Source organism: Olleya namhaensis, from assembly GCF_900114005.1.
GTDB classification, from domain to species: domain Bacteria; phylum Bacteroidota; class Bacteroidia; order Flavobacteriales; family Flavobacteriaceae; genus Olleya; species Olleya namhaensis.
Map to the genome: position 1 here is coordinate 115,343 of NZ_FORM01000006.1, position 115,343 is coordinate 230,685.

General features: G+C 32.0%; 117 protein-coding genes, 1 other RNA gene and 1 pseudogene (2 of these 119 running past the window's edge). 57 read left to right on the forward strand and 62 right to left on the reverse strand.

Features of this window, described 5'->3' with window-relative positions:
* The 3 genes in view from BMZ09_RS10605 to BMZ09_RS10615 are tightly spaced (at most 28 nt apart) and all read left to right on the forward strand, a layout consistent with a single transcriptional unit that may run on beyond the window.
* On the forward strand, positions 1–1,495 hold the 3' portion of the coding sequence (locus tag BMZ09_RS10605) for a tetratricopeptide repeat protein (protein ID WP_143067814.1). 749 nt of this gene lie to the left of the window's left edge; 1,495 of the gene's 2,244 nt are visible here — the last part of the coding sequence; its start codon lies off the left edge, out of view; the stop codon is at positions 1,493–1,495.
* Positions 1,496–1,523: 28 nt separating this feature from the next.
* Positions 1,524–3,491 carry a tetratricopeptide repeat-containing sensor histidine kinase gene (locus BMZ09_RS10610; RefSeq protein ID WP_245741132.1) on the forward strand — a complete coding sequence of 656 codons (1,968 nt, stop codon included), beginning with the start codon at positions 1,524–1,526 and terminating at the stop codon, positions 3,489–3,491.
* 6 nt (positions 3,492–3,497) lie between these two features.
* Positions 3,498–4,133, forward strand: a complete 636-nt coding sequence (locus tag BMZ09_RS10615; RefSeq protein ID WP_090840346.1) for a response regulator transcription factor — start codon at positions 3,498–3,500, stop codon at positions 4,131–4,133.
* Between the two features lie 64 nt (positions 4,134–4,197).
* Here BMZ09_RS10615 and BMZ09_RS10620 read toward each other — a convergent pair whose 3' ends face one another.
* Positions 4,198–5,190: a hypothetical protein gene (locus tag BMZ09_RS10620; protein ID WP_090840349.1), complete on the reverse strand. Its 993-nt coding sequence runs from the start codon at positions 5,188–5,190 to the stop codon at positions 4,198–4,200.
* A gap of 149 nt (positions 5,191–5,339) precedes the next feature.
* Here BMZ09_RS10620 and BMZ09_RS10625 point away from each other — a divergent pair, with 149 nt between their 5' ends.
* Positions 5,340–5,735: a hypothetical protein gene (locus tag BMZ09_RS10625; RefSeq protein ID WP_090840351.1), complete on the forward strand. Its 396-nt coding sequence runs from the start codon at positions 5,340–5,342 to the stop codon at positions 5,733–5,735.
* A 202-nt stretch (positions 5,736–5,937) separates the two neighbouring features.
* On the opposite strand, the gene tssD is transcribed toward BMZ09_RS10625, so the two are convergent.
* From tssD to BMZ09_RS16185, 6 genes are all read right to left on the reverse strand, one after another.
* Positions 5,938–6,339 (reverse strand): type VI secretion system tube protein TssD, encoded by a 402-nt coding sequence (gene tssD, locus BMZ09_RS10630; RefSeq protein ID WP_090840353.1) that lies wholly within the window; start codon positions 6,337–6,339, stop codon positions 5,938–5,940.
* A 45-nt stretch (positions 6,340–6,384) separates the two neighbouring features.
* Entirely contained in the window at positions 6,385–7,074 is a 690-nt protein-coding gene (locus BMZ09_RS10635; protein ID WP_090840354.1) for a hypothetical protein, read from the reverse strand.
* A gap of 158 nt (positions 7,075–7,232) precedes the next feature.
* Complete coding sequence (locus BMZ09_RS10640; protein WP_090840356.1) at positions 7,233–7,592, reverse strand: hypothetical protein; 360 nt, start codon at positions 7,590–7,592, stop codon at positions 7,233–7,235.
* Positions 7,593–8,227: 635 nt separating this feature from the next.
* Entirely contained in the window at positions 8,228–8,638 is a 411-nt protein-coding gene (locus BMZ09_RS10645) for a 5' nucleotidase, NT5C type (RefSeq protein ID WP_090840357.1), read from the reverse strand.
* Between the two features lie 287 nt (positions 8,639–8,925).
* The gene (locus BMZ09_RS10655; protein ID WP_090840361.1) at positions 8,926–10,359 is read right to left on the reverse strand and encodes a viperin family antiviral radical SAM protein; all 1,434 of its coding nucleotides are present in this window, start codon (positions 10,357–10,359) and stop codon (positions 8,926–8,928) included.
* A 63-nt stretch (positions 10,360–10,422) separates the two neighbouring features.
* Entirely contained in the window at positions 10,423–10,563 is a 141-nt protein-coding gene (locus tag BMZ09_RS16185) for a hypothetical protein (protein WP_177183529.1), read from the reverse strand.
* Positions 10,564–10,775: 212 nt separating this feature from the next.
* Here BMZ09_RS16185 and BMZ09_RS10660 point away from each other — a divergent pair, with 212 nt between their 5' ends.
* The gene (locus BMZ09_RS10660) at positions 10,776–11,795 is read left to right on the forward strand and encodes a hypothetical protein (protein ID WP_090840363.1); all 1,020 of its coding nucleotides are present in this window, start codon (positions 10,776–10,778) and stop codon (positions 11,793–11,795) included.
* Complete coding sequence (locus BMZ09_RS10665) at positions 11,796–12,551, forward strand: LytR/AlgR family response regulator transcription factor (protein ID WP_090840366.1); 756 nt, start codon at positions 11,796–11,798, stop codon at positions 12,549–12,551.
* Positions 12,552–12,572: 21 nt separating this feature from the next.
* Here the strand turns inward: BMZ09_RS10665 and BMZ09_RS10670 are convergent.
* The 9 genes and pseudogenes from BMZ09_RS10670 to BMZ09_RS10710 all read right to left on the reverse strand — a co-directional run.
* Positions 12,573–12,671: pseudogene (locus BMZ09_RS10670) on the reverse strand (DUF4357 domain-containing protein); the annotation flags it as partial.
* A gap of 135 nt (positions 12,672–12,806) precedes the next feature.
* Positions 12,807–13,094: a GIY-YIG nuclease family protein gene (locus tag BMZ09_RS10675; RefSeq protein ID WP_090840368.1), complete on the reverse strand. Its 288-nt coding sequence runs from the start codon at positions 13,092–13,094 to the stop codon at positions 12,807–12,809.
* 317 nt (positions 13,095–13,411) lie between these two features.
* Complete coding sequence (locus BMZ09_RS10680; protein ID WP_090840370.1) at positions 13,412–15,601, reverse strand: DNA/RNA helicase domain-containing protein; 2,190 nt, start codon at positions 15,599–15,601, stop codon at positions 13,412–13,414.
* Positions 15,598–15,981, reverse strand: a complete 384-nt coding sequence (locus tag BMZ09_RS10685; protein ID WP_245741133.1) for a nucleotide pyrophosphohydrolase — start codon at positions 15,979–15,981, stop codon at positions 15,598–15,600. The genes BMZ09_RS10680 and BMZ09_RS10685 overlap by 4 nt, the downstream gene beginning before the upstream one ends.
* A 96-nt stretch (positions 15,982–16,077) precedes the next feature.
* A complete protein-coding gene (locus BMZ09_RS10690; protein ID WP_090840375.1) occupies positions 16,078–16,284 on the reverse strand; it encodes a hypothetical protein in 207 nt (68 codons plus the stop codon).
* A 10-nt stretch (positions 16,285–16,294) separates the two neighbouring features.
* On the reverse strand, positions 16,295–16,729 hold the full coding sequence (locus BMZ09_RS10695) for a J domain-containing protein (RefSeq protein WP_090840377.1): 435 nt from the start codon (positions 16,727–16,729) through the stop codon (positions 16,295–16,297).
* Positions 16,730–16,734: 5 nt separating this feature from the next.
* A complete protein-coding gene (locus BMZ09_RS10700) occupies positions 16,735–17,130 on the reverse strand; it encodes a hypothetical protein (RefSeq protein WP_090840379.1) in 396 nt (131 codons plus the stop codon).
* 350 nt (positions 17,131–17,480) lie between these two features.
* The gene (locus tag BMZ09_RS10705; RefSeq protein ID WP_090840383.1) at positions 17,481–17,843 is read right to left on the reverse strand and encodes a DUF6567 family protein; all 363 of its coding nucleotides are present in this window, start codon (positions 17,841–17,843) and stop codon (positions 17,481–17,483) included.
* Positions 17,844–18,253: 410 nt separating this feature from the next.
* Positions 18,254–19,630: a sugar porter family MFS transporter gene (locus BMZ09_RS10710; protein WP_090840386.1), complete on the reverse strand. Its 1,377-nt coding sequence runs from the start codon at positions 19,628–19,630 to the stop codon at positions 18,254–18,256.
* Positions 19,631–19,986: 356 nt separating this feature from the next.
* On the opposite strand from BMZ09_RS10710, the gene BMZ09_RS10715 reads away from it, so the two are divergent.
* Entirely contained in the window at positions 19,987–20,820 is an 834-nt protein-coding gene (locus tag BMZ09_RS10715; RefSeq protein ID WP_090840388.1) for a universal stress protein, read from the forward strand.
* Between the two features lie 133 nt (positions 20,821–20,953).
* Positions 20,954–21,724 carry an RNA polymerase sigma factor gene (locus BMZ09_RS10720; RefSeq protein ID WP_090840390.1) on the forward strand — a complete coding sequence of 257 codons (771 nt, stop codon included), beginning with the start codon at positions 20,954–20,956 and terminating at the stop codon, positions 21,722–21,724.
* A 118-nt stretch (positions 21,725–21,842) separates the two neighbouring features.
* Here BMZ09_RS10720 and BMZ09_RS10725 read toward each other — a convergent pair whose 3' ends face one another.
* The 10 genes from BMZ09_RS10725 to BMZ09_RS10770 all read right to left on the reverse strand — a co-directional run bounded on the left by BMZ09_RS10725 (position 21,843) and on the right by BMZ09_RS10770 (position 29,448).
* Positions 21,843–22,307, reverse strand: coding sequence for a pyridoxamine 5'-phosphate oxidase family protein (locus tag BMZ09_RS10725; RefSeq protein ID WP_090840392.1), 465 nt, complete (start codon positions 22,305–22,307; stop codon positions 21,843–21,845).
* 97 nt (positions 22,308–22,404) lie between these two features.
* Positions 22,405–23,628 carry a metallophosphoesterase gene (locus BMZ09_RS10730; protein WP_090840395.1) on the reverse strand — a complete coding sequence of 408 codons (1,224 nt, stop codon included), beginning with the start codon at positions 23,626–23,628 and terminating at the stop codon, positions 22,405–22,407.
* A 34-nt stretch (positions 23,629–23,662) separates the two neighbouring features.
* A complete protein-coding gene (locus tag BMZ09_RS10735) occupies positions 23,663–24,556 on the reverse strand; it encodes a mechanosensitive ion channel family protein (RefSeq protein ID WP_090840397.1) in 894 nt (297 codons plus the stop codon).
* A gap of 22 nt (positions 24,557–24,578) precedes the next feature.
* Complete coding sequence (locus BMZ09_RS10740) at positions 24,579–24,872, reverse strand: chaperone modulator CbpM (protein WP_090840399.1); 294 nt, start codon at positions 24,870–24,872, stop codon at positions 24,579–24,581.
* A gap of 2 nt (positions 24,873–24,874) precedes the next feature.
* A complete protein-coding gene (locus tag BMZ09_RS10745) occupies positions 24,875–25,768 on the reverse strand; it encodes a DnaJ C-terminal domain-containing protein (RefSeq protein WP_090840401.1) in 894 nt (297 codons plus the stop codon).
* A complete protein-coding gene (locus BMZ09_RS10750) occupies positions 25,769–25,969 on the reverse strand; it encodes a hypothetical protein (RefSeq protein WP_090840403.1) in 201 nt (66 codons plus the stop codon).
* A gap of 83 nt (positions 25,970–26,052) precedes the next feature.
* Positions 26,053–26,727, reverse strand: coding sequence for an ABC transporter ATP-binding protein (locus tag BMZ09_RS10755; RefSeq protein WP_090840405.1), 675 nt, complete (start codon positions 26,725–26,727; stop codon positions 26,053–26,055).
* Positions 26,727–27,989, reverse strand: a complete 1,263-nt coding sequence (locus BMZ09_RS10760; RefSeq protein ID WP_090840406.1) for an ABC transporter permease — start codon at positions 27,987–27,989, stop codon at positions 26,727–26,729. The genes BMZ09_RS10755 and BMZ09_RS10760 overlap by 1 nt, the downstream gene beginning before the upstream one ends.
* A complete protein-coding gene (locus BMZ09_RS10765) occupies positions 27,989–29,068 on the reverse strand; it encodes an efflux RND transporter periplasmic adaptor subunit (RefSeq protein ID WP_090840407.1) in 1,080 nt (359 codons plus the stop codon). The genes BMZ09_RS10760 and BMZ09_RS10765 overlap by 1 nt, the downstream gene beginning before the upstream one ends.
* A complete protein-coding gene (locus BMZ09_RS10770) occupies positions 29,065–29,448 on the reverse strand; it encodes a hypothetical protein (RefSeq protein ID WP_090840409.1) in 384 nt (127 codons plus the stop codon). Before BMZ09_RS10770 ends, BMZ09_RS10765 begins: the two co-directional genes overlap by 4 nt.
* Before the next feature lie 126 nt (positions 29,449–29,574).
* Between BMZ09_RS10770 and BMZ09_RS10775 the strand changes: the two genes are divergently transcribed.
* From BMZ09_RS10775 to BMZ09_RS10810, 8 genes are all read left to right on the forward strand, one after another.
* Positions 29,575–30,711 (forward strand): PAS domain-containing sensor histidine kinase, encoded by a 1,137-nt coding sequence (locus BMZ09_RS10775; protein ID WP_090840411.1) that lies wholly within the window; start codon positions 29,575–29,577, stop codon positions 30,709–30,711.
* A complete protein-coding gene (locus BMZ09_RS10780) occupies positions 30,711–31,763 on the forward strand; it encodes a response regulator (RefSeq protein WP_090840414.1) in 1,053 nt (350 codons plus the stop codon). Before BMZ09_RS10775 ends, BMZ09_RS10780 begins: the two co-directional genes overlap by 1 nt.
* Before the next feature lie 88 nt (positions 31,764–31,851).
* Positions 31,852–32,700: a universal stress protein gene (locus BMZ09_RS10785; RefSeq protein ID WP_090840416.1), complete on the forward strand. Its 849-nt coding sequence runs from the start codon at positions 31,852–31,854 to the stop codon at positions 32,698–32,700.
* A gap of 8 nt (positions 32,701–32,708) precedes the next feature.
* Positions 32,709–33,470, forward strand: a complete 762-nt coding sequence (locus tag BMZ09_RS10790) for a patatin-like phospholipase family protein (RefSeq protein ID WP_090840418.1) — start codon at positions 32,709–32,711, stop codon at positions 33,468–33,470.
* 84 nt (positions 33,471–33,554) lie between these two features.
* Positions 33,555–35,117: a protein adenylyltransferase SelO gene (locus tag BMZ09_RS10795; RefSeq protein WP_090840420.1), complete on the forward strand. Its 1,563-nt coding sequence runs from the start codon at positions 33,555–33,557 to the stop codon at positions 35,115–35,117.
* Between the two features lie 122 nt (positions 35,118–35,239).
* Entirely contained in the window at positions 35,240–35,749 is a 510-nt protein-coding gene (locus BMZ09_RS10800; protein WP_090840422.1) for a peptide-methionine (S)-S-oxide reductase, read from the forward strand.
* A gap of 35 nt (positions 35,750–35,784) precedes the next feature.
* Complete coding sequence (locus BMZ09_RS10805) at positions 35,785–36,225, forward strand: DUF2452 domain-containing protein (RefSeq protein ID WP_090840424.1); 441 nt, start codon at positions 35,785–35,787, stop codon at positions 36,223–36,225.
* Complete coding sequence (locus BMZ09_RS10810) at positions 36,218–36,634, forward strand: hypothetical protein (protein ID WP_090840426.1); 417 nt, start codon at positions 36,218–36,220, stop codon at positions 36,632–36,634. The genes BMZ09_RS10805 and BMZ09_RS10810 overlap by 8 nt, the downstream gene beginning before the upstream one ends.
* 88 nt (positions 36,635–36,722) lie before the next feature.
* Here BMZ09_RS10810 and fsa read toward each other — a convergent pair whose 3' ends face one another.
* From fsa to ffs, 4 genes are all read right to left on the reverse strand, one after another.
* Positions 36,723–37,376 (reverse strand): fructose-6-phosphate aldolase, encoded by a 654-nt coding sequence (gene fsa, locus BMZ09_RS10815; protein ID WP_090840428.1) that lies wholly within the window; start codon positions 37,374–37,376, stop codon positions 36,723–36,725.
* A 186-nt stretch (positions 37,377–37,562) separates the two neighbouring features.
* Complete coding sequence (locus tag BMZ09_RS10820) at positions 37,563–37,994, reverse strand: hypothetical protein (RefSeq protein WP_090840430.1); 432 nt, start codon at positions 37,992–37,994, stop codon at positions 37,563–37,565.
* Between the two features lie 2 nt (positions 37,995–37,996).
* Positions 37,997–38,797 (reverse strand): SDR family oxidoreductase, encoded by an 801-nt coding sequence (locus BMZ09_RS10825; protein ID WP_090840432.1) that lies wholly within the window; start codon positions 38,795–38,797, stop codon positions 37,997–37,999.
* A gap of 139 nt (positions 38,798–38,936) precedes the next feature.
* Positions 38,937–39,035: signal recognition particle sRNA small type (ffs, locus tag BMZ09_RS10830), an RNA gene on the reverse strand.
* An 88-nt stretch (positions 39,036–39,123) separates the two neighbouring features.
* On the opposite strand from ffs, the gene BMZ09_RS10835 reads away from it, so the two are divergent.
* The 5 genes from BMZ09_RS10835 to BMZ09_RS10855 all read left to right on the forward strand — a co-directional run bounded on the left by BMZ09_RS10835 (position 39,124) and on the right by BMZ09_RS10855 (position 43,362).
* Positions 39,124–40,161 (forward strand): glutaminyl-peptide cyclotransferase, encoded by a 1,038-nt coding sequence (locus BMZ09_RS10835; protein ID WP_090840434.1) that lies wholly within the window; start codon positions 39,124–39,126, stop codon positions 40,159–40,161.
* 107 nt (positions 40,162–40,268) lie between these two features.
* Positions 40,269–41,027 (forward strand): hypothetical protein, encoded by a 759-nt coding sequence (locus BMZ09_RS10840; RefSeq protein WP_090840436.1) that lies wholly within the window; start codon positions 40,269–40,271, stop codon positions 41,025–41,027.
* A gap of 28 nt (positions 41,028–41,055) precedes the next feature.
* Entirely contained in the window at positions 41,056–41,439 is a 384-nt protein-coding gene (locus tag BMZ09_RS10845) for an acyl-CoA thioesterase (RefSeq protein WP_090840438.1), read from the forward strand.
* Positions 41,440–41,510: 71 nt separating this feature from the next.
* Positions 41,511–43,064 carry a hypothetical protein gene (locus BMZ09_RS10850; protein ID WP_090840440.1) on the forward strand — a complete coding sequence of 518 codons (1,554 nt, stop codon included), beginning with the start codon at positions 41,511–41,513 and terminating at the stop codon, positions 43,062–43,064.
* Between the two features lie 97 nt (positions 43,065–43,161).
* Positions 43,162–43,362 carry a YgaP family membrane protein gene (locus BMZ09_RS10855; protein ID WP_177183530.1) on the forward strand — a complete coding sequence of 67 codons (201 nt, stop codon included), beginning with the start codon at positions 43,162–43,164 and terminating at the stop codon, positions 43,360–43,362.
* Between the two features lie 90 nt (positions 43,363–43,452).
* Here BMZ09_RS10855 and glyA read toward each other — a convergent pair whose 3' ends face one another.
* On the reverse strand, positions 43,453–44,727 hold the full coding sequence (gene glyA, locus BMZ09_RS10860; protein ID WP_090840444.1) for a serine hydroxymethyltransferase: 1,275 nt from the start codon (positions 44,725–44,727) through the stop codon (positions 43,453–43,455).
* Between the two features lie 144 nt (positions 44,728–44,871).
* On the opposite strand from glyA, the gene fahA reads away from it, so the two are divergent.
* The 5 genes from fahA to BMZ09_RS10885 all read left to right on the forward strand — a co-directional run bounded on the left by fahA (position 44,872) and on the right by BMZ09_RS10885 (position 54,850).
* A complete protein-coding gene (gene fahA / locus BMZ09_RS10865) occupies positions 44,872–46,164 on the forward strand; it encodes a fumarylacetoacetase (protein WP_090840446.1) in 1,293 nt (430 codons plus the stop codon).
* Between the two features lie 117 nt (positions 46,165–46,281).
* Complete coding sequence (locus BMZ09_RS10870; protein WP_090840448.1) at positions 46,282–47,466, forward strand: hypothetical protein; 1,185 nt, start codon at positions 46,282–46,284, stop codon at positions 47,464–47,466.
* Between the two features lie 99 nt (positions 47,467–47,565).
* Entirely contained in the window at positions 47,566–49,941 is a 2,376-nt protein-coding gene (locus BMZ09_RS10875) for a hypothetical protein (RefSeq protein WP_090840450.1), read from the forward strand.
* A 118-nt stretch (positions 49,942–50,059) separates the two neighbouring features.
* The gene (locus BMZ09_RS10880; RefSeq protein WP_090840452.1) at positions 50,060–52,396 is read left to right on the forward strand and encodes a DUF4397 domain-containing protein; all 2,337 of its coding nucleotides are present in this window, start codon (positions 50,060–50,062) and stop codon (positions 52,394–52,396) included.
* Between the two features lie 54 nt (positions 52,397–52,450).
* The gene (locus BMZ09_RS10885; RefSeq protein ID WP_090840454.1) at positions 52,451–54,850 is read left to right on the forward strand and encodes a DUF4397 domain-containing protein; all 2,400 of its coding nucleotides are present in this window, start codon (positions 52,451–52,453) and stop codon (positions 54,848–54,850) included.
* Positions 54,851–54,912: 62 nt separating this feature from the next.
* Here the strand turns inward: BMZ09_RS10885 and BMZ09_RS10890 are convergent, their stop codons facing one another.
* The 3 genes from BMZ09_RS10890 to ytxJ are packed head-to-tail and all read right to left on the reverse strand — an operon-like array spanning position 54,913 to position 56,417.
* Positions 54,913–55,518: a MarC family protein gene (locus BMZ09_RS10890; RefSeq protein ID WP_090840656.1), complete on the reverse strand. Its 606-nt coding sequence runs from the start codon at positions 55,516–55,518 to the stop codon at positions 54,913–54,915.
* A gap of 5 nt (positions 55,519–55,523) precedes the next feature.
* Complete coding sequence (locus tag BMZ09_RS10895) at positions 55,524–56,033, reverse strand: DUF3124 domain-containing protein (protein ID WP_090840456.1); 510 nt, start codon at positions 56,031–56,033, stop codon at positions 55,524–55,526.
* Positions 56,034–56,036: 3 nt separating this feature from the next.
* Complete coding sequence (gene ytxJ, locus BMZ09_RS10900) at positions 56,037–56,417, reverse strand: bacillithiol system redox-active protein YtxJ (RefSeq protein ID WP_394364789.1); 381 nt, start codon at positions 56,415–56,417, stop codon at positions 56,037–56,039.
* Positions 56,418–56,683: 266 nt separating this feature from the next.
* On the opposite strand from ytxJ, the gene clpB reads away from it, so the two are divergent.
* From clpB to BMZ09_RS10915, 3 genes are all read left to right on the forward strand, one after another.
* Complete coding sequence (gene clpB, locus BMZ09_RS10905) at positions 56,684–59,293, forward strand: ATP-dependent chaperone ClpB (RefSeq protein ID WP_090840460.1); 2,610 nt, start codon at positions 56,684–56,686, stop codon at positions 59,291–59,293.
* 149 nt (positions 59,294–59,442) lie between these two features.
* Positions 59,443–61,359: a PEP/pyruvate-binding domain-containing protein gene (locus BMZ09_RS10910; protein WP_143067815.1), complete on the forward strand. Its 1,917-nt coding sequence runs from the start codon at positions 59,443–59,445 to the stop codon at positions 61,357–61,359.
* A gap of 305 nt (positions 61,360–61,664) precedes the next feature.
* Positions 61,665–62,066: a hypothetical protein gene (locus BMZ09_RS10915; RefSeq protein ID WP_090840464.1), complete on the forward strand. Its 402-nt coding sequence runs from the start codon at positions 61,665–61,667 to the stop codon at positions 62,064–62,066.
* 9 nt (positions 62,067–62,075) lie between these two features.
* Here BMZ09_RS10915 and BMZ09_RS10920 read toward each other — a convergent pair whose 3' ends face one another.
* The 3 genes from BMZ09_RS10920 to BMZ09_RS10930 form a co-directional block, all read right to left on the reverse strand.
* Positions 62,076–62,501 carry a hypothetical protein gene (locus BMZ09_RS10920; protein ID WP_177183531.1) on the reverse strand — a complete coding sequence of 142 codons (426 nt, stop codon included), beginning with the start codon at positions 62,499–62,501 and terminating at the stop codon, positions 62,076–62,078.
* A gap of 164 nt (positions 62,502–62,665) precedes the next feature.
* Positions 62,666–64,153, reverse strand: coding sequence for a malate dehydrogenase (quinone) (mqo, locus tag BMZ09_RS10925; RefSeq protein WP_090840470.1), 1,488 nt, complete (start codon positions 64,151–64,153; stop codon positions 62,666–62,668).
* Between the two features lie 106 nt (positions 64,154–64,259).
* A complete protein-coding gene (locus BMZ09_RS10930; protein WP_090840472.1) occupies positions 64,260–64,877 on the reverse strand; it encodes an OmpW/AlkL family protein in 618 nt (205 codons plus the stop codon).
* A 180-nt stretch (positions 64,878–65,057) separates the two neighbouring features.
* Between BMZ09_RS10930 and deoC the strand changes: the two genes are divergently transcribed.
* The 7 genes from deoC to BMZ09_RS10965 all read left to right on the forward strand — a co-directional run bounded on the left by deoC (position 65,058) and on the right by BMZ09_RS10965 (position 71,625).
* Positions 65,058–65,729 (forward strand): deoxyribose-phosphate aldolase, encoded by a 672-nt coding sequence (deoC, locus tag BMZ09_RS10935; RefSeq protein ID WP_090840474.1) that lies wholly within the window; start codon positions 65,058–65,060, stop codon positions 65,727–65,729.
* Between the two features lie 35 nt (positions 65,730–65,764).
* Positions 65,765–66,463 carry a purine-nucleoside phosphorylase gene (deoD, locus tag BMZ09_RS10940; protein WP_090840476.1) on the forward strand — a complete coding sequence of 233 codons (699 nt, stop codon included), beginning with the start codon at positions 65,765–65,767 and terminating at the stop codon, positions 66,461–66,463.
* A 9-nt stretch (positions 66,464–66,472) separates the two neighbouring features.
* On the forward strand, positions 66,473–66,982 hold the full coding sequence (locus BMZ09_RS10945; RefSeq protein WP_090840480.1) for a SixA phosphatase family protein: 510 nt from the start codon (positions 66,473–66,475) through the stop codon (positions 66,980–66,982).
* A complete protein-coding gene (locus tag BMZ09_RS10950) occupies positions 66,982–67,485 on the forward strand; it encodes a GNAT family N-acetyltransferase (RefSeq protein WP_090840483.1) in 504 nt (167 codons plus the stop codon). Before BMZ09_RS10945 ends, BMZ09_RS10950 begins: the two co-directional genes overlap by 1 nt.
* A 34-nt stretch (positions 67,486–67,519) precedes the next feature.
* Positions 67,520–67,978, forward strand: coding sequence for an SsrA-binding protein SmpB (gene smpB, locus BMZ09_RS10955; protein WP_090840485.1), 459 nt, complete (start codon positions 67,520–67,522; stop codon positions 67,976–67,978).
* A 204-nt stretch (positions 67,979–68,182) separates the two neighbouring features.
* Positions 68,183–70,651, forward strand: a complete 2,469-nt coding sequence (locus BMZ09_RS10960) for a DUF5686 and carboxypeptidase regulatory-like domain-containing protein (RefSeq protein ID WP_090840487.1) — start codon at positions 68,183–68,185, stop codon at positions 70,649–70,651.
* A 197-nt stretch (positions 70,652–70,848) separates the two neighbouring features.
* Positions 70,849–71,625: a hypothetical protein gene (locus BMZ09_RS10965; protein ID WP_090840489.1), complete on the forward strand. Its 777-nt coding sequence runs from the start codon at positions 70,849–70,851 to the stop codon at positions 71,623–71,625.
* A gap of 163 nt (positions 71,626–71,788) precedes the next feature.
* Here the strand turns inward: BMZ09_RS10965 and BMZ09_RS10970 are convergent, their stop codons facing one another.
* On the reverse strand, positions 71,789–72,430 hold the full coding sequence (locus BMZ09_RS10970) for a protein-L-isoaspartate(D-aspartate) O-methyltransferase (protein ID WP_090840491.1): 642 nt from the start codon (positions 72,428–72,430) through the stop codon (positions 71,789–71,791).
* A gap of 159 nt (positions 72,431–72,589) precedes the next feature.
* On the opposite strand from BMZ09_RS10970, the gene BMZ09_RS10975 reads away from it, so the two are divergent.
* The 10 genes from BMZ09_RS10975 (at position 72,590) to miaA (ending at position 82,677) form a co-directional block, all read left to right on the forward strand.
* On the forward strand, positions 72,590–73,549 hold the full coding sequence (locus BMZ09_RS10975) for a Gfo/Idh/MocA family protein (RefSeq protein ID WP_090840493.1): 960 nt from the start codon (positions 72,590–72,592) through the stop codon (positions 73,547–73,549).
* Positions 73,550–73,561: 12 nt separating this feature from the next.
* On the forward strand, positions 73,562–74,449 hold the full coding sequence (locus BMZ09_RS10980; protein WP_090840495.1) for a 3-hydroxyacyl-CoA dehydrogenase family protein: 888 nt from the start codon (positions 73,562–73,564) through the stop codon (positions 74,447–74,449).
* A 116-nt stretch (positions 74,450–74,565) separates the two neighbouring features.
* Positions 74,566–75,804, forward strand: a complete 1,239-nt coding sequence (locus BMZ09_RS10985) for a DUF1015 domain-containing protein (protein ID WP_090840497.1) — start codon at positions 74,566–74,568, stop codon at positions 75,802–75,804.
* 104 nt (positions 75,805–75,908) lie between these two features.
* Entirely contained in the window at positions 75,909–76,400 is a 492-nt protein-coding gene (locus BMZ09_RS10990; RefSeq protein WP_090840500.1) for a hypothetical protein, read from the forward strand.
* A 52-nt stretch (positions 76,401–76,452) separates the two neighbouring features.
* Positions 76,453–77,106, forward strand: coding sequence for a YggS family pyridoxal phosphate-dependent enzyme (locus BMZ09_RS10995; protein ID WP_090840502.1), 654 nt, complete (start codon positions 76,453–76,455; stop codon positions 77,104–77,106).
* A 37-nt stretch (positions 77,107–77,143) separates the two neighbouring features.
* A complete protein-coding gene (locus BMZ09_RS11000; protein ID WP_090840504.1) occupies positions 77,144–77,506 on the forward strand; it encodes a four helix bundle protein in 363 nt (120 codons plus the stop codon).
* 26 nt (positions 77,507–77,532) lie between these two features.
* Entirely contained in the window at positions 77,533–78,897 is a 1,365-nt protein-coding gene (locus BMZ09_RS11005) for an exonuclease domain-containing protein (RefSeq protein WP_090840506.1), read from the forward strand.
* The gene (locus tag BMZ09_RS11010) at positions 78,894–80,852 is read left to right on the forward strand and encodes a DUF3857 domain-containing protein (protein ID WP_090840508.1); all 1,959 of its coding nucleotides are present in this window, start codon (positions 78,894–78,896) and stop codon (positions 80,850–80,852) included. The genes BMZ09_RS11005 and BMZ09_RS11010 overlap by 4 nt, the downstream gene beginning before the upstream one ends.
* 23 nt (positions 80,853–80,875) lie before the next feature.
* On the forward strand, positions 80,876–81,739 hold the full coding sequence (locus BMZ09_RS11015; protein WP_090840510.1) for an ion transporter: 864 nt from the start codon (positions 80,876–80,878) through the stop codon (positions 81,737–81,739).
* Between the two features lie 23 nt (positions 81,740–81,762).
* Complete coding sequence (gene miaA, locus BMZ09_RS11020; RefSeq protein WP_090840512.1) at positions 81,763–82,677, forward strand: tRNA (adenosine(37)-N6)-dimethylallyltransferase MiaA; 915 nt, start codon at positions 81,763–81,765, stop codon at positions 82,675–82,677.
* A 55-nt stretch (positions 82,678–82,732) separates the two neighbouring features.
* On the opposite strand, the gene BMZ09_RS11025 is transcribed toward miaA, so the two are convergent.
* The 14 genes from BMZ09_RS11025 to BMZ09_RS11090 form a co-directional block, all read right to left on the reverse strand.
* Positions 82,733–83,440: a response regulator transcription factor gene (locus BMZ09_RS11025; protein WP_090840514.1), complete on the reverse strand. Its 708-nt coding sequence runs from the start codon at positions 83,438–83,440 to the stop codon at positions 82,733–82,735.
* A gap of 4 nt (positions 83,441–83,444) precedes the next feature.
* The gene (locus BMZ09_RS11030; protein ID WP_090840517.1) at positions 83,445–84,986 is read right to left on the reverse strand and encodes a sensor histidine kinase; all 1,542 of its coding nucleotides are present in this window, start codon (positions 84,984–84,986) and stop codon (positions 83,445–83,447) included.
* Positions 84,987–85,092: 106 nt separating this feature from the next.
* Positions 85,093–85,692, reverse strand: a complete 600-nt coding sequence (gene coaE / locus BMZ09_RS11035) for a dephospho-CoA kinase (protein WP_090840519.1) — start codon at positions 85,690–85,692, stop codon at positions 85,093–85,095.
* Positions 85,689–86,648, reverse strand: a complete 960-nt coding sequence (locus tag BMZ09_RS11040) for a YbbR-like domain-containing protein (protein ID WP_090840522.1) — start codon at positions 86,646–86,648, stop codon at positions 85,689–85,691. The genes coaE and BMZ09_RS11040 overlap by 4 nt, the downstream gene beginning before the upstream one ends.
* Positions 86,648–87,655 carry a glycosyltransferase family 2 protein gene (locus tag BMZ09_RS11045; protein ID WP_090840524.1) on the reverse strand — a complete coding sequence of 336 codons (1,008 nt, stop codon included), beginning with the start codon at positions 87,653–87,655 and terminating at the stop codon, positions 86,648–86,650. Before BMZ09_RS11045 ends, BMZ09_RS11040 begins: the two co-directional genes overlap by 1 nt.
* 73 nt (positions 87,656–87,728) lie before the next feature.
* A complete protein-coding gene (locus BMZ09_RS11050; protein ID WP_090840526.1) occupies positions 87,729–90,380 on the reverse strand; it encodes a T9SS type A sorting domain-containing protein in 2,652 nt (883 codons plus the stop codon).
* 250 nt (positions 90,381–90,630) lie between these two features.
* Positions 90,631–91,455 (reverse strand): enoyl-ACP reductase FabI, encoded by an 825-nt coding sequence (locus tag BMZ09_RS11055; protein WP_090840528.1) that lies wholly within the window; start codon positions 91,453–91,455, stop codon positions 90,631–90,633.
* A 97-nt stretch (positions 91,456–91,552) separates the two neighbouring features.
* On the reverse strand, positions 91,553–93,205 hold the full coding sequence (gene recN, locus BMZ09_RS11060; RefSeq protein WP_090840530.1) for a DNA repair protein RecN: 1,653 nt from the start codon (positions 93,203–93,205) through the stop codon (positions 91,553–91,555).
* A gap of 76 nt (positions 93,206–93,281) precedes the next feature.
* Positions 93,282–94,169: a type IX secretion system protein PorD gene (porD, locus tag BMZ09_RS11065; protein WP_090840532.1), complete on the reverse strand. Its 888-nt coding sequence runs from the start codon at positions 94,167–94,169 to the stop codon at positions 93,282–93,284.
* Positions 94,162–95,373: a bifunctional phosphopantothenoylcysteine decarboxylase/phosphopantothenate--cysteine ligase CoaBC gene (gene coaBC, locus BMZ09_RS11070; RefSeq protein ID WP_090840658.1), complete on the reverse strand. Its 1,212-nt coding sequence runs from the start codon at positions 95,371–95,373 to the stop codon at positions 94,162–94,164. Before coaBC ends, porD begins: the two co-directional genes overlap by 8 nt.
* 4 nt (positions 95,374–95,377) lie before the next feature.
* Positions 95,378–95,707, reverse strand: coding sequence for a DNA-directed RNA polymerase subunit omega (locus BMZ09_RS11075; protein WP_090840534.1), 330 nt, complete (start codon positions 95,705–95,707; stop codon positions 95,378–95,380).
* Positions 95,708–95,715: 8 nt separating this feature from the next.
* Positions 95,716–96,516 carry an outer membrane protein assembly factor BamD gene (locus tag BMZ09_RS11080; protein ID WP_090840535.1) on the reverse strand — a complete coding sequence of 267 codons (801 nt, stop codon included), beginning with the start codon at positions 96,514–96,516 and terminating at the stop codon, positions 95,716–95,718.
* Positions 96,517–96,624: 108 nt separating this feature from the next.
* A complete protein-coding gene (gene dapA, locus BMZ09_RS11085; protein WP_090840538.1) occupies positions 96,625–97,512 on the reverse strand; it encodes a 4-hydroxy-tetrahydrodipicolinate synthase in 888 nt (295 codons plus the stop codon).
* Entirely contained in the window at positions 97,505–98,032 is a 528-nt protein-coding gene (locus tag BMZ09_RS11090) for a DUF6913 domain-containing protein (protein WP_090840540.1), read from the reverse strand. Before BMZ09_RS11090 ends, dapA begins: the two co-directional genes overlap by 8 nt.
* A gap of 72 nt (positions 98,033–98,104) precedes the next feature.
* Here BMZ09_RS11090 and BMZ09_RS11095 point away from each other — a divergent pair, with 72 nt between their 5' ends.
* Both BMZ09_RS11095 and BMZ09_RS11100 read left to right on the forward strand, forming a co-directional pair.
* The gene (locus BMZ09_RS11095) at positions 98,105–98,863 is read left to right on the forward strand and encodes a 5'-nucleotidase C-terminal domain-containing protein (RefSeq protein ID WP_090840542.1); all 759 of its coding nucleotides are present in this window, start codon (positions 98,105–98,107) and stop codon (positions 98,861–98,863) included.
* Between the two features lie 8 nt (positions 98,864–98,871).
* Positions 98,872–99,789: a bifunctional metallophosphatase/5'-nucleotidase gene (locus BMZ09_RS11100; RefSeq protein WP_090840544.1), complete on the forward strand. Its 918-nt coding sequence runs from the start codon at positions 98,872–98,874 to the stop codon at positions 99,787–99,789.
* 8 nt (positions 99,790–99,797) lie between these two features.
* Here BMZ09_RS11100 and BMZ09_RS11105 read toward each other — a convergent pair whose 3' ends face one another.
* The 4 genes from BMZ09_RS11105 to BMZ09_RS11120 all read right to left on the reverse strand — a co-directional run bounded on the left by BMZ09_RS11105 (position 99,798) and on the right by BMZ09_RS11120 (position 104,041).
* The gene (locus BMZ09_RS11105) at positions 99,798–100,466 is read right to left on the reverse strand and encodes a hypothetical protein (RefSeq protein WP_143067816.1); all 669 of its coding nucleotides are present in this window, start codon (positions 100,464–100,466) and stop codon (positions 99,798–99,800) included.
* Positions 100,467–100,606: 140 nt separating this feature from the next.
* Entirely contained in the window at positions 100,607–102,601 is a 1,995-nt protein-coding gene (gene ligA, locus BMZ09_RS11110; RefSeq protein ID WP_090840548.1) for an NAD-dependent DNA ligase LigA, read from the reverse strand.
* A gap of 66 nt (positions 102,602–102,667) precedes the next feature.
* Positions 102,668–103,540 carry a peptide chain release factor N(5)-glutamine methyltransferase gene (gene prmC, locus BMZ09_RS11115; protein WP_090840550.1) on the reverse strand — a complete coding sequence of 291 codons (873 nt, stop codon included), beginning with the start codon at positions 103,538–103,540 and terminating at the stop codon, positions 102,668–102,670.
* 6 nt (positions 103,541–103,546) lie between these two features.
* Positions 103,547–104,041 (reverse strand): GNAT family N-acetyltransferase, encoded by a 495-nt coding sequence (locus BMZ09_RS11120; RefSeq protein ID WP_245741134.1) that lies wholly within the window; start codon positions 104,039–104,041, stop codon positions 103,547–103,549.
* 66 nt (positions 104,042–104,107) lie between these two features.
* On the opposite strand from BMZ09_RS11120, the gene BMZ09_RS11125 reads away from it, so the two are divergent.
* From BMZ09_RS11125 to BMZ09_RS11145, 5 genes are all read left to right on the forward strand, one after another.
* Positions 104,108–104,563 carry an LEA type 2 family protein gene (locus tag BMZ09_RS11125; protein WP_090840552.1) on the forward strand — a complete coding sequence of 152 codons (456 nt, stop codon included), beginning with the start codon at positions 104,108–104,110 and terminating at the stop codon, positions 104,561–104,563.
* Between the two features lie 3 nt (positions 104,564–104,566).
* On the forward strand, positions 104,567–105,553 hold the full coding sequence (ribD, locus tag BMZ09_RS11130; protein WP_245741135.1) for a bifunctional diaminohydroxyphosphoribosylaminopyrimidine deaminase/5-amino-6-(5-phosphoribosylamino)uracil reductase RibD: 987 nt from the start codon (positions 104,567–104,569) through the stop codon (positions 105,551–105,553).
* 77 nt (positions 105,554–105,630) lie between these two features.
* Entirely contained in the window at positions 105,631–106,242 is a 612-nt protein-coding gene (locus tag BMZ09_RS11135; RefSeq protein ID WP_090840554.1) for an HAD family hydrolase, read from the forward strand.
* A complete protein-coding gene (locus tag BMZ09_RS11140; RefSeq protein WP_090840556.1) occupies positions 106,242–107,105 on the forward strand; it encodes a DMT family transporter in 864 nt (287 codons plus the stop codon). The genes BMZ09_RS11135 and BMZ09_RS11140 overlap by 1 nt, the downstream gene beginning before the upstream one ends.
* Before the next feature lie 2 nt (positions 107,106–107,107).
* A complete protein-coding gene (locus BMZ09_RS11145; protein WP_090840558.1) occupies positions 107,108–107,719 on the forward strand; it encodes an IMPACT family protein in 612 nt (203 codons plus the stop codon).
* On the opposite strand, the gene BMZ09_RS11150 is transcribed toward BMZ09_RS11145, so the two are convergent.
* Positions 107,708–108,106, reverse strand: a complete 399-nt coding sequence (locus BMZ09_RS11150; protein WP_090840664.1) for an acyl-CoA thioesterase — start codon at positions 108,104–108,106, stop codon at positions 107,708–107,710. The genes BMZ09_RS11145 and BMZ09_RS11150 overlap by 12 nt on opposite strands.
* Positions 108,107–108,298: 192 nt before the next feature.
* Between BMZ09_RS11150 and dnaA the strand changes: the two genes are divergently transcribed.
* From dnaA to BMZ09_RS11165, 3 genes are read left to right on the forward strand one after another with little or no spacing between them, the layout of a single operon-like run.
* On the forward strand, positions 108,299–109,726 hold the full coding sequence (dnaA, locus tag BMZ09_RS11155; RefSeq protein ID WP_090840560.1) for a chromosomal replication initiator protein DnaA: 1,428 nt from the start codon (positions 108,299–108,301) through the stop codon (positions 109,724–109,726).
* 13 nt (positions 109,727–109,739) lie between these two features.
* Entirely contained in the window at positions 109,740–110,201 is a 462-nt protein-coding gene (locus tag BMZ09_RS11160) for a low molecular weight protein-tyrosine-phosphatase (protein ID WP_090840562.1), read from the forward strand.
* A 20-nt stretch (positions 110,202–110,221) separates the two neighbouring features.
* Positions 110,222–110,938, forward strand: coding sequence for an SAM-dependent methyltransferase (locus BMZ09_RS11165; RefSeq protein WP_090840564.1), 717 nt, complete (start codon positions 110,222–110,224; stop codon positions 110,936–110,938).
* Here BMZ09_RS11165 and BMZ09_RS11170 read toward each other — a convergent pair.
* From BMZ09_RS11170 to dapF, 5 genes are all read right to left on the reverse strand, one after another.
* Positions 110,935–111,600, reverse strand: a complete 666-nt coding sequence (locus tag BMZ09_RS11170) for a peptidoglycan-binding protein LysM (RefSeq protein WP_090840566.1) — start codon at positions 111,598–111,600, stop codon at positions 110,935–110,937. The genes BMZ09_RS11165 and BMZ09_RS11170 overlap by 4 nt on opposite strands.
* Before the next feature lie 107 nt (positions 111,601–111,707).
* Positions 111,708–112,676 carry a DUF2279 domain-containing protein gene (locus BMZ09_RS11175; protein ID WP_245741136.1) on the reverse strand — a complete coding sequence of 323 codons (969 nt, stop codon included), beginning with the start codon at positions 112,674–112,676 and terminating at the stop codon, positions 111,708–111,710.
* On the reverse strand, positions 112,621–113,664 hold the full coding sequence (gene mltG, locus BMZ09_RS11180) for an endolytic transglycosylase MltG (protein ID WP_090840568.1): 1,044 nt from the start codon (positions 113,662–113,664) through the stop codon (positions 112,621–112,623). The genes BMZ09_RS11175 and mltG overlap by 56 nt, the downstream gene beginning before the upstream one ends.
* A complete protein-coding gene (locus BMZ09_RS11185; RefSeq protein WP_090840570.1) occupies positions 113,654–114,187 on the reverse strand; it encodes a GNAT family N-acetyltransferase in 534 nt (177 codons plus the stop codon). The genes mltG and BMZ09_RS11185 overlap by 11 nt, the downstream gene beginning before the upstream one ends.
* Positions 114,181–114,960, reverse strand: coding sequence for a diaminopimelate epimerase (gene dapF, locus BMZ09_RS11190; RefSeq protein ID WP_090840572.1), 780 nt, complete (start codon positions 114,958–114,960; stop codon positions 114,181–114,183). The genes BMZ09_RS11185 and dapF overlap by 7 nt, the downstream gene beginning before the upstream one ends.
* Before the next feature lie 126 nt (positions 114,961–115,086).
* Between dapF and BMZ09_RS11195 the strand changes: the two genes are divergently transcribed.
* On the forward strand, positions 115,087–115,343 hold the 5' portion of the coding sequence (locus BMZ09_RS11195) for a S1C family serine protease (protein WP_090840574.1). Its footprint extends 1,156 nt past the window's final position; the window shows 257 of its 1,413 coding nt (coding positions 1–257); it begins with the start codon at positions 115,087–115,089; the stop codon falls past the right edge of the window.

Genomic DNA, 115,343 nt, shown 5'->3' on the forward strand with positions numbered 1-115,343 from the left:
TGATTTGGTAGCACAAATTTTAAGAGCGCCAAAAACACCAGAATTCCCCGAGGACAATTTTAGGACGTTTGACCAGTATAAAGTCTACATGCAAGATTTAGCAAACTCAGGTTGGCAATTGGCACAACACCATTATTTACTTGTTGGTAATTCGGCTTATTATCATACTGGAGATGACAACATTTTTAATATTTGTGTCACACAAGGTTTAGCACAAAACCCTAAAAACCCCTTATTATTAGTCTTAAAAGCTAAATATTTTTATTCAAAAGAAGACTATAATCAAACAGGTGCCGCATATCATGAAGCCTTTAAAAATGGGTTACGCTTAAGCGAATATCTATTTTATCTTCTAGAAGTTAATAACCGTATTAAAAGCTGGCAAGGTATTTTAGACATTGTAAAGCAATTCCACAAAGGACAAACCCCAACACTAAAAACCTTATTTTTTCAAGCTCGTGCCTTAGTTAATTTACAACAACACGATGCAGCGCTTGAGGTTATAAATGAAGCGCTTGAGGATTTTCCACACCCAGCACATTCCTACGCACCTTGGTTGTATAATATGCGTATGGAATATCATAGAAAAAACTATAATTACGACGCTTTTTTAGAAGATTTACATAAAGAAGTTGGCTTTTACAAAACGGGTGATAACGATTATTGCCAAACTATAAATTGTGGTGTCGAAGCCCTTTTTGAAAAGGAAGATTATGAAGAATGTTATAACTACGCCATTTATAATCATGAACAAGGCAAATTATATCCTCACCTCTATCCTGTGTTTCAATGGATATGTTTTTATGAATTTGCGCTTCAAAAACCAGATGATTTAGAAGATGTGACTACAGCCGACTTGGTAACCGAACCATCAACATTTATCGACTACAGAAACAATGGCTTAATCTATTGGATTTTAGGAGACAAAGTCGCTGGTGCCGATGCTTTACAACAAGCTGCCAATTTAGCTACCAATAAAGCCTTATACTTAAGATTAGCGATAGCTTGTGCTAACGAAGGGTTTAATTACGATAAAAGTGAAATCCTTTGTGAAATTTTCAAAACAGAAACTCCCGAAGCCCGAAACTGGAGAACAGATTATGACTACGGTCAAATAATATTAGACAAAGACAATTATCAAGAAGCCTACAAGGTGTTTTCAGAATTATTACAAAGCTATCCAAAAACCTCTTTTTATGCTTTCCCTAGAGCTTTTAATAATATGTTTGCTAGCGTTTTTAGAGATTGCTCCAAAGGTATTGGTAATATATCGGCGTTTCATAAGTACACAGCGCTGCATTTAAGCAATGACAATCCTAGTGTATTTATAGCAAAAGAAGAACAAACCTATGCGGATCAGCATTATACAAACGACTTATTTTTAAGACATAATTTATTAGAATATGCTAGTAGATTAGAATGCGGACTTACAGACGTCGAAAAAGAAGCATTATTACAAATCAAAACAACAATAAGCGCCACTTATTTTGTCTAAACCTCTTAAATTTACGTTTTTTTTATAAATGACACGATTCTTAAAACAGACCTTACTCACGCTACTCCTATTTTTAGGGTTCCATGTCGTGGTAATAGCTCAAAACTCTAATAATACCCCATTAATAGACTCGCTATCCGTAGTCTATGGTAAAAACCTATACACCAATCCTATTGTCGCTAAAAAAGCTGCTGAAGAGTGGTTGAAAGAAAGTAAACGTTTAGATATCGATCTTCAAACGGTTAGAGCGCTTTATGCTTTAGGGAATTTAGGAAACATCTCTGGAGACTATAAAAGTGCCATTAGTAAAACTACAGAAGCCATTGCTTTATTAAAAAAACTAAACCTTGAAAGTGGCTTGGCTGCCTGTTACAATATACTGGCTTTAGGCTATAAAAACCTGGGCGAATATCCTAAGGCTATGGATAGTTTTATGATGTGCTTAAGTTTTGCTGAGGCCAATGATAATAAAATGCAAGAGGCCAATGCGTATCAAAATATAGCAACCTTGTATGTGCTACAAAAGGACTTTACAAAAGCAACTGAAAACTTAGATCGTGCTGCTAACTTGTATCGCGAGTTAGGAAATGACGATGGTGTGTTGACTACCCTATTCAATTTTGCAAATATTTTAAAAGAACAAGATAAATTTGACGACGCTAGAAAGCATTATAAAACCGTGCTAGGTTACCGCGAAAAAGAAGGTAACAAAGCAGTTATAGCCTATATAAATATTAACCTTTCGCAAATGCTTGTGGAAGAAGAACGTTGCGAAGAAGCCATAGTCGCTTTAAAAAAGACGTTGACCTTATTAAAAGCACTTAAGTTTAATTCTGATATTGCTATTGTGCTTAACGATTTAGGTTTGTGTAACAGTAAATTGGGACGTACCAAGGATGCTATTAACTATTTCCAGGAAGCCTTAGCCATAGGCGAAACACAATCGTTGTTAAGTTATAAGTCTGATATTTATAAAAACTTAGCACAATTATATCAAGAAGCAGACGATTATGAGAATGCTCTAAAATACTACCAAAAAGGAGTAACGACTGTCGCCGAACAAAACTCTCTTGATAAAGAAAAGTACGTTGCTAAAATCCAAGAACGGTATGAAACACAGTTAAAAGAAACACGTATTGCATTATTAGAAAAAGAACAAAAATTAAGTGATGCCGAGTTACAAAAAGCAGAACTGACTTTAAAACGTCAACGCTTTGTTAGAAATGCTTTTATTGGTGGCTTTGTATTGGTTTTAATTACACTAATTGTTTTAAGACTGTTTTACATCCAACGCTTACGCGTACAAAAGGAATTAAACCTGCAGCAAGAAGAAAATGCAAAACAGAAAATTAATCAAATGATTCAAGATCATAAATTATCTGTTATCGAGCGTTATCAAGAAGGTCAAGACGAAGAGCGTGCTAGATTAGCACGTGACATACATGATGGTATTGGAAGTGATTTGGCGGGTATAAAATTAGCATTTGAGCATTATTCTGAAAAACATGAAGATGCCTCTCAGGCCAAACGTATTGGAGAAGCCATAGACAATGCCTGTTTTGACATCCGTAGCTTATCGCATCAATTACATCCGTTATCGTTTTCTAAAATAGGCTTTACTAGTTTTTTAAACGATTTTGTAGATCAGATTACTAACAACACAACGTTAACCATTCAAACCTTTATCTTTCCGGAAGAAGACATTGACAAGCTACCAGAAGACCTATTAGCGGATGCTTACCGAATTGTGCAAGAGTTAATAAACAACATTATTAAACACGCCCAAGCAACAGAAGCAGACGTCCAATTAACAAAGCATGACGCCTATTTAAACATTGTTGTGCATGATAATGGAAAAGGGTTTAAAACCAATAAAAAACAAGGAATAGGACTCCGTAATATTAAAGAGCGCTTACAAAAAGTTCAAGGGACTTTAGATATAGATAGTGGCTCTGGAAACGGAACGTCAATTACCATAGATATTCCTATAAACTAAATCATTTTGAAGAAAACAAACATCATTATAGCAGACGACCACTTAATGTTTTTAGAGGGCATTAACACCATATTGAGTGATATGGAAGAAATTGGTGAAGTCCATTTAGCTACCGAAGGGAAACAAGTGATTAGATTACTAAATCAATTTGAAATTGGTTTAATTATTAGCGATATTAATATGCCAAAAATGGATGGTATTGAGTTGCTTACTGAAATCAAGAAAAAACACAGCAGCGTAAAAATTATTATGCTAAGCATGCTTGATAACCACAGAACGGTACATAAAGTAATACAAAAAGGAGCGGATGGTTTTGTGCCTAAGTTTACTAGTAAAGACGAATTACAAAAAGCTGTTAGAACAGTACTTGGTGACGAACAGTATTTTTCTGAAATTATAAAACAGCGTTATATGGAAAGTGTTTTTGAACGCAAAAAGTATAAAAACATTGAGCTATCACCACGAGAAAAAGAAGTCTTAGCGCTTTTAGCTGAAGAGTTAACCTCTAAAGAAATTTCAGGAAAATTATTTATTTCTGTTAATACTGTAGAAACGCACCGTAAAAACATTTTACTAAAAACGGGATCTAAAACCACGACTGGTGCTGTAAAATATGCAATCGAATCTGGGTTATTCGATTAATTACAACGTTTAAAGTAATTGCATTGGCTTCATTTGGAAACGCGCCCAAAAATACAGGGTTGCATTACCATGCCAAAACACCTTCTGTTTGGAGGGCGTCCTTTAATTGTACTAGGGTTTCGTCGTAAGACAATGTATCATAATTAGACGTGAGTAAATCGCCTTTATAAATATGATGTGTTTCAAAATCAAAATACGTTACATACACACCTTTTAAGGGGTTTTGCCATTTGGTGTTTCCGCCATTAACAATGGTTGTGTCACTAAGATAATGCACCCAAGCGGCTCTTGACAATGTGGTTTTATCCAAGAAAATCTTTTGTGCGTTATAAATTTTAAAGTTAGGTTGTGACTGCCTTAAATACTGGTTTACCTTTTTTAAAATAGAAGTTTCCACCGTTTTTAGACCTGATGCTTTTTCCGATAACATAAAAAAGACGCTATGCCATTTACTATCAAACACCTCCAGTGGCACTTCCAGAAACCCATCGGGATGCTCAGGTGTTTTTATAACAATGGCAATATCCGTGTAGATGCCCAAATCTTCATAAAAATAATTTAAACGCACTATAAAACGTTTTATTAATTCCTGTAAGGCGTCCGGCTCTAAATTGGCCTCTAAAATCAAGTCAATAGTATTAGTATTAAATGTTATTGTGGGACATTCGGTTTTAAACAGGCGCTTTATGGCTTGTCTGCTATCGTAACGTTTTGTGGCTGCCAAATAGCGCGCATTAATCGTGTTTTGTTCCGTGTTTCCGCTAGTTACAGCATTGTCTTCTAAAATGGTTTTTAGATTAATATGACAATAAAATTCGATTTCAGGAGTATCCGTATTATATAACAAGACGGTAAACATATTAGGATCCATGTTTCCGCTATTAAAAAAGCGCTTTAACCATTTATAGCTAACCTCATCCTGATACTTAATCTTTAAATACGCCTCTAAATTAGTGGTGGCGTGTTGCTTTGAAATGCCACCCACTAGTCGCGTAAAATTTGCAACTAGCAGCACGATAACCAACAGACAAATCCCTAATATAATTGCAATTTTCATAGTCCTTTATTTATACAATAAAATTAGACTTATTTAAAAGTGGGCGCCTCACGGAATTCAGTGAGATTTAACATTCACTTAAATGAGGTGTTTTATTTATGTGGTGTTAAAATACCTTTGAACTATCAATAACATTTAAAATAGGTATCATGGGATTAAAAGAAAGAAAAGCAGCAAAATCTATTGAAGATCAATATTTAGCAGATTACCAAAAAGAAATTAATGACATCGTGGGTAAACCTGTTCCTGTAACTATTAACTGGGATACGTTTGATATCGATTCTATTAAATTTGTACCAAGTGTGTGTTTACAACGTCTTACAGATGGTTTAAAAGAAGTTTGTAATGATGCTATGGGTAAGGAAGCTGTGCAGGAAGGGATTAATACTATTGAAGTATTTTGTATCCCTAACGAAGGTGCAGAAGACAACAAAGCACTTACATTAGACGCTGGTGTCTTTAGTTTAACAGCGTGTTGGGGCGGACACCACAGTGGCTATTATACGGATTTAGTAATTCGCGATTACTTAGAAAACACGTTATAAACGTACTAACCGTATTTGAATTAAAAAAAGGAAAACCCTATCGTTTTCCTTTTTTTTATGCCTTTTATGTTCCGCTTTTTTTAGTCGTACTGTTGCTACTATTAACACTACTTATAATGCAAAGGTTACGCTGACTTTAGCGCACGAAAAAGCCCTTAAGCAGCCACGCTTAAAGGCTAATTCTAACAATCTAAATTAGCTATTAACTTAATGGTATACTGTTATAAACCACGCCTTTTAAAATAGTATTAAAATAGGCTTCGTTTAATTGTGTGTTATACTCCGTAAACGATTGACTACATCCTGTTGCTACTGCCTCTTCAAAAACAAGCTCAATAGTTGGTTGGTCACTATTGTCATGATAGATTTTAAGACTACCAGACCACTTTCCTGGTTGGTTAGATATCCATTGGATAAATAAAGGATCTATAGCCTCTTTTATACCTCCAGAAAGATTAACCTCAATAGGCATACGGTCTTGCTCCTCTTGATAGTAATGTGTCGAAAAATTATAATCACACTGACTTAGTGCAAATAGTTTTTCTGTAGTGTTATCTTTTCTGATTAGTAATTCTATTTTGGTATTATTATCTGATGTTTCCATAGTTGAATTTATTATTGATTATATACTATTATGTTGCAGGATTAACTACAAACATGCTTCGATTAGTTCTTGTAATTGGTGCGCAGACGCTACACTTTTTAAACTTTTAGATACATCTAAAGTTATGGACAAGGTTCCGGCTGCTAAGCTTACCGCATTTGTTGTATCTAAATTAAATTGAATTGTAGATACCGACTCTGTAAACGCTGCTTTGGATAAGTTATCCTTCGCGATATTAGCCATCGTATCTTTTAGTAAGGTTATGGCATTATGTGCGTAGTATTTTTGGTTATCATTAGGGGTGTCCTGATAACTATAAGTTACAGCAATCTGTTTGTTTAAGGTTGCTTTTAGGTCTAGCGCCACACTATTCATTTCTTTTTTAAGTTGAAGCATGGTTGGTATTTTACCTGCTGGTGGCGTAAACGCGATGGTTCCGTCTGATAACAGGTAAGCATAACTTTCTATATTACGAATGGAAACCGAAGCGATGCTACTAGATTGTAAGTACTGTAATTGGGCTTTACGATCGTATAATTCGCATAGCAAAATCACTCCTTTTGTACTATCATAGTTTACAAAAATACCAGACGCGCTGCTAGTATGCGTGGTAATGGTTACCATTGGCATATTAGGTTTGTCTTGATGTCTTTCTTTATCTGCTATCTGTTGTAGTAGTGTTACCACCTCACTAATATCTAGTGCAGGCAATTGTAACATTGTTTTATAATCCATAAGTCTATCTATTTGCTTAGATCACAAAATTGATATATTATGTATGAAGTTTAGTAACGGTTTTCAGTGATATTTATAAGTCGTTAAAAAACAACGCCCATTATCCAACACATGGTATTAATAGTAGGGTTTTAAACTAGTATAAATGGGGTTAAAAATTAATTAATCACCTCTTGCTGTGCGCCTTGTCTAAAACAACGCTCCTCGCCTAGATATAACGGATTACCGTGTTTCTCTGACCAAAACCCGTCTAAAAGGTCTTGAGTAATGCATTTATATACCACAACGCCTTTATAAATAGCATCGTCATCACCAATGTAATTAAAATTAATAACCAAAATATTATCCTTAAAAAACCCAGTCCCTAACTGTTCTTGACTGTTGTTAATGGTCCACTTGGCATTAATCCTATTGTTATGGTCTAATGTTAACTCTAGTGTACCTTTATAGGTTGCTGCTTCCTGGTCTTGGTTCCTTCCTGTTATGTTGTATGTTCCTGGTAGTTGGGTTAGTTGCATTTTGGGTGTTTAGATATTATTCAAAAGTAAAAAATATAACCTTTATTATTCTTAAAGAACCAATAACAAACTCTTCTAAATTACCACACGCCTCTATACATTTAATTGTTATCTAAAATATAAACTATGAAAAACAAAAAACGCCAAACAAAATTTGCTTGACGTCTTGATAATTAAATAAAACAAATACTTATTATTCTTCTCTAGAATGATGGTATTCATCATTATTCGAATTTAATTGATTTGCATGATTGTCATTGTCTGACTGAATTTGGTCTTCATTTCTGTGATCTCTCATAATAATTGAATTTTTAAATTAATAATTAAGTGGTTTTATATTATTTGTTTTTTTTAGGTTGAATTTTCTTTTTTACCGCACGGTCAACTCTCTCAATAAACAAATCACCCCCTTTATCTTTTGTAGTTTTTTTGTCTATTGCTTTTTTGATTCTTTTTACTCATAATTATTTGTTTAAAAAAATTAATATTTCAAGTTTAAAATAGATGGCCATCGTATAGTTTACTTGCTTTGTTTTTCAAATGTAACTTTACTCCTAATCACATTTTCTAATATGTGATAGACAAGCTATATTTGGGTTATTGCCTCGTGTTTTCGGGCTATTAAAACTTACTTTTTAATCCAGTAGAAAATCTAAAACATTATTCCATTTTAAAAATGCATCAGTACCAAAATGAATATGTTTCCCTTCAAATTTATCTACGCCATAATTTTTAGTATCATCAATAATAAAATCTCCTTTTACCAAGTTTTTATTATGAGTTAATATCAATCTTTTATTAGCCTCCAAACCCAAATGCTTTTCAACCCATAAGCGTTTTTCCATCCAACAATGCGGATTACTCCAAACTGGTGTTGATACAATGTAACACTCATACTTAGCGCTCAAAGCTTTAAAAGCATTTACAGCACCTTCCAAAGGTTTATTATTCAAGAAAAAACCTTCCTTATTTTTATTTTCGCTAAAAGGTCCGTCTCCTAGTTGCACTAAAACACCGTCCATGTCTATTAATACTATCTTTTTCATACTATTATATTTTACTGATTATTAAATAATTTTGTTCTCTATTTTGTGCGTAATATTCTTGAAGCTCACAATAAAAACAAGTGATTAGCGTGTTATTATCTATTTTAATGAATAGCTCTTTATTTACTTTAATATTTACCTTTTTTAAAACTTTCCTACTCACTATAAGGAGTGTATTAGTTTTATTTGTCTCTACATTTTTTAAGATAGATCTTAATACACTATCCTTTATTGTTCTATCCCATTGTCGGTAGGCAAAATGTTCTGTTTTACAAAAACCTGCAATATTATTGCCCATAAGTCAGCTCCTCCTTTCTTAAATCTTGGTTCTTATCATTACTCCAATCATAAACTCCCCCTCTATCTAAAAACTTTTCCAAATCATAATTCATAGTTTTTAAAGCTTCTTGGACACCTACTTCTAAAATTGGTTTACTATAATTATGAGTCCCTTCTGCATTATCAAAAAAGCGGCCTGCAGGATCAACCATCACATAACTTCCTTTAATCTCATCATTAGATTCTGGTACAATAGTTTTTACATCTTCATGTGTAGTTAAAAAATAATTATACTCTGCTGTTGTTATTTTAAACTTATCAATTTTAATATCATTTTGACCCTCAATAGGTAATACTTGTAATACTTTCCAACGTTGCGGATTAGCGTATTCTATAAATTCTGTTAAGTTGTCTTTATAGTTTACTTTATTAACCACAGTGTTAATCTTTAAACCATAACCATACATTTTAATAGTATCCACTAAATCATAATAAAATGCTTTGCTTAATGGTGTTTTTCCTGTAATTGCGCGACCTATTTTAATATTATTTTCATCTTCTAAACTATCTATACTTACAGCAATCCAATCTAAATAGGCTGTGTTAGCTTTTAAAAATGCGTCCGTTAATTTACTACCATTGGTTACAATCATAGTAGTCATTCCCAATTGCTTTGCCTTTTTAATTAAACTTGGTAACCACTTACATAATAAAGGCTCTCCTCCTGCAAATGTTATTTTTTCAAAACCTGCTGCTGCAATATTTTCTACTACTTGTAAAGCTTCCGCTTCGGGCAAATGTCCTTTTGGCACAACATCCCTTACTACATCTTCAAAAGTTGCAAAACAAAATTCACAACGCATATTGCATGCTTTCCATAAATGAAAATTGATACTTGGAATTGCAACTACAGCATTACACTCTTGATAATGTTTAATTATTTGTTGAGACACTTCTTTAGCTGTAAAACCATCTGTATTAATAACTAAATCATAGTTATTATCGTTTGTAAAATCAACATTGTAGCGCTCTAAAAAACGTGTTCTCATAGCGTCATTTCTTAACTTAATTGCTTGTGGACTTGTTACCTCATCTACTCTATTTCCCGAGCTTATTCTATCTGATGCATTTTGGTCTGATGCTTTTAATAGTACATTAAAAGCATTGCCTATAAAATGAAATCCAAGTCTATAATCAATAATTATATTGTCTTTACTATTGCATTCTGCTTTAAATTTATCGTCAATTATGTGGTCTAATTCTGGATGATTATTACAATGTTTTTGAAATTGATTAATAGTCATTCCATACGTTTCCATTGCAAATGTTCTAGTATAATTTCCAACAGATATAAATTCAAATTTTAATTGGTCTTCAATTAGTTTTCCTACTGTAGATTTTCCTGTTCCTGCAAATCCGCTTAATGTTATTTTGTTTTTCATTGGTTTAAGTTTAATGGTTAGTTAATCCTCGCCTTTCTAAAAAAGACGAGGTATTATTAATAATTACTTTTTAGAATTCTGATTTGGATTTAACTGCTTACCTCTATTACCATGCACTTTACTATTTGCAGCATTAGTTCCAGAAGTTCCATTGTTTGAATTTGCTTGATTTGACTTGTGATTGTTTTGTTTTGAATTACTCATTTTTTTAGGTTTTAATTAGATTTTTAAAAGTTCAGCACCATGCTAAACCCTTATTATTACTGTAAAGATGCAGATGATTACAATTAAATTTTCTAATTTGTGATAGACAGACTATATTTGGGATATCGCCCCGTTTTTTTGGGATATAAAAAAATGAATCTCAAAAAAAACAACCTTTTAATCAACCAACCACCAAAACCTACTCCGCTTTTATGGATTACTTTTTAGATTTTATCCAACAATACAGACCTATTGAAGTCCTGCTTTTTATATTTATCCTTTTACTTATTAGAAACTGGTATAACCTGTATAGAAAGCGTGTCTTTAGAAAAAGGAATAAACAGTTGACAGCACAATTAGAAGCGCAACAACTGGGCGTCTCTAAATTTGACGAACAACTTAGAAAAGCACAATCTTTAGAAAGAAAACTAACCAAAAAGAATAATGAAATCTTTCAGTTAGAACAGCAGATAGAAGATTACATGAAAAAATTCTATTCGTCTTTAAGTCAAAAAGAAAAGGAAATAGCGCAACATAAAGAAGCTATAAATCATCAAAAAAGAGCGTATGACCAATTTGTAAACTATAAAAATGTAGAAGCTAACAACACTAGACTTGGTGCACATTTTATTAAAAATGTAATCAGTCAAATTTATGTTGACATGGAAGAAACTGATAATAGCTACAAATCGTTTTTAGGGATTAATTATAAAATGGGTGGTAATAAAAATAAAATCCCTCCAATAAAAGCCTTAAAAAACATCTTTAAATTATTAGACTATAACGTATCTGCTTTAAATAAAGAAAACACCTCTTTAGAAGAAGAATTAGAACATATTACTATGTTTTTAGACCTTATCAAGTATCTTAAACCTAATACAAACATCCAGTTTGATAATAGTTTAAAACAAGATCAAAAAGAAAACATAAAAATAAAACCGACCTTATTTTTCCCGTTTGTTGAAAACGCATTAAAACACGGTAGCTTAAACGAAACGGACTCTTTTATTAGTATTGTTTTAAAAGAAAACAAGAACAAACAACTCAGCTATTGTTTAGTAAATAGTGCAGAACAACGTTTAGACTTCGACACTCAGGTTGCTGAGTCCTCAAATTTTGGCTTAAACGCTTTACAGCAATTACTTACTGCCTATTACCCAAATAGTAAATTAGAACACAAATCATTACCAAACAATCAATATTTGTCAGAACTAACCTTAAGCTTAAATTAAATGATACGTTATATACTAGTGGACGATCAACCTAAAACTTTAAAATACGTTAAGGCTAAAATAGATACTCTACCCAAAGACTATGAACTAAAACATGTAGAAAGTTATGACAGTTCTAAAAAAGCGTATGAAAATATAAATAAAGATGACTTTGATTTACTTATAGTCGATTTTGACATGCCTGTTTATAATGGTATTGAGTTAGCGCAAAAAATTGGTGATAATAAAAAAATCATTTTTTTAACAGGAGAAACTGAAAAAGAAAAACAAGTCATTAATAGTTTGGATATTTCAGGATACTTAAGTAAACCTTTTGATATTGAAGAATTTGAAACTATTTTAAAAAATAAGATAATTGGCAAAATAAACAAAAATAATACCTTTAAAAAAGGAGAACGATTATCTATTGCAATTGGTGTTAATCAAGACATAGGTTTTTGCCCTGACGAAACTTGTTACATTTCAACATCACGAAACATAAAAAAATATCAATCCAACAAAAACTGTGTTCATTTTTTTGGTGAGCACGACGACGTTACTGTTACTAATGTTCGAATTAGTATTAACGAGCTTTCTAAAAAGCTAGAACCTTACGGTTTTGAAAAAATAAACCAAAGTACTATTGTTAATCTATCTAAAATTGATAAAAGAAATAACAAAGAACTTACTTTACTGGGAAGCGAAGAGGAATTTACTATTGGAGATAATGAAAAAAAAGGAATAGTCTCTAGAATAAGAACGCTGTTTGGTGTTTAGTAAATACCTTTAAAGCTCAAATTACTTCCGTTTCAACGCATCTAACGTTTTACCGTTTTTATCTTTCCAAGACGTCCAACCATTTGCTGCTCTTGCTAATATTATTGCTGCTGCTCCACTTGGTGAATTACATTTTTATTTGTTATGTCATTGCGAGGCACGAAGCAATCTGTTTGTTGTTTCGATTAGCATCATGAGACTGCTTCGTCCTAGTTTGCCACGTTGTTCCTCCTCGCAACAAGCCTCATAATGACGTTACAACTCATCAAACAAATCCGTCCATTCTGGATTTACACTTTCTATTAAAGCTATTTTCTGAGCTCTGCTTCCTCCTTTTAACTGCTTTTCTCTTGCTATTGCATCTCCAATCATTTGATGTGCTTCGTGATATACCAGTTTATCTAAATTGTATCTGGCTGTAAATGATTTTAAATCGTGTTTTTCTTTATGTTGCAGTATACGTTTTTTTAAATATGCAGTAACACCAACATATAAAGTGGTGTTGTTTTTATTAGTAAGCATGTAAATATAACCTGGTTTCATATTGTATAAGTCATTGCGAGAACTTTAGTCGAAGCAATCTGTTGATTGTAACCGTTAGCATTATGAGACTGCTTCGTACCTCGCAGTGACAGTATTATTCGTGTTTTGTTATGACAATTTACTTCCGTTTCAATGCATCTAACGTTATACCGTTTTTATCTTTCCAAGACGTCCAACCACTTGCATTAACCCTAAAACTACAGCTGCCAAATTATGGATACTAGTTGGTGAACCGTCTATGAGAAATATTTATATGCTTTGAGGTTTAGACAATGTTTTAATAAAGTTTAAATTACTTCTTAAATAATATTTTTTTATCAATCTAAAACCATCTCAAAAAACCCAATTACTTTAAAATCCTCAATCCCATCCTCAGAAAGTACTATCTCTTCAAAAGATGTATCAATTGATTGCGGCTTTAAAACTATGGATTGATGACTCCATGAATCTTCATTGTAAGACTTGCTACTTGAATATTCTTTAACTGTATATCCTGAACCGAAATCATAATCTTGAATATCAGTTGATTGCGCTAATACTATTCTGCCATTTCTAGATCCACCTCTATATTTTTTAAATAAACAAATAGAACCATTAGGTATTATTTTATTCATTGATTCTCCTACTACTTTACAAGCAAAATAATCGTCAGAAAAACGGATATATTCCGGTAATTGTATCCATTCACTAGCATCTACATTTTGCAACTCACTAAACGCTCCCGCTGCAACTTGTATATTATAAAAAGGAACACTATTTTCGAATTGAATATCTCTAATATCTAATTTTACTATTTCTTCTTCAACATTAGATTTATGAGGCATTATAAAAGAAGACAAATAATCTCTTAAATCTTTATCACAAGCATAAACATAAGTCCCTTTTATACCCCTTAGCATTATCGTTTTATAAATATTTAATATAAATACTTTTAACTCACTTGGATCTTTAATCGATTGCTTTCCGTTTGCATCAAAATAGTTTTCTTCTTTTATGACAATCTCTCCTTTCTCTTTCGAATAAGATATTTCATTACCAAAAATTACTCCTGTATAATTTAAATCGTATCCCTGTGTCGTGTGTATACAGCCAACCTCATCTATGGCATTTGGAGAATTAACCCAATCTATATTAGTTGAATTCCATCTTAACTTTGAATTTTCAATTTCAATATCTAAAAGACTATCATCCTTATTTGAAATCCATTTCCAAGAATAACCAGCAATCATTCTAGACAAACCAACTTCTTCATTTCTCAATTTAACCTCTTTAATGAAAGAGTCTATGTTATCAAATAAAACAAAATCGTAATTTTTATTATTATAAATATCTTGATTAATATCTAAGTTACATTTAAGCAAATCATCAACATATTTAACATAGGAATTCCCTCCTTTTACTCTAAATTGAGATTCTAAATATTCGATTTTTGTATCTTTTCTATTTTTAAGATTATCAAAATCTTCTTTTAAAACATCCGAAGGTTTAATAGATTGGCCTTCATCATAAAACAATATTGCTTTTGAGCTTTGTAAAGCAACCCAAGCTAATTCATTCCCTACAAACTTATCTAAATCGAGCTTAGCATTTATCTTATCGAATGCTCCAAAATATGCTCCTAAATTAACTCTACGCCTTAGTCTATGTGATTCATCAACAATAACTACATCATAATGTGATTTAGCAAGCTGAGCTGGGCCAATTACCATACTCGATTTTAAACCTTTAACGTTTTTAAATACTTTCTGTAAAGTCTTTCTAAGAGATGACATTGGAACAACTAAAGCCATTTTAGGATTTGGAAATCTTTGTTTTAACTTATCTATTTTAAATTTTAATTCTATTTCATCATTTCCAAAATCTCTAAAATTAAAATCTGAATTATCCGAATTGAGTAACTTAAACAAGAAAATAGCTAAGATTGTTTTTCCTGTTCCTGCACCTCCTTCTATTATTGTATTATGAACAGTATTATCTAATAAATTATCAATAATTAAATAAAGGCCTTTTTTCTGTTCTTCTGTAAGACTCTTGTATGGTGAATATTTAAATAAATCTGAATTGTCAATATGACTTAAGGAGTGTCTGGCAATACCATCTTTTCTAAGACCATTCCAAACGTCTTTAAAGACATTCCAATACACTTCCTGTTTTTGATAATAATTATGATTTGCTATACCAAGATTTCCATTTAACAATTTGTATTGTCCATCTCCAGAAATATACTTAATTAAAAGTGATTCAATATCTAATGTTACAGACTTATTGAATGAAGAGCTGCTTATTATTCTAAACGTTTTTAGTTTGTTTTTTTTATTGTTCTTTAAATGAGTCTTTAACCTATTAATAGCATCTGTTGTTTCTCCAACATATGCTTCTTTTACATTGTCATCGTTAAGCAAGTAAACAATTGGCCAAAGATTATTAGCATAGTAGTTATCTAATGAATCTATGCTAGTTACATCAAAATCATGGCTTTCAATTTTAAAAGCCTCATTTCCAATCATAGTTGATTATATTTTTTAGCTGAACCTTTAGACTTTTCAACGGGATACTTTTCTCCATTAAGTTTAATTTTATCCTTAATAATAGTCGCAACGTCTAAATCATGCTTTTCTGCTAAAAGAAGTGCGTATGAGAAAATATCGGCTAATTCTTCTTTTACCTTAGTTTTATCTACATCCTCATTAGACTTCCATAAAAACAGCTCATTTAATTCAGCTGCTTCTATAGAAATAGCTAAAGCTAAATCTTTAGAATTATGAAATTGTTTCCAATCTCTCTCATCTCTGAAATTGATTAATAAATTGGTTATTGTTTTAAAATCACTCATCTGATATTCAAATAAATTATTAAAGGGAGAGGTTAAATATAGAACCTTTTTCACGAATGAAATGGGTAAATAATCGTAAAATCTATTTATAACTACTAATGTATTGTAATACAATGAAACAATTAATCTTAACAGAAAAAACAATTCCTTTTATTCGTTTTTTTTAATGTTTACATTTTCGTCCCATTTCATTACAGGCTTCAAACAATAAATCCAAATCATAGCAATTACTGGTAATACAAAACCAAAAAAGCCCCATCCGCCAGTATCTCTATTTAACTCTTTTGCTTTGTTTACGCATACTAATACCCCAATAACTCTAAGTATTAATTGTATAAAAATCGCTCCTTCATTCATAATTATAAATTTATTTAAGGTTAATATTTAATTCTTTTATAGCTCTTTGCTTTAATTCTGTTAGTTTATTAAAGTCTCTCTTATATTTAGAAATTTCTTGAAAAATGTCTTCTGCAATATTTTGTTTATCTGTGTTTATAAAGCGATCAGGGTGACACACTCTACTTAGTTTTTTATATAAATCTTTGGATCCACTTATACTATTCATAAGATTTGCCATATCTACCTCTCCTTTTTTGGCATTATTTAAACTGTTTTTAGAGATATCTCCAAACTTTAAATTGCGCTGCTTTTTCTTTAATTTTATTAGCAAAAAAAGTATTACTAAAAATTGGACTAAAGCAACCCAAAACCATATTGATATTGACATGGACGTTGCTTCTGTATTCACTAATACATCTGGTACTACAACATCTTGCTTTGCTTGTAATAAAATATTTTTCATAGTCTTTAATTTATAAATCCTCCAATATTAGCATGTTCTTTTAAAGCCCATTTGGCACCATTAAAACCCTGATTAGCATGCACTTCTAAAGTATCCCATCCCAGAGAAATCATTTTTCGTGTTAATGTTTCGTTATCTAAAACAACTCTTCCAATTTCAATTAGTTCGCTTTTTTGTAAAGTCCTACCAGAAAGTGCTTTTATTCTAAAACCCCCTCCTCTCCATTTAGAAAAAGCATGTTTGTAACTACTATCTCCTGTAGTAATTTTAGCCTCCAATAACGTTGGAGCAACACCTGCAACAAATGAGAATTTTGCTGCTTTATTAAAATCTTTAACTAATCGGTAACGCTCAGCAACTTCGCCAAACCACTCCGTAACTTCCATAATTTTATGCCACATAGTGTATCTTTATTTGATTAAATTCTGTATTAAGTCTTTAATTATTAATATTCTTTTACGATCTCTGGATAATGATAAATACCATTGTTTACAATCCACTTACAAACTTAAACGCTACCAACTTGTATTTTTTACGGGAATCCTCATTTGAGACAAATAAATATTTAGAATCAAAAAATATTGCACAGTTTTTGCTCGTTTTATAAACTAATCTTTATGATTTTTTTATTTAAAAAAGGCTAAACTGAATGTGGAAAATATTATAAAAAAATAAAGCCTTGCTCTGGTTACGCAAGGCTTTTGTAGTGTATAAATCTAATTGATTAATAGCATTGATTTATAGCACTGTTTTATTCTGTAAACTCTACTATTTGTCCTGAGACGATCACTTTATATTTATTTACAAATAAAAAGCCTGATGTTTTAACCTCTACAATCTCGTTTACTACTGTTCTAGCAGCGCCTTCCATACCTGCTGACTTAAGCATTTTTGCTTTAGCTTCTGCAATTAATCCGTTTTTAGCTAATCCTCCAATGCCAAAAATATAGGTGGCTTGCGCTTCGCCTTTAACGATTTGCACGACTTTAAAATTCTTTTTAGTTAGCACAACTTCGGTTGTGTTTTGGTTGTAGTTTTTTGGTAAACCATAATGGGTTGCACAACTGGATAGAAACAATGTCATTACGAGTAATAAGAAAGTCATTTTTTTCATAAATAAATATTTGATTTTTTAATAACCTACTCCTTTTTATAGTCTGTTTTCGGCTTATTCTGACTTGAAGCGTCAAACATACCGTGTTAAAAAAAGAAAACCTTACGGTTTCCCGTAAGGCTTATAGATTGTATTATTTTATTTATGATTTACAGGTCTTTATCTTGTTAGACAAAGCCCTTTTTTTTTATTGTTTTCCTGACAAGTAGTTGTGTTTACGTTATAAACCAACTGGTACTATTACCACCGACGCTTGCCCCGCGTTAAGGATGGAAATGGCATCCTTTTTTACGTAAGTTGGTGGTGTTGTGAAGCATGAGCAACGCCCAAACCAACTAGTAAAAAAGATATAATGGACAGCCTGACGCACGTTTGCTACCAAAAGCAAACGTGGGTAACGCCCAAAACAATTAATCCCAGAATTGCTCTATCTCCTCTAGTGTTTTTCCTTTTGTTTCTGGTATAAATTTATAGGTTACGTATACGATTACTAGTATAAAGGCTATGAATATAAAGTATGGCAATGACCCGTTCCATGGGGCACTATTATTAGTCTCGCTACCCATAACCATTGGAAAGGATTGTGATACCACATAGTTTGCTGCCCATTGTGCCGCAACTGCTACGGACATGGCTACACTACGGATTTTGTTTGGAAACATTTCTGATAATAAGACCCAAACGACTGGTCCCATAGATAGTGCAAACGAGGCAATAAAGATTAGCACGCCTATTAATGACAGCATCCCAACGCTTTCTTGTTGCAGTGTTACGCCTAATAATAAAAACCCGACGATCATCCCTATTGATCCAATGTATAATAATGGTTTACGTCCAAATTTATCTACTGTAAACATGGCTACAAACGTAAATACTAGATTGACAAAGGCTAATAGTATTTGTTGTGCTAGGACGTCTTCTTTTCCAAATCCTAAGGCTTTCTCGAAAATATCTGCGCCATAATACATGACTGCATTGATCCCTGTAAATTGTTGTAACATAGATAATACGGTACCTATGGCGATGATAGCTAATATGGCTTTTGAGAAATAACTGACTTTTACGCCTGCGTCTACTTGGTTTAACGATTGTTTGATTTGTAGTAGTTCTTTTGAAGCGATATCGGCTTCGTTAATTTTTTCTAGTACCACTAAGGCTTCGTCGTCTTTTCCTTTTAAGGCCAACCAACGTGGGCTTTTTGGTACAAAAAATAATAGGACTAAAAATAAGCCACTTGGTATTAATTCTGACCAGAACATACGACGCCATCCAAATGCGATATTCTCTGTTTGTGTTAGGTTGTTACCAATATAATAGGTGGCTAAAAACACCACAAAAAACCCGATAACTATGGCTAACTGGTAATAGGTTACCATACGCCCGCGGATGTTTGATGGTGCGATTTCGGCAATATACATGGGTGCGTTCATGGACGCGACTCCAATACCTAATCCTCCTAAAATTCTGAAAAAGACTAACATGCTTACCGACTGCGGAAACATTTCTGGTAAGCCTGATCCGTAAGCGGATAATGTAAATAGTAAAGCTGATATTATTAAAGACCATTTTCTACCAATTTTAATGCTTAAAGGTCCTGCTATGATGGCTCCGAAAAAACATCCTAAAAGAGCACTTCCTACGACCCAACCTTTTAAGGCTGCGCTTAAATTAAAATGCTCTGTTAAGTAAAATTGTGCTCCGTTTATGACTCCTGTGTCATATCCAAATAGTAAACCTCCTAATGCCGAAACTGCAGCTATTAAAAGTAAAAAAACGCCTTTTTTCATGTTGTTTAGTTTTTAGTTAGTACATCAATATACCAATTATAATGTGTGGGGTTTGTCAAAAATGTGCCCTGTATGGTTTTTGTATAGGTGTATTGTTGTCTTTTTTGAGCTATACTTGACAAACCACGTCTAAATGGTATCCAAAATCTGATTTTGTAGTGTTGTTTTTGATTGCTTTTTTGTTGTTTTAAGGTGAAATTCTGGCCTGATTTGCGATACTATGTGGTACTTGTTTTTATAATTATTTTATGGTTTGACATGACTTATATCATTTTTAGAACTCGGCTTTTAATCTACCTTCGAGGTATAATTAGTGTCTAGCGAAAACACTATTTAAAACCCTATTTTTTTTAGTTATGAAACAATCGATTTTAATTCCAACTGACTTTTCTGATAATGCTTGGAGTGCTTTATTATACACTTTAAATTTATATAAAAATGAAGTCTGTACCTTTTATCTATTACATGCCTGGTCCGTTAAATCTACCACACGCACTTATATTACCACAAACTATATTGATACTTTAAAAGCAGATGCTGAAAAACAGTTGTTTGACCTTAAAAATCAAGCGGATGCTATTGATCAAATGTCTAAGCATACTTTCGAGATTATTTTTAGTACCGAAAAACTGCACGATGCTGTTGACACTGCGGTTAAAGCACATGATATAGATCTTGTTTTTATGGGCACCAAAGGAAGCTCTAAATCCAAAGAAATCTTATTTGGGAGTAATACCATTACACTTATAAAAAAACTGAAGCTTTGCCCGATGGTTATTATACCCGATGGTTATGCGTTTGTGCCACCAAAACAAATGGCTTTTGCAACGGATTATAGTCGGTTTTTTGGTAACGAGTTACAGCCTTTAAAGGACTTTAGTAAATTATACGATTCCAAAATTAAGGTGGTCCATATCTGTAAAGACAAAACGCTTACGGATGCTCAAAACTATAATTTATCAATGTTACAGGCTAATTTAGGAGATTATCCACACAGTTTTAATTGGATAAAAGACGTGACTAATAAGACCGAAGCGATTAATACTTTTATTAAAGATGAGGCTATTAATATTCTAACCCTAATTAATTACGAGCATAGTTTTATTGAAAACCTTATTAACGAACCGGTGATTAAAAATGTGGTGTCCTATCCTACCATTCCGCTTTTAGTAATCCCTGCTATTGGGTAATTTAAAACAAAAGAAACATCCTATACAACAAAACAATTACGGGACTTAAAGGGCGCCTTTAAAAGGTTAAACTTTTCTTATTTGTAATTTTAATTTTGATAAAAACTGTATCTTTAAAGTAAACCATAACCTTATGAAATCAAACACTAGTAATTACCAAAACAAACAAGAATACCGTCTATTTATACAAGAATCGTATACTAATTTGGTAGCTTTTAAAACTAAAGGTGATAAAACAGCATTTAACGCTTTAGTTTTAGAGATTCTGCCAACGTTAAGGAATTATATAAATAGAGGTTTAAATGTATTTATAAGTAACGGACACTTTAGTAAAGGAAAATATAAAGGTGATGATATTATCGATCAGCTTTTTATTGAAATTTATGATCATATTGACGAGGTAAAACAGGCTTCTGATTTTTATGCTTGGTTGTATCAAAAAACAGATCAACTAATGCAAGACATTAAAGTGGAAGAAGAATTTAATGAGTTGTTTTTTAAAAACATCGATACGTATTCTAAACCAGAATGGGATGCTATGGAAGAAAAATACACCAAAGATGCAGATGGCGATTTTTTATTAATTGAAGAATTAACAGATCCGTCTTACAACCATAATGATTACGAATTAAAACCTGTTTTTATTGAAAATGATGAAGCCGATTTTATTACTAAAATAGATAAGCAAATCAATAAAGACACTATAAAACGACACACCAGTTTTGTGGTTGGTAATTTACCTGCAGCTATGCGTCATGTTTTTGAGTTATATACTAACGAAAAACTAACACTAGAAGAAATTGCATCTATAAGACAACAAACGTTAGACGATGTGAAGCAACTTTTAAAAGATGCTAAACGCGCCTTACAAGTTAGTCTTTACAATAGGTATTTATCAAACTAATACGTTACTATAACCATATTACATAAAAAAAGAGCTATTATTTATTAGCTCTTTTTTTATGCTTCTAATTTGATTTTGATTGTGGCTGTTATTGTGATTGAGATTGTGATTATGATAATTACGCTCTAAAATCTAATCGTTTTTTACCTGTTATGTCCTCAATTTTAATAATAAATATAGCCGGCACATTGTCTTTATAAATCTTACTAGAAAAATCGCTGATAAAATTAGCCTTGCTATGCTCCTTTTCTAATATCACAGCTTTAATTCCTAAAGAGAATTTATGCAAGTAGGCTTTTGCATCACTTCCAAAATGCTGTTCAAAAACCCCATGTACTAATACAGATTTCCAATCGGTAACAGTATCCACATCAGATACTAATAAGGATACGGTTGGATGTTTACGCATGGCACTCATTTTATGCCCATCTCCAGAATAACAAATAATAGCATTAGATTCTTTGTCAAAATAATAAGTAATAGGCACTACAAATGGTCTGTTATTATAGATATAACCGATCTGACCTATATAATTATTTTCTAAAACATACTCGATTTCTTTGGTTTCTAAATTTTTAAACATCCGTGATTGATTTAAGGTTATACTAGCTTTTGGTTGCGCATTGTCTGTTTTGCAACTGAAGTAATATTATTTAAAATTGCAGTTAAAAACTATGATATTAATCAGTTGTAGATTTTAATTCAATACAGGTGATTTCAGGTCGCATCCCAACTCTACCAGGAAAACCCAACCAACCCAAACCACGATTAACATAAAGATATTGTCCGTTAACTTGGTATAAACCTGCCCAATGTTTGTGCTTGTATTTTATAGGACTCCATTCCTTTTTTTTAATTCGAATACCTGCTTGCATACCATGTGTATGGCCTGATAAAGTCAAAGCAATGTTGGTTTTATCTAAAACTTCTTCCGTCCAATGCGTTGGATCATGAGATAGCAAGATTTTAAACGGAATGGCTTCCGCTTGGTGTAAGGCTTTTTGTAAATCGCCATATTGTTTAAATGGTGGATTGCCCCAATTTTCAATACCTAAAATGGCTATTTTGTCTGTGTTATGTTCAATTATATCCGCTTGATTTAATAAAAGCTTAAAATTGATCGTATTAAAAAACTGTTTTATAGTTTCAAAATTAGCTGCTTTTTCTTGTTCGGTTTGCCACGTACTGTAGTCGCCATAATCATGATTTCCTAAAATGGCGTATTTCCCTTTTTTTGCTTTTAATTTTCCTAAGGTATTTTCCCATCCTTCTAATTCCCAAGCATAATTATTTACCAAATCTCCAGTAAAGCATATGTAATCTGCATTTTCGTGATTTATTTTTTTTATAGCTTTATCCAAAAGATGGTAGCGGTAATTAAAACTGCCTAAATGTAAATCGGAAATTTGTATGATTTTTAATCCGTTAAACGCTTTTGGTAACTGCCTAAATGTAAGGGTTACATGATGTACTTTAAAATGATACGCCGATTTAAAAATAGCATAAGCAATAACAAAAAATGGCAAAAACCCAGCAATTAAACCTATTAAAGGAATGATAATAAGCGACTGTTTTTCTGAGATGATATAGTTTGAATAATGTAAAATAGAAATAACAACTACAAATATTATTTTAGGAATAAAAGAAGACACTGTCAGTCCATATAACGAAGAAATAAGGCGCTGCTTTTTCTTTACAGCCACATGATCTAGTCTTACCTTTAGAATGATAATGGCAGTAATTAAACCAATAGTAAACAGCCAAAACACAACATTGATTGTTGTTACTAAAACCTGAGACGACATAAGGTGTGTTACAGATTGCAGCCAATAAAACGCTAAAGCATCAATAACTAAAATAGCAAAACACAATAGTAATATTTTATAAATGGAATGACTACGCATACTGATTTTAAGTCCTTTAAACGTTTACAACGTTTTATTTTTTAATTTCTATTTCAGGGATTTTAATAAGTTCAACTGTTGCTGAAGCTAAAACAACTTTACCATTGGTAGCTTCGATATCTTTTCTAATCAGATCGTTTAAAAGGTGTTTAGTGATTCTCCTTTTTTTATAATCGACGATATAACGCAAATTAAATTGAATCCAATTATCTGTTAACGTTGTTGCTAGCGTCGGCTCTACCATTGCATCTTCTACATAATATTTAGACACGACCTCTGTCCATTTATCTTTTGAAGCTTTAGTATACTCCGCTAACGTTGTTGTTGCAGCGCCAATAATTATACTTTTAGCCAACTCGATATCAGAACCATAACGGATTGGTAAATTAAACTCGTCCCAAATAAAAGGAAAATCTTTAGAGTAATTATACACAGGACCCTTAAACACAAAGGCGTTACTCAGTTTTACAATGCGCCCTGTATAATTATCGCTTTGCACCCATTGTCCAATTTCCATCATAGTGGTGTAAATACTATCCACATCAATAACGTCTCCTTTAATACCGTTAATCTCAATACGATCTCCAGGCTCATACACTTTTACAATAAAAATATAAACAGAACCTGCAATACTTAAAATTAACTCTTGTAATGTAAATGCTAATCCCGCAGACAGCAAACCTAAGGTTACTGTAAAGTCTTTTATACTTCCCGTAAAATATAGAATAGTGATAACACTAAGTATAAAATAGCCCAGTAACTCAATACCTTTTTGAGATTTATATCTTACTGAAGTATTGGCTATGTTACGTTTTAAAAAGCGTCTTATAATTTGTACACATAGCAATACAAACACCACTATTACACTATATTTTAAAATACTTTTTACAAGAGGATAGTCTTGAAACAACTGTTGTATTGCGTCCATTATTTAATATTAGTATGACCTATCAATCTTCGTAAAGCCTTAATTTATTATTAAGCGATGTTATTTCGCTTTGCAAGGTTTCGACACGTTTTAATAAATTATATACTGCATCCAAGCCTTCCAAATTGATGTTTAAATCATAATGCAAACGCATCATTTTTTCGACTTCATTAATTTGCGTTACTTTAATATATTGGTCTTGCTCTGAAACTACAATTTCTATTAGTTCGTAATCCTCTAACTGGTTAATAAACGTTGTAGGCACATTATAATGCGTGCAAAAAGTGGTTATAGAAATTAAATCTATTACTTCCATAATTATCTTAATTTTTGAAGTTCGGTAAATAATGCTTTCTCTTTATCAGTAAGTTTTGTCGGCGTTTTTATTTGGTATGTGATATACAAATCTCCAAACTGTCCTGCTTTTTTGTACTTAGGAAACCCTTTGCCTTTCAACTTAACCTTTGTTCCGTTTTGAGTTTCTGGTTTAATAGTTAATTTAACTTTACCGTCAAAGGTATCTACCATCAAATCGCCACCTAATAATGCGGTGTATAAATCTAAATCTACTGTAGCATACAGGTTGTCTTTATCTCTTTTAAAGGCGGTAGTATTAGTAATTGAAAACTGAATTAATAAATCACCATTTGGTCCGTTATTTGTGCCTTTACCACCGTGTCCTTTAATCTTAATAGTTTGCCCGTTTTCTACTCCTGCAGGAATAGTAATTCTGATATTTTTATTGTTAACAGTCAGCGTACGTTTATGGTCTTCGTACACATCTTTTAGATCCAACTGTAGCTCTGCATTAAAATCTTGACCTCTAAATCTTGAAGTGCGTTGCCCTCCTGACGCCTGACCACCAAACATGTTACCAAAGATGTCTTCAAAATCATGCTGACTATAGCCGCCCGCTTGACCAGATTGACCTTGATATGCACGTTGTTGCTGTTGTTGCTGGCGTTTTGACTGCTCGTAAGCTTCAGAATTTTGCCAATGCTCTCCATATTGATCGTATTTTTTACGGTTTTCAGGATTACTCAACACCTCATTAGCTTCATTAATTTCTTTAAACTTTAGTTCAGCATCTTTATCATTCGGATTTAAATCTGGGTGATACTTACGTGCTAGTTTTCGGTATGCTTTTTTTATATCTTTTTCGGACGCTGTTTTGGAGAGTCCCAATGTTTTATAATAATCTACAACTGCCATTTATTTTGATTTATGATGTTCGATATGTTCTTTTAATGTGTTTAAATAATCTTGTAAAACCGTAGGATTTATTTCTGGATGTTCCATAGAAGGAATCGTGCTTGGATCTTCTTGCAAAAGCGCATATAACTCTGGATAATTTTTCTCAATTTTAAAAGTTAAATCAGTAATTTCTTTTATTAATTCCTGCTCTGTTTTCATATCCTAAATGGGTTTAATTCTTATAAATGTACTCTTAAATTTACAAGAATAAATTGACAACAATCAGTTTAATGTGTTAATAATTAGCTAATTATTTTACCATCTTCCATCGTGATAATACGATCGGTACGTTTTGCAAAATCTTCGTCATGGGTTACAATTAACAAGGATAAATTTTCTTCCACACTTAGCTTTTTAAAGATATTAAACACATTATCTGCATTATGACTATCTAGATTCCCTGTGGGCTCATCCCCCATAATTATTGATGGATTATTTATCAGCGCTCTCGCAATAGCAACGCGCTGTTTTTCGCCTCCAGATACTTGAGACGCACGTTTATGTGCTAAATGCTCGATATTTAATATTCTTAGTTTCTCAAGCGCATCTTTTTCTATGGCTTTGATGCTTTTTTCGCCTAACTTTTTAGCAGGCAACATCACGTTTTCTAATACCGTAAATTCTGATAATAAATAATGAAACTGAAAAACAAAACCAATGTGTTTGTTTCTTATAACAGTTAACTTTTGTCTGCTATCCCCTGTTATTAACTCGTTATTCAAATACAATTCACCCTCATACTCTGTATCCATGGTAGACAAAATGTACAATAGCGTAGATTTCCCACAACCAGACTTTCCCATTATGGAGACAAATTCGCCTTTATTAATTTTAAAACTAATATCCTTTAGCACGTGAAAAGACACTGGCTTTTTAAAGTATTTGTTTATATTTTTTGCTTCTAAAACGGTTTCCATTATTGTCCTCTTATTATTCTTACTGGGTCTATTTTCTTAGCTTTAAGCGAAGGCAAATAGCCTGCAAAAAAAGTTGAAATAATTGCAAACGAAAACCCTATAACATAATACCAGATACTAAAATCTATAGGGTACGTTTCTACTTTTGCTAATGCGTCCGTTTTAAACGGAATGGTGCTAATTATATTAGTAAAAATCAAACCGATTAACAGTCCTAGAAGACCTCCAACTATTCCAATAATTAAGGCTTGACTCATAAAAATATACTGCACATCATTGCCTGAAAAACCGACTGCTTTTAAAATAGCTATGTCATTCATTTTTTCATAAATAAGCATACTTAAAATATTGTACACACCAAAACCTGCAACAATCAATAACGCGATAGAAACCGCATAAGTAATAAGATTTCTAACATCTGTACCGGTTTCAAATTGTGCGTTAGCGGTTTTTATATCTATAGCAGTTACATTAAATTGTTGTTCTATTTTTTTAGATAATGGCAATGCCTTTTCAATATCATAAAGCTTGACATTAATATCTGTTATGTAATTTTGTGCTTCACCTAAAATACGTTGCACTGTTTTTAAATTAACAAAACTTTGAATAGCATCAACATCCGAAATACCACTTTGGTAAAGACCAACAATTCTTAAAGGAAAAACATCACCTTTTATTGTGCTTATCTGAATACGATCACCAACCGATAACGCCATTTTTTTGGCAATACCTGATCCCAATAATATTCCATTTTCAGTGTTTTTAAGTTTCTCAGGAGAACCTTCAATAATATAATCTCTAAAATTAAATAATCTAGCTTCTTCCGTAGGTTGTATCCCTGTTAAATTACCAGCAATTTCAATAGAACCTGCGATATAAAATATTTGTGTTTTTATTTGCGGAATCGCTCCTTTTACATCTTCATTCTCATTTAAAAAATTTATAATAGGTGTAGCATTGTGGATTTTTTTCTGACTTAACTTTGGTTTGATAGAATGCACCACATTTAAGCTGTTTTTAAAGGCATCATAAATATCTACAGGTTGCTGTTTTGAGGGTTCAATTTCATTATAGACATGTATATGTGGGGTTTGATTTAAAATTAAATCGTCTAACATATTGTTTAATCCAGTCATAAAACTAACCAAAGTAATATACGCACCAATACCAAAAGTGACTCCTAAAGCCGCAATAGCAGTAGATTTAAACTTAGTTAACAATTGCTTTTTTGCAATATCAAGTATGACAGGCCAGTTTACCATTATTCTGGTTTATAGATGTATGTGTCTTTGGTAATACCGTCTAAAACCTCAATACTTTCAAGATCTCCTAAACCTGTAGTAATGGTTACTAAACCAGCATCAGTTTGCACCTGGTTATTACCGGTGATATAACTTTTAGGGATGGTTAGCACATTTTGCTTTTTAGAAATAACAATATTTGCTTCGCCAGAAAGTCCCGGATACAATACATCAGGAGGATTTACAAAAACAGCTTCGACTTTAAAGGTCTGATTACGCTCGTCTTTTTTAGGATAAATTTTGGACACTTTACCTTCCAAGACTTTACCGTTATAAGCATCCAATGTTATTAATACGTCCTGATTTTTAATAATTTTGACAATATCCACTTCGTCAACCAACATTTCAATAATAAAAGTAGAAGCACTTCCAATGGAAGCTATAGGTTCCATAGTATTTATAAGCTCTCCAGAGGCTTTATAAAGGGCATACACCTTACCATTTATAGTGCTTTTTACAGTAAAGTCTTTAGTGTTAATTAAAGAGGTTTGATAGGTGTTTTTTGCTTGTTTAACATTGGTGTTTAACTGATTTTTAGTTTGGTTATATTTATTTTTAAGTAATGTCCAGCTGTTTTTTGATAATTGATAATTTAATTGTTTGTTATCAAAATCAGCTTTAGAACCTATGTTTTGATTCCAAAGATTTTGTTGTCTAAAAAAGTTAACCGAATCGTTTTTATATTTCAAATTAGCAGCTTCAATTTCATCTAAAATTCCTGATAAAATAGCCGCACTCCCATTGTAATTTTCTTTAGCCAAATCCAAAGCTAGTTTTGCGTTTTGCGTATTTAAAACTGGTGTGTTATTAATAATCTGAGAGAGGGCTTGTCCTTTTGTAACTAAATCACCTTCTTCTACTAAATTTTGATCTAAAATACCTGCAACACTAGCGTAAGCTTGATATAAACTATCGGGTTGTATTGTTACAGATGTATATACAAACTCCGTTAAATCTTGGGTTGTAGGACGTGTTTTTTCTGTATCTTTTTTACAAGACCACAAAAATAAAATGGCTACAAAAAACAAATACTTTTTCATATCTTTTTTAATTCGATATCTAACTTAGCTAATAATATTAATTCGGACTTATTTCTACCAGAAAAACGACTCGCAATAGCATTTGCTGTTTGTAATACCAACGCTTTTGTTTTGGGTGTAAAAAGGACTTTATTGGTTGTCATATAGCTCAAAAAGTTATCAAAACAGACCTCAGCCTCGTGCGCTTTTGTATCATGTAACCAATCAAACATAGCCACAATAATATTGGCATTATTAGAATGCGACCACGCTTGCTTCACAACCATTTTTAAAGTCTCAATTTCTGTAGCTTCTACAACGCCATCTGCATTAGCTATAGCATAAAATAATTCTCCAAGATTTTGATAGAATAGCGTCGTACTATCTTGCTTATTTTTCATCCCATTAATTTAACATCCAAAGTAATCCTAATGCATTACCTAACACATGATATTAATCAGTTAATACAGTAATAGTGCCTTTTTTTTTGTATTTTGAATTTTTATTTTACACCACAAGCGCCCTTTATGTTTAAGAATAATCAGGACATTTTTCAAATTTTATCTGAAGCAATCTCAGAAGGCATTCTAATAGTCGATGAAACTCAAACCATTATAGCCGTAAATTCGTCTACAGAAGACATGTTTGGTTATGATAAAGACGAATTAAACACCAAACCATTAGAAACATTAATCCCTTCTAATTATCAAAAAGGACACGGTAAGCAGTTTAATTCGTATTACAAAAACAGTGAAAAACGTACCATGGGTAAAGGACGTGCTCTTTTTGCTGTTAAAAAAGATGGTAGTACATTTCCTGTAGAAGTCGGTTTAAATCCATTTAACGTGGCTGACAAAAAATACGTTATGGCCTTAGTTATAGATATTACCGAACGTAAAAACTATACAGATAAACTAGAAAAAACGGTTGAAGAACGCACTAAACAACTTAGAGAAGCTTTAGAAACGGAAAAAGAATTAAACGATTTAAAAACCAAGTTTTTATCGCTAGTATCTCACGAATTTAAAACACCTTTAACAGGGATTTTAACCTCGTCCATGCTATTAAGTAAATACAAACTAGCAGAGCAACAAGACAAAAGAGACAAGCATATAAATACCATAAATAGTAAAGTACAATACCTAAATAATATTTTAAACGACTTCCTGTCTGTTGAGAAACTAGAATCTGGAAAGGTTAATTATAAGTTTACCGAGTTTAGATTAAGTAAAGTTGTAAACGAAGTGGTTTACAATGCTAATATGCTTTTAAAAGAAGGTCAGAAAATAAAATACCCTGAAAATATTGATGACATTTCATTGATATTAGACGAAAAAACGATAGAATTAGCTTTGTCTAATTTGGTGCATAATGCTATAAAATACTCGCCTGAAAACACCACTATCGAGCTACAAGTCAATCAGGATAAGACGCACACCACTTTTAAGATTATTGACAACGGAATTGGGATTCCGAAAAATGATCAAAAAAATATTTTTAATCGCTATTTTAGAGCCGAAAACGCTTTACTAGACCAAGGGACTGGTATTGGTTTAAACATTGTAAAAACGCATTTAGAAAACTTAGGAGGATCTATAAGTTTTGAAAGTATCGAAAATTCAGGATCCACTTTTACTATTATAATACCTAACAAAGCCAACTAATGAAAACCATACTTTTAATTGAAGATGATATTGTTTTAAGAGAAAATACAAAAGAGCTTTTAGAACTATCCGATTATAATGTAACTACTGCTGCCAATGGTAAATTAGGTTTACAGGCTGCAATAGCCACTTTGCCTGATATTATTGTTTGCGATATCATGATGCCAGAATTAGATGGTTATGGTGTCTTAGAAGGTTTGTCTAAACAAGATAGTACTATGCATATTCCGTTTATCTTTTTGTCTGCAAAAACGGAACGACATGATGTTAGAAAAGGCATGGATTTGGGTGCGGATGATTATATTACAAAACCATTTAGTGAAGACGAAATTATTAGCGCAATTGAAAGTCGATTAGCAAAAGCTGCTATTTTAAAAGACAGACGAAATCAGCAAGCATCTAAAAACGATGACAGCCAAGACGAACTAAGAAGTTTAAACGATTTAAAAAACTTTTTTGATGACAATGGTGAGATTTTTGATTTTTCTAAAGACGAGCACATTTACATCGAAGGAAAAAACTCCAACTACATTTATCTAATAACAAAAGGTATTGTAAAGTGTCATAAATTAGATGAAAATGGAAAAGAGCTAACCACAGCATTACATAAAGAAGATGATTTGTTTGGGTATACCTCGTTTACACAAAACATTCCTTATCAAGAAACTGCAACCACTATTAGTGATGCTACCCTAGTTGGATTATCTAAAAACGAACTTAAAAACATACTAAACACCAATCATAAATTAACCTTAGAGTTAATCCAATTGCTAACGGATGATATTACTGGCGTAAAAAATCAGCTTTTAGAAATGGCATACAGCTCGGTTTATAAAAAAACAGCGACTACCATTTTAAAGTTTGCTGACAAATTAAATTGTAAACCAGACGAGGCTATTAAAATATCTAGAAGTGATCTAGCCAGTGTTGCTGGTATTGCTACCGAAACTTTGATTAGAACCTTATCTAGTTTTAAAAAGCAAGGTTTGATAGTTATAGAAGGCCGAAATATTAGAATTGTTGATGTTGAAAAACTTAAGGAGGTCTGCTAAAATTATACTAAAATAAAGTAGATATGATTTTTATCATTTTTTAAACTGCTTGATAACTATAGATTTGTTTGAATAAGACCTATTTAAAATGAAATCTATATTACTACCTACAGATTTTTCTGAAAATTCATGGAATGCTATCGCCTATGCGCTACGCTATTTTTCTAACACAACGTGTACGTTTTACTTACTTCATGTTAACCCAATAACAGAAGTTGCTATTACAGATATAGACTATAATTACAACATAGAACCATTAATAACAGAAGAATTACAAACAAAACCTGCTAGAAAAAAATTAAATGGGCTGCTAAAAAAAATAGCAATTCAGTTTTCTAACAATCCTAAGCATTCTTTTTTTACAATCAACGATACTGATTTTTTTATAGACGCGGTTAGAAAACAAGTTTTAGAAAAAAAAATAGACCTTATAGTAATGGGTACCAAAGGTGCTTCTGGATTAAAAAAGTTAATTATTGGTAGTAATACAGCAGACATAATAACTAAAGTAAAATGCAATACGTTAGTTGTTCCAGAAAACGCAACTTTTAAATCGTTAGACCAAATTGCATTTCCAACGGATTTATTACAATTTTATGGAATAACAACCTTAGCGCCTATTTTAGAGAACTTAGAGCATTTTAATGGCACATTAAACATTGTAAATATTAACAAAAAAGAAGTCAATCTAAATAAAGATCAAGAAAAAAACAAAGACTTTTTAGAAGACTATTTTAGTACATATCCTCATCAATTTCATTTTTTAACACATACAAAAATAGAAAATGGAATTAATACCTTTGTAAAAAGTAAAAATATAGATATGATTGTAATGATTGCCAAAAGTCTTAATTACTTTCAGCAACTATTTTTTCATTCTAAAATAGAAGAAATAAGCTATCAAACGGATATTCCGTTTTTAGTGCTTCACGAATAATTTACAACATGAATATAGGCTTAGTCCTTTCTGGTGGTGGTATGCGAGGTGCCGCACATATTGGCGCTATAAAAGCATTGGAAGAACACGGTATTTTCCCAACACACATAGCAGGCGCCAGTGCTGGTGCTATTATTGGCGCATTGTATGCTTATGGCTTTTCTTGCGAAAAAATGTTGGACTTTTTAAAAACAATTCAGCTTTTTAATTACAAAAAATTTGCAGTTAGTAAACCTGGATTTATTGATGCCGAAAAATATTATAACTACTTTAAAAAACAGTTTCCTGAAGATAATTTTAACGCATTAAACAAACAACTCTTTATAACTGCTACTAATATTTTAAGTGGCGATTCAGAGGTCTTTACGGATGGAGAGTTAATCAAACCTGTCTTGGCATCTGCTTCATTTCCTGGATTGTTTTCGCCAATAAAAATGAAACAAGGATTATATGTAGATGGTGGTGTATTAAATAACTTTCCTGCAGAGTTATTACAAAAAGACTGCGATCAAGTCATTGGTGTTTATTTAAACTTATACAAAACCAAAACACAAGCGCAATTAAAACATTTTCATAATATTATTGAGCGCTCCATTACTATAGGTGCAGTACAAGCTGATATACAAAAGTTTTCCGATTGTGATATTTTAGTGGCACCTCATGCCTTAAGTCAGTTTGCGCTTTTTGATAAAAGAAATATCGATGCTATTTATAAAATTGGTTATGACAGCATGAAAGCAGCCTTAAAAGATAAGCAGACTAATACTTAATTATGTAATTAGTAAACATTCCCTAAAATGTACGACTCTTATTATGACAAGCAATTCCGTATCTTTGTTATATAAAGGCTTTACATGAAACTGAACATAAAAAACACATTTACCTCACAACTTCCCGCAGATCCAATAACAGACAATAGTAGACGTCAAGTCACTAAAGCATGTTATAGTTTTGTAACACCAAAACAAACTGCAAAACCAGAATTAGTGCATGTCTCTCCAGAAATGTTGGACACCCTAGGTATGTCAGAAAACGATGCTAAAACAAAACAGTTTTTAAACGTATTTACGGGTAATACTGTGTTGGAAGGCACCACGCCATACGCTATGTGTTATGGTGGACACCAATTTGGACATTGGGCTGGGCAATTAGGTGATGGTCGTGCTATTAATTTATTTGAAGTCGAACACAATAACAAAAACTGGAAACTACAATTAAAAGGTGCTGGAGAAACACCATATTCTAGAACAGCAGATGGTTTAGCAGTTTTACGAAGCTCTGTTAGAGAGTATTTATGTAGCGAAGCTATGTATCATTTAGGTGTGCCAACCACACGCGCTTTAAGCTTAGCGTTATCCGGAGACCAAGTCTTGCGTGACGTCATGTATAACGGTAATCCAGATTACGAAAAAGGTGCGATTGTGTCTAGAATTTCTCCAAGCTTTTTACGTTTTGGAAGTTTCGAGATTTTAGCCTCAAGACAAGATACGGAAACCTTAAAAACACTTGTAGACTATACTATAAATACCCATTTTACGCATTTAGGTACACCAAACAAACACGCTTACGTTCAGTTTTTTAACGCGGTAGCTATGCGAAGTTTAGACATGGTTATCCATTGGCAACGTGTTGGTTTTGTGCATGGTGTTATGAATACCGATAACTTATCAATCCTAGGATTAACTATCGATTATGGACCTTACGGATGGTTAGAAGGTTTTGAGCCTGGATGGACGCCAAATACTACAGATAATCAAAACAAACGCTACCAATATGGCGCGCAACCAGATATTGTCCTTTGGAATTTATACCAATTAGCAAATGCCTTATATCCATTAATTGAAGAAGCAGAAGGTTTAGAAGCGGTGTTAGCAAATTATGCAGAACAGAAAGACATCCAATACCTACAAATGATGCGTAGTAAAATTGGATTGTCATCCGAAGAGCAATTAGATGCCAATCTTATTCAAGAACTAGAAGACTGTTTGCAGTTAACAGAAACAGATATGACTATCTTTTTCCGTAATCTATCAGATTTTGATGGTGTAAATCCGACTAACGGGTTACAAATTATTCGTGAGTCTTTTTACGACATAAAATCAGTAACCGAAGCTATAAAAGACAGATGGAACTTATGGTTTGAGAGTTATGCAGACCGTTTGGAACGCGACCCAATTTCAGCGAAAGCGAAAAAAGAAAACATGAACAGCGTAAACCCAAAATACGTGTTACGTAATTACATGGCGCAATTAGCTATAGATGATGCTAACAAAGGCGACTACAAACTTATTGATGACTTATTCAATTTATTAAAACAACCTTATGCAGAGCAACCTAAATACGAAAAATGGTTTGCAAAACGACCAGAATGGGCAAGACATAAAGTAGGTTGTTCTATGTTGTCATGTAGCTCTTAGTTTTTATAAATATATAATTTTTAACTCCTCTCGTTAACTAAAGAGCGATGAATTTCAGCTTTAGCTTAAATCGGAGAGTTTGACCTAAAACGCGAAGCAGTTTTAAAACCCTATTTAAAACAATGAACAATAAAATAGCATTTGGAGGTGGTTGTCATTGGTGCACAGAAGCGGTATTTCAAGCCTTAAAAGGTGTTCAAAAAGTAGAACAAGGTTTTATAGCTTCTAATAAAGACCACACAACTTTCTCGGAAGCAGTAATCGTTCATTACAATCCAGAAATAATTACGCTTGATATCTTAATTCAAATTCATTTATATACGCACAAAAGCACTTCTAATCATTCCATGCGTACAAAATACAGATCAGCAATCTATTATTTTTCCGAAGCACAAAAAGAAGTTGCTGCTTTGCTCCTAGCTAATTTACAATCAGAATTTGAAGCAACTATTATTACAAAAACACTTCCTTTTAAGGACTTTAAACCGTCAGAAGCACAATTTAAAAACTACTACAAAAACAATCCAAACAAACCCTTTTGTCAAACTTATATTAACCCAAAACTTAAGTTATTACAAGCAAAGTTTAGCAAACATTTAACGGATAACCTACAGCGTAAATCTATTAGCTAGTAGCTATTTAGTATCTTTGTTAAAAAAGAAAAAGGATGTCAGACACTAAAAAACCTGATAATATTGTCTTTAACCAAGAGACACAAAAATACGATGCATCATTAAAACCGTATGCAACAAATGTTGGTGCTCCAGCCATAAAAGTAACGGAAAACGTCACTTGGAAAAACAAAAACGTACACAAAGCCAATCAGCAAATTAAAGCCAAGTATTTAGAGCTAAAAGCAGAATACGAGAAAATGATGGCAGAACTAGAATATAACAATCTAGTCTATAATGCTAAGTTTAATTTTCAGCCTATAATTGGCGACACCTATCATTTATACAGAGATAAAAAAGGACAACCCTTTTTGTCCATTATTGCTCCAGAACAATGCAATTTTGACTTTATAGGTAGTTTTTACTTAAATTCGGAGCATATCTGGAAAAAAATAGACCAAGAAATTATTGGCCAAGATCTAATTACTAATGAGTAATCTTAGTATTATAAGTCTACTCTTCGATTTTGGATTAGTGGTATTAATTTGGATGGTTCAGCTTATTGTTTATCCAAGTTTTAAATATCACAATCAAGAGTCATTAATAAAATGGCACGCCAAATACACGGTAAGAATAGCTGGTATTGTTATCCCGTTAATGTTTGGACAGCTTATACTCTATTTATATTTAGTATTTATGCAAGAAGATGCGTCTATTTATATTAGAACCGTTTTAACTATCAGTGCGTGGATAGCGACATTTGCAATATTTGTTCCGTTACACAACACAATTAACAACGGAAAAAGCACAGAAAAAACACTCAGTCAATTAGTATCCAAAAACTGGATTAGAACAGCAATTTGGACATTACTTTTTATTATTAATCTAATAACTGTAGTAAAATAAAAGCATAAAAAAATCCCAAGTATAACACTTGGGATTTTTTATAATATTATATAGTCCGCAAATTGCTAACTATTTAATCAGTACAAAATTAGTTTCCTTTTTTGTAATCTTCTAAAAACTTAGCTAAACCACTATCTGTTAAAGGATGTCTTAATAACCCTTCAATAGAGCTTAAAGGACCAGTCATAACGTCTGCACCTAATTTAGCACAATCAATAACGTGCATTGTATGACGTACAGAAGCAGCTAAAATTTCAGTTTCAAAAGCGTAGTTATCATAGATATGTCTAATCTCTGCAATCAGGTTTAAACCATCCGTAGAGATATCATCCAAACGTCCAATAAAAGGAGACACATAAGTTGCACCAGCCTTAGCAGCTAATAATGCCTGACCAGGAGAAAACACTAACGTTACATTAGTTTTAATGCCTTTATCGCTAAAGTATTTACAAGCCTTAATACCATCTTTAATCATTGGTAATTTAACCACGATTTGATCATGTAATTCAGCAAGCGCCTCACCTTCTTTAACCATACCTTCAAAGTCAGTAGCAATTACTTCCGCACTAACATCACCATCCACAATGTTGCAAATGTCAACATAATGCTTCATGATATTATCATGACCAGTAATCCCTTCTTTAGCCATTAAAGACGGGTTAGTAGTAACACCATCTAAAATACCCATATCCTGAGCGTCTCTAATTTGGTCTAAATTGGCAGTATCAATAAAAAATTTCATTCTAAAATATATTTAAGTTGTGTATAAAATTATTTTGGGCGTTACCACAAGGGTCAGGCTGTCCGTTATATCTTTTTTTGCCATTTGTGGCAGCAAAAAAAGGATGCCACTTCCATCCTTAACGCAATGCAAAGTTACAATTTAACTTTTGCAAGTAAAATAATGATATCAAATGATATTAACATTTTATTCAAAAAACTTAAAGGTTTTCTCGCAATCTAAGTCTTGTATGTAATAATTCATTTTAAAATTATCATGATCCCATTCTAATCGCCAATCAAAAACAAACGCTTCAAAAGAAATTACAACAACAGACATAACACATAATGCTACAATAACAATTTTTCCAAAAACCCTAAAAACTTTATGTTTTATGGTATCTAAAAAGTAAACTAATCCGTAAATAAAAATACTCCAAAATAAAACATTACCAATAAAACCTTTAGCATACAAATTTCCAGACATGGAAAAAATCCAAGTCCTGTCTGTACTTTGTATAAACGGAAAGCCATAAAAATCAGGCCAATTCTCGTCAGTTAAACATACATACTTATAGGTAACAAAGTGCGGTAATGTAAAGGCTACAGCTATACAAAGTGTTGCTAAAAGCCTTTTCATGATTATAATTTGTAATGATTCAATAATAACTTTTCATACATCGTATCCGGTAACAAAAACTTTAAAATAATAGAAAACTTTTGCATCGGCGCACCAACCTTATAATGTATTTTAGGATTTTTGGTATTAATTACTTGATGCACTTTTTTAGCCACAGCAATTGGAGAACTACTATTGTCAACGTGATCATCAATATCTTTAAGTACGTTTGGATACTTAGTGTATGGCGAGTCTTTTAAAACAGGTGCATGATAACGTCCTGCAGCAATATTAGTTGCAAAATCACCTGGAGCAATATTGGTAAACTTTACACCAAAATCCTTGGTTTCCATACGTAACGCTTCCGTAACAAGCTCTAAAGCACCTTTACTAGCACTATAAATACCACGATAAGGCAATCCCATATATCCAGCAATGGATGTAATGTTTATAACCAAACCTGACTGTTGTGCTCTCATTTGAGGCAACACTGCCTTGATAACATTTATAGGTCCAAAAAAGTTAGTATTAAAATTATGTTGGATTTGATCTTGCGGAATTTCTTCAATAGCACCATTAATACCAACACCTGCATTGTTAACCAACACATCCAACTTCCCTTCTGCTGCAATCACTGCTTTTACAGCTGCTGCAATAGTCACCGTATCATTAACATCTAAAGCGACCAACTTAAATTTACTGTTGGTATAATTAGACGGATTACGACTGGTACCATAAACAACACACCCTTTTTCGGTTAAAAACTCACCTATAGATTTTCCTATTCCAGAAGAACCTCCTGTAATTAATACGACTTTAGACATGTAAATAATTTTAAAAGTTAAAAGTAAAAAAGTTGAATTACAAAACGACTGTAACCAAAAAAGATTTGCTAGAATTAACTAACAAATCTTTACTTTATATGTTTAAACCTCTTTTATAAAAGGATTTAGAATAATCAAAAAAAGGCAAGCTACCTACATCACACCGCTACGACCATTTACCTTTGCTTCGTTCCCGACCTGGAGGATTCAACAGGAGCTGGTTGTGTAGGACTTGCCAGGTGCAAAGATACACACATTTTATTTTCTTGCAATCATTTTTTATAATGAATTTTAATAAATAACTTGCTAACAAATAAGTTTACAAAATGAAAGCATTTAAATACCTTACAATCATATTTTTAGCAACAACACTTTTTTCGTGTGGTGACAACGTCGAAGCGCAAAAAAAGAGTTTTTCTATGACTACCAATGCCCAAAACGGTACAATTAGTATTGATAAAACGCTAGAAGTAGCATTAAAAAACCCTAAAAACATCCAGATTTCTTCTGTAAGTTATCAGTTAGACGGAAAAAATATTGAGGCTAAACAAACACTTTCCGATTTTAAATTAGGAGAACATACCTTAAAAGCAACTATTAATTTTGATGGCGAAACTACAGAAATCAAAAAAACCATTGCGTTATTAAGTGCAGTAGCACCAAAGTTTTTATCTATAGAAGTAATTAATACGTTTCCGCATGACAACACTTCTTTTACACAAGGTTTAGAATTTAACAATGGAGTGCTATTTGAAAGTACTGGACAACGTGGCGAATCTAAAATTAGAAAAATAGATTATAAAACCGGTGACGTTATTACTGAAACAGCTATTCCTGATGCCTTTTTTGGAGAAGGTATTACCGTACTTAATAATACCGTTTACCATTTAACTTGGCAAGGTCAAAAAGGGTTTACTTATGATGCCACTACCCTAGAAAAGAAAAGCAGCTTTAACTATGGTCAAAGTAAAGAGGGTTGGGGATTTGCAAACGACGGAACTAAATTATATAAAAGTGATGGTACTAGTTTAATTTGGAGCCTAAATCCAGATACGCTAATTGAAGAAGATCACATACAAGTTTGCACTACAAAAGGAAAAATTGGAAGATTAAACGAAATAGAGTTTGCTAACAACAAGTTATACGCTAACATCTGGGAGAAAAACGGAATTGCTATAATCAATCCTAAAAATGGTGCTGTAGAAGCGGTTATTGACTGTACGATCTTAACAAAACAAATTCCTAATTTTTCAATTAACGAAAACTGTTTAAATGGTATTGCTTACAATCCAGAAACACAAACGTTTTTCTTAACCGGAAAACGTTGGGATAAATTATTTGAGGTTAAAATTTTAGAAAACTAATCCAAAACAAAAAGTTAAAAGATTATAAATTAGCTGTTAAAGTCTCTTAATTAAATTTATCATGTCCGCGATAAATCTAAATTTGAGACTAATCAACCAACCAAATCTTGAAGAATCTTACGCTTTTAATTGTCTTTTTGGCAAGCTGCTTTGTATCCGCACAAACAATAAATGGTAGTGTTTACGACTCTATTTCTACCTTAGAAAACATTAAAATAACAAACCTATCTTCAAAACAAATGACAAGTTCCGATGTAAACGGAAGGTTTTCAATAGCAGGAAAAATTGGAGATACGCTTCATGCCAGTTCTTTATTTTATAATGAGCAAAAGTTAGTTTTAAAAGATTATCATTTCCACGAAAGTGTAGTTATCGAGCTTAAACAAATTTTTAATAATTTAGACGAAGTACAACTTATCACGCCCCATAAAGAAACTTTGGCTGATATTGAAACGGTTCAAGTAACCCTTAAAAATCAGTTTGCAGAGGATAGAAAAAACAATCCTCACCTCTACTCTAAACAACCTACCACTGGCGGAATAGATATTATACAAGTTATTGGCCTAATAGCAAAACTATTTGAAAACAAAGACAAATATGTAGCTCCACCGTTTGTTGCAATAACTTTACAAGATTTAGAAGCACTTATTGAAACGTCTCAATTATTTGACAAAAAATTATTGACCAATACTCTAAATATACATGAAGATAATATTAATTTATTTTTGCAATATTTAGAAGCTAAAACAATTGATAGTGAGTTATTAAAAGAAAACAAGGAGGTCTATTTATTGGAGATTTTTATAAAATCAGGTGAAGATTTTAAACAGTTAGTGGATACTTTTAATGCTAAAAACAAACAATAAACATTACTTTTAGGGCTTATTATAACTAATGAAATCATACAGCCAAACGTTAACAGTAACGCCTAACGATCTTGACGAGTTAAACCACGTCAATAACGTAAAATATATTGAATGGGTAAACCAAGTTGCTAAAGCACATTGGGTAACTCACGCCACACAACAGATTTTAGATCAGTATTTCTGGGTTTTAATTTCGCATCATATCGATTACAAACAAGAAATTGTGTTAGGACAAACCGTAACCTTAAATACTTACGTTAAATCCTGTCAAGGTTTAACCTCTATTAGAGTGGTAGAAATACTTGTGGATGGCAAAATTTGCGCCTATTCCGAAACTAAATGGTGCCTGATACACACGGAAAACAATAAACCGGCTAGAATCACATCAGAAATCATTACTCTTTTTCAATAATTTTAAAGTCACATACTAATTAGCCTTTAAAAAAGTTATATTTTAGTCAATCAAAGTTACAATTACATTTTATGAAGCGTACGCTATATTTTATCTGCTGTATTGGGTTTATCTTAATGGTAAGTTCTTGCCGAAAGGATTTTGAATTCCAGGCGAGTTCTGGAGGTTTAGAATTCTCTAAAGACACGATTTATTTAGATACTATTTTTGCAAATATAGGTTCAAGCACTTATAATCTAAAGGTCTACAATACTAGTAATGATGACATCTCAATACCTACTCTACAATTACAAAACGGAGAAAACTCTGGGTACCGACTAAATGTAGATGGTCAAGCAGGCAAAAGCTTTACAGACGTACAACTATTAGCTAAAGACAGTCTGTTTATTTTTATTGAAACAACTTATAACACAGATACAACACCACTTACTAATAACGAGTTTGTTTATACAGATAAAATAATATTTGATTCTGGAGACAATCTACAGGATGTAGATTTAGTAACCTTAGTTAAAGATGCTAACTTTATTTATCCTGATAAAAATAACACAACAGGTATTATTGAAACCTTAACCTTAACTATTGACGGTACACCAACCGCTACAGAAATACAAGGTCGCGAGTTACTACCTGAAGAATTAAACTTTACTAACGAAAAACCTTATGTCATTTACGGTTATGCTGCGGTACCTGCAGGAGAAACACTAACTATAGATGCGGGAGCACGAATTCATTTTCATGCTAACTCAGGTTTATTGGTCTCAGAAGGTGCTACTTTAAACGTAAATGGTGCTTTAAGTACTGATCCTGAATTACTAGAAAACGAAGTTGTTTTTGAAGGTGATCGATTAGAACCATTATTTAGTGATGTCCCTGGACAATGGGGAACCATTTGGTTATTTGAAGGCAGTCAAAATAATACTATTAATCATGCGACTATTAAAAATGCCACAGTTGGTGTATTATCCGATGGTAATGCAGATGCGGTAACAGATAAATTAACCATTACAAATTCGCAAATATATAATATCAGTACGTTTGGTATTCTAGGTCGTAACACGTCGATTACAGCAGATAACATCGTCTTAAATAATGCTGGACAAGCTAGTTTTGGAGCTACTTTTGGTGGAAAATACAACGTCACCCACTCTACTATTGCAAATTATTGGAACAGTAGTTTTAGACAATTCCCGGCGCTGCTAATTAACAACTTTGTAGCTGATGCTGAAAACACTGCGTTTGTTGCAGATTTAACCGAAGCTAATTTTAGTAATTGTATAATATATGGTAATGATAACCCTGAGTTATTAATTGACCAAATTGAAGATGCTGCAGTAGTTTTTAATTTTAAATTTACTAATTGTCTATTACGTTTTCAAGATTCTAGCAATTTCTTTTCTAGCCCTAATTATGATTTTGATAATGCAACACATTACGAAAACATGATTTTTAACGAAGCTCCTGATTTTGAAAATCCTTTGGAAAACAATTTAAAAATTGGTGAAGACTCAGCTGCTAATGGTCAAGGTAATACTACTTTTTCTAGTCAAGTCCCAAATGATATTTTAGGCGTTAGCAGAACCACTAGTCCGGACTTAGGTGCATTTCAACATATCATCTTTTAGATTGAACGAAAGAATAAAATAGCACTAGCTTTTTCTTTTAGTTTTGAATTAAATAACAACCCTCAATTATTTAGTCATGATAAAAATAAAAAGAAATATGAGCAATTTTGATAGACTAGTCCGTTTTATTGTGGTTTTATTGCTTGTAGCGATATTATATGTAGGAGAATTTGATGGTCCCATAGCTTTTATTATTATACTAATTTCAGCCATGTTTTTATTTGCTAGTGTTACAGCTTTTTGTCCATTTTACAAATCGACTAACATTTCAACTTATGATTCTGACGATTATTTATAATAGTTTGATTAACATCTAATTTTACATAAAAAAAGCCAGCTTTTCAGCTGGCTTTTTTTCCGCGAAAGCGAAAAATAATTTTATAATAGACTAAGCTACAAACAATGGTAACTCACTCATCATTGCATTAACTTTAATTGCGATTTCGTCTAATAAATCTTCGTTTTCATGATTCATGATTACTTGATCAATTAGCTCTACGATAGCTTCCATTTCGTTTTCTTTTAAACCTCTGGTTGTAATTGCAGCAGTACCAACTCTAATTCCTGATGTTACAAATGGAGATTTATCGTCAAATGGCACCATATTTTTGTTTACTGTAATGTCTGCTTTTACTAATGCTTTTTCAGCATCTTTACCTGTAATGTTTTTGTTACGTAAGTCAATTAACATCATGTGGTTATCTGTACCTCCAGAAATAATTTTGTATCCACGTTTTACAAAAGCCTCTGCCATAGCAGATGCATTTTTCTTAACCTGCAACATATAATGCATAAACGGCTCTGTTAGCGCTTCTCCAAAAGCAATTGCTTTAGCAGCAATAATATGCTCTAATGGTCCACCTTGGTTTCCTGGAAAGACTCCAGAATCTAAAAGTGAAGACATCTTTTTTAAGTTTCCGTTTTTAAGTTTTAATCCAAATGGGTTATCAAAATCTTTACCCATTAATATCATCCCTCCTCTTGGTCCACGTAATGTTTTGTGCGTCGTAGTAGTTACAATGTGACAATGTGGTAATGGATCGTTTAAAATACCTTTTGCAATTAAACCTGCAGGATGTGATATATCTGCCAATAGCAAAGCTCCAACACTATCTGCTATTACTCTAAAACGTTTAAAATCTATGTCTCTAGAATATGCAGAGGCACCTGCAATAATTAATTTAGGCTGTTCTTTAGTTGCAATTTCTTGAATCTTATCATAGTTTAAAACACCTGTAGCTTCTTCTACACCATAAAATACCGGATTGTATAATTTTCCAGAAAAATTTACTGGAGAACCATGTGTTAAATGCCCACCATGAGATAAATCGAATCCTAAAATTTTATCTCCTGGTTGTAATACTGCATGATAAACAGCTGTATTTGCTTGACTTCCTGAGTGTGGTTGCACGTTAGCATATTCTGCACCAAATAAAGCTTTTGCTCTATCAATTGCTATCTGCTCTACCTCGTCAACAATCTCACATCCACCATAATAACGCTTCCCAGGGTATCCTTCTGCATATTTGTTGGTTAATACAGATCCTGCTGCTTCCATTACTTGGTCACTGACAAAGTTTTCTGAGGCAATTAGTTCTATACCATTTAGTTGGCGTTCTTTTTCGGCTTGAATCAATTCAAAAATCTGTTCGTCGCGTTGCATAGTTATGTCTTTTTGTTATTTCCGCTTAAGCGAAAAATGTTTTAGAGTTAAATATTTATCAAAAATAAGAAATAACCATTGTAAATAATTCAAAAAACATATATTTACTTAGAATTTATAAACAACAAATCAACAATTATATATATGCCATTATCAGCTAATAATCCAGACAGAAAATCATGGTTACACGTCGATAAAAATTCTGACTTCCCAATTCAAAATATTCCGTTTGGTGTTTTCTTAACAAGAGATGACATTATTACTATCGGAACACGTATTGGTGATACAGCAATTGACCTAGGTGCGTTACACCAATTAGGATATTTTGAAGGTATCCCTTTAACAGAAGACATATTTTTACAAGACACACTAAACGATTTTATTGCGGATGGACGCAAAACATGGCGTTTAGTAAGAAATAGAATTGCCGAAATTTTTGATGCTGAAAATGATGCATTAACTAATAATTTAAAGCATAAAGAGATTGTTTTATTTAGATTAGATGAAATAGAAATGCAATTACCTGTGCAAATTGGTGATTATACAGATTTTTACTCAAGTATAGAACACGCTACTAATGTAGGGACTATGTTTAGAGATCCTGACAATGCTTTATTACCAAATTGGTTACATATACCTGTTGGATATCATGGTAGAAGTAGCTCAATAATCCCATCAGGAATACCTGTACACAGACCACAAGGTCAAACGTTACCTGCAGGAGCAACAGAACCTGTTTTTGGACCTAGTAAACTAATTGATTTTGAATTAGAAATGGGTTTTATTACTACTGATGCTAATGATTTAGGAGAACCTATTCCTGTGGATGAAGCTGAAGAATACATCTTTGGATTAGTGTTATTTAATGACTGGTCTGCTAGAGATATCCAGAAGTGGGAGTATGTGCCACTAGGACCGTTTTTAGCTAAAAACTTTGCGTCTTCAATTTCGCCTTGGATTGTCACTTTAGATGCTTTACAACCCTTTAAAACAAGTAGTCCTAAGCCATTAAAAAAACAATTACCTTACTTACAACAGTCTGGCAAAAAGAGTTACGATATTAATTTAGAAGTTGCTATACAACCAGAAAAAGCTAAAGAAACCGTAGTTAGTAAATCTAACTTTAAGCACATGTACTGGAGTATGTCGCAACAATTAGCGCATCACACCGTAAATGGTTGCCCAATAAACTCTGGAGACATGATGGGAAGTGGAACTATCTCTGGTCCAACACCAGATAGTTACGGATCTATGTTAGAGTTATCTTGGAGAGGTGAAAAACCTGTTAAACTTAATGATGGTACAGAGCGTAAATTTATTAATGATAACGATACTGTTATTATGAGAGGTTACTGCGAAAAAGATGGTACTAGAATTGGTTTTGGTGAAGTATCTACAAAATTACTTCCCGTTTTCCAACCTAAAAAACAGAAATAACAAAACACTACATATCAAACAATTAACCCTTAAATTATTAAATTTAAGGGTTTCTTTTTGGGGTTTGGCACAGCTATTGAATACTACTTAAAATAGAAACCAATAAAATCCCAAAAGATGAAAAATTTTACTCTTATTACAGTACTTCTTCTAGTACTAACATCTTGTGTTGGAAGAAAGCAAATCGAAAAGCAATTACACTCTGGTAATTACGATTTAGCTATTAGTAATGCTTTAAAAAAGTTAGAAAACAACAAGGACAAAAAACGCAAACAAAGCTATATTTTAATGCTTCAGGATGCATATTATAAAGTTGTTGCAGATGACCACAGTAATTTAAATCATTTAACTAAGGATGGTAACCCAGAACTTTTTGAAACTATTTACAACACGTATTTAGATTTAGAGTCTCGTCAAACCGCTATTAAACGCGTGTTACCATTACAAATTGGAGGAAAAACAATAACCTTAGATTTTAATGATTACAGTAGCCAAATTGTAAAATACAGAGCTAAAGTATCAGAATATAAATATGGTCAAGCTACAAGCTTACTGCAATCTAGTAGTAGCAAATACGACTACCGTGAGGCTTATAGCTTATTAAATACAATAGAAGCTATTAATCCAAATTATAGAGACGTTAGGTCTTTAATGGATGATGCCCATTTTAAAGGAACTGATTTTGTATTGGTAACTATTGAAAATCAAACCCGTCAGATTATACCACAACGTTTAGAGTCTGATTTATTAAATTTTGACACTTATGGATTGGATCAGTTCTGGACTGCATATCACGCAAGTTCTGATACAAATATAGACTACGATTATGCGATGCAATTGCAACTACAACGTATTAATATATCTCCAGAACATATTACCGAAAGACAATTATTACGTCAAAAAGATATTGTAGATGGTTGGGAATATGTTTTAGATACTAATGGAAATGTAGCAAAAGATAGTTTAGGAAATGATATTACTCAAGATAAAATTGTTAATATTAAAGCTAGGTTTTTTGAAGTAAATCAGTTAAAATCAACTCAAGTTATCGCTAGAGTTGTTTATACAGATTTAAAGCAAAATCAAATATTAGATAATTTTAATATTGACAGTGAATTTATTTTTGAAAACACTTTTGGAACTGTACGTGGTGATCAAAGGGCTCTAAATAATGGCGATTTACAGTTACTAAGAAACAGACAGATTCCTTTTCCTAATAACGAACAAATGGTTTATGATACAGGAGAGGATTTAAAATATAAACTAAAAGATATAATAAACAGCTATAGTTTTAGAGGCTAAACCTTAATTAAATATCATAAAAAAACTCCCAAATTACCTTGGGAGTTTTTTTGTGTAATCAATTTATTAGACTAAATTTAACTCTAATATTATCCAAATATGCGTTATACCATCCTACTTATTACATTGTTAATTAGCACATTCTCTTTTTGTCAAGTAAATAATAGTAATCTAGTAGAACAAATTACTAATAGTGGTTTTTTTCATAATTATAACGTAGAAAATTTTTATCTACACACTAATAAAGATGTTTATTTTACTGGAGAAAATATCTTTTTTAAAGCTTATGTCGTTAACGAAGTTGACAACACACCTAATATGGACACAAAAAACCTTCATGTTAATCTGTACAATAATGAAAACAAATTAGTCTCTAGCCAATTGTTTCATGTTGAAGAAGGTAAGACTAATGGCTCCATTAAATTACCAGCACATCTAAAGTCGGGACAATATACAATACAACTAGATACGCAATGGAACAGAAATTTTAAATCAGGATCCAATTTTTTAATATTAGTAAAAAATATAGATCAAACTGATTTTAGCACTACAGTAACCACAGATATTGAAACGACTGAAGAGCCTATTACATTTTATCCTGAAAGTGGATCATTAATAGAAAACAACGAAAATGTTATTTATTTTAAAGTCAAAAACGATAATGTTAAAGCCCCTATTGGTCGTATAGTAGAAACAAAAACAGGTCGACGAGTAGCTAAAATATTTCCTATTAATAGTAATTATGCTAAAAGCACATTTTTTTACGATTCAGAATTTACCGCTATAATTAACGTTGACGGTAAAAAAGAAAAAATTACGATACCTAAAGCAAATAAAACTGGTTTTACACTTTATAAAACTAAATCAGAAAAAGATGACGTTATAAACTTTCAATTAAGCACCAATCGTGAAACTATTAAAAAACAAAAATTTATATATGCAGTACATCATAAAAAAGGGGTTTTAAAAACTAAAGCATCTTTTAATCTAACTGAAAATATATTAAACTATAATTTCAACATTTTAAAATCTGATTTATTTCCTGGATTAAATACAATCTCAGTATTTGATAATCAAAATAAACTACTAATAGAGCGTTCTTTTTTTTACAAAGACAAAAAGAAAGTTGATATTTTAGCCAAAGTAATTTCGCAAAGTCAGGATTCCACCACATTAGATTTAAACCTTATTAATATAAATAAAGCAACTAACATTAGTATTAGTGTCTTGCATGAAGATAGCGAGGTTATTAATTATAATACTTCTATAACTAACACCTTACTTTACCAAGACACAAATTTTAATACATCAGAAAGCACAGATCTGTATTTTCAACAACAAACTCTAGAAAATAGTTTTGTTTATAAATCAAAAGATAAACAGCTAGCATTTAGCAAAGAATATGGTATTAAGTTAATTGGAAGTTTAAATGCTCCTGTAAAAGAACCTACAAGCTATCAAGTAGCCCTTACCTCTAGCACCAATGAGATTTTTACAACTACAGACTTAAAAGCTGACAAAAAATTTAAATTCGAGAAATTATATTTAACACACCCTTCTGAGTTTACTTTGTTATTGCTTAACAAAAATGGTAAATCGCAAGAATCTCGTTTCTATATTTATAATATAAATACAGATTACGTAGCTTTTAACACATTGCAAAACCCAATTAGCTTTAGAAGTGATTTTATCAAACCAAAAATCACAAAAAAAACATACACACAATCAGAATTAGAAGTACCCAAATTTATATCTAAAAATGTAGAACAATTGGATGAAGTTGTTTTAGAAGATGTTCAGAAAAGGAATGAAAAAAGAATAAAGCAGATAAAAAAAGAAAATCTGTATTTAGCTATAAATGCAGGCTTATCTCGTGACTATTTGATAGATCCCGATAAAGATTTTCAAACATTAGAACAATACCTAAGAACAATTACAGGCATACGTGTAGTAAATGACACTTCCCTTATAAGAGTACTAAACGCAAGACCAGGAGGTAATTTTAAACAGAGAAATTATATTTCTATTGTCATAGATGGTAATTTTATTACTCAAAAAGCAGGAGGGTTACAAAACCCACATAGACCAGTAACAGATTTTGAATTAATATCTGTTAATCTATCAGGACTTGGAAACGGGATAGTGCATCAAAATGGGGTAATAAATTTAGTGACCAGAAAAGGAAAATCAATTACTAGTAATAGTTATGTATCAAAAAATTACAAAACAACAAACGGTTATAATCTAAACCAAGAAACACTAAGTGATAGTAATTTGTTTTACCCCAGCAAATCATCTGAATATGCCTTTAGCACTATAGATTGGATTCCTGATTTAACATTAAACCCAAGTACTACAAATACAATTAAAATAAAAAAACCACTGGGAGAACATGTAAAACTAATAATTAACGGTGTTAGCCTTGATGGAGAGTTAATTTATAAAGTTATTGAGTTAAAAGTACCATTAGAATAACACAACAAAAACCGATTACAATAGTATTTAAAATGGTAATTATGTTAAAAAACATAAATCACCATTGCTTTTTGGCATAAAGATTGATAAAATATTTTCAACCAAAGCCAAACCAAACATGAAATATCCCTTCGTTGTTATTCTTTTTATTATTTCTAATGCTTTATACAGTCAAAGCGCCGTAAAAGAAAGTCCATTAAACACTATCGAAAACAACCCTTTTTTTCATAATTACAATATTGAAAATTTTTATTTACACACTAACAAAAGCTTGTATTTTACTGAAGAACGCGTCTTTTTTAAAGCCTATGTGGTCAACGAAGCAAACAATAAACCAAACTTAGACACTAAAAATCTTCATGTCAATATTTATGCTTTTAACAACCAATTAATCCTTAGCAAGTTGTTTTATACAGAAAATGGCGTCTCGTCTGGATCTATTGCTTTACCCAAGGACCTTGAGTCTGGTGAATATACCATACAGCTAGACACACAATGGAATAAAAACTTCAAAGAAGGCTCAAATTTTACAATTCAAATTCACAATCTAAAAGACTCGAAAACCATGACCTCGTTTTTGGAAAACGAAGAAACAGAAGATCATCAAAACCAAAGTGAAGACATAAACGAAGATAGTATTACCTTTTTTCCTGAAAGCGGATCCCTTCTAGAAGACATCGAAAACACTATCTTTTTTAATATTAAAAGTGATGATCAAGCACAAATAACAGGGAAAATAATAGATATTAATACGGAACAAGAAGTTGCTAAAATTGAAAACAGAAATAGTACGTCTGCAAAATCAACTTTTAACTACAATTCCAATTTTATTGCTGTTTTTAATATTGATGGTAAAACACAAAAAATAGAACTCCCTTCTGCCAATCCTACAGGATTTATACTTACTAAAACAAATACTAAACAAGACAATACTGTTAATTTCAAATTAAAAACCAATGCCAAAACATTGGCAAATACAGACAATAAATTTACTTATGCAGTACTACATCAAAAAGGAATTGTAAACGCTACAGCACCATTTAATCTATCTGAAAGCATATTAACCTATAATTTAAACTTTTTGAAAACAGATTTATTTAATGGACTTAATACTGTATCTGTATTTGATAGCCAAAATAAATTAATAACAGAACGATCATTTTATAACAAAGACAAAACACAAGGTGATATACTTACCTCTATTATTAATCAAAACAAAGATTCCATTACCTTAGATTTAAGTCTTATTAATGTCAACAAAGCGACTAACATTAGTATAAGTGTTTTACATGAAGATAGTAAAGCTATTGATTACAAATCAAAAATACAAAACACGATTAACAAAGAATATACTGCTTTAAAAGACAATCAAACCAGCAGTTTTTCTTATAAAAAAATAAAAAACAAGCCATTACTATTTGAAAATGAAAAAGGGTTAATAATTAAAGGGACACTAAATAGTAATATAAAAAAACCTAAAGACTATAAAGTTATATTAGTATCTCCTAAAAACAATATACTATTATCACGTGCCTTAAATAGTGATAAAACTTTTGAATTTAAAAATGTTTACTTTGCGCATCCTTCTGAATATTCGCTTACATTATTAGATAAAGAGAATAAAATAATTAAAGCCGATTTTTATGTGTATAACACATTTATAAATTACAATGCAGACAGTACCATAATTAAACCTAAAAAATTAAAAGCATCTAAAAACAAGGTGTTACAGGAAAATATAGTCTATAAAAACACTGAATTACCGCAGCAAAAAAATATTGAAATTTTAGATGAAGTTGTTCTTGATAATATAGAAAAAATAAAAGAAGAAAAAATAAAAAAAATACTAAAAGAAAACCCTATAATAGCATTAAACAAAGGGTTTTCAAACTACTATTTAATTGATATTAACAAAAATCATGAGAGTTTAGAAAGCTACCTAAGAAAACTCCCTGGATTAGATATTAAATACTTTAATGGAGAAACATATGTATATCTTCAAAGAAAATCAGAACTTGCCAAAATAACCTTAGATGGTAGCCCTATCAGCCAATCAAGAGGTTTCTCTCTAGCCAATCAAAGTGTAAATAGTTTCGAATTAATAACTGTAAAGATTTCTGAACTTGGATACCAAGGTACTTTTAGTGGAAATGTCAATTTAATTAGCAGAAAAGATTATTCTAAGTTAAAAATTAAAAACTCTGACGTGAAACAGCACAAAACAAATACTGGATTTAATTTTAACGCAACAACACTAAATGACAGTAACTTATTCTATCCCATAAAACAAACCGAAAAAGAATATAGTACTATTGACTGGATTCCAGACTTCACGTTAAATCCAAATACCACTAACATTCTTAAGATAAAAAAACCAATAGATGAACATGTAAAACTAATTATCCAAGGAATTAGCCTTGATGGTGATTTGATTTATAAGATTATTCAATTGTAATATTTAAGCTATAATTAAAAAACAGTTCATTTATATAACCAAAACCAATTAAACATGAGATATCCCTTCTTCGTTATTCTTTTTATTATTTCTAATGCTTTATATAGTCAAAGCGTCGTAAAAGAAAGTCCATTAAACACTATCGAAAACAACCCTTTTTTTCATAATTACAATATTGAAAATTTTTATTTACACACTAACAAAAGCTTGTACTTTACGGAAGAACGCGTCTTTTTTAAAGCCTATGTGGTCAACGAAGCAAACAATAAACCAAACTTAGACACTAAAAATCTTCATGTCAATATTTATGATTTTAACAACCAATTAATCCTTAGCAAGTTGTTTTATACAGAAAATGGCGTCTCGTCTGGATCTATTGCTTTACCAAAGGACCTTGAGTCTGGTGAATATACCATACAGCTAGACACACAATGGAATAAAAACTTCAAGGAAGGTTCAAATTTCACAATTCAAATTCACAATCTAAAAGACTCGAAAACCGAGACCACTATTTTGGAAAATGAAGAAATAGAAGATCATCAAAACCAAAGAGAAGACATAAACGAAGATAGTATTACCTTTTTTCCCGAAAGCGGATCCCTTCTAGAAGACGTCGAAAACACTATCTTTTTTAATATTAAAAGTGATGATCAAGCACAAATAACAGGGAAAATAATAGATATTAATACGGGACAAGAAGTTGCTAAAATTGAAAATAGAAATAGTACGTCTGCAAAATCAACTTTTAATTACAATTCCAATTTTATTGCTGTTTTTAATATTGATGGCAAAACACAAAAAATAGAACTCCCTTCTGCCAATCCTACAGGTTTTATACTTACTAAAACAAATACTAAACAAGACAATACTGTTAATTTCAAATTAAAAACCAATGCCAAAACATTGGCAAATACGGACAATAAATTTACTTATGCAGTACTGCATCAAAAGGGAATTGTAAACGCTACAGCACCATTTAATCTATCTGAAAGCATATTAACCTATAATTTAAACTTTTTGAAAACAGATTTATTTAATGGACTTAATACTGTAACTGTATTTGATAGCCAAAATAAATTAATAACAGAACGATCATTTTATAATAAAGACACAAAACAAGGCGATATACTAACTTCTATTATCAATCAAGACAAAGACTCCATTACCTTAGATTTAAGTCTTGCTAATGTCAACAAAGCGACTAACATTAGTATAAGTGTTTTACATGAAGATAGTAAAGCTATTGATTACAAATCAAAAATTACTAATACGCTACTTCACCAAGAGTCCGGTTTTAATACAGAAGAAAGTAACGATCTATACTTTCAACAACTGCATCCTAGTAATAGTTTTGTATATCAATACAAAACCAAACAAAAGCTACCATTTACAAAGGAATACGGGCTTAAGTTAATTGGTAAATTAAATAAAGTAGTAAAAGAACCAAAAAACTTTCAAGTTACTCTAGCAGCTGGCACTAATGAGCTGTTTACAAGCACTAAGTTAAATGCAGATAATACTTTTAAATTCGAAAAATTATATTTAACCCATCCTTCAGAATACAACCTATTATTGATGAATAAAAACGGTAAATCAGAAGAAGCGCGATTTTATATCTACAGTCTTAATAGTGACTATCAAGCTAATAAAATATTAAAAAACAAAAGCATTACGGCTAATAAAAATAGTATAACAACAAAAACACTAACTAATCGAACAACCAATTTAGACATCTATTTTCCAATATCAAAAAATGTTGAACATTTAGATGAAGTTATATTAGAGGATGTAAGAGCCATAAGAGATAGAAAAATAAAGGCAATTAAAAAGAAAAACCCTTATTTGGCAATAAACGCTGGACTAACCAGAGACTATTTAATTGACCCTGAAAAAGACCATCAAACTCTGGCACAATATTTATTAACTAAAGTAAGCGGTGTTAGAGTAAAAACTAGCGGATCAAATGTATATGTTTATAACATCAGGAGAAGCGGAATGGATTTATCTCCATCCCTAATTAGAATAAATCTTAATGGTATTAACGTAGGTCAAACAAATGGTCTATTAGACCCAAATCAACCAGTTTCCAATTTTGAATTAATTTCTATTAACCCTAGTGGTTTAGGTGGTGGTATTACTAATGAGAGTGGCGTATTAAATTTAATAACCAGAAAAGGAAAATCTATTTATGGCAAAAAATACATCTCTAAAACCTACAAAACAATTTCTGGATTTGAAATGCAAAAAGAAAAAATCACAGACACTGAGTTATTTTACCCTAATAAAACATCAGAAAATATTTATGGCACTATTGACTGGGTTCCAAACTTCACATTAAATCCAAATACTACTAACATTCTTAAGATAAAAAAACCAATAGATGAACATGTGAAACTAATTATCCAAGGAATTAGCCTGGATGGTGATTTGATTTATAAGATTATAGAGTTATAGTAATTATACCAAGGACCTATCATAAAAAAACTCCCAAATTACTTTGGGAGTTTTTTTGTGTGTTAAGCAAAAAAGTCTTTTAATCCGCTTAAAATACTTTGTACAGCATAGGAAGCTAAAATTAATCCCATAATTTTACTAATTACGGTAATACCATATTCCCCAATCCGTTCTTGAACCTTATTAGCTGCCAGTAATAATAAGCTTGTTAACCCAATTACTACAAGAACTAATACTGTGGTTAACAACTGTTGCTGTATGTTGTAAATATGATTATCTGTTAACAATACAACCGCCATAATAGCGCCTGGTGATGCTATAGACGGAATAGCTACAGGAAAAATAGTAACGTGTTTATAATCTTTAATACCATGTTTTTCTGTTTCGGGCTTACCCTCCCCAAAAATCATAGTTAATGCAAACAAAAACAATATCACGCCTCCAGAAATCTGAAACGCATCTAACGTAACATTCATTCCTTCTAAAATTAACTGCCCTATAACTATAAAAAATAACAGCACTAAAAAAGCAACAAAACTGGCTCTAATAGCAATTCGTTTTTTATATTTTTTATCAAAATTTTTGGTAGCTTCCAAATACACAGGTATAGACCCCAAAGGATCAATAACTGCAACTAAAAACAAAAAAGTCGTTAAAATTTCTTTCATAAACATTACTCTATTTCAACACCTGTAGTAGTAAAAGATAAGCCTTGTTGTCCTGATGTAGATATCTGTACGGCTTCAAAATAAGGCGGTTTAACATCTTTAGAGGCAATCCAATCAAATACAAAATTAGCACCTGTACCACCTTCAATATCCCTTTCGTTTATTACAATTTCTATAGTCTGCATTGGCTTGACATAAATAGTCTCTGTAAAATAGGCTTTAATTAAATCACCACTAGTATTGTAAAAATCAGCTTCTTTTATAAAAATAGTATCTTTTTTATTAATATTCCTTAAGCTTACCGTAGCAGTTAAATTATGTGTTTTGTGTTCCGTAACACTATAAATTTGAGAATAAACAGACAAATAAGTTGATCCCGAAACTAATAACGAGTCCGTTAATGGTTTATTCCATTGCATAGCTTTCCAATTATTGGATGCCACGTAGACCTCTTCAGGTTTAGTATCGCAACTAAAAGCGGTTAATACAATAATAAATAGTAATACGTATTTCATAATTTAAACAAATTTAAATAAATCAATTTCATTTATAGCGCCATGACTTGCATGTGCAATCACTACTCCATTTTTTATCACCAATAACTGTGGCGATTGGTGCATTACCTGAAACTTAAAACCAGCTTCATTTGAGACGTCTCGATAACTTAATAAATCTAAATAATATAAATCTAAATTAATATCCAAATCAAATGCGGCAACAAACTGATTCATAACCATGCTGCTAATGCCACATCTTGTAGAGTGCTTAAATATAACCTGTGTTTTTCCTAAAGATAATTTAGCAATTTCATCTAACTGACTAACCGTCGTTAAATTTTTCCAAGGAAGTATTTTCTTTTCTTTTGGCTCTTTAGAACCCCCAAATAATTTTCCAAACATAATAATTTCTTTTTAGCAAAATAACTGCTATAAGTTAAACAAAAATATCATTTTTATGATACATATCATTGAATATGTCGAAACGTTTTAATTAACTTACATAGAAATTAAAAACAAAGCACAACTGACTAAAAGTCAGTCTAAAACAGTCATTAAGCGACATTTTGTCTTGCAATTGCAATTGGTAAGGTAATTGAAATACTGCTCTTGTAAACAATTATAAACATAAGTTTTCGCTTAGGCGGAACTACAAATAAATAGACTATATGAACCCAGATAATTATACAATCAAATCGCAAGAAGCCATACAACGCGCTCAGCAGATTGCGCAAAGTTATGGCCATCAACAAATAGAAAATGAACACTTTTTTAAAGCCATTTTTGAGGTTGATGAAAACGTACTACCATTCATCTTAAAAAAACTGAATGTCAATCTTAATGTATTAGAATTAGCATTAGATAAGCAACTAGAAAGTTTTCCTAAAGTTACAGGAGCAGATTTAATACTCTCTCGTGAAGCCAGTAAAACATTAAACGAAGCGTCTATTATTGCAAAAGCAATGAATGACGATTACGTATCTATAGAGCACTTTATTTTAGCGGTCTTTAAATCAAAAAGCAAAATAGCACAAATGCTAAAAGACCAAGGCGTAACAGAAAAAGGTTTAAAAGCAGCAATAGACGAATTAAGAAAAGGAGATCGTGTAACCTCACAAAGCCAAGAGGAGACCTACAACTCCCTTAATAAATACGCTAAAAATTTAAACAAATTAGCCAGAGACGGAAAACTAGATCCTGTTATTGGTCGTGACGAAGAAATTAGAAGAATCCTTCAAATTTTATCTCGTCGTACTAAAAACAACCCAATCTTAGTTGGAGAACCTGGAACTGGTAAAACCGCTATTGCGGAAGGTTTAGCACACAGAATTGTAGATGGTGACGTCCCAGAAAACCTAGTGGATAAGCAAATATTTGCGCTAGACATGGGAGCACTTATTGCAGGTGCTAAATTTAAAGGAGAATTTGAAGAACGTCTAAAAGCGGTTATCAAAGAAGTAACAGATAGCGAAGGAGATATTGTACTATTTATTGACGAAATCCATACGCTTGTTGGTGCTGGTGGCGGACAAGGTGCAATGGATGCTGCAAACATTTTAAAACCTGCTTTAGCGCGTGGAGAATTACGTGCTATTGGAGCAACAACTTTAGACGAGTACCAAAAGTATTTTGAAAAAGACAAAGCTTTAGAGCGTCGTTTCCAAAAAGTAATGGTTAATGAGCCTGATACAGAAAGTGCGATTTCAATTTTAAGAGGAATTAAAGAAAAGTACGAAGCACACCATAAAGTACGCATAAAAGATGATGCTATTATTGGTGCTGTAGAGTTATCTCAACGCTATATTACCAACAGATTTCTTCCGGATAAAGCAATTGACTTAATGGATGAAGCTGCTGCTAAAATGCGTATGGAAATCAACTCTAAACCAGAAGAGTTAGATGTTCTGGATAGAAAAGTGATGCAATTAGAGATTGAAATAGAAGCTATTAAGCGAGAAAAGGACGAAAGTAAATTAAAAACATTACGTGCTGACTTAGCAAACTTAAAAGAAGAACGCAACGAAATGAATGCTAAATGGATTAGCGAAAAAGAAGTTGTAGACAACATACAAAACAGAAAGCAAGACATTGAAAACTTTAAGCTTGAAGCTGAAAAAGCAGAACGCGATGGAGATTACGGTAAGGTTGCCGAGTTACGCTATGGTAAGATTAAAGAAGCTCAAGAAGCACTAGAAAAATTACAGAAAGATTTAGCTGATAACCAATCTGAAAATTCTTTAATCAAAGAAGAAGTTACTTATGAGGATATAGCAGAAGTCGTTGCTAAATGGACAGGCATTCCTGTTACCAAAATGTTGCAAGGCGATCGCGAAAAACTTTTAAACCTTGAAGCAGAATTACACAAGCGTGTGGTTGGTCAAGAAGAAGCTATTGTAGCGGTTAGTGATGCTGTAAGACGTAGTCGTGCAGGATTACAAAATCCAGAAAAACCAATCGGAACATTCCTGTTTTTAGGAACAACTGGTGTGGGTAAAACGGAATTAGCCAAAGCGTTAGCAGAATATCTGTTTGATGATGAAAGCGCAATGACCAGAATAGATATGAGCGAGTACCAAGAGCGTCATGCGGTAAGCAGATTAGTTGGTGCTCCTCCAGGATATGTTGGTTACGATGAAGGTGGACAATTAACCGAAGCAGTTAGACGTAAACCTTATTCTGTAGTGCTTTTAGACGAAATTGAAAAAGCACATCCAGACACGTTTAACATCTTATTACAAGTGTTAGACGAAGGGCATTTAACAGATAACAAAGGTCGTATTGCAGATTTTAAAAACACCATCATCATCATGACATCCAATATGGGAAGTCAATTAATACAAGAGCGTTTTGATGCTGTAAAAGATGTAGAGACGGCTATTGAAGGTGCTAAAGTGGATGTTTTAGCCTTATTAAAACAAACGGTAAGACCTGAGTTTATAAATAGGATTGATGACATTATTATGTTTACACCTTTAACACAAGATAATATTACAGAAATTGTTGGATTACAGCTAAAAGGTATTTCTAAAATGATTGCAAAACAAGGGATTACTTTTGATGCAACACCAGAAGCTATTACCTACTTAGCAGACAAAGGTTATAATCCAGAATATGGAGCAAGACCTGTAAAACGTGTCATTCAGAAAGACGTACTTAACCAATTAAGTAAAGAAATCTTATCAGGAAAAGTAACAACAGATAGTATTATTTTACTAGATGCTTTTGATGGCGAATTAGTCTTTAGAAATCAAGGCGATTTAGTAACAGAAGAACTGTAATCACAAAGTTCTGTTAACGTAAAATAAAGCGTGAAAGAGCACGTTTTAATTATGGTTGGTTAGTTGAAAAGCAACACAATACTTTACAAAAGTGGCGTGTTGCTTTTTTTTGTTCTATATTGTATTACTCTAATAAAAAACCACTTAGCTTGATCACATCCCAACTAAAAAATCATCTCGTCGTTCTTTTTATATTAACCTCAACATTTGTTTTATCTCAGACTAAGTTTAAACGTGTATTAACTTCGGAAACGGATTTTAATGCCTTAAAAACATCTCCAAATACTAATAAATATGGGAATATTGATGCTTTAAAAGTCGTTTTTGATATTAAAGAACAACAACTCTATTTTATCAACAGTAAAAACTACAAATACCACTACCATTTTTGTAAAGGGTATTTAGAGATCCCAGAAACTTTAAGAGAATTTAATAATTCTAACTACAAAGCGCAGCATAAAAACAAACGCTTTTTATTGGGAAACATAAATCATTATTTAGCTAACAACACCTACAACCTTGAGCTTTCTCCTATTGATGATATGCAAATTGCAGACATTAAAACATTTTACGAAGCCATCAAAAAAGCAACATATTTCAAAACCTTTAATTTCTTTCTAAATACTGCAAGATTAGAACAACTAGAAGCTGTTTTAGACATTCCCACAATATCTGCTTCCAATTTATATGGCGACCAAACATATCAAGCGGTAAGTACTCAAAAAAGTTATGGCTGCTTAAAATTTGTTGCTGTTGATTCGTTAAAACAAAACAATATTTCTAAACATGATATAATTGTTATAAATCAACCTATCCTAGAATTACCTATTACTGCTGGCGTTATAACCACTATTTTGCAAACACCATTAAGTCACATTTCTGTATTAGGAAAAAACAGACAAATTCCAATCGCAGCTTATACTAAAGCCATGCAATCTGATATTTTAAAAAGCTTCAACAATCAATATGTTTCTTTTGAAGTGGCTTTAGACACCTTTTACATCAAACCAATCTCTAAAGAATTGTTTGAAAGAAAAACTAAAAAACAGAAAAAATCGACGTTGTTTCTAGAAAAAAACACAGCGATAAAAACCTTAATTAATGCAGACAATTTAAATCAAAACTCAATAAACACCGTTGGTGGCAAAGCTGCTAACTTTGGTGTGTTATATGATTTAGCTAAAAAAGAAGCCTTTAAAATTCCGGAATCGGCATTTGCTATTCCGTTTTACTATTATGAAGCACATCTAAAAACGTCTGGAGCAGACAGCTTAGTCAAGCAAATGATTTATGATTACAAAATCAATCAAGATGCTAATAAACTAACAGAGCAACTAAAAACAATTCAGAAACTAATAAAAAAGACACCTTTAGATCCTGAATTAATATCTAATGTCGAAGCCAAAATTAAAAGTTTAGGAGACGAGACACGCTTACGATTTAGAAGCTCGACAAATGCAGAAGATATTGTTGGGTTTTCGGGAGCAGGATTATACGACTCTAAAACAGGTATTGTTGGTAGCAAGAAAAAATCTATTGAAAAAGCAATCAGAAAAGTATGGTCAAGCCTATGGTATGAGCGTGCCTTTTTAGAACGAGACTACTTCAATATTGACCAAAATAGCATTGCAATGGGTATTTTAGTGCACCGCTCCTTCCCTAACGAGAAAGCCAATGGTGTTGCTATTACCAAAAATTTATATCGAAAAAACTACCTAGGAACCGTTATTAATGTCCAAGTTGGAGAAGCTAGTGTTGTTCAACCTGAAGATGGTGTGACCTGCGACCAAATTATTTGCTATTCTGGATCGTCTTCTAAATTATATAACGAAAAACGTATTGTCGAAATCATATCACACTCTAACCTTAACAATGGTAAATTAGTAATGACTGAAGCCGAAATAATTACACTCTCCGAACAATTAGAAAAAATCAAAAAACACTATTACTATAACGTGTATAAATCCAAACAGAAGTACTTAGAGTTTGGTTTGGATATAGAATTTAAACTAGATGGAGCGGATAGAGAATTATATATAAAGCAGGTAAGATATTTTAACGATTAAGTAACAAATTATGGTAATGCCAAGTTATAACGACTACTTCCCTAACTCTAATGGCTAACAACTAGACTTTTAAGCTATATTAAGCCTATGCACTGCCTTTTTAGAGATAAAACGGGTATTTATAAAGACTATTAAAAATCACTAAAACTAAAGCTTACTATAGCTAATTGCATATCAAATAGCTACACTAAATTTAAACAAATAAAGCCCTTTATTAATTCCAAAATTTAATTTTAAATTTTAAAAGTCCCTTTTTTATTACTACCTTGAAAACATTGAACTATCAACCAAAACCATAAAACAACATGGGAATATTCCATTATTACGATATAGGTAATGCCGAAATTTATGTTTTTGATGACTTTCTAATTAAACAGGTCAAAGAAGGTGCTTTTATCAGTGATGATGAAACAGAGTTATTTGTTGAAATAATAGAAAAACATTTCAAGAATAAAAATTTTGCTTTTATTTCCAACCGTGTCGCCTCTTATACTATTAATCCTTTAGTTTATAATGCAGCAAAAGAAATTTCAAATTTAGTTGCTTTTGCGGTTATTAGTACTGACGAAAAAATGCGTGAAACTTCCAGGTTTGAAAACAAATTTCATAACAAACCGTTTGAGCTTTTCGAAAATTTAAGCGATACCATACTTTGGACGTCTAAAATTATAAAACAAGAAGACGAGAAAAAGTCTGAAATTTTATAAATGGATTGATTAAAAGCTAAATTCTAAAACTAGAATACGTCTATGAAAATAATCAGTATAATCTGATCTCAGATTTATAAGACCAAGAACAGCTAATTCATTAGGCATTAAACCGGCAGCCTCTCTTCTATTCCAATAATTAGTAATAAAACTATCATCACCTTTTATTTTATAAAGTGCTTTCATGTACTTCCCAATGTTATTAGCTTCTAATATTTTAGTTGAATCTTTAGATTCTGATAAGTTACTGTAGCGATAAACTTCATCCCATAAACCACTTTCATGGAATTCTTTATTTGTTTTATTTGACTGAAATTCAAACTTTTTAGGGTCCTCAATTTGAATAGAAAGTAAATCAATCAAATACTTTTTATAAGCAATATCAACAGATAAATCAGGATACATTTTAGTTAAATTATTTTCAAAATCTAACACAAGTGCATTAAGAGATGCTACTTGTCTCTCTCCAAGTATATCCTCAAATATCGCAACCCTTTTTTCTGATATAGTTTTAGAACACCCAAGTGTTAAAAGAAAAAGAAGTACAATTTGAATTTTATATGTTTTAAAAACTATCAAATTTCTATTTTATTTTTTACTTACAATTTTAAAGCTACTGCACTCTTTTTTAATTGTGCTTTAAACAAGTCTTCTGTAACCTCAATATTATAAAAAGGAATCATTTTATCCATTACCGTCTTACCTTCTTCAGAGTTTAATAGTTCTGGAAAGGCTTTTTCTAAGACCTGTAACATTACAGACGTTGCTGTAGATGCTCCCGGAGAAGCACCAAGTAAGCAAGTAATACTACCATCTTTACTACTTACTACTTCCGTACCAAATTGTAAAACACCACCTTCAAATTCGTCCTTTTTAATAATCTGAACACGTTGTCCAGCTACTAAGATTTCCCAGTCATCACTATTAGCATCTTTAACAAATTTGCGTAACTCTTTCATACGGTCTTCATGAGAGGAAGTTACCTGTTCTATCAAATATTTAGTTAAAGGTAAATTATGCCAAAAAGCACCTAATAAAGGTGAGATATTGTCAAATTTAACCGATTTAAACAAATCAAAATTAGAACCTTCTTTTAAAAACTTAGGACTAAAACCTGCAAATGGACCAAAAAGCAATTCGCGTTTTCCGTTTATATATCTAGTATCTAAATGCGGTGTAGACATTGGTGGATCGCCAAGTCCTGCCTTACTATATACCTTAGCGTTATGTTGTTTTATAATGGCTTCGTTTTTACAAACCAACCATTCCCCACTTATTGGAAAACCACCATACCCTTCTTTTTCATCAATTTCTACTTTTTGCAATAACAATAAGCTACCACCTCCTGCTCCAATAAAAACATGTTTAGATTCTAGATTATGTTTTTGGTTAGTTTCAAGATTTTCTATTTCTACAGTCCAATCAATATCTGGACTTGGATCAATATCTTTAACTTCCATATTACAATATACAGGTGTATCAAATTTGGTTTCTAAAATATTGAATAATGTTTTTGTTAATGTACCATAATTAACCTCTGTACCTCTATCAATTCTAGAAGCAGCCATTACCTCATCCTCGTCTCTGTTATTCATAATTAACGGAAACCATTCTTTCATTTTACTCTTATCCTTTGTAAATTGGATAGTATCAAACATAAAATGATGTTTCATGGTATTAAAACGATGCTCTAAATAATCTGCATTTTCTTTACCTAAAACCCAACTATGGTGTGGCACTGAAGCAATAAAACTATCAGGATCTTCAATTAAGCCATGCGTCGCTAAATAGCTCCAAAACTGTTTAGACTCTTCAAACTGTTGACAAATTTTAATAGCTTTATCAATGACTACTTTACCGTCTTCTTCAGGGCAATAATTAAGTTCGCAAAGCGCAGAATGTCCCGTACCTGCATTATTCCAAGCTGCAGAACTCTCTTGAGCCACCTCACTAAGACGCTCCACAATTAACACCTTTAAATCTGGTTTTAGCAGTTTAGAAATCAGTGCCAATGTTGCACTCATAATTCCACCTCCAACACAAATTAAATCGTATTCTTGTTTACTATCTAGTTTAGCTTTGCTCATTATATCCTAATTTTTCTTTAAATATAAATAAGTCCAGTGATATATTAATTCTGAAACAAAAAAAAGACTACAAATTGTAGTCTTTTTAATTTAACCTAAGCTATTATTATAACTTAACACCAATACCAACACCTATAATTAATGGGTTAATATCAACATCTACAGGCAACATAACATCTCCTGTATTAACCGTTACATCTGTACTTAATAATAATTGTTTAATATCAAAATTGATAAACCATTTATCGTTTAAGTTGTAGTCAATCCCTGCTTGGAAAGAAAAACCAACAGAATTATCGTAATCCATACCTACAACATCTCCTGAATCTTCTCCATAAAAAATAGTGTAGTTTACACCTGCTCCAACATAAGGTTTAAAATCTCCTGCGTAAAAATGGTATTGCAAATTTAACGTTGGTGGTAATAACCATACATACCCTAAATCTGTTTCACCTACCTCAACATCATGTTTAGTGGTTGCTAAAATTAGTTCTGCTGCCCAATGCTTAGTAAAAAAGTATGTAAAATCTAACTCAGGCACTACGGTCGTAGAAATATCCACATCTGCACCATCAAGATCATCACCAGGAGATGGTATTACACCAGCCACTCTAAATCTTGCCTGCCATTTATTAAAATCAGTGTCATTTGATACTGTATCCTGCGCATGCGCGTTTAATCCAAATAAACCGACTACTAAGACTGCTAAAAATATTTTTTTCATAATATAATTGATTTGTTGTTTGTTTTATACCACAAAATTACGGGAGACTAAAAGCTTAAAAGCTGACTTTTGTCATTGTTTAAGTAAGTTTTTTTGTTGTTTTTGCAGTATAAAATTCTACTAAAAGTAACCCCTGCCTTTTAATCAAAAACCATTAACTTTATATCTTAATTTATTTAGATGAAACCATTAAGCAAGTACATAGATCACACCATATTAAAAGCTACAGCTACTAAAACAGATATTATAAAATTGTGTCAAGAAGCCAAGGAGCACGATTTTTTTTCCGTTTGTGTAAATAGTTGTTATGTTAGTTTGGCTAAAGCCGAATTAAAAAATAGTGCTGTCAAAGTCTGCAGCGTTATTGGTTTTCCTTTAGGTGCCATGAGTACTATTGCTAAAGTTGAAGAAACTAAACAAGCCCTAAAAGATGGTGCGGATGAGATTGATATGGTTTTAAATATAGGTCTTTTAAAAAGCGAAGATTTTGATGCTGTTTATAAAGACATTGACGCTGTAAAGAAAGTAATGCCTAACAACACATTAAAAGTGATTTTAGAAACTTGCTATTTAAATGACCTAGACATTAGTAAAGCCAGTGCATTAGCAATTCAGGCTAAAGCCGAATTTATAAAAACGTCGACAGGTTTTGGAACTGGAGGTGCAACTATAGAAGCTATTACTTTAATGAAAAACGCCATTAATAACGGTAACACAAAAATAAAAGCCTCCGGAGGTATTAGAGATACAGATACCGCTTTACAGTATATTAATCTTGGTGTTGACCGTATTGGTACATCTAACGGAATTGCAATTGTAACCGGCCAAGCTTCGGGAGATAAAAGTTATTAATCTCAAGCGTAAGCATTTCACCTTAAAAAATAATTATGAGTATACATATTGGAGCCCAAAAGGGCGATGTTGCAGAAACTATATTGTTACCAGGAGATCCTTTACGTGCTAAATGGATTGCCGAAACCTTTTTTGAAAATCCTGTTTGCTTTAATAACGTTAGAGGCATGCTTGGCTATACAGGAATGTATCAAGGTAAACGCGTGTCTGTAATGGGTACAGGAATGGGCGTGCCTAGTATTTCTATTTATGCACATGAGCTAATTACACAATTTGGTGTAAAAAACCTGATTCGTGTTGGTAGTGCTGGTTCTTACCAAGAACATATCAAGATTAGAGATGTTGTTTTAGCTATGGCAGCATCCTCAAATTCTGGAATAAACACGCTTAGATTTGGAGGTGCCGATTATGCACCTACTGCTAGTTTTGAATTGTTTCAAAAAGCGGTGGACGCTGCAAAAAACAAAAACATAGCCATTAAAGCAGGTAATGTTTTTACCTCTGACGAGTTTTATACGGATGATTTTGAGTCCTACAAAAAATGGAGTAAATTTGGTGTGCTTTGTGTAGAGATGGAAACTGCTGGTTTATATACCGTAGCTGCCAAACACAATGTAAATGCATTAACGATATGTACTATTTCAGACTCGTTAGTTACAGGAGAAAAAACGACTAGTAAAGAACGAGAAACCACTTTTAAAGACATGATAAACATTGCTTTAGAATTAGCCTAATATTGACTTATGAAAAAACTACTACTTCTATTTTTAGTATTCCTTTTTACCTTTTCTGCACAAGCACAGCAAGATGATAACACGTCAACCACAACGTATTATTTTATTAGACATGCAGAAAAAGATAGAAGCGATGCCACAAACCATAATCCACAACTAATTAAAAAAGGAAAACGTCGTGCAAGAAAATGGAAACGTTATTTTAAAAAAATACAGATAGACGCCATCTACTCTACTAACTACAAACGCACTTTAGGAACTGCTTTTCCGACGTCAAAAAACAAAAAATTACCTGTAATTGCATACAATCCAAACGCTATAGATTATGACGATTTTAAAAAACAAACCAAAGGGCAATCCGTTTTAATTGTTGGACACAGTAATACAACACCAAGATTTGTAAACGCCATAATAAATCAAGAAAAACACGAAGATATTGACGACGCTATAAATAGCAAACTGTTTATAGTAACCATTACTAACGGAAAAATTACAGATCAAGTTATAGACCTTAAATAATGCTAAACTTAAGTCCTGTTACCGTTGCTAAGCATGAAGTATTGCTGCAATTAATGCAACGTATTTATCCACCAGCCTACAGACAGCTTTGGAAAAACAACGATTGCAATTGGTACATAAACTCACAATACAACCTTAAGCACGTCACTAAAGAATTAGACGTTAAAAACACCGATTACTTTTTTATCCAATACAATACTATAACCATTGGTATTTTAAGGTTGGTACATCAAATACCAGAGGCAACAACCAAATTACACCGTTTGTATCTAGATCACGATTATCAAGGATTAGGTCTAGGAAAACAATTAATGCAACTGTCAGAAAACCGCGCAAAAGCAAATCAATCCACCTCTATCTGGTTAGAAGCTATGGATACACAATTACAAGCTTTAAATTTTTATAAAAAATGTGGCTTTAAAATTGTAGACTCCTATGCGTTGGATTTTGAATTAATTATGGACCCTTTTAAAGGGATGCATAAAATGACTAAACAATTATAATTACTTTAACTTCAATTTTATTAGCTTTGCACCAATGCAAAAAAAGATAAACATACTTAATAAAAAGGCTAAATTTCAATATGAAATTTTAGATAAATACACTGCTGGAATCGTTTTATCCGGAACAGAAATTAAATCTATTAGAAACAGTCAAGCATCTATCGCCGAATCTTTTTGCGAGTTTAATGAGCGTGGTGAGCTATTTGTAATTAACATGAATATCCAAGAGTATGCTTATGGTAATTATTACAACCACAGACCAAAAGCAGAACGTAAGTTACTTTTAAACAAAAAAGAACTTAAAAAAATGCTTAAAGAAGTTAATACGTCAGGTTTAACTATCATTCCTTTGCGCTTATTTTTAAACGAAAAAGGTTTCGCCAAATTAGATATTGCGTTAGCAAAAGGTAAAAAACTGTATGATAAGCGCGAAACAATGAAGGATAGAGATAACAAACGTGATCTAGATCGTATTAAAAAATCGTTTAACTAAACACCTCTTTTTCTTAATCTGCTTCCTGTTTATGCTTTGGTTTCAACTAAAACAAAAACGGTACACAGCAACAGCTTTAGTTTTCTATTTAAAAAAAACTTTATAATTTCTATAACAATATTCAATTTCAATAAGTTATATGTTTGAAGGCAGGCAACCTTTTTTAATAAAAAAGCGTCTATACTAATAAACAACCAACTTTAAATGAAATACTCTCTACTTACGCTATTTAGTTTAGTTAGCACTTTTGCGTTTTCTCAAATTACAGGTACTGTAACATCTGACAATAACACGCCTCTAGCTGTCGTAAATATTTTTATCGAAGACACATACACGGGTACCACCACAAATAATGATGGTAATTATTTATTAGAAGTTTCTAAAACAGGAGACTATACTGTTACATTTCAATATTTAGGTTACAAAACCTTAAAAAAGAAGGTCACAATTGATAAATTTCCGTTTGTATTAGATGCTGTATTATCAGAAGAAGACATCAACTTAGACGAAGTTGTGATTAACTCAGAAGAGAATCCAGCTAACGTCATCATGAGGCAGACCATAGCCAAACGTAAAGACAATCTTAATAAATTAAAAGCGTTTAGAGCAGAGTTTTACTCAAGAGGTCTATTAAAAATGGTAGACGTACCCGAAAAAGTTTTAGGTCAAGATGTTGGCGATTTTGATGGAGCGTTAGATAGCACCAGAACAGGAATTGTTTACTTATCGGAAACCATATCTAAATTAGAATACCAAGCACCAAAACCAATTAAAGAGACTATTATAGCTTCAAAAGTAAGTGGGGATAGTAATGGGTTTAGTTTTAATAATGCGACTGATGTCGAATTTAACTTTTACCAAAACACCTTTGAACTAGGAAGCGAAATAGTGTCTCCTGTTTCAGACTTCGCATTTAATTATTATAAATTTAAGTTGGTCGGAACATTTTATGATGACTTAGGAAACCTAATTAATAAAATTGAATTACTGCCTAAACGCAAAAACGACAAAGCATTTGGTGGTTTTATATATATCGTAGAAGACCAATGGAGTTTGTTTGGTACAGACGTTACATTAACTGGGCAACAAGCACAAATACCTGCTGTAGATTTATTTACAATTAAACAAACGTTTACCTATTATGATACTGAAAAATCATGGATAAAAACCACGCAATTATTCGATTTCAAGTTCGGTATTTTTGGTTTTAATGGTGATGGACGTTTTACTGCTGCTTATAATAACTACGAGTTTAACCCTAATTTTAAGGCTAAAAACTTTACAAGAGAAGTCTTATCTTTTGAAGATAATGCCAATAAAAAAGATTCCATTTACTGGGACACAAAAAGACCTGTACCGTTAACTAATCTAGAAGCTAATGACTATGTTAGAAGAGACAGTATACAGTTAATTAGAGAGTCTAAACCCTATTTAGACTCGGTAGACACAGTTAATAACAAATTTAAATTCGGTAATATTTTAGGAGGGTACAGTTACAACAACTCTTATAAAAAAACCTATTTTAATATCTCCTCTCCTATCAGTAAATTAGCTTACAATACTGTGCAAGGTTGGAATGGTACAGTATCTGCTAGCTATAGCAAATACTTTAAGGACGATAGTCCTGAGTATTTAAGACTATCTTCTAGCATAAATTATGGCGAGTCAGATGATCGGTTAAGAGCTATCGGAAACATCAGCTATAGATTTGACAAAAAAAACAGAGCAAGAATAGCATTATCCGGAGGTAGTAAAGTAGAACAATTTAATCCTAACCTATCTAGTTTAGAATTACTAAACACCGCGTATTCCCTTACTGCAGAAAAAAACTATTTAAAAATTTACGATCGTAGCTTTGCACAAATAGACTATAGTCAAGAGTTACTTAATGGCTTACAACTATCTACAGATTTAAGTTATAACGACAGAAAACCATTATTTAACACTACGGACCAGGCGTGGTACCCTCAAGACAACAGAGACTATACTAGCAACAACCCATTAGATCCAACAGCTAACGGTGTAGCCTCTTTTGACGCGCACAACATCATGAAACTTAATGTAAACACGCGCATTAACTTTGGGCAAAATTACATGAGCTATCCTTTTGGAAAATATAACCTTCCAAATAGTAAAATACCAACACTATATTTAGGTTACGAAAAAGGGTTTGGAAGTAGTAACTCCAACTACAATTTTGATCAATTTAAAGGGATGCTATATCAACGCTTAAATTTAGGTAACAAAGGGGATTTAACCTATTTAGCAAAAGGAGGGGTTTTTAACAATGCAGACAATATTGCTTTTGTAGATTATCACCATTTTAATGGTAATCAAACTAATGTAGTTCTGGATGGCAATTATATAAATGCCTTTAAAATTTTACCGTATTACGCGTTAAGTACTAATAAGGCTTACGCCGAAATACATGCAGAACATAACTTTAAGGGTTATATTTTAAACAAAATTCCGTTATTAAATAAGCTTAATTTTAATTTGGTTGCAGGATTTAATGCAGCAGCCACAAATGGCAATAAACCATACACCGAATACTCGCTTGGATTAAGTAATTTAGGTTGGGGTAAAATGCGCTTTTTACGTGTAGATTATGTGCGTGCTTACCAAGGAAGCGGTTTGGTTAACGATACGTTTATGTTTGGATTTAGCTTTTAACTACGTCCTACAAAATGCATAATTCACGATTCTTTAATTTATAATAGAAGTTAATTAGTATCGCTTGCTATGCAATACAGAGCTTGACTTTGCCACTTTTTTTTTAAAACTAACCTCGTTTAACGACTGATATAAAATATTAAAAACAAATCACATTCGCTAAACGTTAGCAGTAATTCAAACCAATCTTAAACCAAATGAAAAATACTTTAGTTTTATTAATGTTTCTTTTACTAACGTCTTGTACCTTAATTTTTCCAAAAGTTGCCCTTAAAAGAGCTGGCATATTTGACACAAAAAGCGAACTGATAATTATAGAAAGTAAAAATCAAAGAATAATATTTATCGGAATGCATCATTTTGGTAAAAAAGAATTTTATGATGACGTTGCTAATAAAATTGACTCATTACAAAAATTAAATTATACTATCTTTTATGAAAACGTAGGAAAGCGTAAAGAAACTGATTCTCTAACAGCAATAAAAAACTTTAAAAAACTAAGAAAGTTAATGGGCTTCTTCCCAATTCAATATATAGATACAACTACAAACAAAATTGAAAACAAAATAAATTATAAAGGAAAACATAAGTTAATAAACCAACCAAGATATCCTAAATTAGGGGTTGATAGTATAACTGCTGTAAAAGCAGATATAGACATCACTGAATTAATCTTAGAGTTTGAGAAGAAAAACGGAGATATTAAGTTAGATAGTTGTGATTTAAAAACTAAGTTAACCGAGAAAGACTACAAATGTAAAAAAGTAAACAAAGCTGTTTTTAGAGAATTTAGAAATAAATATCTCGGAAATTTTAGAGAAGCGCACTTAGCGGAAGTAATAAATAGAAGTAATAAAAATAAAGTTCTAGTTATTTATGGAGATGCACATTTTTGGGGACTGTATAAAGAAATGAAACATCTAGATAACGATTTTAACATTACAAAACATAAAACTATATTAAAACATGAATAATTAACTGCTAAATTTTTAGTCAATTAACGAAAGTCCTTGCAGACTTTCTATCTGTAATTTATTTGCTAACTTAAGTACTTAAAACATGCAATTAATACTATCCAACAATTAAACGAGTATCTTAAAAAAACAAGTTTTTTGTGTTACCAAAATTAAGCAACCACTAATTCTTATCCTCTAAAAGCGGAACAAATCTAAACTCACCAAATTCTGTTTTTTCAAAATCCTTTTGACCTGTTCTTACAAAAAGGGTCATTGTTTGTACATTTTCGCCAACAGGTATAACTAAACGTCCACCAATTTCTAATTGTGCTAATAATGGGTTTGGCACAAAAGGGGCACCAGCAGTAACTATTATACTTTTAAAAGGGGCTTCTTCCTTCATCCCTTTATAACCATCGCCGAAAATTAAACTTTTAGCTCTGTAACCTAATTTTGGTAAAAATCTGCTAGTAATTTTAAACAGTTCTTGTTGCCTTTCAATACTATACACTTTAGCACCAAGCTCGCATAAAACAGCAGTTTGGTAACCACTACCTGTTCCTATTTCTAATACTTTATCGCCTCTTTTAACTTGCATTAATTCCGTTTGAAACGCAACAGTATACGGTTGAGAAATGGTTTGATTAGCCGCAATAGGAAATGCTTTATCTTGATACGCGTGGTCCAAAAAGCTAGAATCCATAAATAAATGTCTAGGTATCTTGCCAATAGCAGCCAATACAGCAGTGTTTGTAATTCCTTTATTCTTTAAAACAGCAACTAATTGCTGACGTAAGCCTTTATGTTTAAAAGTATCTTTCAATGGTAGTCCTTAGTTTAGAGCATAAAATTACTTCAAAAATTCAACCCTGAAAAGGATTTCCGTCAATTTATAATTTTGTCTTAAATCCAATATATAATTATTAAATTCATATAAAATACTGTGTAAAAAAACTTATTTTTGTATAAAACATAACAAACTATGCTAAAAGCTGGTGTATTAGGTGCTGGTCACCTTGGAAAAATTCATCTTAGACTATTAAATCAATCAGACAAATTTCAATTAGTTGGGTTTTATGATGCAGATGCCGACAACGGTAAAAAAGTTGAAGCTGAATTTGGTTACAAATATTTTAAAACTATTGAAGCGCTAATTGAAGCTGTTGATGTCGTTGATATAGTAACGCCTACCCTATCTCATTACGATTGTGCCAAGCAAGCTATTGCAAAAGGCAAACATATATTTGTAGAAAAACCAATAACAAATACCGTACAAGAAGCCGAAAGCTTAAGAGCTTTGGTTGCAGAATATGGCGTTAAGGGTCAAGTTGGACATGTAGAGCGTTTTAATCCCGCTTTTATTGCAGTTAAAGACCAATTAGATAGTCCAATGTTTATTGAAGCACATCGTTTAGCCGAGTTTAATCCGCGTGGAACAGATGTACCAGTAGTTTTAGATTTAATGATCCATGATATTGACGTTATATTAAGCGTTGTAAAATCTAAAGTTAAAAATGTATCTGCCAGCGGAGTTTCTGTTATAAGTGATACACCTGATATTGCTAATGCACGTATCGAGTTTGTTAACGGTTGTGTTGCTAATTTAACAGCAAGTAGAATATCGTTAAAAAACATGCGTAAAACACGTTTTTTCCAACGTGATGCTTATATCTCTGTTGATTTTTTAGAGAAAAAATGTGAGGTTGTAAAAATGAAAGATGCGCCAGAAACTCCTGGAGATTTTGATATGGTTTTACAAAATGCAGAAGGTGTTAAAAAGCAAATCTATTTTGATAACCCAGAAATATCTGCTAACAATGCTATTCTAGATGAGCTAGAATCTTTTGCAGATGCAATAAATAATAACACAACACCTATTGTAACATTACATGATGGTACAGAAGCGTTACGTGTTGCAACAATGATAATTGATCAATTTTAGAACAACATACAAATGAAAAACATAGCAGTTATAGGTGCAGGAACAATGGGTAATGGTATTGCTCATACGTTTGCACAATCAGGATTTAAAGTACAATTAATAGATATTAGCGAAGCGTCTCTAAAAAAAGGAATGGATACCATTACCAAAAATTTAGACCGTATGGTTGCTAAAGCTAAAATTACAGAAGCTGACAAAGCGGAAACTTTAGGTAATATAACAACCTATACAAATATTGAAGCTGGTGTTGAATACGCTGGTTTAGTAGTAGAAGCTGCGACAGAAAATTTAGATTTAAAATTAAAGATTTTCAAACAATTAGATGCCGCTTGTGGTGAGGACACTATTTTAGCAACTAACACCTCTTCTATCTCCATTACACAAATTGGTGCTGTCACGTCAAGACCAGAAATGGTTATTGGAATGCATTTTATGAATCCGGTGCCAATCATGAAATTAGTAGAAATTATCCGTGGATATAGTACAAGTGATGCAGTCACTAAAATCATCATGGATTTATCTAAGCAACTAGGTAAAACACCAACTGAGGTTAATGATTACCCAGGTTTTGTTGCCAACCGTATATTAATGCCAATGCTTAACGAATCTATTGAAACGTTATACAATGGTGTTGCTGGTGTCGAAGAAATTGATACCGTAATGAAACTTGGTATGGCACACCCAATGGGTCCATTACAACTAGCCGACTTTATTGGATTAGACGTTTGTTTATCTATTTTAAACGTAATGTATGATGGATTTAAAAACCCTAAATACGCACCATGCCCATTATTAGTTAATATGGTAAATGCTGGAAAACTTGGTATTAAATCTGGTGAAGGTTTTTACGATTATTCAGAAAGCAGAAAAGCAGAAAAAGTATCTAAACAGTTTATATAATTAAAAGTAAAAAGGCATAAGTTAGTAGTGTTTATAGCGCTAAAGACGTATGCCTTTTTTTATTAGTACTTTCTTCTTTTGCCTTTTGCCTAAAAAGACTTCTTATTCTCAAAAACATGACAAAAATACTCCCCTTTAAAGCTGTAAGACCAACTAGAGATAAAGTTAGCTTAGTGGCGTCACGTTCTTATCAGAGTTATACACAAGCAGAAAGAGAAGCACGCTTGGATCATAATCCGTTTTCGTTTTTACATATTGTAAATCCAGGATACAAATACGACAAAGAAATCTCTGGAGAAGCACGTTATAAATTAGTGAAAAACCGTTATTCAGAGTTTAAAGAAGATGCTGTTTTTATGCAAGACCAAAAACCTTGTTTTTACATTTATAAAATAGTAGACAGAGACTTTCAAGTCTTTAATGGTATTGTTGCAGCAGCAAGTGTGGAAGATTATACCAATAACATTATTAAAAAACATGAAGATACAATCGCTTCTCGCGAAACCGTATTTAAAGACTACCTAAAAACAGTAGGTTTTAATGCAGAACCTGTGTTATTAACCTATCCTGATAACGATGCTATTTCTAACATTATAGCAAAAAAACAAAAAGAACGTGCTGAGTTTGAGTTTACAACAACCTACAGAGACACGCATTATTTATGGCTAATTGAAGAGCCATCAGATATAGATACAATAACAGCCACATTTAATAACATGCCAACGCTGTATATCGCAGATGGACATCATAGATCGGCCTCGTCTCAATTACTTTGCGAAGACCTAAAAAACGAAAATCAAAAACATACAGGAGAAGAAACATATAACTTTTTTATGAGTTATTTGATTGCCGAATCGGAATTACGCATACACGAGTTTAACCGATTAGTAAAAGATTTAAACGGATTAACTAAAGAAGAGTTTTTAATACAATTAGATACCGTATATCGTATTGAAAACAGAGGATTAACACCATATCAACCATCAAAATCGCATCATTTTAGTATGTATTTGGATGGCGAATTTTACTCGTTATACCTTAGAAAAACAGAATATAACTTTGGTACGTCTTTAGACGAATTAGATGCGCAAGTCCTTTTTAAAACAATTCTAGAACCTATTTTAGGAATTACGGACTTACGTAACGATACTCGCATACATTACATTAGCGGAAAAAAAGACATTGTAAACCTTAAGAGTAAAGTAGATAGTAAGGAGTTTATCGTAGGTTTTGGCATGGTTCCTGCGACAATTAATCAAATGAAACAAATCGCTGACGACGGACTAACAATGCCTCCAAAAAGCACATACATAGAGCCTAAAATTAGAAGTGGTGTTACTATTTATGAGTTTTAAAATAAGACAGTAGTAAAAAGGTATAAGGGATGAGAGATAATTTAGATGCTATATTATTTCTTAGTTTGTCATTAAGACTAAAGCGCAGAATTTAAATTAGAGCTATGAAATCGACTAAATTATTACTAATAATATTTTTAATTATATTTTTTAATTGTTCAAGCACTAAAAACACAAACTCTGATTCAAATACTACAATTAACATCCAATACATAAAAGAGATAAAGAACTATAGTCATTTTAAAAAATTAATAAATAAAGACTTTGATTGTAAAAGTGTAGAGCAAAATATTTTAAGAGGAATAACTACAGGCGCCAAACAAACAACCACCAAGTGCCATAATATTAAAAGTAATGAGTTGGTTTATGTTTCTTTTACAAGTGAAGGTGATACTTATATTAGTCAGAAATACTTTTATAAAAACAAGGCATTAGTATTTATTAAAACTGAGGCTATAGATAAAAACAAAGATTCTATATTTAATGAAATTTATGTAAAAAATGATTCAATTTATTACAATCGACAACAATCACATGAGGCTAATCGGTTATTGATTAATGGCGTATATTACTTAAATAATTTCAATTACGAATAACATAAGTAAGTGAATAACCTCAAAACAAATTCATATTACCATAGGAAACATTATGAGCATCAAACAAAATCTAAACATAATAAAACAATCCCTTCCTGATCACGTCACACTAGTTGCTGTTTCAAAAACAAAACCGGTTAGTGATTTAATGGAAGCTTATGAGACTGGTCAACGCATTTTTGGAGAAAATAAAATCCAAGAAATGGCAGACAAACACCAAGAAATGCCAAAAGATATTAAATGGCACATGATTGGCCACGTACAAACCAACAAAGTCAAATATATGGCTGAGTTTGTAGATTTAATACATGGTGTAGAGAGTTTTAAATTGCTAAAAGAAATTAATAAACAAGCCAAAAAGCACGATAGAATTATCGATTGTCTGCTTCAAATTAAAATAGCTTCGGAAGATTCTAAATTTGGAATGTCTCCAGAAGATGCTTCAACATTACTTCAGTCTGAAGACTTTTCATCTTTAAAAAATGTTAGCGTTATTGGTGTCATGGGAATGGCAACTTTTACGGAAGACCAAGATCAAATTAAGCAGGAATTTGGTGTACTAAAAACAACATTTGATTCACTTAAAACAGTACATTTAGATTTGGAAACCATATCTATGGGTATGAGTGGAGATTACCAATTAGCAATTGACTGCGGTAGCACCATGGTTCGCGTCGGAAGTAGTATCTTTGGAAAACGCAACTAATAGTTAAAAAGTAATAACTAAAAGTTTTAATTAAATAATGAAAGAATCAATTTTAAAGATTAAAAGTTACAATTTTGCCCTGCAAATTATTAAGTCTTACCAATTGATTGTAAAAAATGATAAGGAATATACACTATCTAGACAACTTCTAAGAAGTGGAACTTCTGTTGGTGCCAATATAAGAGAAGCCGAGTTTGCTCAATCTAATAAAGATTTTATTAGTAAAATGAGCATCGCTCTTAAAGAAGCTAATGAAACAGAATATTGGATTGCCTTACTTCATGATTCTTCATACTTAAAACACGACTTATTTTTGAGTTTAACTTCTCAAAATAAGGAATTAATTAAAATGTTAGTAGCTACAATAAATACTATGAAATCAAAATCAACTAATTTTTAATTTTTAATTTTTCACTTTTAACTGTATTGTACACAATAGTCGACATAGAAACCACTGGTGGTAAGTTTAACGAAGAAGGAATAACCGAAATAGCAATCTATAAATACGATGGTCACGAGGTGGTAGACCAGTTTATAAGCTTAGTTAATCCAGAACGTGAAATTCAGCCTTTTGTGGTTAATCTTACAGGTATAAATAGTAAAATGCTACGTAATGCACCTAAGTTTTACGAAGTAGCAAAGCGTATTGTAGAAATTACGGAAGACACTATTTTAGTAGCACATAATGCAAAATTTGATTACCGCATTTTAAAAACAGAATTTAAACGTCTTGGATTTGAGTTTGAACGTGAAACATTATGTACTGTAGAGCTTTCTAAAGATTTAATTCCTGATTTGCCTAGCTATAGCTTAGGAAAATTAGTTAGGTCTCTTGGTATACCAGTTACAGACAGGCATCGTGCGTCAGGAGATGCTCTAGCAACGGTCAAATTATTTAAATTACTATTAAATAAAGACACCAATAAAACTATAATTAAAGCATCTATTAGAAAAGAACCAAAATTCCAAATGGAACCGCGTTTAATAGATATTATAGCAAATCTACCATCAAAAACCGGAGTCTATTATATGCATAAAGCCGACGGTGAGATTATTTATATTGGTAAAAGCAAAAACATAAAAAATAGAGTCAATCAGCATTTTACAGGTACAACTGCTAAATCCAAAAAAATCCAAATGCAAGTCGCAACAGTGACTTACGAAGCTACTGGTAGCGAGCTTGTAGCGCTTTTAAAAGAAAGTGAAGAAATTAAGAGAAACAAACCCATACTTAACAGAGCTTTACGTAGAAGTATATTTACACACGCCCTGTACAGTTTTATAGATCATAATGGTTACATAAATCTAACTATAGACAAAGCAGATGGCAGAAAGCCTCACGTTACCACCTTTAGCACCAGACAAAGCGGTAAACATTTTTTAGAAAAAATGGTTGAAAATTTTGAACTATGTCAAAAATTATGCGGGCTTTATAAAACAAAAAGTAGCTGTTTTCAATACGATGTAAAAAATTGTCAAGGTGCTTGTATAGAAGAAGAAACACCTGAGAGCTACAACAAACGTGTACAGAAACTATTAGACAAGTACAACTACAAAAACAAAAACATGGTTATTGTAGACCAAGGTCGTGAAGTTGATGAGCGTAGCGCTATTTTAATACAAAATGGGGTGTTTAAAGGTTTAGGCTTTTACAATTTAAATTATCAAATTAATAATCTAGAAATTTTAGAATCTATTATTACTCCAATGGAAAATAATAGAGACCAACAACATATAATACAAAGTTATTTAAGAAAAAATAAGCGCATAAAAATACTTAATTTAGAATGAGAATATTAGTCGTTATCGCCCTGTTATTTACAAATTTTTTAGTCTCACAAAACCAATTTAACACCAAGGATTTAACGACTACAAGAGCAGATTTAGAATTAAATGAATTTAAGCAAGATACCACTGCCAATGCTGTAGTTTTATATGAATATGGAAACGCTAAAATTGACGAAAAAAGTTTCAATTTAATTTTAAATTATAACAAAAAAATCAAAATTTTAAACCGTAATGGTTTCAATCAAGCCAACGTTAAAATATACTTATACAACTCTGGAGGCAATAAAGAGAAAATTACAAATTTAATTGCCACTACTACAAATATAGAAGACGGAAAAGTATCTAGAATCAAACTTGATGATTCTCAAATATTTGAAGAAAAGGCAGACGAGAATCACACAATATTTAAATTTATTCTTCCAAATATTAAAGAAGGCTCCGTTATAACGTATAGTTACACTTTTGAGAGTCCATTTATCTATAAATTTAATACGTGGCGCTTTCAAGAAGAAATTCCAAAACTTTATAGCGAATACAACACGAGTATTCCTGGTAATTACGACTACAATATCAAACTTGTTGGAGAACTTAAATTAGACGCAAACGAAAGCACTATAAAAAAAGGCTGTGTTGAAAGAAACAATGGTGCTAGTGCAGACTGCACCGTCGGAAAATATGCAATGCAAGACATCCCTGCTTTTATAGAAGAGGATTATATGACTTCTGCCAAAAATTATTTATCCCGAATTGAGTATGAATTAAAAGTTGTTAAAGGATTTGATGGTACAGTAAATAACATTACTAAAAATTGGGAAACAACGGATAGCGAATTAAGGACTGATTCTGATTTTGGAAAACAGCTAAAAAAGGAAAGTCTTGTAAAAAAGCTAATTGACCCTGAATTATTAAATCAAAAAAATGATTTGGATAAAGCCAATTACATCTTTGATTTTGTTAAAAACAATTACAATTGGAATAACTATTACCGCATTTTTAAAGATGTATCCATAAAAGAAGTCATTGAACAAAAGTCAGGTAACGTAGCAGAAATTAACTTGCTACTTTATAACCTATTAATAAAACATGGTATCCAAACCTACCCTGTACTATTATCGACAAGAAACAATGGATTTATAACTAAACTATACCCTGTTATTTCAGAATTCAACTATGTGATTTTGAGAGTAGAAATTGATGGCGAATCATACTTTTTAGATGCCACAGATTCTGCATTAAATTTTGGAGAGATCCCGTTTAAATGCTTAAATCAATATGGACGAGAAATGGACTTTAAAAACGGAAGTCATTGGGTTGATATAAAACCAAAAACAAGCTCAGCAATACAGCATAAAATTATTGTAAAACTTAATGATGATGGTACATTTACTGGAACTTTGACAACCGCAAAAACAGGTTATAATGCGTTAAAAGCTAGACAGAATTATACTAGAGACGATCAAGATAATTTAAAACAATTCAAAGAAAAATATCCCGATTATACTTTTGGCGATATTGAGGTTGAAATAAATAAAAACAACAAATCGTTGTTTACTGAAACAATGTCTATATCAGGACCATTAACAACCATAGGAAACAAGATTTATTTAGACCCCTTTATTTTTAAAATTTTCACAAAAAACCCGCTACAATTAAACAAAAGGACCTATCCTATTGACTTCGGGTATAAAAACAATTTTATCTACAATATAAAAATTGAATCTAGTGACAACTATAAAATTATAGAAACACCACAAGAAAAATCATATAAACTATCTAATAATTCTGGTTTACTTGTTTTTAAACCAATACAAAAAGAAAATATTCTAGAGTTATCTTTTAGAGTTCATTTTTATAACACGATGTACACTACAAATTATTATCCTGAATTAAAATCTTTTTATAACGACATTGTTAAAATTCAAAATAACACTGTAATAGTTTTAGAAAAAAATAACTAATCTTTATTTAGTATTTTTACCACATGAGTGCAGCAAAACAAAATAAAGGTTGGAAAGACAAACTTCATGAGATTATTTATGAGGCAGACACACCTGCGGGAAAACTATTTGATGTCATTCTACTTGTTTTAATTTTAGCAAGTATACTTTTAGTTATGCTAGAAAGTGTCAATCATATTGACGCAAAATACCATGAGCTATTATACATCGGCGAGTGGATTATTACTATATTTTTTAGTATCGAGTATATTTTACGTGTCATAACCGTAAAAAAACCTTTCAAATACATTTTTAGTTTTTATGGTATTTTAGATTTATTGTCAACAATACCAATGTATATCTCTTTTGTTTTTGCAGGTTCTCATGCTTTGGTAACCTTAAGAGCATTACGTTTACTTCGTGTTTTCAGAATTTTAAAACTAGCTAGATACTTAGGTGCTTCTAACCAATTAAAGGATTCTATAATTGCTAGTCGTGTCAAAATATTTGTGTTTTTATTTGCAGTATTAATTTCGTCTGTCATTTTCGGAACCATTATGTATTTGGTTGAAGGAGAAGATAATGGATTTACAAACATTCCTAAAAGTGTCTATTGGTGTATTGTAACCTTAACTACAGTTGGATTTGGAGATATTGCGCCACAAACTGCATTAGGACAATTTATTACAACCATCATCATGATTTTAGGTTATGGTATTATTGCTGTACCTACAGGGATTGTATCTGCAGAGTATTCTAGAAGCATGAAAAAGTCTGATGACGAAAAAACACAACAACCGCCACAAAAAAAACTAAATCTAAACACGCAACGTTGTTCTAATTGTCATGAAGAGTACCATGATGACGATGCTAGATTCTGTAAAGTCTGCGGAACCAATCTATATTAATATTCTTTTAAAGACCTTTTAAAGTGAAACACACTAACAAGTATCTTATATCTATTGTTGGACCAACAGCTATAGGTAAAACAGCGCTTAGTATTAAGTTAGCCAATTACTTTAATACAGAAATAATATCAGCCGATTCTAGACAGTTTTTTAAAGAAATGAGTATTGGTACTGCTGCGCCAACCACTGAAGAATTAGCACAGGCTAAACATCATTTTATACACAACAAATCAATCACAGAAGCTTACAATGTTGGTGCTTTTGAAAAAGAGGCCATAACTTGTTTGAAAAGCTTACACCAAAGCAATGACGTTGTTATTATGGTAGGTGGTTCTGGATTATATGTAGATGCTGTTAGTAAAGGTTTGGACTACTTTCCTGAAGTAGATAAAGCCATTAGACCACAATTAAATAAACAATTAGAGACAGAAGGTTTAGAAACGCTTCAATTACAACTAAAAACATTAGATCCAACATCTTACAATACGATAGCAATTGACAATCCGCAACGCGTTATTAGAGCCTTAGAGATTTGTATTGGTAGTGGACAGCCTTATTCTTCATTTTTAAATAAAGATAAAAACAAACGCCCTTTTAAGACCATTACCATTGGTTTAGAAGCTGATCGTCCAATTATTTACGACAGAATTAATAAGCGCGTCAACATAATGATGGATAATGGATTAGTGGATGAAGTCAAAACACTACTCCCTTTTAAGGAACTTAACAGCCTAAATACGGTTGGATATAAAGAGATCTTTAATTATTTAGATAATACTTGGACTTTAGACTTTGCTGTAGCAGAAATACAAAAAAATTCTAGACGATTTGCAAAACGACAATTGACTTGGTTTAAACGCAATCCCGAAACTTTATGGTTTGATTATCTAACACCAAAAGAAACTATCATTTCTAAATTAGAAACTATTATAAACTAAAAAATCCAGCAATATGCTGGATTTTTTTTATTCAAAAAGTAGACTTAATTAGTTATTAACTTTGGTTAACGACTAATCTAAATCCTTCTCCATGTATGTTTAAAATTTCAACTTTAGGGTCTAATTTTAAATATTTTCTAAGTTTAGCAATATAAACATCCATACTTCTAGACGTAAAATAATTATCGTCTCTCCATATTTTAGTTAATGCTAATTCTCTTGGCATTAAATCGTTTTCATGTAGCGCTAACATACGAAGTAATTCGTTTTCCTTTGGAGATAATTTTACTTGCTCTCCTCCGTTGTATGTTAAAAATCTAAGCTTAGAGTTTAAATCAAAACCTCCAATTTTAAATTCAAATTGCTTGCTATCTGCAACTGTATCGTTAGCTTTACGTTGCATGATTGCTTTAATCTTCATTAATAAGACTTCACTATCAAAAGGTTTGTTTAGATAATCATCTGCACCAACTTTATACCCTTTAAGCACATCTTCTTTCATCGCCTTAGCGGTTAAGAATACTATAGGCACTTCTGCATTTTTCTCTCTAATTTCTTTAGCTAAAGTAAAACCGTCTTTATATGGCATCATGACATCTAAAATACATAGGTCAAAATCGCCACGTTTAAACTTTTCAAAGCCTTCCATACCATTTTTAGCATGTGTAACTTCGTAATCGTTCATTGATAAATAATCTTTTAAAACAGTTCCAAAATTTGGATCGTCTTCGACTAATAATATTCTTTTTAATTGTTCTTCCATAATATTACGAGATTAAGGGAAGCTTTATTGTAAAAGTACTTCCTTTTTCTTTTTCACTTTCTACTGATATATGACCATGATGGTCTTCTACTATTCTCTTAACGTAAGCCAATCCTAAACCATGACCTTTGACGTTATGTATGTTTCCTGTATGTTCTCTATAAAATTTTTCGAACACACGTTTTTGAGCTACTTTACTCATGCCACTTCCGTGGTCTTTAATATGTACTAAAATATTATTACCAGCCAATTCTGTTGTAACTATAATTTTAGGTTGTTCTGGAGAATACTTAATGGCATTGTCCAATACGTTTACTAAAACATTGGTAAAATGTGTTTCGTTAGCTAATACGGAAGACTTTTCAGCATTAAGGTGGGTTTCTATATGACCACCTCTATCTTCTACAATTAACTCTACATGAGTAATAGCGTCTTCTACTAAGTCGTTTAACTCTACACGTTCCTTACTAATGTTTAGCTCATTTTTTTCAAGTTTAGATATTCTTAATACATTTTCTACCTGAGCATGCATTCTTTTATTCTCTTCTTTAATCATTCCTAAATAACGTAAAACCTTCTCTTTGTCGTCTATTACCTTAGGATTTCTAATGGAGTCTAATGCCAAATTTATTGTTGCGATTGGCGTCTTAAACTCATGTGTCATGTTATTGATAAAATCTGTTTTAATTTCAGAGATCTGTCGTTGTTTTATTAACTGATACAATGCACTTGAATAAGCAATTATAATAATTAATGTAAATACAATAGACAAAATTAGCATCGTTAAAACTGATGATAAAATGAATTTTTTACGTTCCGGAAAATTTACTAATAACCTGTAATTGCTATCGTCGTTTTCATTATAAAAAAAAGGAACACTAAAAGTAGACGCTTTATTTTGATCTAAATGAAAATTTTCTGTCTTAACCTTGGTGGCTAAACCATTACTATAAATAGCAAACTCATAACCAATATTAATATCGTCTTCTAGCAGTTTTAAAACTAATAATCTGTTTATTTTATCTGCGTCAACACGCTTGTGTAATGGTTTTAAATACGCTTTATCTTTATAGACTGTCTCTAAAGCAATATGCGTACTTTCATTAATCTTACTCAACTTTGAAAGCATTGCAGATAAATTCTTACTACCATCAACCGAGTTGTTTTCAATAGTTTCGGTTTCTCTTTTTTGTAAAATTCGTTTTACATTTACACTATCATAACCTATATCAAAGAGCGATGAGGATACTTTATAATTCTCTTCAAAAATACCGTTTCTGTAAATTACAGTTTGGTTGTTCTCTGGATTATCTTCTTTAAGATAAATATTTATGATAGCTGTAGTATCATTTACATTAATAGCACCCTGGCTTAATAAATCGTTAAATTTTCTTAAGTAATCCTCCTTCTCTTCATTTTCTATAGTGTTAGACACGTAACTCAATGCTTTTTTCACATTGAAGTTAAATTGGTTTTCACTATTTTGAATTGAATTGTTAATATAATAAGCTTGTACTAAAATAATACCTATTAAAGAACAACTCATTAAAACTACTAATACTAGAAATATCCTTTTATTCACACACCAAAACTAATATTTTAACATTTAGGATTCCTTGCATTTAACCTTACATTAACAAAAACGTTAAAATTTAATGATTTGTTGCGCTATTTAAGATTTTAGCATGGATTTTTCCTACTTGGTGCCTTGTACCTTCTAAATTTACATTAGTTATCACAAAATCTGAAAGTTCAGTTTTTTGTTTATCGCTCCATTGGTTTTTCATAATGGCTTTTACCTTTTCAGAAGAAGAGTCGTCACGTTTAACTACACGCTTAAGTCTAACGTCTTCAGGTGCCACTACTGTTATGATGACATCATATTTTTTGTAGCTACCGTTTTCAAAAATAATAGCAGCTTCGCTAATAACGTAGTCTGACTCTTGTTTTTTTACCCAGTTAGCAAAGTGTTTTGCAACTTTTGGGTGTACAATAGCATTCATTTGTTGTAATAATGCTTTGTTGTTAAAAATCTGACTCGCAATAAAAGGTTTGTTTAATGACGCGTCAATATATGCTTGGTCTCCAAAAAGCTGTACTAGTTTTCGTTTTATAATTTTAGAACGGTTCATTAAAGCCTTAGCTTCTGTATCTGCTATATAAACAGGTACACCTAAGTCTTTAAAAAAATTAGCAACTGTAGTTTTACCACTACCTATACCTCCTGTTAATCCTACAATTATTGGTGTCATTCTTTTATAATAAATTCAATTTTTTGCTGTAACAACCTTATGTTTTTAACACTAGCAGGTTGTTTTACTAAATTTGGAGTTAAAAACGAATTATCTATGGCGTCTTTATAATTACAAACCACTTTAAAATCTTGTGCTGATATATTCTTAAAGTTTTCTAAACTGGTAGCATAGCTTAAAGAAATCTGTTTTGGAAAATAATTAAGCGTTATACCTTCTGGAACATTAATAACCTCTATTGGAAGACTAACCACACCTTCTGAAAACTTAGAAACCTTAACTTCCAATTGTACTTGCTTTAAGTTTGTCTTTACCTTATTACCTATACTATCCAATTGTAAGGTTAGTATTTTATTAATATTGGCTTTAACATCTAAGACATCCAAGTTGTCCGTATCTATCTTTTTAATTTTTCTGAGTATAGAACTTGGTCCAATCAACTTTATGCTATCTGGTTTCGTTTTAACAACATCCAACGTATTATAACCAGGCGCATATTTAATATTTGCATGCAGCACTATTGGAACATATTTTATACTATTACTATCATACTTAAACGATAAAGTATCTGGATTGATGCTAATTATTTTTTTCTCTTTACTAAACTGCTTGTTAATATTTGCAAAGCCACGAGACATACTCCAGATAAGTGATGAGTCTTTTTTTACTATATCAGTGTTAAAATCAATGTCTAAAAGCGGACGATTTATTGCATATCTAAGCCAATCAAATCCATAGGTTTCTAATGTTATATTTAACTTAGCATTGTCTTGATTTATTAAAACAAATGTATCATCTACATTTATTGGATTTACATCAAAAGTTAGTGTTGCTGTATAAACTTTAGATAATTTAGTTAATACTAAAATTGAAAACGCTAACAAGAAGAACAGTAAAAAGACATTTATCTTTTTGCTCTTAAACAATCCTAATATTTTAGATTTTATGGTTTGCATTATTTATTATTAAAAAACAGATGAGGAAATAGCACTTCTGCTTTATCTTTTTTTATACTTAATATTAAAGTGGACTTTAAAAACCCATAGCCATATCCAAAAAACTGAATACATATTGCTAACAACGCCTGACATGCAATAATCACATTTTTTGTTGTGATTAAAGCTATAACAAAAACGAGACTAAAATAGAATAACACTAAATATATTGGTAAGTAAATATTAAAAAGCGCAAATATTATAGCAAAAATAGCACCAAGTGTAAATACTGACGGAAACCAATAAGTCAGCTTTTTAGTTTGCGGATGCCATTGGTTTAAAATAGGTCTTACAGAACCAAATTTATAGACTTGTTGATAAAATTTAGACCAAGAAATACGTCTTTTATGATAAACGTAGGCTTCCGGGATTAATACTGTATTAAAACCTAAATTCCATAACCGTATAGATAAATCAGGATCCTCTCCTGGATGAATGTTACCAAAGCCTTTTGTAGCTTCAAATGCTTTTTTAGATAATCCCATATTAAAACTTCTAGGCTGAAACTTGTCTAAACTAGCCTTATTACCTCGGATTCCTCCTGTTGTTATTACAGAAGTCATACTAAAATCTATTGCTTTTTGAAGATTAGAAAATGATTTATGTGCTTTATCTGGTCCTCCAAAACAGTCTACGTAATTTTGTTTTAAACTACGGTCAACTTCAATTAAATAATTACTAGGCAATAAACAATCACTATCCAAAATAATAAAGTAATTCCCTTTTGCTTTTTGCATTCCGAAGTTTCTTGAATCTCCAGGTCCCGAATTCGGTTTAAAATAGTAGGTTATATCTAACTGCGTATTATACTTATCTATTACGGACTGAGACGTTATCGTCGACCCATCTTCCACAATTACAATTTCATAACTAAACGTACCGCTTAACTTTAAAAAGCTCTCTAAAAGCTCTTCAATCTCTACAGGACGATTATAAACGGGTATGATAAAAGAATAACTTAATTGCATGTTACAAATGTAAGTTAATCGCATAAAAAAAGCCACCTAAAAAGGTGGCTTTTAATTGTATTAAAGTTTAAGATTACTTCTTAATTACTTTTATTGTTTCTGTTACATTATCAATAGTTACTTTAACAAAGTAAGCTCCTGCCTGTAAGTTAGACATGTCTACAGAATTGTTAACACTGTTTGGTGCGTTTCTATAAACTTCTTGTCCAATCATATTATAAACAGATACATTAGAAATCTCTTTTTGAGCTTTTAATGTTAAGTTGTCGCTAACTGGGTTTGGATAGTAAGAAAATAAACTTTGATTAGTAAAGTCTGAAGTACTTAAAACTGCTTCTGAAACTAATAAAGTAAAAGAACCTGTAACTTGTGATCTTGCAGTTCCATCATCACTAACTCTAACATAATACGTAGTTCCTTCCGTTAAATCACCAACTACAGATACATTGCACTCGCCAACTACAGCACCGGCACAATCACTATAAACAGCATATTGAGCAGCGGTAGTTGTTACTGTAACCTCTCCTGAAGCAGGAGCTACAAATGAATACCATAAATCTGATATTACACCTGTAAAACAATCTGTTGCTAAAGCAGAATCTGTTGCACCAGTATTATCTCCTGTGATTTCAACTCCTAAAGTTAAAGCTTCTGAAGTTGTACACTCATCATTTGCTGGTGGCGGTGTAGTACATGTTACACTTAATTCAAAGTTACCTGTACTAGTTGAACTATATCCTTCGACTGAAATCCAATATTGTGTATCCACTACAGTTGTGAAAGAAGTTGAAGCTTCATAATTTGAACCACATTCATCATATCCTTCATCTACTAAAGTTAAAGCACCTGAAGTACCTGTAAACACTAATATTTCAGTGTCAAAATCTGTGTTAACGCAAGTAGACAACTCTAAAATATCACCTGTTCCCATAAAACTATACCAAATGTTAGGAGAATCAGTATCTGCTCCATTTTCATTTCCATCAGGAGCCGCATCAGGAGCGTCGTCTTCATCTAAAGATGCAGAAGTTGTGTTACCCGTAACAACGTCACCACAAGCGATAGCTAGTGCATTTGCAAAATCGTCATTTTCTGGTGGTGCTGGTGCTTGATAAACACAAACATCAAACTCAGTATACGATGTAGTAGAACTGCTTCTAATGCTAATATAATAAGTTGTACCACTAGTTGCTGCTATAGTCAGTGCTGATGAATTAAAACAACTAGCAGACGACCCAACTGTTGTTAAACCATCACATCCTCCTTCAAAAGCTGCAATATAAGTAGAAACAAAACTAGCCGATTCAAATGTTTCAGTAACATTTGCTATATAATTTGCATCTTCTGTAGCTGTAAAAGTATACCAAACATCTTTTCCTCCTGTACATCCTGTTGAACTGGCTAATGCATTTTCAGTTGTTCCTGACATAGCTTCATTACAAGTCCCATCTTCAGATAAAGTTATAGCAATAGCCCCTGAACAATCATCATTTGCTGGTGGTGCTGGTGGCGTTCCAACACAAACATCAAAAACTGTAGTTTGACCCGCTGTTGATGTGTAAGTATATACCTGTACAAAGTATGTATTTCCAATTATTAACCCTGCAGTAGTACTAGTATTACTATCAGAACAAGTTAATGCAGTTGCTGTAGTTAATGCTTCACATCCTGGAGATGCATCGTATACTGTATGATATAAATCTGTTGCACTACCACTTACATTAGTTAAAGACACAACATGTGCATTGCTAGTTGCTACAAAGCTATACCAAACATCATCATTTGCTGTACCAGAACAATTATCAACACCAGAAGCTGATGCTCCAAAAACAGTTCCTGAAATAACTTCAGTACAAGATAAATCTGCATTAACATTTAGTGCTATTGCTTCTAAACAATCATTATTTACTGGAGCTGTTACAGTAAAAAAAGATTGTTCAATACAATCTTGAGCACTACCATTATCGTTATAAGGAGTAATTGTTACATAATAAGTTGTTCCATCTGCTAAAGCACCCAAATCATAAGAAGTACTATTAAGATTGTCTACGTTATCAGCAATATCGTTTACACCTGATGCAGTACCAGCTGAAATATAATAACCTGCAGGTATACCTGTTGCTGCGGACCAAGATATAGATCCATCTGTCAATACATTTTCCGTTTCACTTAAAACAGAATCACAATTTGGCGCATCAGCAGAAGTTTGAGAAACTAAAATATTATCTAAATAAAAATAACTATCTCCACTTTGCCATTCTCCTCTTATTCTAAATTTAAAATCTGAACCTAAAGGAATATTTGCTGAAGGAATCACCTCACTATAAGTTGTACAAGCTGTAGTTTCTGTAACCGCAAAAGAAGACACTAAATTCCAATCAGTACCATCATTAGTTGAATATTCAACAAAAATTATGTAGTCTACAGCATTAGTTAAATAAGGTCTAGCTAACCAATCAAAAGATACAACAGCATCTGTTTCGTTTGATGCTCCTACAAAATTTGGAGAGGTAAATGTACCATCATTGGAAGCACTACCGTACAGATTATCGGCAATATTACCACTTCCTTCACATACATATGTTGCAGTTGAACTAGCAAAATAACTGACTTGAGACCATCCTGTAGGAAAGCCCGAGTCAAGATTTTCTTGAATAAATATTTGTGCATTAGACTGCATATTAAATGCAATAAGCGCAAACAATAAAAAAGTAATTTTTCTCATATTAAAATTGGTTTTAGTTAGTTATTAAATAATCATTCTTTAAAAATATTGAATAATTACCAACGAATAACAAACAACCTTGTCAAATCGACAAAATACATTTTTCGTAGACAAAACGCTTATTTCTTTAACATAAAACTACAACTAATTGATTATCATACTTTTCCTACACACTATGCTTTAAAGCATAAAAAAAGGCCTTACGTTACACGCAAGACCTTTTTTTAAATATGTTTTATTGACTTCTAATCTATTTATCCATACTCTCTACAAAAGCATTCATTACCTCGTCACTAACGCCCATATTGCTAAACCCACCATCATTGTATAAGTTTTGTAATGTTACACGTTTAGTTAAATCACTAAATAAAGACACTGTGTAATTAGCACAATCTAATGCTGTAGCATTACCTAAAGGCGACATTTTTTCCGCGTAAGCGATAAAACCGTCAAACCCTTTTACACCACTACCTGCTGTAGTTGGTGTTGGAGATTGTGATATTGTATTAACTCTAACCTTTTTATCTCTTCCAAAAAAGTAACCAAAACTACGTGCAATACTCTCTAAATAAGCTTTATTATCTGCCATATCATTATAGTCTGGAAAAACACGTTGTGCAGCCATGTATGTTAACGCTACAATACTTCCCCACTCATTCATTGCATCTTGCTTATATAACGTCTGCATTGTTTTATGGAAAGACATCGCAGATACATCTGTACCCTTTTGTGTCCAAGCATAATTTTGATCCGTATAATGTTTTCCTTTTCTAACATTAATAGACATCCCAATTGAATGTAATACAAAATCAATTTTACCTCCTAAAATCTCCATAGATTTATTGACAAGGTTTAATAAATCTTCTTCACTCGTAGCGTCTGCAGGTATAATCTGAGATCCTGTTTTTTCTGCTAATTTATCAATTTGTCCCATACGCATTGCAACAGGCGCATTAGTCAAGACAAACGTACCACCTTCTTCGTGTACACGTTCTGCAGTTTTCCAAGCGATAGAGTTTTCATCTAATGCTCCAAATATAATTCCTCTTTTTCCTTTTAATAAATTGTATGACATAACTTATAGTTTATCAGTTGACTTGTTAGTTTATTGTAATATCCTTCAAAGATAGTATTTATAATTTTTTTATTTCGCTTTCGCGGAAATTATGCCTCTAATTTAATAGTTGCTTTGCATGTGCTATTGCCGAATCCGATAATTGTGTACCACCTAGCATTTGCGCTAATTCCACAACACGCTCATCATAGTTTAATTTAACCAGATTGGTTGTTGTTACTTCATTAACATCCTTTTTATAGACTTTATAATGTGTGTTTCCTTTGGCTGCAATTTGTGGTAGATGCGTAATACTAAACACCTGCATTTTTGTACTCATTAATGCCATTATATCTGCCATTTTATTAGAAATTTCTCCAGAAACACCTGTATCAATTTCGTCAAACATAATAGTTGGCAATTTCACATATTTTGATAAAATAGATTTAATGGCTAACATTATTCTAGATAATTCTCCTCCAGAGGCTGCTTTTTTTAGCACATTAAACTGCCCTCCTTTATTGGCTGAAAACAAAAAGCTTAAAGTATCTTTTCCATTATATAAAAAAGTATCAGAAACCTCTAAGCTAATATTAAATTGTGCATTTGGCATACCTAACTGACTTAAGATAGCTTCTAACTGTTTCTTTAAATCTGGTATAGCCTTATTACGTTTCTCTGTAATTTGTTTTGCTTCTGTATTTAATAATTTTTCGACTGCTTTTATTTCTTGTTCCTTATCTAAAATGTCTTGATCAGCATTTTCCGTCGCTGCCACTTTTTTAGATAAATCATCACGTATTATAATTAACTCCTCTACTGTTTTAACTAAATGCTTTTGCGTCAAGTTATTTAAGGTTGCTAATTTGGCATTAACAATTTCCAATCGGTTTGGATCTGCATCAAGGTTACCTTCAAAACGCTCTATATCTACTAAAACATCATCTAAATCAATCAAACTACTAGTTACCCTATCTAACAAATCTTGATAGGTAGTAGAAATTGTCGCTAACTTTTGCAATGCTGCTTTCAAGTCTCTTAAAGAAGTTAATACACCTGCCTGCTCTTCACTTAATAATGCATTTGCCTCTTCTAATTTAAGTTGGATAAGTTCAACATTATTTAATAACTCAAAGTCTTCTTCCAATTCTTGAAGTTCGCCTTCCTTTAAATTAGCCTCAACTAATTCGTTTAACAAAAAAGCGTTATAATCGTGTTCTTTCAAAGCTTCAGCTTGAAACTGTTGTAATTGCTTTAATTCCTTATTAAGTGTTTTATGACTTTTTAAATGAAGCGTATACGTTTCTAAATCACGTTCCGTTTTAGCTAAAGCGTCAATTACCTGAAACTGAAACGCATCATCTACCAACTGCATGGTTTCGTGCTGAGAATGTATATCTATTAACTGCGCTCCTAAAGATTGTAAGCTAGATAGGTTTACAGGCGAGTCATTAACAAATGCTCTTGACTTTCCTGAAGGTAAAATTTCTCGTCTAATTATTGTTTGCGTCTCGTAATCTAAATCTTGTTCTTTAAATAGTCCTTTTAGCTTGTATTTTGAAATATCAAAAGTAGCTTCAATTATACATTTATTTTCAGGATTACGTAAGCTTGATAAATCAGCTCGTTTACCTAAAATTAAAGAAAGACCGCCTAATAATATAGATTTACCTGCTCCTGTTTCTCCTGTAATAATGGTAAACCCATCATTAAAGCTAACTTGAAGTTGATCTATTAAAGCGTAGTTTTTTATAGTTAATCCTGTAAGCATTCTTAAAGTGAAAAGTTAAAAGTTAAAAAGAGAAAAGTTTTGATTTTTCGCTTTTTAAGAATGAAAATAAATATATCTAGATTTTAATGTTTCTCCATTTAGAAGAATGCATTGGAGCGATTTTATTAAGTGTGTCAATTAAATCTGTAATATCTACACTAGGACCGTCTGAGAAAATTTGCTCAATCTCTTCGGCTTTGGCGTCAAAAAACACACGAAGTAAATATGAATTTGGACGGGTTCTGTTCATATCCCCAAACAAATCTAAAGCCATAGCAATTTCTGTTTTGGCATCCTTTTGATTAGCACTCATAACATCTAAACCACGTCTGTGATAATTATACATTACTGTTCTAAACGCCTTAAAAGTTGGTGACAATAAATTATCTATCAATGCAAATCTACTCTGTAATCCGTCAGATAATTTCCAACCTGAATAATTTTCTTGTTGAGAAAAATTGACAATATTTTGTGCTTGCTTAAAATACTCGTCTCCACCTTCTGGTTTAAACGTGTCTGCGTCCATACCTAAAACCATATTGACATGATATGCTAAAACCGAAATTAAATTAGAAGCATATTGCGTTGGATTGTATATCAAACTTTGAAACTCGATGTATTCAAATGTAAAATCCTTATCGTTAATATTATAGGTTGGGGTAGTATAACTAGCACCAAAAACAGGTCTTGAAGACTGTACTTGGATTGTCGCTTTATAATTGTTACCTGAGTATTCGCTAATATTAATTACAAAATTACAGTCTATACGTTCTTGAGGTAAAACCGTTCTATCTGTCCATTTAGTACTAGAAATAAATTCCTTTAATTGTGTCTCTAGTGTTTTAAACTGCTGTAAGTTTTCGTTACCGGTTTGTTGCGCATTTACAACTACTGTGGCATTTAACTCTTGTGCATGAATTGATACACTAAAACAAAATATAAATAGGAATAATAGATTACGCATGTATTGTATTTATTATGGTGTTAAAAAGGTCCTTAGCAACTTCTGTTTTAGACTTTAGTTGGTATACCGTTGCTTCTTCGTCCTTATTAATTAGGGTTACTTTATTAGTATCAGACTTGAAACCTGCACCTTTGTCGTTTAACGAATTTAAAACAATTAAATCTAAATTCTTCTTTTTTAGCTTCAATTTTGCGTGCTCCAACTCGTTATTAGTCTCTAATGCAAAGCCAACTAAAAATTGCTTTGTTTTTATAGCTCCTAAAGAAGCTAAAATATCTTTAGTCTTCTCTAGTTCTAATGTTAACGTAGCTGTCTTCTTTTTTATTTTCTGAGTAGCTACATTTTTTGGTCTATAATCTGCGACTGCTGCAGACAATATTGCGATATCAGAATTATTAAAATGAAGATGAGCTGCATCATACATCTCTTGCGCACTCACTACAGGGATTACCGTAATTAAACTGTGCTTTACCGTTTGGTGGGTTGGTCCCGTTATTAAAATAACTTCTGCACCAAGATTAGCTGCTGCTTTAGCAATCTCGAAGCCCATTTTTCCTGAAGAATGATTCCCAATAAATCGTACTGGATCTATAGCCTCATAGGTTGGTCCTGCAGTTATTAAAACGGTTTTGTTTTTTAAGGGTAATCCGCTAATAATATCTTTCTCTATAAAAGAGACAATATCATCGGGCTCTGCCATACGACCTTGTCCAACCAATCCACTAGCTAGCTCACCTGAAGTAGCCGGTATCATGATATTACCATAATTTTTAAGCGTCTCAAAGGACAGTACAGAAGAGGGATGGATATACATATCCAAATCCATTGCTGGCGCAAAATACACTTTACATTTTGCAGATAAATAAGTGGCTAATAATAGGTTATCACAAGTACCATTCGCCATTTTTGACAACGTATTAGCTGTTGCTGGCGCAATTACAAAATAATCAGCCCAAAGCCCTAATTCTACATGGTTATTCCACATAGCATTATCATCTTGGTCGTTTGTAAATGTTGAGTGTACTGGATTCTTGGAAAGTGTGGACAATGTAAGCGGTGTTACAAAATCCTTAGAAGCAGGTGTCATAACGACTTGTACGTTTGCACCTGCTTTTATAAATGATCTGACTAATGTAGCCGTCTTGTAAGCAGCAATACCACCACTGATGCCCAATAGTACGTTTTTGCCACTTAATATTGACATATAATTAGTCTTGGTTATCTTGTTCTGTATTTCTATGGTAAATTTTACCATCTAACCATTCTTGAACAGCTAAAGCATGAGGTTTAGGAAGTTTTTCGTAAAACTTAGACACTTCAATTTGTTCTTTGTTTTCAAAAATTTCTTCTAAGCTATCATTATATGTAGCAAACTCTTCTAGCTTCTCAATTAATTCCTTTTTAATTTCAGAATTAATTTGCTCTGATCTTCTTGCAATAACTGAAATAGCTTCATAGATGTTACCTGTTGGTGCATCAATAATATTTCTGTTATACGTCGTTGTTGATAACGGAGCGTCGATTTTTTTTAAATCCATAATATATATTAGCTTTTGGTACTATATTTTTCTAATTGTTCTTTTAAATCTTCAACCATTTTATCTGCATCCTTATTAAACTCTGAGTCTGCATTTACTTTCTTAAAACTATTGTAGTAAGATATAGCTGTAGTTAATCTGTCTTGTTTTTTTGATTCTACACTCTTCATTCCTAAATGGTAAGCTGAATCAAATTTATAAAATAATGCCTTTTCACGCAGAGACGTCCCAGGAAAGTCTCCAATAAAATTATCAAAAGCACTTATAGAAGCTTTAAAATCTGAAATGTGATTGTATTGTTTTGCTGTACTGTATGCCTTTAATTCTAACTTATATTGTAATTCTTTAACTAGCTCATTGATTTTAGGCATGAACTCTGAATTAGGGTATAAGTTTGCGAATACTTGCAATTTTTCTAAAGCATGCTCTGTATCATGTTGTTCTTTAGAAAACACAGGAGATAACGCTGCATAACTTAACGCACTTTTATAATACGCTTCTTCAACTTTATCACTTTTAGAGTATGACTTTGCAAAACGTTCAAATCTAAATCCAGCTTGAGCATTTAATCCCATATGAAAATAAGAATCCGCATCTAAGAACATTAGTTTTTCAGCTTGAGGCTTACCTCTATAAGCTGGTACTATTTGATCAAATAAACGACTTGCCTTGCTGTATTTACCATCCTTATAAAGCTGTTCCCCTAAGGCAAACTTTACAGCAATATCTTCAGACTTAAGCGCCTTTTGATACTCACTACAAGAAGTAAAAAATAAAAATGTGATTAAGATGTAAAATAAATTCTTCATAAAATTTTAACGAAGCGCAAAAATACGCTATTTAAATGGATTTTAAAAATATAATTTGATTGCTAAATTAATTGAAGGAATCAAGTTTAACGTAGGATTAAGTATAATTTAACTTTTATTAAAATTTGTCATAAAATCCGCTATACTGTTTTGTAGCATTTCTGTTGCTTCAACTAACGGTAATCTAACCGTTTTATTACAAAGTTCTAGATTGTTTAATACTGCTTTAATTCCTGCTGGATTATTTTCTGAGAAAATCAAACTAACAATATCCATCATTTTAAAATGAAGTGCATATGCCTCTTTAGCTTTCCCTTCTAATCCTAATTTTATCATAGTAGAAAAGGCTTTTGGCAAGGCTTGTCCAATTACAGATATCACTCCTGCTCCACCTGCTAATACAACACCTAAAGCTAAATCGTCATCACCAGAAATTACAGAAAACCCTTCTGGCTTATCTCTAATTAACTCTAAATATTGTGCCATGTTATTTCCAGCTTCTTTTACTGCTACAACATTTTTAAAATCATTTGCTAAACGTAACGTTGTTTCTGGCGACATATTTTTAGCTGTTCTTCCTGGTACGTTATATAAAATAATATCTACCGGACAAACTTCAGCTATAGCTTTAAAATGTTGGTACATTCCTTCTTGAGTCGGCTTACTATAATAAGGTGTCACCGATAAAATCCCTGCAAATGCCGATAAATCTGTCGTTTTAATTTCTTCAATAACAGACATCGTATTATTACCTCCAACACCCAAAACCAAAGGTAAACGTCCTTTATTAAATGTGATTATTGCTTCTACAATATCCTTTTTTTCCTGTTTGGTAATTGTAACACTTTCTCCTGTAGTACCGCTTATAACTATATAGTCAGTTCCATTGGCAATATTATATTCTACAATTTTTTCTAACGCTTTGTAATCTACCGTTAAATCATTATTAAACGGTGTTACAATTGCTACTCCTGTACCTAAAAAAGGGTTATTCATTACTTAATTTATTTAAAATGTTTAGATATTTTATTAGTTCGGTTTTAAAAAGTGCCTTATCGTCTAATTTAGTTTCAATAATTAAATCGTTTAGATCCTGATTAGCATCGTATAGCCCTACTTTAAATTGGGCTTGAGTTGCGGCAGACACCACTTGAAGTGCTAAAGCATCAGATTGATAAAGGTTAATCAACAAATCAAACTTAGTATCTACAAAGTCTTTTGCTGTTTGAGATTTTAATTGTCCTTTCCATCCAAGGTCTTTTTCAGAAAAGGTATTTGTATAGACAGAGACTTCTTCTTTTTTTGTATTAAAAAGGGATAAAATCTTAAGGTTATTTAGGTTAACATTTAAGCTTTCTGCAAGCCGGTTAATCCATTCTAAATCAGAAAATTGTTGACCGTCAACAACTACTCCAATAGTTTTAATAATGGCGTTAGTAGGCTTTACAACTCTACTAGCGGTACATTTATTAATATACTTTTTATTAGATTTTTCTTTAAATCCTTTTAAAATCATTTATCTTTATTCCTTTATTACAAATGTAGTAATTGTAACTATATATTAGCTTTAAATTATTCAACTTTAAATATGAATTATAAACACCTGTTAATCTTACTTTCGATAGTCTTAGTGTCGTCTTGTAAGAACGAAACTTACTCGTTAACAAAAATAGAAGGAAAAAAGATAACTATAACTGATACATTAGCAATAGATCCTGATGTTGATGCTTATATTAAACCATTCCGCGAAAGCTTAAATAAGGATATGAATACGGTCTTATCTTACGCTCCTGAAACCTACACAAAAAATGATGGTGATTTAAATACCGCTATTGGAAATTTAATGGCAGATGCAGTAATGCAGGAAAGTAATCCTATTTTTAACAAAAGAACAGGTAACAATATTGACATGGTACTTTTAAATCATGGAGGTATACGCTCTATCCTTTCTAAAGGAAATATTACGACTAGAACAGGATTTGAAATCATGCCTTTTGAAAACAGTATTGTTGTTGTTGCTTTAAAAGGCCCGCAAATAGATAGTTTAACCACTTACTTAAGTAGAGCAAAACGCCCACACCCAATTAGTGGATTACAACTAACACTTGACAAAAACTATAGCATTACGCAAGCCTTAGTCAATAACAAGCCTATTGATAAAGACAAAACATACTATGTAGCAACCAATGACTACTTATATAATGGTGGTGACGGTATGCGCTTTTTTCAAACTAATGACAGTTTATACGTTTTAAACTATAAAATTAGAAATGCCATGTTAGACTACTTCAAAAAAGTAGACACCATTAAACCAGTAATTGACAATAGATTTATCCAAACTAAATAACCAAAACAATGAAACGTAGAGACTTTATACAACAAGCAACAGCTGCTACTGCATTAATTACAGTTGGTGGTTATGGATTACAATCTTTTGCAACAACTGCTAAAACAAAAAAAATCACCATTTTACATACTAATGACGTACACAGTCATATAGATGCCTTTGGACCTGAAGATGGTAGAAACGCTAATCAAGGTGGTGTAGCACGACGTGCAACCTTAATTGAAAACATAAGAACAGAAAACCCAAACACGCTACTTTTAGATGCTGGGGATATTTTTCAAGGAACGCCTTATTTTAATTATTATGGAGGTGAGTTAGAATTTAAGCTTATGAGTAGGCTTAAATACGACTTAGCAACTATAGGGAACCATGATTTTGATAACGGAATCGACGGTTTATATGCACAATTACCACATGCTAGTTTTGGTTTTGTATCTGCGAACTACGATTTTACAAATACCGTAATGGATACGCATGTTAAACCGTATCAAATCTTTAAAAAAGAAGGTATTAAAATTGGTGTTTTTGGATTAGGAATTGAATTGGATGGATTAGTTGACAAAACAATGTCTAAAGAAACTAAATATTTAGATCCTATTGAAGCTGCTCAAGAAATGACTAGAATCCTAAAAAAGGACGAAAAATGTGATTTAATAATCTGTTTATCTCACTTAGGGTATAACTACAAGAAAAATCCTGATAAAATTAGTGACTTAAGTTTAGCTAAAGCAACCAAAGACATTGACCTTATTATTGGAGGACATACACATACTTTTTTACCAAAACCTACAGTTGCACAAAACTTAGAAGGTAAAAATGTATTAGTAAACCAAGTAGGTTGTTACGGAATAAACTTAGGTAAGATTGATTTTTACTTTGAACCTGACAGTACTAAGAAAGCAGAAGGAACATCTATTATAGTATAACAGTAGCGTTATACTATGGCTGGGGATTCTGTTTTATAAGAATCAAAATGTCTAATTTTAATATAGACATACAAGAAATAGAATCCTAACCCCATTAACATCGAGTAAATAATTTCTAATATTTGTTCTGAAGAAATAAACAAATAAGCAACTTGTACCATTTCTGAAAATACAATGCACACACTAGCCAAAAACAAGAGCAAACTCTGCTTAGTTTGATGGTATAAATAGTGTATTAATGCCAATGATAGCACTAATTGAATAAATACGTTATAAATTACGTTTGTCACAAACTCTAAAGAGCTTGTTTCAACCTTTGGATCTTCCAAAATCATTTCGTTTAAAGCATAAATTATATACACATTAAAGACTACCAAAACAATCATTGGTAGTTTAAAATCCTTAAATATCTTTTTGATTTCTAAATCTTTAACTAAAAATATTATTAAAGATAAATAAGTTGCTATAATAAGATAATTAGCGCCATAAACCCCAATCAATTCATTACCACTAAACACTATTTTTAACATTTCTACAATAGAGAATCCTATTAAAAAAAAACCAAAGAAATGATTGTGCTCTTTTGTTAAGCCATAGTACAGATATGCAAACAGTGGAAATACAAAAATCCAAGAATAGTCGGACATTATCGGCATATCAAAGATCCTTCCTGTCATAATAAATAGGACAAGAATAACCAGACACATCGAGACGACATTGAACTTTGTTAACTTCATTTTAAAGATTTGAGATTACGAAGATACACAAAAATGTAATTTAACGCAATAAAAAGTAGTTTATCCGATTTTTAATATCCTTACTCTAAGCTATTTAAAAAATCCTGCTCTGTAATTAACTCAATATTTAGCTTTTCTGCCTTATCTTTTTTACTTGGCCCCATATTGTCTCCTGCTACAATATAACTAGTCTTAGAAGAGATTGAGCTACTAACTTTACCTCCATTATCTTCTATTAGTTTTTTGAGTTCTGTTCTTGAAACCGAATGAAATACTCCTGAAACCACAATAACTTGACCTTTAAGCTTATCGGTTTGACTAGCAAGTTTTTCTGCCGAAATCTGTAATTGCAAACCATAAGTCTTTAGTCTATTAACTATATCTTGGTTTTTTGGGTCCGAAAAGAAATCCACAACACTCTCAGCTATTCTAATACCAATTTCATTGACTTGCTCCAAATCTATAACCGATGCAAACGCTAACGCATCAATACTTTTATAATGTTTTGCTAATGTCTTAGCTACGGTTTCTCCAACAAAACGAATTCCTAAAGCAAACAATACACGCTCAAAAGGAATCTGTTTAGAGGCTTCAATACCTGCTAATAAATTATCAGCACTTTTTTCCGCCATACGCTCTAATGGTAACACTTGATCTTTAGTCAACGTGTATAAATCAGCATAATTATGTATTAGACCTGCTTTAACTAACAATGCAACAGTCTCACCACCTAAACCTTCAATATCCATTGCTTTACGCGAAATATAATGTTGTATACGTCCAATAACCTGAGGACTACATCCATTATAATTTGGACAAAAATGTTTTGCTTCACCAGCTTCTCTTTTTAGCAGCGTGTCACATTCAGGGCAGTTAGTAATGTATTCTGTTGGCTTAGAATCTGCAGGGCGTTCTTCTAAATTTACAGCAATAATCTTAGGGATTATTTCGCCACCTTTTTCAACATAAACCGTATCCCCTACTCTAATATCTAATTTTTCAATTTGATCAGCATTGTGTAAAGACGCACGTTTTACAATAGTACCAGCCAACTCTACTGGCTCTAAATTAGCAACAGGCGTAATAGCACCTGTACGCCCAACCTGGTAAGTAATACTATTTAAAACCGTACTTACCTGTTCTGCTTTAAACTTATAAGCCATTGCCCAACGTGGCGCTTTAGATGTAAATCCAAGTTCGTCTTGTTGATGTAAATTATTCACTTTAACAACAACACCATCGGTTTCATAAGGCAAATTATGTCTTGCTTGATCCCAATGATTTATAAACTCAAAAACCTCGTCTATACTTTGGCACAACTTAGCTTCTTTTGGTACTTTAAACCCCATTTTTCGTGCCTTTTCTAGGCTTTCAAAATGTGTTTTATAATCAAAATCACCACCAACTAAACCATATAATAAACAATCTAAAGGGCGCTTAGCCACCTCTGCGCTATCTTGTAATTTTAAACTTCCTGATGCTGTATTACGTGGGTTTTTATAAGGTTCTTCGCCATTTTCCACACGTGCTTCATTCATTTTAATAAATCCATCATAAGGCAAAATAATTTCTCCTCTAATCTCAAACTCTTCAGCATAATCTCCTTTTAGTTGTAAAGGCACAGAGTTTATTGTTTTTATATTGGGTGTCACTTCATCCCCTTGCATACCATCACCACGCGTCACAGCTTTTAGCAAGCTACCATTTTGATACGTTAAATTTATAGACGCACCATCATATTTAAGCTCACAAACATATTCAACATCACCATCAATACTTTTTTTAATTCTTGTCTCCCAATCTTTTAAATCTTCTAAAGAGTAAGAATTATCCAAACTATACATCCTATGCTTATGCACAACAGTATTAAAGTTTTTGGTTATTGCACCACCTACACGCAGTGTTGGCGAATTAGCATCATAAAATTCAGGATGAGCCTCCTCTAAAGCTTGTAATTCTTTTAATTGTATATCAAAATCGTAATCACTAATAGTCGGATTATCCAAAACATAATAATTATAATTATGCTCTCTTAACTGATCTCTTAATGCGTTTATTTTTAATTGTATGCTCATGCTGTTTTACTTCTAAATCTAATAATTACTCTTGTTGCGGACTATTGCTTTTAACCAAATCTGCAACTACCCTTTAGTCCCTTTTACCATACGGTCTTTTCCAAAAAAATCTTGTTTTAATTGGACATCTTTAAATCCATTATCTTCTAAAAGCTGAATCATTTCAGGACCTAAGTATTCGTTAATTTCAAAAAACAATTGACCATTTTGTTTCAAGTGTTGCACTGCAAAACCTGTAATTGCTTTATAAAAAAGCAACGGATTATCGTCCGCTACAAACAATGCCAAATGCGGTTCGTTTTCTAATACATTAGCCTGCATTTCTAACTTTTCTAAGTTTCTAACATAGGGCGGATTAGAAACAATAACATCAAACGTTATGTTTTTGAAAGCAGAATCTCCTTCAGTCATTGTTAATATATCACCTGCAACAAAATCGACCTCCACATTATTTAATACCGCGTTTTGTCTAGCTTGTTCTAACGCTTTCGCGGAAACATCAAGCGCAGAAACAGAACTTGGCACTATATTTTTTGCTAAGCTAATGGCTATACAACCACTTCCTGTACCAATATCTAATATCGAAACCTTAGCCTTGCTATTTTGTTTAGGATAAGCATCAACAACCAACTGTACCAACTCCTCTGTTTCTGGTCGTGGTATTAATGTATTAGCATTAACTTTAAAAGGTAACCCATAAAATTCTGTTTCGCCTAAAATATATTGTATTGGTGTATTTTGTTTTAAGCTTTCTAATGCCTTAAATAGTGGTTCTTGCTCTTCCTTTGTTATACTTATTTTAGTGTCTAACGCCACATCCAGTCTAGAAATATTACAATACTGTTCCGTTAACATAAAGAAAAAGGAAAACACTTCGTCTTTACCATAAATAGCATCTAGTTCCTTATGGAATATTTGTTTTAAATCTTTTACTAACATCTATAATTATTGTAGTTTTTTTTCCATCCAAACACCACAACTAAAATGACCAGTATCACCTAATGGTCCTTCTAAATGTGTAAATCCATTAGATTCGTATATATGAATCGCTTCTTTTAAAGTTGGAATAGTTTCTAAATACGCCTTTTTAAAACCTAGTGATTGCCCTTTATTTAAACACTTTTCAAATAGTTTTTTACCAAAGCCTTTTCCGCGTAAGCGATTAGAAAAATACATTTTCTGAATTTCAAAAACATCAGACTCCATACCATTCAATGGTTTTAAACCTCCACCACCTTCTACCTTACCGTCCACGACAACAACGTAATACACTTCGTTTTTTCCTGCATAAGATTCAAACATTTTTGGCGTTTCTTTATCTGTATACGCTGTACCCACTAATGGCATATCATATTCAATAAAAACACCACGTATAACTGCTTCAATTTGCGCATTGTCTTCCGGCTGGATTTCTCTTATTTCAATAGTAGTATTAGTCACTTTTAAATAGTATTTTTGTCCGTATATTTTAGAGGATGAAGATACATTAAATCTAAAAAAAGACACATGAAGAGCACACTAATCTTATTAACAATATTAACCTGTTTTATTAGCTGTAAAGTCACAGAGAAGCCAGAGTTTATTAAAGTTGAAAATATAAAAGTACTAAAATCGACTTCTAAATTTATTACAATTACAGCCGATGCCTTTTTTTTAAACCCTAATAATATTAGTGGTCAATTAAAAACAGACGGGATTAAAGTTATTGTTAATAATAGTGAGTTAGCCTCTGTAACTAGCGAAAGTTTTAAAGTACCAGCTAAAAAAGAATTTAGTATTCCTTTACAAGCCAAAATACCTACAGACAGCCTTTTAAGTAACAAAAATTTAAGCAGCTTGCTGGGTAGCTTTTTGAACAAAAAACTAAAAGTCCAATATATTGGCGAAATAAAATATAAAGTCCTTGGGTTTTCTCACACTTACAAAGTGGACAGAACTGAAAATGTAAAAATCAAACTTTAAAATTTGACGGATCAATATTACATAAAACGCGCTTTACAAATTGCTAAAAATGGATTAGGACAAACACGTCCAAATCCAATGGTTGGTAGTGTTATTGTATTAAATGACCAGATTATAGGCGAAGGTTTTACTAGTAAATATGGTGGTAATCATGCTGAAGTCAACGCTATAAATAGTGTTACAGACAAAGCTTTATTAAAAGAAGCTACAATATATGTTACACTAGAACCTTGCAGTCATTATGGAAAAACACCTCCTTGTAGCGACTTAATAATCCATCATCAAATACCAAATATTGTTATTGGCTGCGTGGATGATAACCATGAGGTTGCCGGAAAAGGCATCAAAAAACTAATGGAAGCAGGTCGTAATGTTAGAGTTGGTGTTTTAGAAGCCGAATGCAAAGCACATCACAAACGTTTTTTTACGTTTCATAACAAAAAACGTCCGTATATTATCTTAAAATGGGCCCAATCAATCGATGGGTTTATTGCGCCAAAAACTAAAGACGAACAAAAACCCGTTTGGATTACTAATACCTATTCTAGACAATTAGTACATAAATGGAGAGCCGAAGAGCAAGCTATTTTAGTGGGTACAAATACAGTTATTAAAGATAATCCTACATTAAATGTCAGAGATTGGACTGGTCAAAACCCTGTCCGTATTGTTTTAGATCGTAATAATTTATTATCTGATCAATATGCTATATTTAATACAGACGCAGAAACAATTACCTTCAAAGACCATACGATAAAAGCAATTTGCGACCATCTACACAAAGAAAACATAAACTCAATAATTATAGAAGGCGGCTCTAAAACCTTACAACTATTTATTGATGCCAATTTATGGGATGAAGCTAGAGTGTTTTCTGGAAAAATCAAATTTATAGACGGTATTAAAGCACCTAAATTTGATGGCCAATTAATAAAAGACACTACTATTTTAGACGATACACTAAATATTTACACTAATAAAAACAGATAACACTAATACGTTTGAGTAAACAAATTAGAACTGACCAATACAACTATAGCGCAATGCTGTAGCAGAAATAAAAAACTATGATTAAAACTATAATATTCGATTTTGGAGATGTCTTTATCAATTTAGATAAAGAAGGCGCTATGACTAACGCTTTAGAGTTATTTGAAATTGAAGAATTATCAGAAGAACTGATTGCTTTTAATAGCTTTTACGAACAAGGTTTGATTGATACAGACGAGTTTATTGATTTTTACATGGACAATTTTCCTAAACTATCAAAAAAAGAGATTACTGAAGCATGGAATTATATTATCTGTGACTTTCCGTCTAGTCGTTTAGAGTTTATACAACAACTAGCAAAAGACAAAAAATACAATCTGATACTATTAAGTAACACCAATGCACTGCACATAGAATGTATCCAAAAGCATATTTCGTTTTACGACGATTTTAAAAATGCGTTTAACAAGTTTTACTTATCTCACGAAATTCAGTTACGTAAACCAAACGCGGATATCTTTCAGTTTGTACTAGATCAAAACAAGCTTAAACCTGAAGAATGTCTTTTTATTGATGATACTAAAGAAAACACTGATGCTGCAAGCACGCTTGGTATAAATGTTTGGAATAACGATCCAAAAACACAAGATATTATAGATTTATTTACCATTAAAAAAGAATTGTTTTAATGTATTTAATTTTTAGTATTTGTGCTTCTACTTTAATTTTTGTGATTTTTAAAGTTATTGGAAAAAGAAACATTAACACATTACAAACCATTGTATTTAATTATTTTACTGCGTTTACTTGTGGTATTTTAAGTTATGATTCTCCAGTTATTATTGAAGACATCATAAGCTCTAAATGGTTTTTTGGTGCTATTGGATTAGGATTTCTATTTATAGCAATTTTTAATGTCATGGCTCTGACCGCACAACGTATCGGGTTATCTGTAGCATCCGTAGCTAGTAAAATGAGTGTTGTGATACCAATAATTTTTGGACTTTTTGTCTATAACGAAAGTTTAGGATGGCAAAAAGGTATTGGAATTATATTAGCATTGGTTGCTGTATATCTAGCGTCTCATAAAGAAAAAACTAATGCCCGGTTTTCAATTAAAAGTTTATGGCTACCGATAATACTATTTTTAGGATCAGGAACTATTGATACTTCTATAAAATATTTAGAGACTACATATGTGGCAGATAATGGTATTCCAATATTTTCTGCAACTATCTTTTTTATAGCCGGATTGATTGGTATTGGCCTACTTTCCGCGAAAGCGATACAAAAAACATTCACTTTTGACCCAAAAAGTGTTGTTGCAGGTGTTATTTTAGGTATTGTTAACTACTACTCTATTTACATGTTGTTAAAAGCTTTAAATGCAGACAATTTTGAAAGCTCCACTATATTTACTGTTAACAATGTTGCCATAGTCATGTTATCTACATTATTAGGTCTTGCACTTTTTAAAGAACGACTACTTCCAAAAAACTGGATTGGTATTGGCGTTGCTATACTATCAATACTTTTGGTAACTTTAGCATAATTATGGAAAACGACGCTTACAAAACAATAACAAAACCATCTGAAGAGGTCCTTTTTAAGGATAAAAATTCTAAATTTTTTGGCTATGCTTTTCCTGTAAAAACAGAAGAAGACATTAAGCAGCATTTAGAAGACTTAAAAAAACAGCACCACCAAGCCAGACATTGGTGTTATGCTTATCAAATTGGTACTGAAACTATTGCTTATCGTGCCAATGACGACGGAGAACCAAACAATAGTGCAGGAATGCCTATTTACGGGCAAATCCAATCGTTTGAAGTCACCAATATACTTATAGTCGTTGTGCGATACTTTGGAGGCGTTAAATTAGGTGTTGGAGGCTTAATAAATGCTTACAAAACAGGCGCCCAATTAGCTTTAGAAGCATCCAAAATTGTAACACGCACCATTAACAAAACCTTTCTAATCACTTTTGATTATAAAAACATGAATAAAGTCATGCGGGTTATAAAAGAGAAAAATCTAAAGGTTATTAACCAAAAATTAGAATTAGATTGTCAAATCACAATTTCGGTTAGAAAAAAAGATGCGTCTACAATTTTTGAAATTTTTGAAAATATTTACGAAGTAAATATAAAATCATTATCCATTTAAAGCATCTAAAAAATACTTTGGCGGTCTAGTTGGACGTTTTGTTTTCATGTCTAAAAAAGCTAAAACCACACTTGCTGTACACATAATTTGACCCAAATCATTTAGTATTTCATAGTCAAATTCAACCATCGCTGTAGGTGCCTTTTTAAGTTGTGTTTTTACTTTAATAACATCATCATAAAGTATTGGTTTTTTGAAATTTAAAGCCATAGACACAACTGGTAAACCAATCCCTTCTTCCTCCATTTTTCGGTAAGAAATGTTTAATTTTCGTAGCCATTCAATTCTAGCCATTTCTAGATATAATGCGTAATTCCCATGATGAACCACACCCATCTGATCGGTTTCTGCATAACGTACTCTTATTTCAATTTCATCTTGTTTTATACCCATTATCTTAAATATTTTTTGTAGTTTCGAATTGCTAAACAACATGCACAAAAAAAACTGAATATTCAATAGTAATTCATTTTTTTTTTACGTTTTTTGTTCACATATTTGCCAAGCTTAAGAACGGAACTGTTCATTGCTATTATCAGAACAAAAGTAACTAACTTAGAAATACCTTTTAAATTTAACATGAGTGTAACTGCGCAAACGGTCTGGAATAATTGTCTCCTTTTTATAAAGGATAATATCCAACCACAAGCTTACAAAACTTGGTTTGAACCTATTGTAGCGGTTAAGCTTGCAGATAATGCGCTTAGTATACAAGTACCAAGTAAGTTTTTTTACGAGTGGCTTGAAGAGCATTACGTTAAACTTTTAAAAGTATCTTTAACTAAAGAGTTGGGTGAAACTGCCAAATTGGTTTACATTATTAAAATGGAAAACACGTATGGTAATAAACAACCTTTTACTGAAAAAATTCCGAGTTCTAATAGAAGCGCTGTAAGGTCTCAAAATGTAGACGTACCGCTTAATAATAAGAACCGCGAATTACGTAACCCGTTTATAATTCCTGGAATTAGAAACGTAAAAATCGAATCTCAACTTAATCCAAACTATAACTTTGATAACTTTTTAGAAGGTGATTCAAACCGTTTAGCACGTAGTGCAGGTTTAGCAGTCTCTGCAAAGCCAGGTGGAACGTCTTTTAATCCATTATTAATTTTTGGTGGTGTTGGTTTAGGTAAAACACATTTAGCACACGCTATTGGTGTTGATATAAAAGATAAATACCCAGAAAAAACTGTTTTATATATTTCTGCTGAAAAATTTACGCAACAATATATTGACTCTGTTAAAAAGAACAACCGTAACGACTTTATACATTTTTATCAATTAATTGATGTATTGGTTATTGACGATGTTCAGTTTTTATCAGGAAAGTCTGGAACACAAGATGTATTCTTCCATATATTTAATCATTTGCATCAAAATGGTAAGCAAGTTATTTTAACTAGTGACAAGGCGCCCGTAGATATGCAAGATATTGAGCAACGCTTACTATCAAGATTTAAATGGGGATTATCTGCTGAATTGCAAACACCTGACTTTGAAACACGTGTCTCTATATTAAAAAACAAATTATACAGAGATGGTGTTGAAATGCCTGACGATATTATTGAATATGTTGCTAAAAACATAAAATCAAATATTCGAGAGCTAGAAGGTGCTATTATTTCTTTAATTGCTCAATCCTCTTTTAATAAAAAGGAAATCAATATTGAGTTGGCTAAACAAGTTGTAGAAAAGTTTGTAAAAAATACCAAGAGAGAAGTATCTATAGATTATATCCAAAAGATTGTGTCAGATTATTTCCAAATGGATGTGGATACATTACAATCTAAAACTAGAAAGCGTCATATTGTACAAGCTAGACAATTAGCTATGTTTTTTGCTAAAAAACTAACTAAAGCATCTCTTGCCAGTATTGGTTCTCAAATAGGAAAACGTGATCATGCAACCGTATTACACGCCTGTAAGACCGTAGATAATTTATCATCTACAGACAAGCAGTTTAAAAAATACGTTGAGGATTTAACGAAGAAACTTTCGGTTTAAATTTCATTTTAAAATGACTAATATTTTAATGGTATGCTTAGGAAACATTTGTCGTTCTCCTCTAGCTGAAGGTATCTTACAATCAAAATTAAACACTGACTTGTTTACTGTAGATTCTGCCGGAACTAGCAGCTACCATATTGGAAACAAACCAGATACAAGATCAATAAGCACTGCCAAAAAGCACAATATTGACATTACTAAACAACGTGCTAGACAATTTACTAAACAAGATTTTATAGATTTTGATATTATCTATGCAATGGATAAGTCAAACTTTGCTAATATTATAGCGTTAGCTGAAAATGAAGCACAACACTCTAAAGTCAAATTAATTTTAAACGAAAGTTTTCCCGACAAAAACTTAGATGTGCCAGATCCGTATTACGGTGGTGACAACGGTTTTGAAAAAGTGTACACCCTTTTAGAGGATGCTTCCGAAAAAATTAGCACCAAATTAAACAGCCTTACTTAATTTTATACCTTTACAGTACTATGACTAAAGGAAAACTATATTTAATACCATGTACATTAGGAGAATCAAATCCTTTTAATGTATTACCTGCTCAAGTAAAAACCATTATTGATAGTTTAGACACCTTTGTTGTCGAAAACTCTAAAGCAGCCCGAAAATTTATAAAAACTATTGCTCCAGATAAGGCTCAAGCTAGCTTAAACCTTTTTGAACTTAATAAATTTACAGAAGTTACAGATTTACCTAATTTTATCAAACCCTGTTTAGAAGGTAAAAATTTAGGTTTAATATCTGATGCTGGATGCCCAGGAATTGCAGACCCTGGCGCAGATATAGTTAGTTTAGCACATAAAAACAATATACAAGTAGTACCGTTAGTTGGTCCTTCTTCTATCCTATTAGCCATGATGGCTTCCGGTATGAATGGACAAAGCTTTGCTTTTAACGGTTACTTACCGATTGATAAAGGTGAGAAAAAATCAGAATTAAAACGTTTAGAGCGTCTAAGTTTTGAACATAACCAAACACAGTCTTTTATTGAGACACCTTATAGAAACAATAAGCTTCTAGAAGACCTTTGTAGCATCTTAAGTGATAGTACAGAGATTTGTGTGGCTTGTGACATTACATTGCCTACAGAGTTTATTAAAACACAAACAGTGAGTCAATGGAAAAAAAATAGTGTTGACCTACATAAGAGACCAACACTATTTATTATTCACAAAAGCCAATATTAAGCGCTTTCGTATTTTACTTTTACCTTTTTTAAAGGTTTAATTAAAGAGGTATCATAACCTGAAAACTTCTTCATGTAATACTTTATGGTTGCACCATTTGCATCTGCAAATCCTTGCTCTCCATAACTTCTTAAAAATTTCTTTACGCTTCCTGGTCCTGCTAAATGCGCTGCAGCCAATATACCCGATTCCGTAACTTTAACACCTTTGATATACTTGTTGTTAAAACGTTTGATATCCTTACGTAATACCCATTTGTTACGTTGTGCATTTGCTATAAATGCTTTTTCCTGCAACTCAGGATTACTCAAAAAGTACTGAGGATGATGAATACCTAAAACTTTTAATGTACTTTTTCCAAATTGATATTTTCCTAAGTAACCAAATTGGTTTACTCTAAAATAATCATTTTGAGATTCTTTAAATCCTAAAGCTTCTTTAAAACCTGTAAACGTTTTACCTAATTTAGGTGTAAACGCTGTTCTATTAAATGCTTTTACGTTTGAAGCAATATTTGCATATTGTATATTTTCAAAGTCAACGTTGTTAAACTCAATTTCATCTACTAATGTAGCATCATTTTTAGTGGTAACAAATACAACTAAAAGTAAAATTGATATTGTAAACGTTAGGGATAATAACTTTCCAATATTTTTTTTCATTTGTTTTTGATTTAAAAGTCTGTTTTTTAATATTATAAAGACTTAAATTTCAGCGTGCAAATATACAACAAATAATTAAATACTGAAAATCAATATGTTAACTTATGTTAAAAGTAAATTAAGTGCCCTTTTAGCTTCCCGCTACTATTGATTTCTAGTGTTGGAAACGGTACTTTTATAACATTAATTATGTTAAAAAGTTGTTTAAAAAATGTAGAATCGGTCTTGATTTTGGTTAAATCCATATCTAGACTTAAATAAAATTGTTTGGTTCTGTCTTGATTTGGAAAATTGATATTTTGTAATTGATCAGTACCATATAGTAAACCATCCACCCCATAACCAACAGCTAGATTTAACCATTTTGGTAATTTACTGTCTTTAAAAAAAGAATGCAGGTTAGCACTTAACCAATAGGTCTGCCCATTATAATCCTTTATAAATTCCTCAAACACCCCATTACCCGGTTTATCTGGATTTTGATTAGCGTAAGGACTTTGGTTAAAAGAATATTTTAGTTGAACACGTTGCTCTTCCCACAACAGCTCTTGTCCAATAAATAGCCCTGCTCCTGCTGCATTAGCGGTAAAGTCTCCCCAAGAAAAACCCCATTCTTCAGAAAAACCATCTAAAACTTCTACTGCTGTTAAAAAAGAAAAGCCAAGTGTTGCTCCGTAAATTAGTTGATTTTTTTTACTCACTCCACTCCAATGTAACGCTTGAGATCCAAAACGTCCTAATTGATAAGCTGTAAAGCTATGCCCCAACTTATCCATTTTAAACCATTCTGAATTATCATTAGTACTATGAAGGTTAGAACGCTCAAAATCAGAATACCACAAAGCGTTTAAACCTATTATAGATAAAGACGCTAAGCTAGCTTCCGTTATAATAACTGCGTTTTTACGTGACACATTAAGTGTATCACTAGGTTTAAAAAACTGAGAGTGATTGTTTTGTGCAATTGTACTACCTGTAATTAAAAAGGCATATATAATTAGTACTGTTTTAAGCACACCTTTATCTGTTAACACCTTTGCTATTAATCCAACGGACATACTCATTTTTATTAGCATTATGTTGACTTAAATTTTTAGCAAATTTGTGATATCCAAAGTTTTTGACATTAGCTACAAAATAATAGTACCCGTGGCTTTCTGCATTTAAAACAGCATCAATAGCAGATACATCTGGCATTGTGATTGGTCCCGGTGGAATCCCTCGGTATTTATAAGTATTGTAAGGCGAATCTATTTCTAAATCTTTATATAACACACGTTTTATAACTTGATCAAAATCGTTATCTTTTAATTTCTTAGAATAAATAACTGTTGGATCGGCTTGTAAAGGCATACCAACTTTTATTCTATTTAAATACACACCAGCAACTCTTGGCCTTTCGTCTACCTTAGCGGTTTCTTTTTGAACGATAGATGCAATAGTAACAACTTCGTTTACAGAAAGATTTAATGCTTTACGCTTTGCTTGACGCGAATCATTCCAAAAACGATAGTATTCTTTTAGCATTTTATCTCTAAAGCCTTCAGCTGATGTATTCCAGAAAAACTCGTAGCTATTAGGAACATACATATTTAATACTGTTTGGTTTGTAAACTTATGCTTGTCCAAAAATACTTTATCTGTCATGGCTTGCAACAGTGACAAACTATCCGGTTCTATTTGCTCAGCAATACGCCCTGCTAAATTTTGAATACGTTCTTGATTATTAAAGCTTAATTTTATTGGAATATTTTTACTTCTAATAGAGTTAATAATATCATTATTACTCATGTTTTTATCAATAGCAAAACGTCCTGCTTTAATATTTGTCGTATATTTTTTACGTTGTGCTAATGCATCAAAACTATCTATATCCTTTAATAAAGGTACCAACTGCTCTCTAACCTGATCATAATTAGCATTGGTTGGCACATAAATATAGGCTGTGTCATTATTAAATGCAGTGTTTTGTTTAAACATCGCGCCATAAATAAAATAAGCAAAATAAGCAGCAATTACTAGTCCTATTAATGCTATTGCAACTAAGATTTTTTTAATATACATTGGTATTAATTAATTGAAATAAATATTCGTTTTTGTATTGACCATTTAAATAATTCCAGTCTTTTTTAAGACCAATTTCTTTAAATCCTTGATTTTTAAATAATGCTAAACTAGCTGTATTATCCTCACTTATATTGCAATATAATTGATGCAAATCTAAATGCTTAAAACAATAACTAGTTAGTAACTGTAAAGCTTCTTTACCATTACCTTTTTGCCTATCATCAGTTTCTTTTATTAAAATACCAATTCCTGCACGTCTATTTTTAAAATCAAAATCAAAGACATCAATCATACCCATAGCCTGATGTTTATAATTACAGATAACTAAACGCAACTGCTTTACTTCAAAAATATCTTTATGTGCTTGATCTAAATATTGCTTGATTAAATATTTAGAGTACGGCGTTATGGTATTGCTTATTTCCCAAATAGATTCGTCATTTTCAATGGTATGAATAAATGATAAATCTTCAGGCTCTAAAGCACGTAAATAAATATGTTCTCCTTTTAATGTTAACATGCTATTTCGCCTTTAAAAACTTGCGTCGCAGGTCCTATTAACATGACCTTTTTATAACTATTACCGTCTTTTACAAAAGACACTTTTAACGCGCCTCCTTGTACATTTAGGTTAATAGTAGTGGCAACACTGTTTCCTGTGTTATGCATTGCAATTGCAACAGCGGTAACGCCAGTACCACAAGATAAGGTTTCGTCTTCTACACCTCTTTCATAGGTTCTAACCGTGTAAGTATCTTCATTAACCTTTTCTACAAAGTTAACATTTGTACCGGCTTGATTATAAGGTTGACCATATCTAATTTTTTTACCTTCATTTTTAACATCAAAATGCGCTAAGTCTGCAACAAACTGCACGTGATGTGGTGAGCCTGTATCTAAAAACTGATGATTTTTAAAGCTTTTGACCGTGTCCACGTCCTTCATTTGTAAATGGATAATGTTATCCTCAATTTTTGCAAAATGCAAACCGTCTGTTGCTTCAAACGTTGTCTGATCTGTAATCAACTGCAAAAATTCCGCGAAAGCGACAATACAACGTCCACCATTACCACACATACTACTTTCGTTTCCGTCTGCATTATAATAGACCATTTTAAAGTCCTCTGTTGGATGGTTTTCTAGTAAAATTAGACCGTCTGCTCCAACGCCAAATTTACGGTCGCATAAAAAAGCAACTAATTTGGTATTGTTTTTGTCAAACACATTTTGTCTGTTATCGATCATGACAAAGTCATTACCTGTTCCTTGATATTTATAAAAAGTCAACGTCATTGGGATGAAAAATTGAATGACAAATATAAGTTTTTTCAGTTGTTAAAACGTCGTTAAAGTTGAAATAGGCATTCAATATTTAATTAATTTTAATCGTTATCTAATTAAATCTAAACTAAGTATTTTATGAAGAAGATGTTAACTTTGGTTTTAGTTTCGGTATTAGGAGGCGCAATTACTCTAGGAACATACAAAACCTTTCTTGAAAAAGATGAACAACAAATTGCCAACACAACAACGCAGGAAACACCAGCGTATTTACCTGCCAATTATAACACAAACACGACTGCTTTAGCTGCTGCTGAAGGTATTAATTTTACCACTGCCGCAGACAAAACAGTACATGCTGTAGTCCACGTTAAAAACGTTGCTTTAAATACAGC

What these genes read in the sequence shown, in the direction of transcription:
- BMZ09_RS10610 (WP_245741132.1), top strand. Translation starts at nt 1,524, where the DNA reads ATGACACGATTCTTAAAACAGACCTTACTCACGCTACTCCTATTTTTA.
- BMZ09_RS10620 (WP_090840349.1), bottom strand. Translation starts at nt 5,190, where the DNA reads ATGAAAATTGCAATTATATTAGGGATTTGTCTGTTGGTTATCGTGCTG.
- BMZ09_RS10625 (WP_090840351.1), top strand. Translation starts at nt 5,340, where the DNA reads ATGGGATTAAAAGAAAGAAAAGCAGCAAAATCTATTGAAGATCAATAT.
- tssD (WP_090840353.1), bottom strand. Translation starts at nt 6,339, where the DNA reads ATGGAAACATCAGATAATAATACCAAAATAGAATTACTAATCAGAAAA.
- BMZ09_RS10635 (WP_090840354.1), bottom strand. Translation starts at nt 7,074, where the DNA reads ATGGATTATAAAACAATGTTACAATTGCCTGCACTAGATATTAGTGAG.
- BMZ09_RS10640 (WP_090840356.1), bottom strand. Translation starts at nt 7,592, where the DNA reads ATGCAACTAACCCAACTACCAGGAACATACAACATAACAGGAAGGAAC.
- BMZ09_RS10645 (WP_090840357.1), bottom strand. Translation starts at nt 8,638, where the DNA reads ATGAAAAAGATAGTATTAATAGACATGGACGGTGTTTTAGTGCAACTA.
- BMZ09_RS10655 (WP_090840361.1), bottom strand. Translation starts at nt 10,359, where the DNA reads ATGAAAAACAAAATAACATTAAGCGGATTTGCAGGAACAGGAAAATCT.
- BMZ09_RS16185 (WP_177183529.1), bottom strand. Translation starts at nt 10,563, where the DNA reads ATGAGTAATTCAAAACAAAACAATCACAAGTCAAATCAAGCAAATTCA.
- BMZ09_RS10660 (WP_090840363.1), top strand. Translation starts at nt 10,776, where the DNA reads ATGGATTACTTTTTAGATTTTATCCAACAATACAGACCTATTGAAGTC.
- BMZ09_RS10665 (WP_090840366.1), top strand. Translation starts at nt 11,796, where the DNA reads ATGATACGTTATATACTAGTGGACGATCAACCTAAAACTTTAAAATAC.
- BMZ09_RS10675 (WP_090840368.1), bottom strand. Translation starts at nt 13,094, where the DNA reads ATGAAACCAGGTTATATTTACATGCTTACTAATAAAAACAACACCACT.
- BMZ09_RS10680 (WP_090840370.1), bottom strand. Translation starts at nt 15,601, where the DNA reads ATGATTGGAAATGAGGCTTTTAAAATTGAAAGCCATGATTTTGATGTA.
- BMZ09_RS10690 (WP_090840375.1), bottom strand. Translation starts at nt 16,284, where the DNA reads ATGAATGAAGGAGCGATTTTTATACAATTAATACTTAGAGTTATTGGG.
- BMZ09_RS10695 (WP_090840377.1), bottom strand. Translation starts at nt 16,729, where the DNA reads ATGAAAAATATTTTATTACAAGCAAAGCAAGATGTTGTAGTACCAGAT.
- BMZ09_RS10700 (WP_090840379.1), bottom strand. Translation starts at nt 17,130, where the DNA reads ATGTGGCATAAAATTATGGAAGTTACGGAGTGGTTTGGCGAAGTTGCT.
- BMZ09_RS10705 (WP_090840383.1), bottom strand. Translation starts at nt 17,843, where the DNA reads ATGAAAAAAATGACTTTCTTATTACTCGTAATGACATTGTTTCTATCC.
- BMZ09_RS10710 (WP_090840386.1), bottom strand. Translation starts at nt 19,630, where the DNA reads ATGAAAAAAGGCGTTTTTTTACTTTTAATAGCTGCAGTTTCGGCATTA.
- BMZ09_RS10715 (WP_090840388.1), top strand. Translation starts at nt 19,987, where the DNA reads ATGAAACAATCGATTTTAATTCCAACTGACTTTTCTGATAATGCTTGG.
- BMZ09_RS10720 (WP_090840390.1), top strand. Translation starts at nt 20,954, where the DNA reads ATGAAATCAAACACTAGTAATTACCAAAACAAACAAGAATACCGTCTA.
- BMZ09_RS10725 (WP_090840392.1), bottom strand. Translation starts at nt 22,307, where the DNA reads ATGTTTAAAAATTTAGAAACCAAAGAAATCGAGTATGTTTTAGAAAAT.
- BMZ09_RS10730 (WP_090840395.1), bottom strand. Translation starts at nt 23,628, where the DNA reads ATGCGTAGTCATTCCATTTATAAAATATTACTATTGTGTTTTGCTATT.
- BMZ09_RS10735 (WP_090840397.1), bottom strand. Translation starts at nt 24,556, where the DNA reads ATGGACGCAATACAACAGTTGTTTCAAGACTATCCTCTTGTAAAAAGT.
- BMZ09_RS10740 (WP_090840399.1), bottom strand. Translation starts at nt 24,872, where the DNA reads ATGGAAGTAATAGATTTAATTTCTATAACCACTTTTTGCACGCATTAT.
- BMZ09_RS10745 (WP_090840401.1), bottom strand. Translation starts at nt 25,768, where the DNA reads ATGGCAGTTGTAGATTATTATAAAACATTGGGACTCTCCAAAACAGCG.
- BMZ09_RS10750 (WP_090840403.1), bottom strand. Translation starts at nt 25,969, where the DNA reads ATGAAAACAGAGCAGGAATTAATAAAAGAAATTACTGATTTAACTTTT.
- BMZ09_RS10755 (WP_090840405.1), bottom strand. Translation starts at nt 26,727, where the DNA reads ATGGAAACCGTTTTAGAAGCAAAAAATATAAACAAATACTTTAAAAAG.
- BMZ09_RS10760 (WP_090840406.1), bottom strand. Translation starts at nt 27,989, where the DNA reads ATGGTAAACTGGCCTGTCATACTTGATATTGCAAAAAAGCAATTGTTA.
- BMZ09_RS10765 (WP_090840407.1), bottom strand. Translation starts at nt 29,068, where the DNA reads ATGAAAAAGTATTTGTTTTTTGTAGCCATTTTATTTTTGTGGTCTTGT.
- BMZ09_RS10770 (WP_090840409.1), bottom strand. Translation starts at nt 29,448, where the DNA reads ATGAAAAATAAGCAAGATAGTACGACGCTATTCTATCAAAATCTTGGA.
- BMZ09_RS10775 (WP_090840411.1), top strand. Translation starts at nt 29,575, where the DNA reads ATGTTTAAGAATAATCAGGACATTTTTCAAATTTTATCTGAAGCAATC.
- BMZ09_RS10780 (WP_090840414.1), top strand. Translation starts at nt 30,711, where the DNA reads ATGAAAACCATACTTTTAATTGAAGATGATATTGTTTTAAGAGAAAAT.
- BMZ09_RS10785 (WP_090840416.1), top strand. Translation starts at nt 31,852, where the DNA reads ATGAAATCTATATTACTACCTACAGATTTTTCTGAAAATTCATGGAAT.
- BMZ09_RS10790 (WP_090840418.1), top strand. Translation starts at nt 32,709, where the DNA reads ATGAATATAGGCTTAGTCCTTTCTGGTGGTGGTATGCGAGGTGCCGCA.
- BMZ09_RS10795 (WP_090840420.1), top strand. Translation starts at nt 33,555, where the DNA reads ATGAAACTGAACATAAAAAACACATTTACCTCACAACTTCCCGCAGAT.
- BMZ09_RS10800 (WP_090840422.1), top strand. Translation starts at nt 35,240, where the DNA reads ATGAACAATAAAATAGCATTTGGAGGTGGTTGTCATTGGTGCACAGAA.
- BMZ09_RS10805 (WP_090840424.1), top strand. Translation starts at nt 35,785, where the DNA reads ATGTCAGACACTAAAAAACCTGATAATATTGTCTTTAACCAAGAGACA.
- BMZ09_RS10810 (WP_090840426.1), top strand. Translation starts at nt 36,218, where the DNA reads ATGAGTAATCTTAGTATTATAAGTCTACTCTTCGATTTTGGATTAGTG.
- fsa (WP_090840428.1), bottom strand. Translation starts at nt 37,376, where the DNA reads ATGAAATTTTTTATTGATACTGCCAATTTAGACCAAATTAGAGACGCT.
- BMZ09_RS10820 (WP_090840430.1), bottom strand. Translation starts at nt 37,994, where the DNA reads ATGAAAAGGCTTTTAGCAACACTTTGTATAGCTGTAGCCTTTACATTA.
- BMZ09_RS10825 (WP_090840432.1), bottom strand. Translation starts at nt 38,797, where the DNA reads ATGTCTAAAGTCGTATTAATTACAGGAGGTTCTTCTGGAATAGGAAAA.
- BMZ09_RS10835 (WP_090840434.1), top strand. Translation starts at nt 39,124, where the DNA reads ATGAAAGCATTTAAATACCTTACAATCATATTTTTAGCAACAACACTT.
- BMZ09_RS10845 (WP_090840438.1), top strand. Translation starts at nt 41,056, where the DNA reads ATGAAATCATACAGCCAAACGTTAACAGTAACGCCTAACGATCTTGAC.
- BMZ09_RS10850 (WP_090840440.1), top strand. Translation starts at nt 41,511, where the DNA reads ATGAAGCGTACGCTATATTTTATCTGCTGTATTGGGTTTATCTTAATG.
- BMZ09_RS10855 (WP_177183530.1), top strand. Translation starts at nt 43,162, where the DNA reads ATGAGCAATTTTGATAGACTAGTCCGTTTTATTGTGGTTTTATTGCTT.
- glyA (WP_090840444.1), bottom strand. Translation starts at nt 44,727, where the DNA reads ATGCAACGCGACGAACAGATTTTTGAATTGATTCAAGCCGAAAAAGAA.
- fahA (WP_090840446.1), top strand. Translation starts at nt 44,872, where the DNA reads ATGCCATTATCAGCTAATAATCCAGACAGAAAATCATGGTTACACGTC.
- BMZ09_RS10870 (WP_090840448.1), top strand. Translation starts at nt 46,282, where the DNA reads ATGAAAAATTTTACTCTTATTACAGTACTTCTTCTAGTACTAACATCT.
- BMZ09_RS10875 (WP_090840450.1), top strand. Translation starts at nt 47,566, where the DNA reads ATGCGTTATACCATCCTACTTATTACATTGTTAATTAGCACATTCTCT.
- BMZ09_RS10880 (WP_090840452.1), top strand. Translation starts at nt 50,060, where the DNA reads ATGAAATATCCCTTCGTTGTTATTCTTTTTATTATTTCTAATGCTTTA.
- BMZ09_RS10885 (WP_090840454.1), top strand. Translation starts at nt 52,451, where the DNA reads ATGAGATATCCCTTCTTCGTTATTCTTTTTATTATTTCTAATGCTTTA.
- BMZ09_RS10890 (WP_090840656.1), bottom strand. Translation starts at nt 55,518, where the DNA reads ATGAAAGAAATTTTAACGACTTTTTTGTTTTTAGTTGCAGTTATTGAT.
- BMZ09_RS10895 (WP_090840456.1), bottom strand. Translation starts at nt 56,033, where the DNA reads ATGAAATACGTATTACTATTTATTATTGTATTAACCGCTTTTAGTTGC.
- ytxJ (WP_394364789.1), bottom strand. Translation starts at nt 56,417, where the DNA reads ATGTTTGGAAAATTATTTGGGGGTTCTAAAGAGCCAAAAGAAAAGAAA.
- clpB (WP_090840460.1), top strand. Translation starts at nt 56,684, where the DNA reads ATGAACCCAGATAATTATACAATCAAATCGCAAGAAGCCATACAACGC.
- BMZ09_RS10915 (WP_090840464.1), top strand. Translation starts at nt 61,665, where the DNA reads ATGGGAATATTCCATTATTACGATATAGGTAATGCCGAAATTTATGTT.
- mqo (WP_090840470.1), bottom strand. Translation starts at nt 64,153, where the DNA reads ATGAGCAAAGCTAAACTAGATAGTAAACAAGAATACGATTTAATTTGT.
- BMZ09_RS10930 (WP_090840472.1), bottom strand. Translation starts at nt 64,877, where the DNA reads ATGAAAAAAATATTTTTAGCAGTCTTAGTAGTCGGTTTATTTGGATTA.
- deoC (WP_090840474.1), top strand. Translation starts at nt 65,058, where the DNA reads ATGAAACCATTAAGCAAGTACATAGATCACACCATATTAAAAGCTACA.
- deoD (WP_090840476.1), top strand. Translation starts at nt 65,765, where the DNA reads ATGAGTATACATATTGGAGCCCAAAAGGGCGATGTTGCAGAAACTATA.
- BMZ09_RS10945 (WP_090840480.1), top strand. Translation starts at nt 66,473, where the DNA reads ATGAAAAAACTACTACTTCTATTTTTAGTATTCCTTTTTACCTTTTCT.
- BMZ09_RS10950 (WP_090840483.1), top strand. Translation starts at nt 66,982, where the DNA reads ATGCTAAACTTAAGTCCTGTTACCGTTGCTAAGCATGAAGTATTGCTG.
- smpB (WP_090840485.1), top strand. Translation starts at nt 67,520, where the DNA reads ATGCAAAAAAAGATAAACATACTTAATAAAAAGGCTAAATTTCAATAT.
- BMZ09_RS10960 (WP_090840487.1), top strand. Translation starts at nt 68,183, where the DNA reads ATGAAATACTCTCTACTTACGCTATTTAGTTTAGTTAGCACTTTTGCG.
- BMZ09_RS10965 (WP_090840489.1), top strand. Translation starts at nt 70,849, where the DNA reads ATGAAAAATACTTTAGTTTTATTAATGTTTCTTTTACTAACGTCTTGT.
- BMZ09_RS10975 (WP_090840493.1), top strand. Translation starts at nt 72,590, where the DNA reads ATGCTAAAAGCTGGTGTATTAGGTGCTGGTCACCTTGGAAAAATTCAT.
- BMZ09_RS10980 (WP_090840495.1), top strand. Translation starts at nt 73,562, where the DNA reads ATGAAAAACATAGCAGTTATAGGTGCAGGAACAATGGGTAATGGTATT.
- BMZ09_RS10985 (WP_090840497.1), top strand. Translation starts at nt 74,566, where the DNA reads ATGACAAAAATACTCCCCTTTAAAGCTGTAAGACCAACTAGAGATAAA.
- BMZ09_RS10990 (WP_090840500.1), top strand. Translation starts at nt 75,909, where the DNA reads ATGAAATCGACTAAATTATTACTAATAATATTTTTAATTATATTTTTT.
- BMZ09_RS10995 (WP_090840502.1), top strand. Translation starts at nt 76,453, where the DNA reads ATGAGCATCAAACAAAATCTAAACATAATAAAACAATCCCTTCCTGAT.
- BMZ09_RS11000 (WP_090840504.1), top strand. Translation starts at nt 77,144, where the DNA reads ATGAAAGAATCAATTTTAAAGATTAAAAGTTACAATTTTGCCCTGCAA.
- BMZ09_RS11010 (WP_090840508.1), top strand. Translation starts at nt 78,894, where the DNA reads ATGAGAATATTAGTCGTTATCGCCCTGTTATTTACAAATTTTTTAGTC.
- BMZ09_RS11015 (WP_090840510.1), top strand. Translation starts at nt 80,876, where the DNA reads ATGAGTGCAGCAAAACAAAATAAAGGTTGGAAAGACAAACTTCATGAG.
- BMZ09_RS11025 (WP_090840514.1), bottom strand. Translation starts at nt 83,440, where the DNA reads ATGGAAGAACAATTAAAAAGAATATTATTAGTCGAAGACGATCCAAAT.
- BMZ09_RS11030 (WP_090840517.1), bottom strand. Translation starts at nt 84,986, where the DNA reads ATGAGTTGTTCTTTAATAGGTATTATTTTAGTACAAGCTTATTATATT.
- coaE (WP_090840519.1), bottom strand. Translation starts at nt 85,692, where the DNA reads ATGACACCAATAATTGTAGGATTAACAGGAGGTATAGGTAGTGGTAAA.
- BMZ09_RS11040 (WP_090840522.1), bottom strand. Translation starts at nt 86,648, where the DNA reads ATGCAAACCATAAAATCTAAAATATTAGGATTGTTTAAGAGCAAAAAG.
- BMZ09_RS11045 (WP_090840524.1), bottom strand. Translation starts at nt 87,655, where the DNA reads ATGCAATTAAGTTATTCTTTTATCATACCCGTTTATAATCGTCCTGTA.
- BMZ09_RS11050 (WP_090840526.1), bottom strand. Translation starts at nt 90,380, where the DNA reads ATGAGAAAAATTACTTTTTTATTGTTTGCGCTTATTGCATTTAATATG.
- BMZ09_RS11055 (WP_090840528.1), bottom strand. Translation starts at nt 91,455, where the DNA reads ATGTCATACAATTTATTAAAAGGAAAAAGAGGAATTATATTTGGAGCA.
- recN (WP_090840530.1), bottom strand. Translation starts at nt 93,205, where the DNA reads ATGCTTACAGGATTAACTATAAAAAACTACGCTTTAATAGATCAACTT.
- porD (WP_090840532.1), bottom strand. Translation starts at nt 94,169, where the DNA reads ATGCGTAATCTATTATTCCTATTTATATTTTGTTTTAGTGTATCAATT.
- coaBC (WP_090840658.1), bottom strand. Translation starts at nt 95,373, where the DNA reads ATGTCAATATTAAGTGGCAAAAACGTACTATTGGGCATCAGTGGTGGT.
- BMZ09_RS11075 (WP_090840534.1), bottom strand. Translation starts at nt 95,707, where the DNA reads ATGGATTTAAAAAAAATCGACGCTCCGTTATCAACAACGACGTATAAC.
- BMZ09_RS11080 (WP_090840535.1), bottom strand. Translation starts at nt 96,516, where the DNA reads ATGAAGAATTTATTTTACATCTTAATCACATTTTTATTTTTTACTTCT.
- dapA (WP_090840538.1), bottom strand. Translation starts at nt 97,512, where the DNA reads ATGAATAACCCTTTTTTAGGTACAGGAGTAGCAATTGTAACACCGTTT.
- BMZ09_RS11090 (WP_090840540.1), bottom strand. Translation starts at nt 98,032, where the DNA reads ATGATTTTAAAAGGATTTAAAGAAAAATCTAATAAAAAGTATATTAAT.
- BMZ09_RS11095 (WP_090840542.1), top strand. Translation starts at nt 98,105, where the DNA reads ATGAATTATAAACACCTGTTAATCTTACTTTCGATAGTCTTAGTGTCG.
- BMZ09_RS11100 (WP_090840544.1), top strand. Translation starts at nt 98,872, where the DNA reads ATGAAACGTAGAGACTTTATACAACAAGCAACAGCTGCTACTGCATTA.
- BMZ09_RS11105 (WP_143067816.1), bottom strand. Translation starts at nt 100,466, where the DNA reads ATGACAGGAAGGATCTTTGATATGCCGATAATGTCCGACTATTCTTGG.
- ligA (WP_090840548.1), bottom strand. Translation starts at nt 102,601, where the DNA reads ATGAGCATACAATTAAAAATAAACGCATTAAGAGATCAGTTAAGAGAG.
- prmC (WP_090840550.1), bottom strand. Translation starts at nt 103,540, where the DNA reads ATGTTAGTAAAAGATTTAAAACAAATATTCCATAAGGAACTAGATGCT.
- BMZ09_RS11125 (WP_090840552.1), top strand. Translation starts at nt 104,108, where the DNA reads ATGAAGAGCACACTAATCTTATTAACAATATTAACCTGTTTTATTAGC.
- BMZ09_RS11135 (WP_090840554.1), top strand. Translation starts at nt 105,631, where the DNA reads ATGATTAAAACTATAATATTCGATTTTGGAGATGTCTTTATCAATTTA.
- BMZ09_RS11140 (WP_090840556.1), top strand. Translation starts at nt 106,242, where the DNA reads ATGTATTTAATTTTTAGTATTTGTGCTTCTACTTTAATTTTTGTGATT.
- BMZ09_RS11145 (WP_090840558.1), top strand. Translation starts at nt 107,108, where the DNA reads ATGGAAAACGACGCTTACAAAACAATAACAAAACCATCTGAAGAGGTC.
- dnaA (WP_090840560.1), top strand. Translation starts at nt 108,299, where the DNA reads ATGAGTGTAACTGCGCAAACGGTCTGGAATAATTGTCTCCTTTTTATA.
- BMZ09_RS11160 (WP_090840562.1), top strand. Translation starts at nt 109,740, where the DNA reads ATGACTAATATTTTAATGGTATGCTTAGGAAACATTTGTCGTTCTCCT.
- BMZ09_RS11165 (WP_090840564.1), top strand. Translation starts at nt 110,222, where the DNA reads ATGACTAAAGGAAAACTATATTTAATACCATGTACATTAGGAGAATCA.
- BMZ09_RS11170 (WP_090840566.1), bottom strand. Translation starts at nt 111,600, where the DNA reads ATGAAAAAAAATATTGGAAAGTTATTATCCCTAACGTTTACAATATCA.
- BMZ09_RS11175 (WP_245741136.1), bottom strand. Translation starts at nt 112,676, where the DNA reads ATGCTAATAAAAATGAGTATGTCCGTTGGATTAATAGCAAAGGTGTTA.
- mltG (WP_090840568.1), bottom strand. Translation starts at nt 113,664, where the DNA reads ATGTATATTAAAAAAATCTTAGTTGCAATAGCATTAATAGGACTAGTA.
- BMZ09_RS11185 (WP_090840570.1), bottom strand. Translation starts at nt 114,187, where the DNA reads ATGTTAACATTAAAAGGAGAACATATTTATTTACGTGCTTTAGAGCCT.
- dapF (WP_090840572.1), bottom strand. Translation starts at nt 114,960, where the DNA reads ATGACGTTGACTTTTTATAAATATCAAGGAACAGGTAATGACTTTGTC.